We start from the raw sequence: 110,649 nt of genomic DNA, 5'->3' as shown, positions 1-110,649 counted from the left end.
AATCGTTGAGCCCGCCGCGGTCATCGCGGTCGAGCACCATGAAGCCGGTCTCGCGCCGCCGGTACCATACAATGTTGCCGAGCGGATCCTGCACGAACATATCGATGTCGTCCGGGTGTTTGTCGGGCCAGCTCACCGTGATCATGAATTCCAGCTTGGGATCGACCTTGCCTTCGTCGTCATGGGTCTTGATCGCCAGCAGCGCGATGAAGAACAGGAACGCGATCACCTGCAGCGCCTTGAACAGCATGACGCCGAGCGGATCGAACGGTGCTTCCTTGCCAGAGAATTCGAACTCGTCGATCACCTGGGGTGCTCCGCTTCACGTTCGAGCAGCGACACGGCGTGAACGTCGATGACGCCGACGGCAAAGGCGAACAGTTTGGCCGTTGCGTCCTCCAGCATGTAATACTGGATGCGGATCAGGATCGAACCGATCAGCCCCGCCAGCGTGGTATACATCGCCACCGCCATGCCCTCACTCATCAGGTTCATGGAGGCCTTGATGGCGCCCTGATTGCCGGTGTCGAGGCCGGCGATCGGCGCCAGCATCATGATGAAGCCAACTATCGTGCCGATCAGGCCGAGTTTCATCAGCGTGTCGCCCGCAAAGCCGCCGAAGCCGTTGGAGCCGCGCAGATTGCCGGCGAGACGACGCAGCAGCAGCGTCTGGTCGAGCCGTCGCCCGCTTTGCAGCGCGGACTTCACGGCGAGATCGCGGATATGCGACGCCATCAGGCCTTTCGGCAACATGCCCACGCCGTCGATCGCTACACCGTCGCCGGCCACGACGACGCGTTGGCCGCCCTGCGCGAACAGCTGCGCTGCACCCCGCGCCGCATCGGCTTCGCGCGACACCGCGATCAGACGCCACAGACAATGCAGCGACGCACCGAAATAAAGCAGCACGATCACCGACGAGATATAGGTGCGATCGACGGCAAGCATTTGCCGCACCAGGCCATAGTGCCAGAGCAGAACCGCGGCGAACAGGCAGAGCCCGGTAAAGATCAACCAGTGCAGCAGCGGCGCGCGATCCGCCGGATCGAGATGATGCCGGCTCACCACTTGTCCCTCCTGCTGGTTGTTTCACCGATCACGATCGGCGGTTGGCTTCAATTTGCCGCCTGTATGACTGAGCCTCCAAGGGCATCGCACCCGTCACATACCGGGCAAATTGCCCAAACGATGCAGAACCGCTTGCCAGACCGCGGCGCGTGCCGCTTTAATATCAATGTCTCACCGCGGGGAATGCGATCATGCGCCTGCTGATACATCTCGTCCTTCGTCTCGTCGCCGTGGTGCTGCTCTGTCTGGCCTGTACGATCGGATGGATTCTGGTCGATGCGCACCGCACCATCGAGGCCGACACTGCCGCCTCCGCCGACCGCGTCGCGACAACCCTGCAGAACCTGTACTGGCGCGAATTGCTGTGGCGCGACGGCACTTACCGCGATGCATTGCTGCCGCTGCCGGACTGGAAATCCATTGCCACCATGAAGGTGATCGCGCCGGGCGTGTGCATTGACTTCCGGCTCGGCAGCGCGCCGCCCTTCGACCTGTGCAGCCAGACCGAAGACATCGGCAGCCCGGCGCCGTCATGGTTCGTCAGTCTCTACGGCGCGCTGTTCGGGCCACATGCCACGGAGACGCGGCCGCTTACCGTGCGGCAGCGCGATGCCGGCACCGTGCAAGCCCGTGTCGACCCCGCCACCGCCGTGCGTCAGGCATGGCGGCAGGTGACCGTGATGGTCAGCATCGCCGCGGCGATGGCGCTGGGCATCAGTCTGCTCGCGATCCTCCTGATCGGCCATGCGCTGATGCCGGCCCGGAGCATCGTACGCGGCCTGCGCCGCCTCGAACATGGTGACCACCGCCATCGCCTGCCCGCTTTCGGCGCCACCGAATTCAGCCATATCGCCCGCGCCGTCAACGATCTCGCCGGCCGTCTCGCGGCCACCACCGCCGAACGCGTCGCACTGACCAAGCGACTGTTTCAGGTACAGGAAGAAGAACGCCGCGCACTGGCGCGCGATCTGCACGACGAGTTCGGCCAGTGCCTCACCGCCACCGCGGCGCTCGCCGCAGCCATCGAGACCGGCGCCACGCCGTCCCGTCCCGATCTAGCCGACGATGCCCGCGCTATCGCCCGCATCACCGGCCAGATGATGACTACGCTGCGCAGCGCGCTGGCGCGGCTGCGCTCGCAGGATCTTGAGGAACTGGGATTGCAGGCCAGCCTTGTGCAACTGGTGGCGCAGTGGAATGCGAACACAACGCGGCGCGCCGTGTTTCATCTCGACGTAACCGGCGATCTCACTGCCGTCCCCGCAGAAGCCGCGGTCAACATCTACCGCATCGCGCAGGAGTGCCTCACCAACGCCGCACGCCACGGCCGGCCGCAGCACGTTCATCTCCGCGTCAGCCATGGGGAAGAGGTCCGCGACGCCGTCGCTGTCAGCGTCGAGGATGACGGTGGCGGCGACGCCACGCAGGCCCACACCGCCTCCGGCCACGGCATTCTCGGTATCCGCGAACGCATCGCAGCGCTTGGCGGCAGCCTGTCGATCGGTCCGGCGGCACACGGTATTCGCGTAGCCGCGGTGATTCCGCTGCTGCCACGACAAGCCGCGGCATGACCGCCGTCAGCATCCTGCTGGTCGACGACCATCCGGTGGTGCGCGAAGGCTATCGCCGGCTACTGGAGCGGCAGGTCGGTTTTCGCGTGAGCGCCGAGGCCGAGGATGCCGCTGCGGCCTATCGCGCCTATCAGGCAGAGCGCCCGGACGTGGTGGTCATGGATCTGTCGCTGCCCGGCCCCGGCGGGCTGGAAGCGATCCGGCATATCCGGCAATGGGATCGCACCGCGCGCCTGCTGGTGTTCACCATGCATGCGAGCGCTGCGTTCGCTCTGAAAGCGTTCGAGGCTGGCGCCTGCGGCTACATCACAAAGAGCAGTGCGCCGCACGAACTGGTGCGCGCCATCGCCACCGTCGCCCGCGGCGGACGCGCATTGAGCGAAGACATCGCGCGCGAAATCGCCAGCGAGCGGCTCGGCAACGAACGGTCGCTGGTGGAAGATCTCGGGCCGCGCGAAACGGAAATCCTGCGGCTGGTGGCGTCAGGCTGGACCACGGAGCAGATCGCGACATCGCTCAATCTGAGCACCAAGACCGTGCAGAATTATCACTACCAAATCAAATCGAAGATCGGCGCGCGCACCGACGCGCACCTGGTCTGGCTTGCCACCGCCGCCGGCCTGGTCGCGCCGGACAACGCGGCCTAGCGTGAGATGTACAGAGCGCGAAGGCCCGCGCCGGCGCTGATCTCGCCGCCGCCAAGCGGGGGCAAGGTGCCTCCTCAGCCGTTATCGACGAGGTCTTCTTCCAGGATCGCCATCTGGAACTGGAACGAGCGATCATCGTCTTCGTCATCGACGAACAGCACGCCGATGAATTCTTCGCCGATATAGACTTCGGCGGAGTCGTCCTTCTTCGGGCGCGGCACCACGCGAAGCTTCTGGTTGCCGAACACGCGCTTGAGATAGGCGTCGAGCTTTCTGACTTCCTGAACGTCCACAGGTGTCTCCAATGCAGTTGATGTCTGTTGAGCTGATGGAGAGAAGCTTTAATGCGAGATGACGGCCACGGCTAGGCCGTTTCTCGAAAAATCACGCCATCCCACAAGTGAACGAAAACGCGTGCGATATCAGCGCTGGCAAATCGCAAGCCCAGAAGTCTCAGCCCCTGAAAATCAGAGCCCGATCGCGTTCAGCATCTGGTTCATGGTGCGCGACGGCTCCGAACAGCCGGCTTCGCCGACGATCTTCGCCGGCACGCCGGCCACGGTGACATTGTGCGGCACGGGCTTGACGACGACGGAGCCCGCGGCAATCCGCGCGCAATGGCCGACCTCGATATTGCCGAGAATCTTGGCGCCGGCGCCGATCAGCACGCCATGGCGAATCTTCGGATGACGATCCTCGTTTTCCTTGCCGGTGCCGCCGAGCGTGACGCCGTGCAGGATCGAGACATCGTCCTCGATGACCGCGGTTTCGCCGACAACGAAGCCCGTCGCGTGATCGAGAAAGATTCCGCGGCCGATCTTGGCGGCGGGATTGATGTCGGTCTGGAAAGCGGCCGACGAGCGGCTCTGCAGATACCACGCAAAGTCCTTGCGACCCTTTTTGTGGAGCCAATGCGCAAGACGATGCGCCTGGATGGCGTGGAAGCCCTTGAAGTACAGCAGCGGATCGATGAAGCGCGTGGTGGCGGGATCGCGGTCGAACACGGCGACGAGGTCGGCGCGGAACGCATTGCCAAGATCCGGCTCGTCGCGCAGCGCTTCGTCGAAGGTCTGGCGGATCAGGTCGCCGGACAGCGCCGCATGATCGAGACGTTCCGCAACGCGGTGCACCACCGAATCTTCCAGACGATTGTGATGCAGCACGGTCGAATAGATGAAGGATGCGAGTTCAGGCTCGCGATGGACGATGTCTTCCGCCTCGGAACGGATGCGATCCCAGATCGGATCCAGCGTTGCGAGTTTTGAATTCTGCGGATTGATGCTCTGCACGGCCATGGCGGACTCGCAATTTCCTGAATAGTGCATCGGTTATAGCACAAGACGCGTCGCTGTCGTGACACGGCTCCTGCCATCGTGAACGGTGGCTTACCCGGCAATCCCCCGCTAACACCTTGAAAGCGCAGACATTCCCGGGACGCCCCACCCCGCCCATAAACCGGGCGTGCATCAGAAGTGGGCGCTCGTGTGATCAAAACAAGGTGCACCCCTCGCCAATTGTCGTCACGGGCGGCGGGACAGGAAATCCAGCACGCCTTCCTTGTAAACGCGATCGCCAACCGCCCGCATGTGATCGCGGTTCGGGATATCCAGCACTTCAGAGCCGGCGATGACCTTCTGCAACTCCTGCGCGGAACCGCTGATCTCGTCCGTCGTTCCCACCGCGATCAGCAGCGGCACCTTGATGGCGGCGGCTTCCTCATTCGTCATCAGCCGGCGCGAGCCGCGCAGACAGGCTGCGAGCGCGCGGCGATCCGAACGGGTCTGATCGGCGAAAGCGCGGAAGGTGCGGCCGACGGGATCGGTGACGTCGTCCAGCGAGTCCGCCTCGAGCGCGAGGGCGACGTTCTCGCCGGGACCACCGCCCTTGATGAGGCCGATGCCGAGACCGCCGAAGATCGCGCTGCGGATCAATTCGGGATGGCTATAGGCGATATAAGCAGTGACGCGTGCACCCATCGAATAGCCCATCATGTCGGTGCGCACGATGCCGAGATGCGCGAGCAGCGCGCGCACGTCGGCGGCCATCGCACCGATGCTGTATTGTTCGGAATCGTAGAGCTTGCTGGAATCGCCGTGCCCGCGATTGTCGAGCGCAATGACGCGGCGATTGTGCTTCTTCAATTCCGACACCCAGGTCGGATAGACCCAGTTGACGTTCTTGCTCGATGCAAAGCCGTGCACGAGAACGATCGGATCGCCCTCGCCTTCATCGAGATAAGCAATTTCGACAGCGCCGTTGTGAAAGCTCGGCATCCAGAATTCCGTTACGATTGAGAGATGGGTGATTGAGAGAATGAATGGTGGTGGTGGGAAGCGCGCAGTTTACCCGTGGACGAGCACCGGCGCCAGTGAGTGAGCCGGCGCCGGATGGCGGAGAGCCATGTCCCTGAGTAATGCGTCCTTGCGCGCGAGATCCTGAAGCAACGTATCCTGACGCACGGCAAGCTCGCGGCGCGCACGTCTGGCCTTGGAGCGCTGCAGCCACGACCAGGTGATGCGTTCCGTGGTTGCCTTGATCGACACGACAAATCCGAGCAGCGCGAACAGCGCCCAGAACACCCACATCGAGAGATTGAATGCGCCCGCCGCCAGCAGCAGCGCACCACGGCCGAACATCTTCATGATGGCGCGGGTCTGACCGCCTTTGACTTCGGCGAGTCGCGCCGCGCGCGTAACATCCTTGGGGCTCTGGGCGATGCGCAGCGTATCGAGCGCGCCGCGCGTGCCGGCCTTTTCGCCGACGCGGCCGACGTCCCCGGCGAGGCGGACGATGCCGCCAGCCTTCTCGGTGCGGAACGCCGCCTTCACCGCGGTGATGGTTTGGCTCGGCCGCAATATGGAGGCATCGGCCACGGCGGCGCGCAACATCGGTCCGTCCACCACGCCGCGCGCCGAGCGCGCCGCCCAGGTGGTGAGCCCCTCGCCGATCCGGCCGACCTTGCGCGCATCCTTCACCAGCGTGAGGCCCGCGCGCACCGGCGCGACGCCCCCAACGCTAACATAGGTCGCTGCGGTCACAGCGAGGCCTGCGGCAGCAAGGCCGAGAATGAGGTGATCGGTGTCCTCACCCATCGCCATGTGCTTGCCCTCGCGCACCACGTCGCGGATATCGCCGAACACGAAGAGATCGCCGGCAACGGTGCCGGACAGGCTGCCGACATCGTCGGCAGTGCCGGTCACAAAGCCAGTCGCAAAGCGGCTGGCGAAATGGGAGGCGGAATTCTCGTCCGCAACCGCCTCGGTCACACGTCTGGAGAGGTTGTCCGGCAGTTGAACATTTCTGGCAGTCGCAACGTCGGCAAAGCTCTTGGCGAGGTCGGCATCCCTGGCCGCGAGCGCATCCTCGATATTGCGGGCGAGCACCGCGGGATCATTCCGCAATGCAGAGCTGAGTTGCGCATCGGCCAGAGCAACCGGGTCGTCCTGGGCGGCCAGCACGGCGCCGGCGTCGCGCGCATGCGGCAGCAACAGCAGGCCGGCGGTCGCGCAGACCGCTACCCCCGTCAAAGCTGTGTCGAGCCGGAACCACATGGCGGAAAACCCTATCCTTGCACCTCTTTAGAAATGGTGCGTCACATCGTGGACACAACTGCCCCGACGAAAGAAGGGCTATTCGGAGACACCCGAATTGTGTCGAATTTGTACGAATGAATGACCCCTGCGCGGTCTAGGAATCATGGTTCCGGACCAGTATGGTGCGACGCACTGAATGGCGCGCCGGTTCATACGCCCGCGGCTGTTGCGAGCAAAGGTAGAGAAGATGTCCGACCACGTGGTTCCGCACTTTCACAATGACGCCGGCGTTCCGATCATCGAGATCGGCTCGCAGGAATTCATGTGCGTGGGTGCCAATCCGCCGTTCGACCATCCGCATGTCTTCCTCGATCTCGGCAACGACAACGAGATCATCTGCCCGTATTGCTCGACCCTGTACCGCTTTGCCACCGATCTCGCTGCCGGCCAGTCGCGTCCGCCAGAATGCGTCGTGAAAGACAAGGTTGCCTGATTCCGGCCGTGACCGCGCCGCGCACCATCGTCATCGCTGGTGCGGGCATCGGCGGACTGACGGCCGCGCTGGCGCTGGCCGCCCGGGGGGTTCGCGTCCTCATCTGTGAGAAGGCCGCGCGGCTTGAAGAAGCCGGCGCCGGACTGCAGCTCTCGCCCAATGCGACCCGCATACTGATCGGCCTCGGCCTGCAACCGCGCCTTGCGCCCCATGTCACGACGCCGGCCAGTGTGAGCATCATGACCGCGCGCAGCGGCGGCGAAGTGATCCGCCTGCCGCTCGGAAGCCCGGATAGTCATGCGCCCTACTGGCTGGTGCACCGGGCCGATCTGCAATCGGCCTTGCTTGGCGCGGTCACCGCGCATCCCGACATTGAACTGCGCCTTGGCTGTCCCGTGGAAAGTCTCCGCGCCACGCCCGCCGGCATCACCGTCAATGGCGAGCCTGCTCTGGCCTTGATCGGCGCCGATGGCGCATGGTCGTTCGTACGGCGGCAACTGTTTCCCGAAACGCAGCCGCACTTCTCCGGCCTGATCGCCTGGCGCGGGACGCTGGAAACGAGCCGGCTGGAGCGCACGTTGATCCCTCAAGGCGTCCAGCTCTGGATGGGGCCGAAGGCCCATCTCGTCGTCTATCCGGTGTCATCGGGCGAGCGGATCAACATGGTCGCGATCATGCCCGGCGCCGCGATGCAGCCGGGCGGCAGCGATGCTGGCGACGCCAGCGAGATCCGCCGGCATTTTGCAGCGTCGCGCTGGCCCGCCAATGCACGCGCCATGATCGAAAGCATCGATAACTGGCGGCGCTGGCCGCTCTTAACCATGCCGGATGGCGGCATGTGGCACGAGGGATCCGTGGCACTGCTCGGCGATGCCGCCCATGCGATGCTGCCTTTCGCCGCGCAAGGCGCAGGCATGGCCATCGAGGATGCGGCGGTGCTGGCGGAGTGTCTTCGCCCGGTCGGCGACGATGCCGCAGCGATTGCGCCCGCATTGGCGCGTTACGCCACGCTGCGCCAACCGCGCGTCACCCTGATACAGCGCACCGCCCGGCAATCAGGCCAGATCTATCATCTGCACGGCCCGATGGCGCTGGCGCGTGATCTCACCATGCGCGCGCTCGGCGCAGGACGCCTGCAGGCGCGGCAGGACTGGATCTATAACTGGAGACTTTGAGCCGGACGGCTCAGGAGCGCGCGCCGGATCGTCTCGCCGCGGCAGGCGCTGGCTTGACGGGAGCGGCCGGCGGGCTCTCTACGCATTTGCTCTTCTGCCAATTCTCTTCCGCCAGCTTGGCCTGCGCCCGCGTCGAGATGTAGTCGTTGCGATAGGCGAGTTCGCTGACCACCGCCCCGCCCGTACCGGTCTGGGCCTTGTCGATCAGCCCCTGCAATTCGGCCGTTCGCGTCGCAAGCGTCTTGCGCTCGGCCTCGAGCTGCGGGCAGTCATAAAGATCGTATTTCGCGGGATCGACAAAGGCGCCCGACACCATGCCATCGCCCATGCTCGCGCATCCGCCGAGATAGCCGGCAAGGACAAACAGCGACACTATCGCAGCAGCGCGCGTCGGCAGGCGGAAACGAGGGTGACGGTCGATCATCGGGACTTTCTAGCCGGGCAGTATTGAGGTTGCGTAAAGCAGCCGCCGGTGGCCGGATTGAGGCCGAAGTTCCCCTGAAGGCTGGTGCGGACGGCGGGAATCGAACCCGCACGACGTTGCCATCGAGGGATTTTAAGTCCCTTGCGTCTACCAGTTCCGCCACGTCCGCTCGCGGTGTTTCTTCTAGGCTTTTGGCCTTCTGGTCAACGCGTGTTTTGCAGCAATTCCGTCGTGTTTTGCAAAACCTGTTCGTCACATGTCCGACCGGCGCCTGTTCATAGGTGCGGGCATAAGCGACCTGTTCCTTGAACGCGACGGTGTCATTTCAGACTGCGGCCAGTTTCGCTACCTGCTCCGGCGGACATGGGAAGCGAACAAGCCGCGCGCTCTGTTCGTCATGCTTAACCCCTCGACCGCCTCGGTCGCGATTGAGCGATGAATGTCCCGCGTGCTGATGGCCAGTTGTGCAGGTCGAAGCCGTATTCACGATCAGCAGTCGTTATCTGGAACCTTCGCTCCTTCGGCCTGCTGCGCCGCAGTAGGCCGCGCCTGCATCTGCTTCTGGGCATCCTCGGACGAAACAGGACTAGTCCCAGCCTGCTGGTTCATGGCGCTCGTCGGCGGGTGCTGACCAGTGTTAGAATTTGTGCCGACAGTCTGACCGGTATTTCCCGGTGTCGGGCCGGAGCCCGCGTCGCGCAGTTCTGTCGTTTTGCTGGTGTTGCAGGGCCCCGCCTGCGCTGCAGCGCTGCCCAATCCGAGTACGGTGGCACAAACGAGAACAAGTTGGTGAGTCATTTTCATCTGTCTCTCCCTTCGGTAAGGCCAGCAACCACGCTCCTGCGGTCATACGGGCCTGCGCGTTAACCGAGCCGTAGAGGCTAAGTTCCGAAAGGAAAAATGTTCTCAGCTCGCGTCGGCCTCTGAGTGCATCATCGACAGGTCGCGGGCGCCTTCTTGTGGGATGATGAGGCGACGACGAGCGTGATGCCGAGACTTGCCACCATCAACGACCTTGGGCGTGAATGCCGCACGGATGACGTTGGTGTGCACAGGCTGGTCGCCCTGCATCTCTACGTCACCTAAGCGTTCGCCACCACGATCCGGGCTCCTGCTCCCTCCATCAACTTCCGCTGGTCGGCCGATGCACCCGCGCCTGTCACCAGGGTCCAGCGTGGCGGCAACGGCGCCCAGGCGTCCTGTTCGGCGCGGCCGAGCTTGCCGGCATCGGCGAGCACGATGACCTCCTTGGCCTGCTGCATCATCAGGGACTTCAAGGCGACCTGATCGAGGTCGGCCTCGCACAACCCGCGGCCGCTCACGACACCATCGGCGCTCATGATGGCGCGATCGGCCGTCAGGCGCCGCAGTCCCTCGCTGGCCAGCGGCCCCATGGTGCTCATACTGGTCGAGCGCAGCGCGCCGCCGAGCACCACGAGTTCGATGGAAGGCGCCTTGGCGAGAAACGGCAGCAGCGCGATATTGTTGGTGATGATGCGCAGGCGGCGCTGCAACAGCAGCTTGCCGAATGCCGCGACCGTCGATCCGGCATCGAGGATCAGCGTATCGCCATCCTCGATCAGGTCGATCGCGGCGCGCGCGATGGCCTGTTTTTCCTTGCCCTGGACCGCGAAGCGCTGGTCGAGCGTGGTCTCTGCGACATGGCCGGTGAGAATCGCGCCACCGTAAGTGCGGCGCACCGCGTTGTTCTTCGAGAGATGCTGCAGGTCGCGCCGCACGGTGGATGCCGATACATCGAAGCGCCGCGCAAGATCGTCGACATCGATCTCTCCTGCGTTCAGGGCGTCCAACAGGCGGGCGTGCCGCTCCTTGCTGCGCATCGACATCGAACTTCAGCCCCCTGTACCGCTCGTCGTTCCGAGGCGCCGGCGCATCTTCGCGCCAGCGAACCTCAGCATGGCTCAAGCACAACGGGATTCCCCGCCACTCCTATTGGAGTGGCTGAGGTTCGCGCGCAAGGGCGCGCGCCCTCAGGCACACCAATTGGTGTGCCGGGGAATGACAGCGCTGAGTTACGCCGCCCTGGACCCCGGTGCGAGATCCACTGCCTGCCGCAAGGCCTCGAGCAGGCTGCGTTCATCGGCAATGCCCTTGCCGGCGATGTCGAAGGCAGTGCCGTGATCGACCGAAGTGCGGATCACCGGCAGGCCGACCGTGATGTTCACGCCGGATTCCAGACCCAACACCTTGATCGGACCATGGCCCTGATCGTGATACATCGCGACCACCATGTCGTAGTCGCCGCGCCCGGCGAGGAAGAACAGCGTATCGGCCGGCAACGGACCGCGCACATCCCAGCCCTTCTTCTGACAGGCTTCCACGGCCGGCGTGATCTTCTCGGCTTCCTCGCCATAGCCGAACAAGCCGTTTTCACCGGCATGCGGATTGATCGCGCACACGCCGATCTTCGGATTCTTGATGCCGGCCTTCACCAGCACTTCATGGCCGCGCGTGATGACGCGCTCGACCAGACCCGGCTCGATCTTCTTGATGGCATCGATCAGGCCGATATGCGTCGTCACGTGAATGACGCGCAGCTTCGGCGACACCAGCATCATCGACACTTCCGGCGTGCCGGTCAGATGCGCGAGCAGTTCGGTATGGCCGGGATATTTGTGGCCGGCTGCATGCAGCGCTTCCTTGGAGAGCGGCGCCGTGCAGATACCCTGCGCGATGCCGGCCTGAACGATCTCGACGGCCTTCTCGATGAAGCGGTAGGCCGCCTCGCCTGCCACCGGGGAGTTCTGCCCGAACGGCAAATCATCCGGCACGATCTTCAGATCCACGCACTGGACGTTCTTCGACGCGAAATTCGCAGCCTTTGCATCACTGAGCGAATCGACGCCGATCTTGGCGCCGACGATCTCGCCGGCCTTGCGCAGGCGATTGGCATCGCCAATCACCAGCGGATTGCACATCGCGAGCATTTCCGGATGCGCGAAGGCCTTCATGATGACCTCGGGGCCGATGCCTGCGGGATCGCCCATGGTGATCGCAATGGTCGGACGGGTCATGTGAAGCTTCCTTGAGTTCGGACGGTGTGAAGACGTTCGCGAATTTTGATCAGGCTGTTCTCGTCGCCGAAGGCGCCGGCCTTGGTGGCGATCGGCACAGACAATGCGCCGAGCGTGAGGCCGAGCGACACGCCGGGCTCGATCTCGTCGGCCAGACGGATTCCGTTGACGCCAAAGCGCGACAGCAATGCCGCCGCGGTCTCGCCGCCGGTTGCAGCAAAGGCGCCGATGCTGGACGCCACCGGCATCAGCGCATCTGCCAGATTCTGCGCGAGTTGCGGGCCGAGCGACATTTTCGGATTGTCATCCATCACGATCTCGACCAGGACATCGCCGCCTGCGGTCAGTCCTTCGGTCACGCGGGTGGCCAGTGCCGCCTGCCCGGCTTTGTCGCCGAGCAGAACTTCCGGCGTAACCGGCAGATGGGTGACGGTACCACTGGCGACCAGCTTGCGCGCTGCGGAGCGCGACGCACCGGCGAGCGAGCCGACAACGATCAATGTGCCATATGTGCTGGTCGGAATTTCCAGCGTCTCGGCAGAGCTGGCATCATCGAGCTCAGCCAGCGCATGCGCGAGGCCGGCACTGCCGATGAACAGCGTCGCCGGCGAAATATTCAGGCTGGCTTCGGCGATCAGATGCAGGTCGTGCTCGGTCTCCGCATCACAGATCGCAACAACGCTGTCGCCGGATGCAATACGCGCAAGATGAGCCTTGAGATGTCCTCCGCGGATGGTCGCGAGCAGCACCTTCTCGCTGCGAACGCCTGCCGATGCGAGCACATCGGCGATATCGGCATTGTCGTAGGTGTGATCGCGCTTCCAGACTTCGGCTTCTTCCAGTGGGCGGCCACCCACGACGACGCGGCCATCGACGGTGGTCCGGTTCGTCGCGGGAAAGGCCGGCGCAAAGATGCCGAAGGCCGAGCCCGACTGTGCCTTGAGATGCGCGAGCGCAGCCGCCGTCTCGGAAGCCGGCTGACCGCGCAGCGTGGAATCGATCTTCTTGAACAGGAGCCGATCCGGCTCCATCAATTGTTGCAGTACGTCGGCGTGCCGACGCGCAGCGGCCTCAGCCGTAAGGCCGCGGCTCGCTGCATCGTAGGAGATAACCGGATGCTGGCGATCCCCGGCACTTGCCCCGGCACCTGCGATCTCGCCCCAGGTCACGGCAGCCGCAAGGCCCCGGCGACCGAAGGCGATGGCGCAGTCCGCTGCACCGGTGAGATCATCGGCGAGGATCAGCCAGCGACCAGCCATCTTAGCGCCCAGCCACTGGTGCGGGTGATACGGCAGCCGACGCAGCAGGCGTCGTCGCCTCTGCTTCCGGCTCGACATCACGGCCGACGATGCCGGCCACCCACGAGGTGAGGATCGGCGTCAGGATCGCCGTCACGACCACGCAGGCCGCGATGAGGATGGTGGCCGGACCGGCTGCATCCGCATAGGCCGGATTGGCGGCCGCAACGATCGCTGGCACAGCGGCCGCATTGCCGGCAGTCGAGGCTGCAGCAACACCCGCAACGCCGTTGCCGCCGGTGAGACGATCAACGAGGAACAGCGGGATGCCGGTCACGATGACGACGGCAACGCCCATGCCCACGCCGAGCAGACCTGCCTGCCAGACCTGGGTCAGGTTGAGACCGGTGCCGAGCGCGAAGGCGAAGAACGGAATCATCACAGGCACGGCCTTGCTGAGGAAGTCGCGCAGTTCGCGGTCGAGATTACCAAGGATCATCCCGGCCACCAGCGGCAGGATCGCGCCGACGAGCGCGGGCCACTGGAACGACGACAGACCGGCAACGCCGAGCGTGACCATGGTGAGGAACGGGCCGCTTTCCAGCGTCATGATGCTGTAGGCACCGACGTCGCGCGGACGACCATACTGGCCCATCAGCGCCATGTAGAGGCCGCCATTGGTGTCGTTCATGGCAGCGACGATCGCCAGCGTGGAAACGCCTGCGAAGATGCCGGCGGTGATCGGCGCTTCGCCGAGCAGGCGACCGAAGATCAGGCCGAGGATGATGGCGGTGCCGACCTTCACGATCATCAGGGCGCCGCCCTTCTTCACGATGTAAGGCGTCGCCTTGAAGTCGATGCTCGCGCCCATGCACACATAGAACACGGCGAGAATGCTCAGGGCGCCGCCGGAAAACAGCGCGCCGGTGAACGAACCGAAGAACTTCGGGGTGGTCGGCGCGAAGGTCGCGAACAGCGCGCCGATCAGCAGCGGCACCGTCATCATGCCGCCCGGCACCTTCTCAATCGCCCGCTTAATTGGAATCTGCATGGTCTATTTCCTTCCCGCGCCGTGCGCATCGCTGATTATTCTGCGCAATTTCCTCAGGAGCCCCTGTGCACACCGCCCGATATGCGCAAATTACGCAGAAATCAAACACTTTTTTGCGCAATTTGCGCAATTTCTAAAATTAGTTAAGTGACCAAGGTATGTTTGTAAGCAATTCAATGCTGCCCGGTTCCACGGGCTAAGCGCGCGGCCGGTCGATGCGCGCATCAACGCAAACAGGCGGTAACGGATCAACCGTCGTCGCCTGTTCCGCATTCCCACGTCGTCCCGGCGAACGCCGGGACCCATACACGCTGGAAAGATGGTGAAGACGCTGTCGTGGAGACTCGGCGTTTCATTCACGCCGACCGGGGTTATGGGTCCCGGCGTTCGCCGGGACGACATGTCGAGTTGTCCCTAGAGATCCAGCACCAGGCGGTCCTTCGCGGAGCCTGCCACGCAGACCAGGAGACTGCGTTCGCGCTCTGCCGGCGACAGGACGCGGTCGCGATGCACCGGCTGCCCTTCCAGCCAGTCCACCTTGCAGGAGCCGCAGATGCCGCCGCAGCACGATGCCGGGACGTCGATGCCGATATCTGTCAGCGCCGACAGCATGGTCTGCCCTGCGGCCACGACGATTTCCCGCTTCGACTTCGCCAGCGCGAGCACATAGGGCTTCGCATCGGGATCGACCGGCAGCGGCGGCGGCACGAAGCGCTCGATATGGACGCGGTCCGCTGGCCAGTCGCGCGATGCCTGTTCGAAATCGTCGATCATGGAATCAGGACCGCAGCAGGCGAGCGCAACATCCGACAGCGGCCGCCCGACCAGCGCTGCAATATCGGGGCGCTGCCCGCTCGAGGTGTCGTGAATCACCACATGGCCGGACTTGCGCAGCGGCGCGAGCAGATCGGCGAGTGGCGGCTCGCCGCGTGCAATCATGTGCAGCGTAAATTTCGAACGGCCCATGCGCTTGAGCCAGGCCGCCGCCGAGAGGAACGGCGTCACGCCGATGCCGCCGCCGACGAACGTGAAGCGCGTCACCTCGGTGGAGAGATCGAGCCCGCCGCGCGGCAGCATGACGCCGATGGTGTCGCCGACCTTGACCTCGTCATGCAGCACGATCGAGCCGCCCCGCCCTTCGACCTCGCGTTTCACCGCAACGACATAGCGCTTGTCATCGGCGGGATCGTTGCAGAGCGAATAGGTCCGCACCAAGCCGCCCGGCAGATGCAGATCGATATGCGCGCCGGGCTTGAACGGCGGCAGCTCCCAGTGATCGGGATCGACCAGCGAGAATACCTTGATGCCCGCGCCGCCGTCCTCGATCTTGTCGACGATGGTCCGGACCTTCGTGATCGGCACCGCGCTCATTGCACGTTCCGCACGGCATCGCCGACACGCACGGTGCCGCCCTGCAGGATCTTGCAGTTGAGACCGGAGCGGTTGATCAGCGGATCGAAGATCGCCTTGCCGGTGATCTCTTCAATGTGCCGGCACGGGATCGATAGCCGCGTCGATTCCAGAAGCGTCTCGCCGAGCCAGAACTGGCGGCCGACCAGATGCGTCAGCGGCACGCCGGACACGGTGACATTGCGGCGATGTTCTTCGGGCGCGAGATCGATATTGTGATCGCGCTTCAGCGCCACCAACGTCTCGTATTCGAACAAAGTGACCTGGCGCCCCTCTTCCGGCTTGTGCGAGTAGAACCCCTCCTCGCGGCCGATCATGTAACGATCGCCCTCGATGCCCTTGCCGGCGATCAAAGTGAGCTCCGGCATTTCGCGCATGGGCAGGAACGCGCGCGGCGTGATGTGGAGATAGCGCACCACGCCGGTCCATGACAGGACCACGGCGCCGGGTACTGGTTTGGCAGTCAACGTATCGAGCATTGCTCAAATCCTTCTGCAAATGTTGTCATCGCAGTCATTGATGGCTGGAGTGTAGGGCGGCAGGCGTGCCGCCGCCCCCGCTGCTGTCAGGTCAGTTCCTTGTTGGCCATTTCAGGCGCGAACGACGTCGCGATCGCCGTGATGCAGGCGCAGACGATCAGGAAGATCGATACCGGCCAGGTCGCACCAGCCCAGGTCATCAGCGAGGCTGCGATCAGCGGGCTGAGACCGCCCGAGATGGCCGCACCGACCTGGAAGCCGAGCGAGGCACCGCTGTAGCGCAGCTTTGCGGTGAACAGTTCCGAATACCAGGGCGCGCCGATGCCGAACATCACCATCTGGCCGAACGAGATCGCGACAACGATGGTGAGGATCACGATGGTCGGATCGCGGGTGTCGAGCAGCCAGAACATCGGGAATGCGAAGGCGGCACAGAACGCACAGCTCGCATAGAACATGATCTTGCGCCCGACCTTGTCCGACAACCAGCCAAAGAAGGGGATCGAGAACAGCGCAACGAAGGATGCGATGAAGGCGCCGTTCAGCACGAGGCCACGCGACAGGCCGAGCTTCGACGTCGCATAGGACATGATGAACACACCGGCGATCGAGGCATAGGCGATTTCCGAAATCTTCAGGCCAACCGCGGTGAAGAACGGCTTGCGGTGATACTTGAAGATTTCAACGATCGGCATCTTGGCGACTTCGTTCTTCGCCTTCAGCGCGCGGAATGCGGGCGTCTCTTCCATGCTCATGCGGATCCAGAGGCCGACGCCAACCAGCAGGATCGAGATCAGGAACGGAATGCGCCAGCCATAGCTCATGAAGTCTTCTTCAGGCAGCTGCGAGACCAGCGCGAACATGCCGATGGCCGCGAGATTGCCGACGGGATTGCCGACCTGCACCATGCTGCCCAAAAATCCCCGCTTATGCGTCGGGCAGTTCTCCACGACCATCAGAACCGCACCGCCCCACTCGCCGCCCAGGCCGATACCCTGCAGGAAGCGCAGCCCGATCAGCAGGATCGGCGCTGCGATGCCGATCTGCGCATAGGTCGGCAGCAGGCCGATGGCGAAAGTGCCGAGGCCCATCACCATGATCGTAATCGCGAGCATTGCCTTGCGGCCCACACGGTCGCCATAGTGACCGAAGATCGCGGCACCAAGCGGACGCGCGAGGAAGCCGACCGCATAGGTGCCGAAGGCTGCGATAGTTGCGAGTGCCGGATCGCCCGCGGCGAAGAAGATCTTGTTGAACACCAGCGCGGTCGCCGCGCCGTAGATCAGGAAGTCATACCACTCGACGGCGGTACCGATCACGCTCGACCAGACGATCTTGCGCAACACCGCGTCATCGGGATGGTCAGCGGTCGTAACGGTATTGAATTCTTCTGCGACGGTCATCGTTCACTCCTTCAAAAGACATGTTCAGTTTCAGGCGCGTGGGCTCGTTCCGTGCCGCGACATCTCGCGGCGCAGTCCGGGTCGTCTCGTGAATTGTCGCTGTTGCTTCAGTCGCCCCAGCGCGGGCGGTGGTGATGCCTAGGGAATGGCAGCGATTCCCTAGAGAATCGCAGCGATGGCTGCGATCTCGACGCGGATCGACGGATTGGCGAGCCGTGCTTCGACACAGGCGCGCGCGGGCGATGCGCCTGCGGGCACCCAATCATCCCAGACCGTGTTGAAAGCCGCGAAATCCGCGATGTTCGGCAACCACACCGTGGCGCTCAGGATCGATGACTTGTCGGTACCGGCCTCGCTCAGCAATGCATCGATCTTGGCGAGCACTTCGGCGGCCTGGGCCTCGACGCCGACAGACAGATCGTCCGGCACTTGCCCCGCGAGATAAACGAGACCACCATGCACCGTGGCCATGCTGAGCCGCTTACCGGGCTTCAAACGCTTGATCATCTATCTACCTTCGTGTCGTTTTCCGAGGACATCTTCCCGTCATCAAAATCCAACATGTTTACTGCTGGAAATCAACGTCACGAAAATCAGCATCTGATGCCTAAATCGGCAGAATGCAGAGAGTGCACATCGCACAGGCGATAAATCGGCATTTCCGGCCACTTTTGCCTAAATTATCCTTGCCAGTGCTGGAAATATCTGCAGCAATGTTTTCCAACAGAAACACTCCGGCATCGGTCTGGAGCGCTTTCAAAGCGAGGGGCGAGACAGCCCTTCCACCGCCGCTGCGCACCCTCTAAAAGAACAAGCACTTCATCAGGAGATCGACGTTGCTCGACGTCAGCAAGAATGCGGTTGGCTTCAACCTGCGCCAGCTACGCACCACCAAGGGACTGACGCTGGATCAGCTCGCCACCCAGAGCGAGCTGACGCGCGGCTACATTTCCCTCGTCGAACGCGGCTTGAAGACGCCCTCGGTGAATGCGTTGCTGCGCCTTGCCGCTGCGCTCGACGTCAACGTCACCTATCTGTTCGATCCCAATCCGACGCCGGCGCCGCGCTACACGCTGTTCCGGCAGGACGAACAGCAAACGCCCATGCAGGACGACGGCGTCGATCTGCTGGCGCTGGCGGCGGGACGCACACGCAAGATGATGGAGCCGTTCCTGATCCGGCCGCCGCTGAAATTCGCGCCGCGCGCATCGCATGCGGGCGAGGAATTCCTGTTCGTCATATCAGGCAAGATGGCGATCAAGATCGAGGACGAAGAGATCGTCCTGAAGAAAGGCGACTGTCTGTACTTCTCCGGTGAGACGCCGCACTGGGTGCGCAGCATCGGCAAGCCCAAGGCCGACGTGCTGCTCGTGGTGTCGGCGGCATCGCCCGAGCGCTGAAGCTAGCGGCGCAAATTTTCTAACCCTCAAAAACAAAAGTGCCGGCCTGATCTCTCAGGCCGGCACTTCATGTTGGTGAACCTGGCCGCTGCAGCGGCGCCGGTTACTCCTTCTTGTCGATGTTCCAGAACACCGGGGTTGCCGCGCCGCCGATGACGCCGGTCAGCGACTTCCGCCATATACTGGGCAGCTGGTATTCGCCGAGCGGAATGTAGGTAACCTGTTCAAAGACCCGCTCCTGAACTTCCGCAGCGAGTTTCTTCTGCTCCGCCGGATCGGTCGCGCGCGAGAATTTGTCACGCAGCTCTTCCAGCTTGGCATCTTCGGTCCAGCCGAACCAACCACCGGACTTGCCTTTGCCAGATGTGGAGACGTTGGAGATCGGGTTCAGAATGTCCGCACCGACCCAGTTGGTGAAGAACATGTTCCACCCGCCTTCCTTGATCGGCTTCTGGCTGGCGCGGCGCGTTACTACGGTCTGCCAATCTGTGGCCTGCACTTCAACCTTGAATCCGGCGTCACGCAGCTGCTGCGCCACCACGATCGGTTGCGCCTTCAGCGTCGACACGTCGGTCGGTGCCATGATCACGACGGGCGTACCATCATAGCCGGATTCCGCGAGCGCCTTCTTGGCCTCCGCCAAGCCGTTCCCCTTGACCAGCGTTTCCGATCCAACCGTCGTCTCGAGTGGCGTGCCGCAGCCGAACACCGAGCCACAAACTTTGTAATAGTCGGCATTGCCGATCAACGCGTCCAGAACCGGCTTCTGGCTCATCGCCAGGAACGCAGCGCGGCGAATCTTGATGTTGTCGAACGGAGGATAGAGGAAGTTCATACGGCCCAGCGTCTGGTAGCCGAGCTTGTTGAGGACCTCCATCTTGAGATCCTTGTCCTTCGCGAGCACCGGGATCATGTCGTAGGGCGTGTTCTCCATGAAATCGATGTCGCCTGACTGCAGTGCATTCACTGCGGTCTGCGCGTCGGGCATCGTGATCCACTCAACACGATCGACCTTCACCACCTTGCCGCCGGCCGTCCAGCTGGCGGGCTCGGAACGTGGCACATAGTCCGTATTCTTCTCGTAGACCGCCTTCACGCCCGGCTGGAATTCAGCCTGTACGAACTTGAACGGGCCCGAACCGATCTGCTCCGAAATCGCCTTGTCCGCCGGCGTGTCAGCGAGGCGTTTCGGCATCATGAATGGCACCACCGACGACGGCTTGCCGATCGATTCCAGCACGAGGCCGTAGGGCTCCTTCAGCGTCAGCGTGATGGTCTTGGCGTCGGTGGCTTCGATGCTCTTGGTGAAGTCCATGAGCTTCTGGCCCATGCCGTCGCGCTTGCCCCAGCGCTGCAGCGACGCAACACAATCTTCCGCCGTGACCGGCTTGCCGTCATGCCACTTCAGGCCATCGCGCAGCGTGAACGTGTAGACGAGCTTGTCATCGGACACCTTCCAGCTCGCCATCTGCGGCTGAACCTTGAAGTTTTCATCGATCGCGAGCAACGTGTCGTAAACCATGTAGCCGTGGTCGCGCACGATATAGGCGGTGGTGATGATCGGATCGAGCACGCGCAGGTCGGAATGCATCACGGCCGAGATGGTCTTGCCGGCAGCGAGCGCGGGCGACGACAGCGACGGCAGAGCCAGCGCTGCCGCCAGGGCGACGCCCGGCAACGTCAATTTCGTGAACGCAGCGGAGTGCCGCCAACGTGACATGTAGGACATGGAATCTCTCCTGACTTGAAACTCATCATCGGACGATGATGGATTATGCAACGCGATAGAATTTTAGGCGCAGCACCACGCGTTGCCTTTATGATTTAGACTTCAAAGACTTGCACCAAGCGTCAGTGGCGTCAATCGCGTTTTCATTGCGTTGCATCGATACGTTGCGATACGCCGCGTGATGCGCCGCGCAAATTTGCAAACACAAATCACCTGCTGCTAAGTCTCGCATGACCTCTCGCGACGTGCCCAGGCATGGCGCGCCTGATCGATCCATGAACGAAATTCTCATCCACAAGGAATGACTTGATGAATCCCGCAAACCTTCCGTTTGACCTCGAGAACATGTTGCAGGGGCTGCGCATCTGGGTCGAGTGCGAGAGCCCGACATGGGATGCGAATGCGGTTAACGGCATGCTCGATCTCGCTGCGCGCGACATGGCAATCATGGGTGCGACCATCGAGCGCATCTCGGGACGTCAGGGATTCGGCGGCTGCATTCGCGCCCGTTTTCCACATCCAAAATTCGGTGAGCCGGGCATCCTGATCGCAGGCCATATGGATACTGTGCACCCGGTCGGAACCATCGAGACACTGAAGTGGCGCCGTGACGGTGAGCGTTGCTACGGCCCTGCGATCTGCGACATGAAGGGCGGCAATTATCTGTCCCTGGAAGCGATCCGCCAATTGGCGCGCGCATCCTTCACCACGCCGCTCCCGATCACCGTGCTGTTCACACCCGACGAAGAAGTCGGCACCCCCTCCACCCGCGACATCATCGAGGCCGAAGCGGCACGTAATAAATATGCTCTGGTGCCCGAGCCCGCGCGTCCGCGTAACGGCGTCGTCACCGGCCGTTACGCCATCGCGCGTTTCAACCTCGAAGCTATCGGCAAGCCCAGCCATTCCGGAGCAACGCTCTCCAACGGCCGCTCTGCGATTCGCGAAATGGCCAGGAAGATCGTTACCATCGACGAGATGACCGGACCCGACTGCACCTTCAGCGTCGGCATCGTGCATGGCGGACAGTGGGTCAACTGCGTTGCCTCATCCTGCACCGGCGAAGCGCTCAGCATGGCCAAGCGTCAGCAAGACCTCGATGCCGGCATCGAGCGCATGCTCGCGCTCTCAGGCACCGAGAATGACGTGACCTTCAAGGTCACCCGCGGGGTGACCCGGCCGGTCTGGGAGCCGAATGCCGGTACAATGGCGCTCTACGAAAAGGCCAAGGCCATCGCCAAGACGGTTGGCATCGGCGATCTCGTCCATGGCAGCGCAGGCGGCGGCTCCGACGGCAATTTTACCGGCGCGATGGGCATCCCGACGCTCGACGGTCTCGGCGTTCACGGCGCCGATATGCACACGCTGAACGAATATATCGAGGTGGAGAGCCTGGTCGAGCGTGGACGCCTGATGGCCGGATTGCTGGCGACGCTCGATTGATGCAACACTCCACACGGTCTGCGCGCCGGATAACCGGCGTGCAGACTGCGGCCGTGGCACAGGACTTGCTCCGTCGGGTTTCAGGCAGCACGTGAGTGGTTTGAATTTTCGATCAGGCGAGTTGCAACTGTGAGAATGATGACGAAACATTGCAGCGCGCCCAAAGCCTTCTCGACCACGTTCCCGGTTCACCGACGCGGAACAGATACGTTCAGCCAACTCGGCCAATAGGAACGACTTAATGCTTGGATATCTCATTCGCCGAATTCTGGCGGCCATCCCGGTCATGGGAGTGGTGGCACTGTTCGTATTTCTTCTGCTGCGGCTGACGCCCGGCGATCCCGCCGCGATCATCGCCGGCGATTCGGCGACACCCGAGCAGCTCGACCGCATCCGGACGCAGCTCGGGCTCAACGAGCCGCTCTATACACAGTTTTTCAGTTGGGTTTGGCGGCTGCTGCACGGTGACCTCGGCACATCGCTGATTTCCAACGTACCGGTGCTGCAGATGGTCAGCCAGCGCATTGAACCTTCGCTCAGCGTCGCACTCAGCGTCATGCTGCTCTCGATCCTGGTCGCCGTGCCGCTCGGCATTATCGCAGCCTGGAAGCACGGGACCTGGATAGACCGCTTTGTGATGGCACTATCGGTCATCGGCTTCTCGGTGCCGGTGTTCGTGATCGGCTATGTGCTGATCCAGATATTCGCGATCGAACTGCGCTGGGTGCCGGTGCAAGGCTTCCGCAGTATCTTCCGCGGCTTCGGGCCGTTTTTTGAGCGCATCATTCTGCCGACCTGCGCGCTGTCCTTCATCTATGTCGCGCTGATTGCGCGCATGACGCGGGCCGCAATGCTCGATGTGCTCGGCGAAGACTATGTCCGCACCGCCCGCGCCAAGGGCATCAACGAAAGCGGCGTGCTGCTGCGCCACGCGCTGCGCAATGCCGCCGTCCCCGTGATCACCGTGATCGGAACAGGCTTTGCGCTGCTGATCTCCGGCGTCGTCGTGACCGAGAGTGTGTTCAATCTGCCCGGCGTCGGGCGCCTGACCGTCGATGCGGTGCTGGCGCGCGACTTCCCGGTGATCCAGGCGATGATCCTTCTGACGTCCGGCGTATATGTCACGATCAACTTGGTGATCGACCTCGCTTACGCCCTGCTCGATCCCAGAATTCGTTACTAGGAACTTTCATCTGATGGCGATCGACTCCCTTCCCAATGCCGTCCTGCCCACGCGCAGCGGGCCGTCACTCGGCTTTCTCACGGCAACACCGATCATCGCAATCGCGACGATCTGCCTGACACTCGTGATCCTGTCGGCGATCTTCGCGCCGTGGCTCTCGTCCCATGATCCGCAATTGCTCGTGCCTGCCTTGCGGCTCAAGCCCGCCAGTTCGGAATATTTGCTCGGCACCGATGCCTATGGCCGCGACGTGCTGGCGCGCATTCTCTATGGCGGCCGCATTTCGCTGCTGATCGGCCTCGGCGCCGCCGTCACGAGCATCAGCATCGGCCTGTTCATCGGCCTCGTGTCCGGCTTCTTCAAATGGGTCGACGCGATCATGATGCGCGTGATGGACGGCCTGATGGCAATGCCGAGCGTGCTGCTGGCCATCGCCGTGGTGTCGCTGTCCGGCGCCAGCCTGACCACCGTGCTGATCGCCATCACGATCCCGGAAATTCCCCGCGTCGCGCGGCTGGTCCGTTCGGTGGTGTTGTCGGCGCGTGAAGAACCTTATGTGGAAGCCGCGATCTCGCTCGGCACCAGCATGCCGAAGATCATGTGGAAGCATCTGATGCCGAACACGGTGGCGCCCCTGATCGTCCAGGGTACCTATGTCGCGGCATCGGCGATCCTCACCGAGGCGATCCTGTCGTTCCTCGGCGCCGGCATCAGCCCGGAAACCCCGACCTGGGGCAACATCATGGCCGAAGGCCGCGCGTTCTTTCAGATCAAACCATCGCTGATCTTCTGGCCCGGCCTGCTGCTGTCGATCGCCATTCTTTCGGTCAACCTGATCGGCGACGCAGCACGTGACGCGCTCGACCCGCGTATGAAACAGCGGGAGGCAGGCAAGTGAGCGACGCCGTGAACAGCAATATCAACAGGACCGACGTGAACACCCGCCCGATGGTTCTCGAAATCGACAATCTCGTCGTCGGTGTTGGCAAGACCGGCGCCGGCAAGAAGATCATCGACGGCATCTCGCTGCAGGTCCGTCAAGGCGAAACCGTCTGCGTGGTCGGCGAAAGCGGCTCCGGCAAATCGGTGACCTCGCTGTCCACCATGGGCCTGCTGCCGAAGGATTCGCTGAAAGCCATCGGCGGCAGCATCAAGCTGGTCGGCGAAGACGTGTTGAAGGCGAGCGACCGCCGGCTACGCCAGCTCCGCGCCACGACGATGGCGATGATTTTCCAGGAGCCGATGACGGCGCTTAATCCGGTCGTCCATGTCGGCAAGCAGATCGATGAGGTGCTGCGCACCCATACCAGTCTCGGCGCCAGCGCGCGCCGCGCGCGCATCCTCGAGATGATGGAGCAGGTGCGGCTTCCCGATGTGAAGCGCATCTTCGCCTCCTACCCGCATCGCCTCTCCGGCGGCCAGCGACAGCGTATCATGATCGCCATGGCGCTGGTACTGGAGCCGAAGCTGCTGATCGCCGACGAGCCGACCACGGCGCTCGACGTCACCACGCAGAAGCAGATCCTGACACTGATCCGTGACCTGCAGAAGGATCACGGCACGGCGGTCCTGTTCATCACCCACGACATGGGCGTGGTTGCCGACATTGCCGACCGCGTCGCGGTGATGCGACAAGGCCGCCTGGTGGAGACCGGAACGCTGCAGAACATTCTCCGTGCGCCGACCATGGACTACACCCGCAACCTGCTGTCGGCCGTGCCGAGCCTTGTGCCGCGCCCGCCGCGCGTCGAAGCGGGCTTCAATCCCGTCGTGCTCGAAGCCAACGAACTCGGCAAGGTCTATCGTGAGCGGTCCTTCTTCGGCAAACCGCGCGAGGTCCACGCAGCGCAGGACGTGACGCTGACGCTGCGCAAGGGCCGTACGCTCGGCATCGTCGGTGAAAGCGGCTCCGGCAAATCCACCGTGGCGCGCTGCATCGTTCGCCTGATCGATCCGACCTCCGGCGGCATCCGCCTTGCCGGCCGCGAGATTTCCGACCTTTCGCGCCATACGCTGCAACCGCATCGCAAGAAGATCCAGATCGTCTTCCAGGACCCCTATCGCTCGCTCAATCCGCGCATCACCATCGGCGAGTCCATCGCCGAGGGGCCGATCAACTACGGCGCCAAGCGTTCGGTGGCCATGGCCAGGGCGCGCGAACTGCTCGAGCTCGTCGATCTTCCAGCCGATGCCGTGTCGCGCTATCCGCACCAGTTCTCAGGCGGCCAGCGCCAGCGTATCGCGATCGCGCGCGCGCTCGCGCTTGAGCCGGAAGTGCTGGTGGCCGACGAAGCCGTCTCTGCCCTCGACGTCTCCGTGCAGGCGCAGGTGCTGCGGCTGCTCGACGACATCCAGACCCGGCTCGGCATCGCCATCCTGTTCATCACCCACGATCTGCGCGTCGCCGCCCAGATTTGCGACGATGTTGCCGTGATGCAGCATGGCCGGGTGGTGGAACAGGGCCCGGCGGCGGAAGTCCTCGCAAATCCGCAACAGGCCTATACGCGCCAGCTGCTTGACGCGGCGCCCGGACGAGGATGGGATTTCGCCAACTTCCGCGCGGTCGATGGCAGCACCACCGTGCCGGCGGCCTGAGCGCATACCGAAACTGACCCTGGATTCTGAATGACCCGTATCGCTATCGGCGGCTTTCTGCACGAGACGAACACGTTTGCGCCGACCAAGGCGACCTATGAGGCCTTTGTACATGGCGGCGGCTGGCCGTCGATGACGCATGGCGCCGACGTCCTCAAGGTGATGCGTGGCATCAATGTCGGTCTCGCCGGCTTTGTGGAGCAAGCAGAAATCCGCGGCTGGGAGCTGATCCCGACCATCGCCTGCGGCGCGAGCCCTTCGGCGCATGTCACCAAGGACGCGTTCGAGCGCATCGTCGGCGAGATGATCGGCGGCATCAAAGCGGCGCTGCCCCTGGACGCGGTCTATCTCGATCTGCACGGCGCCATGGTCACCGAACATCTCAACGACGGCGAAGGCGAAATCGCGCGGCGCGTGCGCGAAGTGATCGGGCCGGACATTCCGTTCGTGGTCAGCCTCGACCTGCATGGCAACATCTCGCCGGAAACGGTCGAATATACCGACGCGCTGATCGCCTATCGCACCTACCCCCATGTGGACATGGCCGACACCGGCCGCGCCTGCGCACGCCACATGGACCTGCTGCTCGCCGGCAACCGCTTCGCCAAGGCGTTCCGGCAATTGCCGTTCCTGATTCCGATCAGCTGGCAATGCACCAATGACGAGCCGACCAAGAGCATCTATCTGAAGCTGGCCGCGCTCGAACACGATCAGATCCCGACACTGTCGTTCTGCCCGGGCTTTCCCGCAGCCGACTTCGCGCATTGCTGCCCGAGCGTGTTCGCCTATGGCGTGACGCAGACCGATGCCGATGCCGCGGCGGACACCATCGTCAGGCTGGTGATGGGCCACGAGGACGATTTCGACGGCAAGATCTACGCGCCGGACGAAGGCGTGCTGCATGCCATGGAGCTGGCGAAGACCCTCACCAAGCCGGTCGTCATCGCCGACACCCAGGACAATCCCGGCGCCGGCGGCGACAGCGACACCACCGGCATGCTGCGCGCGCTGGTGAAGAACAAGGCGATCAAGGCGGCCACCGGCGTGATCTACGATCCTGCTGCGGCAAAGGCTGCGCATGAGGCCGGCGAAGGCGCCACGGTCAAACTCTCCATCGGCGGCAAGTCGGGCATCCCCGGCGATGCGCCCTATGAGAACACGTTCGTGGTTGAGAAACTCTCCGATGGTAAGTTCGTCGCCAACGGCCCCTATTACGGCGGCCGTGACATGGATATGGGCCTCTCGGCCTGTCTGCGTATCGACGACGTTCGCGTCGTCATCTCCTCGCACAAGGCGCAGCTCGCCGACCAGTCGATGTATCGCTATGTCGGCATCGAGCCGACTGAGCAGAACATCCTCGTCAACAAGAGCTCGGTGCATTTCCGCGCGGACTTCGAGCCGATCGCCGGCAAGCTTTTGATCTGCGCCGCGCCCGGCGCGATGCCGGCGGATACGTCGGTGCTGCCCTGGAAGCATCTGCGCCCGGGCATTCGCCTGAAGCCGAACGGCGAACTCTTTACGCCCCAGACCTCATCACCCGCCCTCGTGCCGTGAACGGATAGACCCATGCCCACACTCGAACGTATCGACGCTTTCGCCGACGAACTCACCGCCATCCGCCGCGACTTGCACGCGCATCCGGAAATCGGCTTCGAGGAAGTCCGCACCTCCGGTATCGTTGCCGACAAGCTGACCTCCTGGGGCGTCGAAGTGCATCGCGGCCTCGGTGGCACCGGCGTCGTCGGCGTGTTGAAGGGCAACGGTTCGGGCGGCAAGCGCATCGGCCTGCGCGCCGACATGGACGCGCTGCCGATGGAAGAAAACACCAATCTCGCCTGGCGCTCGACCATTCCCGGCCGCTTCCACGGCTGCGGCCATGACGGCCACACCACCATGCTGCTCGGCACCGCACGTTATCTCGCCGAGACCCGCAATTTCGACGGCACCGTGCATTTCATCTTCCAGCCCGCCGAAGAAGGCCTCGGCGGTGCCCGCGCGATGATCAAGGACGGCCTTTTCAAGCAGTTTCCCTGCGATGAAATCTACGGCCTGCACAATGCGCCGGACATGAATCACGGCGAAGTCGGCATCTTCCCCGGCCCCGCAATGGCTGCCGCTGATTTCTTCGACATCACCATCAAGGGCTATGGCGCGCATGGCGCGATGCCGGAGCGCTCGAAGGACCCTGTCGTGATCGCGATGTCGCTCGGTCAGGCGATGCAGTCGATCGTCAGCCGCAACGTCAACCCGTTCGAATCCGCCGTGCTGTCGATCACTCAGATCCATGCGGGCTCGGCCTACAACGTCATTCCGGATGACGCCAAGCTCTGCGGCACCGTGCGGTGCTTCTCCGAGAAGGTCCGGATGCAGATCCGCGAGCGGATGCACGCCTTGGCCGCCGGCATGGCGACGGCGTTCGATTGCGAGATCAAAGTCGATATCCGCGACGGCTTCAGCGTGCTGGTCAATCAGGAAGAACATTCCAAGGCCGTCGAGGACGTCGCGCGCACGATTGTTGGCGACGCCAATGTGATCACCCGCGCGAAGCCGAAAATGGGCTCGGAAGATTTCGCTGATATGCTGCATGCCGTGCCCGGCGCCTATTTCTGGGTCGGCCAAGAAGGCTCGGTGCCGGTGCACAATCCCGGCTACTATCTCGACGACAAGATTCTGCCCATCGGCGCCAGCATGTTCGCTCGCATCGTTGAAACCCGGCTGCCGGTATAAGAAGCGGCGGCCAAAGCTGCCGGCATAATTCCGCAGGATGGGTTGAGCTCAGCCGTGCAAGCTGCTGTCCGACAATCCATCACGACTGCGCCATAACAAGATGGGTTTCGCTATCGCGCAACCCATCCTAAAATCGGCGGCGAGCAACCGCCCAACAAACAAAAAAACAGGGAAGAAACCATCATGGCCTATGAGACCATCCTCTACAGCGTCGACGAGCAGATCCTCACCATCACGCTGAACCGCCCTGAAAAGCTCAATGCCTATAACGCCACCATGCAGGCCGAGCTGATCGACGCTTTCGACAAGGCCGACGCGGACGACAATGTGCGCGCGATCATCGTGACCGGTGCCGGACGAGGTTTCTGCGCGGGTGCGGATCTCTCTTCGGGCGCCGACACCTTCGATCGCGACGCGCGGCGCGGCCCGGTGAAGCGCCTCGCCAGCGGCGATGTCGATTACAGCGATCCGATGGTGCGCGATGGCGGCGGTCAGGTGACGCTGCGCATCTTCAAATGCCTCAAGCCGGTCATCGCCGCGGTGAACGGCCCGGCCGTTGGCATCGGCGCCACCATGCAGCTCGCGATGGACATCCGCATCGCCTCGGAAGCCGCACGCTTCGGCTTCGTGTTCTCCCAGCGCGGCATCGTGCCCGAAGCGGCATCGAGCTGGTTCCTGCCGCGCCTCGTTGGTATTTCGCAAGCGCTGGAATGGTGCTTCTCCGGTCGCGTCTTCCCAGCGCAGGAAGCCCTTGCCGGCCGCCTCGTCAGCAAGGTTGTACCGCCTGAGGAGCTATTGCCAACTGCACGCGCGCTGGCCAAGACCTTCATCGACAAGACGGCGCCGGTGTCTGTCGCGCTGATCCGCCAGATGATGTGGCGCATGATGGGTGCCGACGATCCGATGGAAGCGCACAAGATCGACAGCCGCGGCATCTATGCGCGCGGTCGCTCCGAGGACGTCAAGGAAGGCGTCGTGGCCTTTCTCGAGAAGCGCCCGGCCGCATTCAAGAACAAGGTCAGCACGGACATGCCGAGCTATTTCCCGTGGTGGGACGAGCGCGACTACAAATAGGACGACGAATGAATCCGACGCCCTCTGGTCGTCCACTCGAGGGCGTCATTTTCCTGCACGGCATCAGCCGGTCGTTCCGATCTTTCATCAAGATGCAGCAGGCGGTCGAAGCTGCAGGATTCGCCACGCGGAACATTGGCTATCCCAGCCGGCGCAAGACGCTGTCTGCACTGGCCGATGACATCCATCCCGCCATCGCGCCATTTGCCGAAGCCAACGAAGGCTGCACGCATTTCGTCTGTCATTCGATGGGAGGTCTGCTGGCGCGTGTCTATCTGGCGCGCCACCGTCCATCGCGTCTGGGCCGCGTGGTGATGCTGGGCACGCCTAACGGCGGCAGCGAAATCGCCGATCTGCTCAAAAACTGGCTGCCCTATCGCCAGTATTTCGGGCCGGCGGGGCAACAACTCGTCACTCTGCGGGATGACGTGACTGAAGCAATACTTCCTGCAGTTGACTATCCGGTCGGCATCATCGCCGGCGACCGTACGCTCGATCCGATCACCTCAAACTTCATGTTGCCCGGCCCGAATGATGGTCGTGTCACCGTCGCGCGCACGAAGCTTGAAGGTATGACCGATCACCTCGTCATCCACGTGTCACATGCAATGATGATCCGGAGCAGGGAAGCGATCGATCAGGCGATCGCCTTCCTGAAGGACGGCCGGTTTCGGCGCTGAGCGCTCAGCCCATGGTCAGCGCCACGCGGCCGATCGCCCTGCGCTCCGTCAGTAGCCGCATGGCAGCCGCGACATCCGCCAGCGGCAGGCGATGCGAAACGTTTGGCCTGATCTTTCCTGCTTCTGCCCATACGAGGAGCTGCGCGATGCGGGCTTCGCCGATCTTCGGATCGCGCCGTGCCGCCTCGCCGGCGCGGACGCCGAGCACGCTGGCGCCTTTGATGAGCACGAGATTGGTTTTCGCCACGCCGATGCCGCCGGTGAAGCCGATCACCAACAGGCGGGCGCCCCAATTAATGCAGCGCAGGCTCTGCTCGAAGATGTCGCCGCCAACCGGATCGAACACGACATCGGCGCCCTTGCCATCCGTGAGACGTTTGATGGCGTCCTTGAATGGTTCGGCGCCATACAGCACGCCGTGATCCGCACCACGTGCTTTGGCGACTGCAAGCTTCTCCTCCGATGATGCAGCCGCGATTACCGTGGCGCCCAGCAGCTTCCCGATCTCCACCGCTGCCAACCCCACGCCGCCGCCGGCGCCATGCACCAGCAGCACTTCGCCCGCCCCGATCTGACCGCGATCGACCAGCGCGTGATGCGCGGTGCCGTGGGCGGCGAGAAACGTCGCCCCCTCCGCGTAGTCGAATGTCGACGGCAGTGAAGTGAGTTGTGCCGGCGTCACCACAACTTCGTTCGCATAGCCGCCATGACGCAGCTTGACGATGACGCGATCCCCGACCGCGATGCCGGGCACATCGCCGGCGATTTCGCTGACGTCGCCCGCCGCTTCCATGCCCGGTGTGAACGGTAGTTCGGGCTTGAGCTGATATTCGCCGGCCGCCATCAGGATATCCGGAAAATTGATTCCAGCGGCGCGCACGGCAACGCGGACCTGCCCGGGTTTCAGCGGCACTGATGCAAATTGTTCGAGGCGCAGGCTTTCAGGTGACCCGAGCTCGCGGCAAACGATTGCTTTCGGCATCAGGCGGCGCTCGCCTTGCGGCGCTGCAGCGCCTCACGGATCAACGGCAGGCGGTCATTGCCGAAATACATGTCGGTCTTGTCGAGATAGATGGTCGGCGAGCCGAAGCCGCCCCGTGCGATCACTTCATCGGTATTGACCTTGAGCTGGTCCTTGATCGCCTGATCGCCGATGCCCGCGAAGAACTTGGCGGGATCGATGCCGGTGCGCGTGCAGATCTCGGTCAGGACGTCATCCCTGGAGATATCCTTGTCGTCGCCCCAATAGGCTTCGAACACCGCGCGCGCAAACGGCACCATCGCATCGTTTCCAAGCCAGATGCAGCCGCGCATCGCCTTGACGCTGTTCACCGGAAACACCGTCGGCGGCATCTTGATCGCCAGGCCCGCCGAGCGCGCCCAATCACCGAGATCCTTCTTCATGTAGCGCGCCTTCGTCGGCACCGGGGTTTCGCGCGAGGCATAGACGCTGGGGTTGATCGAATTAAAGATGCCGCCCACCAGAATGGGCCGCCACGAGATCTCTTCGCCAAACTCCTTCGCGAGCGGCTGGATGTTGTGGAAGGCGAGATAGGTCCAGGGGCTGGAACAGTCGAAGAAGAATTCGATCATGGGTGTTTCCTCGTTTTGTTATTATTTTCGTCGTCATGCGCGCGCCCCGGAATGACGAGCTCTATTGCTGCGCCTGCGCATGCGCCGGCGCATCGACACCGAACATGATCTTCCTCGCCTGCTCATCCATCGGCTTCTTCTCCTGCTTGCCGACGGCAAGCCCCGCCTGTACCTGCGGCCGCGCGCGGACCAGCGCAAACCAGCGCTTCACGTTCGGGAAATCATCCAGCGTCAGCCCCTGCGCCTTGTGGGTCATGATCCACGGAAAGCACGCCATATCGGCGATGGAGTAGTCGCCGGTGATGTAATCGCGACCTTCCCCGAGATGCGCATCGAGTACACCGTACAGCCGCCTGGCCTCGCGGGTGTAGCGATCCATGGCATAGGGAATCTTCTCGGGCGCATAGAGCAGGAAATGTCCGTTCTGGCCGAGCATAGGCCCGAGCCCACCCATCTGCCACATCAGCCACTGCATGACGTCGAAACGCTTGCGCATCTCGGTCGGCATGAACAGGCCGGATTTCTCGGCGAGATAGATCAGGATTGCGCCGCTTTCGAAGATAGAGACCGCTGCGCCGCCATCAGCGGGCGTATGATCGACAATGGCCGGCATGCGGCCGTTGGGGCTGAGCTTCAAGAACTCCGGAGTGTACTGGTCGCCGCGGCCAAGCTGCATCGGAACGACCGTGTAAGGCAGCCCGCATTCCTCCAGCATGATCGATATTTTCCAACCGTTCGGCGTCGGTGCGTAATGCAGGTCGATCATCGGGTTTCCTCAGCGTATTTTACCCGATCCTAGACCTCCCCCATGGGTGCGCCAATCCCATATACGCGGGGACAGGAACATGGCAGACAGGCCACCGCAAAACACAATTTCCGGGGAGCGAACAATGCTGTTTCCAACCACCATCGCCGGCTCGCTCCCGAAGCCCGAATGGCTCGCCGAGCCGAACAAGCTGTGGCCGACCTGGCGCTCCTCCGGCGACGAACTGGCGCGCGCCAAGCGCGACGCGACGCTGCTGGCAGTGAAGGTGCAGGAAGACGCCGGCGTTGACATCGTCACCGAAGGTGAACAGGCGCGGCAGCATTTCGTCCATGGTTTTCTGGAGAAGGTCGACGGCATCGACTTCGCCCACAAGGTCGAGATGGGCATCCGCAAGGATCGCTACAAAGCGATGGTCCCGCAGGTGATCGCGCCGCTGCAGCTGAAGGGCCGCGTCCACGCGTTCGAGGCGCGGGCTGCCCGTGCGCATACGACCAACAAATTCAAGTTCACGCTGCCCGGCCCGATGACCATCATCGACACGCTGTCGGACAGCTACTACGGCGACCGCGTGAAGATGGCTTTTGCATTTGCCGAACTGCTGAATCAGGAAGCGCTCGCACTGCAGGCCGACGGCGTCGACATGATCCAGTTCGACGAGCCGGCCTTCAACGTTTTCATGGACGAAGCCGCCGACTGGGGCGTCAAGGCGCTGGAGCGCGCCGCGCAGGGCCTCACTTGCGCGACAGCCGTTCATATCTGCTACGGCTACGGCATCAAGGCCAATACCGACTGGAAGGAAACCCTCGGCAGCGAGTGGCGACAGTATGAAGAGATCTTCCCGGCCATCGACGCCAGCCCGATCCAGCAGGTCGCCATCGAATGCCGCAATTCGCGCGTGCCGTTGGAATTGCTGGGACTGCTGAAGAACAAGATCGTGCAGGCCGGTGTGATCGATGTCGCGAGTGACACTGTCGAGACGCCGGAAGATGTGGTCGCCACCATCGAGGCCGTGATGAAGCACGTGCCGAAGGACAAGATCGTGCCGACGACCAATTGCGGCATGGCGCCGATGCAGCGGGATATCGCGGAAGCAAAGCTGCGCGCACTGGGGGCGGGTGCGAAGCTGGCACGGCAGAAGCTGGGGTAACCCCGGCTCTCTCGATGTCATGGCCGGGCTTGATCCGGCCATCCAACTTCCTCTTTCCGTTACGAGCAAGAAAGATGGATGCCCGGGTCAAGCCCGGGCATGACGGAGTGAGATCGTTAGTTCTGCGCACTTTCGTGCAGCACCGGGCGATAGCCGGCGCGAAAAGCATTCAGCGTCGATGGTGGCGTCAGCAGCTGCACGTCGATGAGTTCGACATCCACTACGCTATATCCCGCAGACGACCATCGCAGCGCGCCCCCCTGCGCGATCAGATAGCTTTCGTCACCCGCCTGCACCATCGCCCCATCCGGCAATGCCTCGATAGGCCCATCCACCGAATGCAATCGCTTCTTCCTGTTATCCAGCCGCTCACGATGCAGCACCGCATCGATCTCCGTCGCCCGCACACGCATGACGCCGTTGCCCTCCTCCCACGCCGCACGGAAGCGGTTCGCGTCATCACGGCGGCAATAGAAGCATGGGCGGTGACCGGCGGCGAAGGATGTGGCCTCGTCGAGGAAGAACAGCTCGGTCCAGCTGCGTGTCGCCATCACATCGCGGCGGCGGCCGCGAAATTCGCAGACGCAAGTGATCCAGGCTGGATTGGACCAGCGCCTGTTCAGGAGCGTTTTGGTCGAAGGATCATGGATGATACCACGATTGCCGGTGAACGTTCCGCGCTCGGGTGTCGCGACGATATCGCCTGCCGGCGTGACACGATTTTGCAGCGGCAATCGCGTCTCCTCGCAACGAGAGCCTAGCCTGCGCCTTCGCGCATCGGCGGCTGGAACGACAGGCCAAGATCCCACGGAAAAAAGATCCAGGTATCCTGCGAGACTTCGGTGATGTACGTATCCACCAGCGGCCGCCCCATCGGCTTGGCATAGACGGTCGCGAAGTGAGCTTTGGGCAGCATGTCCCGGACGATCCGCGCGGTCTTGCCGGTATCGACGAGGTCGTCGATGATCAGCAGACCCTTGCCGTCCCCGCCGCCGAGTTTCAACGCATCGGCCGAGAGCCCCTTCAGTACCTGCAACTCGCCGCGCTTGTTGTGCTCATAGCTCGCGATGCACACCGTATCGATGACGCGGACGCCAAGCTCACGCGCCACGATCGCTGCCGGCACGAGGCCGCCACGCGTGATGGCGATGATCGCGTGAAATGGACCGGCGCTGTTCAGCCGCCAGGTCAGCGCGCGGCAATCGCGATGGAATTGATCCCAGGACACCGGGAATGCCTTGCCGGCGCGCTCCTCAGCACTCAATTCCGGATGATCGGCCATGTTCGTCTCCTCACATCGGTCGCCCTCAGGCGGCCGGACTTATGTTGATCTACTCGTTTAATTTCACTTGGGCGCGTTGATTGTCGCCAACATCGCCTTGACGGCCTCCATTGCCGCATTGAGCTTATCCTGATCGCGCGAACGCACCACCAGATTGGTATTCGGCTTGCCCTGTTCGTCCATGAACGGATAGCTGCCGATGATCGTATCCGGATGCGCCTTCGCGATATCGCGCAGCGGACCACCGACGTCACCCTCCCGCGCGTTGGCCTTCACCGTATCGGATAGCATCCGCAAACCAGATTTCAGCTTCGGCGACACGATGTCCATCATCGCCTGCATGATAGACGGTACGCCAGCCATCACGATTACATTGTCGATCTTGAAGCCAGGCGCCAAAATCGTTGCGCTCTGGATCAGGTCGGCGCCGTCGGGAATGCGGGCCATCCGCAGCCGCGCCTCATTCAGATCGTCACCGAAGCGCTCCTGGAAGCGCGCGACCACTTCAGGGTGATGGTCGATCTTGACGCCGAATGCCTTGGCCACTGCATCTGCGGTGATGTCGTCATGGGTCGGCCCAATGCCGCCAGTGGTAAAAACGTAGGTGTAACGTTTGCGCAGCGCGTTGAGTGCCGCGACGATATCCGGCTCGTCATCGGACACGACGCGGACTTCCTTGAGGTCGATGCCGATATTGGTGAGGTACTCGGCGATGAAGCCGATGTTCTTGTCCTTGGTCCGGCCCGACAGAATCTCGTCGCCGATCACCAGGATGCCCGCGGTTACAATCTCGGTCATTTGTCGTTCCCTACCATTCCCGGGACCATGCGCAGGCAATGTCCTGATGTCACGGGGTTTTGCTGCCGAAACGTGCAGCGTCCAGCCGTTTTTTCAGGCAGCTTTACACGCATCCCCTACGAATTGCTCTTGTTGGATGCATATCGTGCTGGCCCGCCCCTTGCTACCATCCCTTTCAGTCGTGCAATCTCCGTACGGCCTCGAAACAACAGTCAGGGTACATGGCAGTCGCGTTCGACGAAATGAACGGGCCCCAAGGCGAACTCCGCCCGGCCTATGAAGAACTCTCCCGCTGGCTCAAGGAGACGCCTCCGGACGCTTTGGAACATCGCCGCCAGGAAGCGGAGCTGCTGTTCCGTAGGATCGGCATTACCTTCGCGGTTTACGGCGACTCCGAATCCACCGAACGGCTGATCCCCTTCGACGTCATTCCGCGGATCATTTCCGGCAAGGAATGGACCCTGCTGGAAAAGGGCCTGAAGCAGCGCACCCGCGCCATCAACATGTTCCTCAAGGATATCTATCACGGCCGCGAAATTCTCCGCGCCGGCCTGATCCCGGATGACCTCATCTTCCAGAACCCGGTGTTCCGTCCGGAAATGAACGGCCAGGACGTCCCGCACGACGTCTACGTGCACATCGCCGGGATCGACATCGTCCGCACCAATCCGGACGAATTCTTCGTTCTCGAAGACAATGCCCGCACGCCCTCAGGCGTCTCCTACATGCTGGAGAACCGCGAGATCATGATGCGGCTGTTCCCCGACCTGTTCGCGCGGCATCGCGTCGCGCCGGTCGAGAAATATCCAGACGAACTGCTGTCCTGCCTGCGCTCCGTCGCACCGCGCTCGGCCTCAACGGAACCGACCGTCGCGCTGATGACACCCGGCGTCTACAACTCGGCCTACTACGAACACTCGTTCCTGGCCGACAAGCTCGGCGTCGAACTGGTCGAGGGCCGCGACCTCGTCGTCAAGAACGATGAAGTCTTCATGCGCACCACCGAAGGCCTCAAACGCGTCGACGTGATCTATCGCCGCGTCGATGACGATTTCCTCGATCCCCTCACCTTCCGCCCGGATTCAGCGCTCGGCGTCCCCGGCCTGATGTCCGCCTATATGGCCGGCAACGTCACGCTGGCCAACGCAGTCGGCACCGGCATCGCCGACGACAAGGCGATCTACAGCTACATGCCGGAAGTGGTGAAGTTCTATCTCGGCGAAGAGCCGATCCTGAAGAATGTGCCGACCTGGCGCTGCCGCGAACCTGGCGATCTTGCTTATGTGCTCGATCACTTAAGCGAACTCGTCGTCAAGGAAGTCCACGGCTCCGGCGGTTACGGCATGCTGATCGGGCCTGCCGCCACCAAGGCCACCATCGAAGCGTTCCGCGACAAGCTGAAGCGCGAGCCGGAAGGCTTCATCGCCCAGCCGACGCTGGCTCTGTCGACCTGCCCGACCTGCACCGAGTCAGGCCTCGCGCCGCGTCACGTCGATCTTCGCCCCTTCGTGCTCACCGGCAGCAAGAACGTGTCCATCGTCGCAGGCGGTCTGACCCGCGTCGCGCTGAAGGAAGGCTCGCTGGTGGTGAATTCCAGCCAGGGCGGCGGCACCAAGGACACGTGGATACTGGACGAATAACTCTCGATATAGGCAACCGGACTTCGACCGACGACCCATTTTTCAAAGAGTAACATCCCCGCATGCTGTCGCGCACCGCCGAGAACCTTTACTGGCTAGCCCGCTATGTCGAACGCGCCGAATATCTCGCGCGCACGATCGAGGCGACACTGCGCGTCACCGCGCTGCCGAATACCTATATCGGCCAGACCAACGAATGGGATTCGGCGCTACTGACCGCAGGCGTCAGCGCGGCCTTTTACGAGATCTATGAGGAAGCCAACGAGACCAATGTCGTCGAATATCTCTCGTTCTCGACGGCCAATCCCTCCTCGATCCGCAACTGCATCGAAGCCGCACGCCTGAACTCGCGCTCTGTTCGCACCGCACTAACCGGCGAGATGTGGGACACGATCAACAGCGCTTGGCTGGAGCTGCAATCCGCCTGGAGCGGCGGCGCCAAGACACGCGAGCAGCTGGCGAATTTCTTGCGCTTCGTGCAGGAGACATCGCTGCGCTTCGACGGATCAGCCTACCGCACCATGCTGCGCAACGATGCTTACTGGTTCTCGCGGCTCGGCCTGCATCTGGAACGCGCCGACAATACCGCGCGTATTCTCGATGTGAAATATCATCTGCTGCTACCCGAAGACGAACATGTCGGCGGTCCGCTCGACTACTATCAATGGACCTCGATCCTGCGTTCAGTCTCCGCACTGACGGCCTATCACTGGGTCTATCGCGAGACGCTGAAGCCCTGGCTGATCGCCGACCTCCTGATCCTCAACGACACGCTGCCGCGCTCGCTGGCGAGTTGCTACGGCAATCTAGTCCGCAATCTCGACCAGATCGGCGTGTCCTATGGCCGTCAGGGCGCAGCGCAACGCCACGCCCGCGGCGTGCGAAACCGGCTCGAACACAGCAACATGCAGGATATTTTCCAGCATGGGTTGCATGAATTCATCCAGGAATTCATTGCAGATAACAGCCGTCTGGGCGACATCATTGCCAAACAATACCTGATTTGAGCTAGCGTCCCGGCTCATCTGCAGATTCGGACACGTTGCCATGCGCCTGCGTATTGCCCATTCGACCACCTATCGCTACGAACCGCCGGCTTCGGGCGTGATCCAGATTTTGCGGATGACGCCGGGCAGCCATGACGGCCAGTATGTCGCCGAGTGGCAGATAGACGTCTCCACGGATTCGCGCCTGGATTTGCACGAGGACGCATTCGGCAATGTCACCCATGTGCTGACCCATGGGCCGATCTCCGACCTGACCGTGACCGTCGAGGGTCTGATCGACACCCAGGACACTGGCGGCGTGCTGAAGGGCACCGATGAGCGCTTTCCGCCGAGCTTCTTCCTGCGCCAGACCGACCTGACCGACGCCAGCGCAGCGATGCAGACCTTTGCCAAGGATCTGTCACCAAGCGCGGAGACCGACGTCCTCGGCTTCCTGCACGCGTTGATGATGGCCATCAACGAGCACATGACCTTCGACGTAGATCCAACCAGCACCGGCACTTCGGCCAGCGAGGCCTTCATCGGCAAGCGTGGCGTCTGCCAGGATTACGCGCATATCTTCATCGCCTGTGCCCGCTCGGCCGGCGTCCCTGCCCGCTTCGTCTCCGGCCATTTCTGGCGTGCCGATGGCGAGACCAACCAGCAGGCCGGCCATGCCTGGGCCGAGGCCTATGTGCCGGATCTCGGCTGGGTCGGCTTCGACCCTGCCAATGCCATCTGCACCACCGACGCCCATGCCCGCGTCGCCATTGGTTTGGATTACCTTGGTGCAGCCCCCGTCCGCGGCACCCGCTACGGCGGCGGCACGGAAACCCTGACCGTCGCCGTCAAGGTCGATCAGGCCAATGGCCGCGGCCAGTCCCAATCGCAGAACCAGTCCTGAACAATCTCAAACTGGTTTTCCGAGGTTGCCCGGTCGATACCCACCGCGTAAGACGCTTCCCTGACCAAGGGACCGACGATGACCTATTGCTGCGGAATTCTCGTCAAGGACGGCCTGGTGATGATCGCGGACACGCGCACCAATGCCGGACTCGACAACATTTCGACTTTCCGTAAGCTGCACATCTTCAACCAGCCCGGCGACCGCATCATGGCGGTGGCCTCGGCCGGCAATCTCGCCATCAGCCAGTCTGTACTCTCCACGCTGAGCGAGGGCCTCGAAAACCCGACCACGGGCGAGCTGGAGACCCTGTTGAACGCGCCCACGATGTTTCAGGCCGCGCAGCGCATCGGCCGCGCCATCCGGCATGTCAACGCCTCCGAGGGCAAGGCGCTGGAGGCCGAGGATATCAATTTCGACGTCTCATTTCTGTTCGGCGGCCAGATCAAGGGCGCCAAGATGCGCCTGTTCATGATCTACCCGGCAGGCAACTTCATCGAATGCACGGTGGACACGCCCTATCTGCAGATCGGAGAGCATAAATACGGCAAGCCGGTGCTCGACCGCGCGATGCATTACGACGTCGAATTGTATGAGGCACTCAAGACCGGCCTGATCTCGATGGACTCGACCATGCGCTCCAATATCGGCGTCGGCCTGCCAATCGATGTGCTGGTGGTGCGCACCGACGTCTGCGACGCCGATCTCAATCACCGTATTGAAGCCGGCGAGCCCTATTTCCACGACCTGCGCTCGCGCTGGTCGGCAGCACTGCGCGCGGCACATCAAAATATTCCGCGCCCGCCCTACAAGAAAGACAATTGAGCGCGGCCGCGATGACCGCAGCCCCGATGAAATGGCGCATCATGACGGAGGCAGACCTGCCGTCCGTCCTCGCCATCGCCGATGCCGTTCATCCCGATTTTCCCGAAGATGAGGTCGTGTTCGCAAACCGCCTGGCGCTGAATCCAGGCGGTTGCGCCGTGCTCGAAGCCCAGGACGGGATCAAGGGTTATCTCATCAGCCATCCCTGGCAATTCAGGGAGCCGCCGTCACTGAACAGCCTGCTGACAATACCCGCCGCGCCGTCGACCTTCTACATTCACGATCTCGCATTGCTGCCCGAAACCCGCAGATCCGGCGCGGCGACCGTCGCCGTCGATATGGTGGCGGCACGCGCCAGGCTGATGCAACTGCCCAACATGACGCTTGTTGCCGTCAACAATTCAGTTCATTTTTGGCAGCGGCACGATTTCACCATCATGCGCGATTCCGAACTGGATCAGAAACTGCAAAGCTACGGCGACAACGCACGTTTCATGGTCCGGGACCTCACTCAAAAAGACCTCTCGTAAAAAGAAAACAGGGACGAAACAGATGACCAACAAAATCGCACTCGTGACCGGAGCTGGCACCGGCGTCGGCCGTGCCGCGTCGCTCGCGCTGATGAATGCCGGTTTCACCGTCGTGCTCGCCGGTCGCCGGCTCGAACTGCTGCAAGAGACCCAGAAGCTCGGCGCGGCCAATGGCGGCAAGAGCCTTCCGGTGTCTGCCGACATGGCCGACCCCGCCTCCATCGCAGCATTGTTCGCCAGGACCATGCAGGAGTTCGGCCGGCTCGACGTGCTGTTCAACAATGCCGGCATGGGCGCGCCCGCGATCCCGTTCGAAGACCTCGGTCTCGAACAGTGGCAGGCCGTGGTGAACACCAATCTCACCGCGCCGTTCCTGTGCACGCAGCACGCCTTCCGCATCATGAAGGATCAGACGCCCCGCGGCGGCCGCATCATCAATAACGGCTCGATCTCGGCGCATGCGCCGCGCCCGTTCTCCGCCGCCTATACCTCGACCAAACACGCCATCACCGGCTTGACCAAGGCCAGCAATCTCGACGGCCGCGCCTATGACATCGCCGTCGGCCAGGTCGATATCGGCAACGCCGCCACACCCATGACCGACCGCATGGTCAACGGCCCCGGCGTGCTGCAGCCCGACGGCACCTCGAAGCAGGAGCCACGCATGGACGCCAAGGCCGTCGGCGACGCCGTCGCCTATATGGCCGGCCTGCCGCTCGATGCCAATGTGCTGACCATGACGGTCATGGCGACGAAGATGCCGTTCGTCGGACGCGGCTAAAACGTAATCTGCCTCAGCGGCATTGCGATTGCATGACATGGGAAGCCGCGGCATCATCGCCGCGGTTTCGGGGGATTTATGCTTCAGCTACAATCGGCGTTCGGCGTCATCGCACTTTTGGGGATCGCCTGGGCACTCGGTGAAAACCGCAGCAAGGTGTCGCTGAGACAGGCCGCGATCGGTCTCGCATTGACGATCGTCGCTGCCGTGATCCTGCTGAAGCTTCCCGTCGTTACGCACGCCTTCAGCAGCATCAACGATGCTGTCAGCACCATCGCCGCAGCGTCGCGCGCCGGCACGTCCTTCGTGTTCGGTTATCTCGGCGGCGGCGCATTGCCGTTCGACCTCAAGAATCCCGGCGCGGATTTCGTGCTCGCGCTGCAGGCACTCCCCGTGGTGCTGGTCATCAGCGTACTGACCAGCCTGTTGTTCTACTGGCGTATCCTGCCGCCGATCGTGCGTGGCATGGCGTGGCTGCTCGAACGCACACTCGGCATCGGCGGCGCGGTCGGGCTGTCAACGGCCGCGAACATCTTTCTGGGCATGGTCGAGGCCCCGTTGTTTATTCGCCCTTACCTCGCGCAGCTCACGCGCAGCGAACTGTTTTTGGTGATGACGGGCGGCATGGCGGGGATCGCCGGTACAGTGCTGGTGCTCTACGCCACTTTCATGGCGCCACTGATCCCCGATGCGTCGGCGCATTTCGTGATTGCTTCCGTGCTCTCGGCGCCAGCTGCGATCCTTGTCAGCCTGATCATGGTGCCTGAGACGGAGGATCGTCGCACCGGTGGATTGCTCGCCAATCCGGACGCATCGGCCACGAGCACGATAGATGCGATCGTCAAGGGCACGAGTGCAGGCATCGAACTGCTCGTCAACATCATCGCCCTGCTGCTGGTCTTCGTGGCGCTGATGTATCTCATGAACGCGATCCTCATGATGATGCCGACCGTGGGAGGCAACACGCTGTCCGTGCAGCGCATGCTGGGTTACGTGATGGCACCGGTGTGCTGGCTGATGGGCCTGCCGTGGGACCAGGCGCTGACCGCGGGCTCGCTGATGGGCGTCAAGACGATCCTCAACGAGTTGATCGCCTATGTTCAATTGGCGAAGCTCGGTCCCGATGCGCTGGATGCACGCTCGCGCCTCATCATGCTTTATGCGCTGTGCGGATTTGCAAATTTTGCCAGCCTCGGAATTATGATCGGAGGCCTGGGCACCATGGCGCCGGAACGTCGCAACGAAATCAACGCGCTCGGTGTGAAGTCGATCGTCTCGGGGACGCTGACGACCTGCCTGATGGGCGCGATCGTGGGGATGCTCACCTGAGACACGCCGCCAGCGCCGGTCAGCCGATCGTCCGCTGCAGCAGATCGAGCCAGTTGCCCGCGCCGAGCTTGCCGAGCAGCGTCTCGGAATAGCCCTTGTCGCGCAAGGCCACGAACAGCGCCTGCAGGCCCGCGGCGGAGTCGATGGCCTCGGGCACCACCGCGCCGTCGAAATCCGATCCCAGCCCGACGTGATCCTCGCCCAGCTTCTCCAGCAGATAGTCGATCTGCTGCACCATCAGCTCGATGCCGGTGTCGGGCCGCATGCTGCCGTCGGGGCGCAGGAAGCAGGTCGCGAAATTCAGGCCGACCATGCCGCCGGTGTCGCGGATCGCGGCGAGCTGCTTATCGGTGAGATTGCGCGGCGACGGGCACAGCGCATGGGCATTGGAATGGGTCGCCACCAGCGGCGCCTTCGACAGCCGCGCCACATCCCAAAAACCCTTCTCGGTGATGTGCGACAGGTCGACCAGAATCTTCAGGTCATTGCAGGCGCCGATCAACCGCTCGCCGGCCGCGGTGAGACCGTCGCCGAGATCGGGCCCGGACGGGAAGTGAAACGGCACGCCATGGCCGAAGACGTTGGTCCGGCTCCACACCGGCCCGATCGACCGCAACCCCGCCGCATAGAGAACGTCGAGGAATCTGAGCTCGGCGTCGATGGCCTCCGCGCCTTCCAGATGGACCACCACGGCCAGCGCCTTGCGCTCAATGGCGGACCGGATTTCGGCGGTGGTGGTGCAGATCGCCACCGCGCCTGCGGAAGCGCGTTCGAGCTGCAGCAGGATGGCCAGTTCGGCGACGACGGAATTGCGCGCCTCGTCCATCGTCAGCGGCTCAGGAAGCGGTACGGCGTAGCGTCCGCCCGTCATCTGCGCCATGAAGCCCGATGACGCCTGAGCCGCCGGCGAATACAGCGCGAACAGCCCGCCGACGAACGCGCCGGCCTTCGCCTTCGGCAGGTCGATGTGACCGGCGGCTTCCCCGGTCAGGAAGTCGGATACCGGATCGTGCGATTGCGATTTGTACAGCCGCAGCAGCACATCGTTGTGACCGTCGAAAACCGGAACGGATGCAGTCATGAGATACTCGTTGAGGGCCAGGGCAGCGACGGGCTCAGCATAGCTGATTCAACACCACTGCGATGCGCGAACAAGGCACGCGTCGCATTTCCGCACGCGAACTACCGGACTTCCACCGTCTTGAATTCCGCCGGCAGGATCACTTCCAGTAGTTCGCAATTGTCGGAGTAATCGCGGATCAGATGCCTGATGCGCGGCGGCTGGGTCCAGCTCGAGCCCTGGCGCATCAATGTCTCGCCCTCGCCCTCCATGTAAGTCTTCACCCAGCCGTTCAGCACATAGACCAGCTGAAACTCGGCATCGTGATAGTGAAGCTTGGAGACCTCTTTCGGATCGCAAGGTCCGATCAGCCGGATGACATGCGCGTGCGCCAAACCGCCGGTCGCAGCGGCGACGCCGAGATCGCGATACTTTGCGTAGGCACGCAGACCATCGCCGAGAAACGCTTCTTCGCGATAATGACTGATCGCAACACGTTGCTTGCGGCGCATACCAGGTTTCGCCGCGGCTTTGGCGACAGCTGTTGTACTCGCCTTGGTCGGCTTGCCAACAGAGAGCTTCTTTGCTGCTTTCGCTACCGCCTGTGTCGCAGGCTTCTTCGTCGCAGCCGTTTTCGCCGCGCTCTTTGACGTTCGCTTCAGCTTCGCCATGTCGTGTTTCCCACCCGGCGCAATGCCAAACAAACGGCCAGCGCGTCTGGGAACCTAGCTGTAGTTCAGCACAGCGGCAATTCATCCGGCGCGTTGAGAGGCGCGGACTAGTGCAACCGGAAGACGCCATCCACGGCACGAAGCTCGGCCGGCTTGATCAGTTTCGAATGCGCGACGGTTACCGCGAAGAGCGGGCCATCGAGCTTCTCTTGCCAGAAATCCAGGAAGTCCTTCAGCGCTGGAAACTTCGGAAACAGATCGTAATTCTGCCAGACATAGGTCTGCAGCAGCGAGGGGTGGTCGGGCATGCGGTAGAGGATCTGCGCCGTCGTCAGTCCGTAGCCAAGCACCTGCTTTCTGAAATCGTCAGAAGCTGCATTTCTCGAGACCATGTTCAACCTCCATGGACAGAGCGCATTCGGCTAAGTGGATTCCGGTTTGACGTCGAACTTCGCTCTGCTCTCCTGTGACCGTGCTGACTGCAGCGAACCGGCTTCCACTTCGCCCATGACAACACGATACATGAAATGTGACGCAAGCAACGTCCTCATCACAAGCTTAAAAGTTTAATAATGTATTGAAAGCCGAGTGTTGGCAGCCACTTACCGCGATTGCTAACGCATTCGAAGACCGGTATCGGAGGGTCTTAACCAATTCTGGCACCCGTCATATTTGAGTGCCAAAATATTTGATACAGACCCTTGCCGGTGGGGAACGTTCGGCCTATGTCCGGACGAGCTGCGCTGGCACTTGTTGGCTCAGACTGCCAATTTAAATTTCTCAAGCATCTACAGAAACTTAGGAGGACTGCATGAAATTCCGTCCGCTTCACGATCGCGTTGTGGTCAAGCGTATCGACGCCGAAGAGAAGTCCGCTGGCGGCATCATCATTCCGGATAGCGCCAAAGAGAAGCCCTCCCAGGGCGAGATCGTCTCTGTCGGCGCAGGCGGCCGCGACGAAGCCGGCAAGCTGATCCCGATCGACCTGAAGGTCGGCGAGCGCGTGCTGTTCGGCAAGTGGTCGGGCACCGAGGTCAAGATCGATGGTCAGGACCTCCTGATCATGAAGGAAAGCGACATCATGGGCGTCCTCGAAGGCGCCGCTCCTGCCAAGAAGAAGGCCGCTTAAGCGCCTTTCTCCATCTCTCCTGATTTTCAAGGAAGCAAAATATGTCAGCCAAAGAAGTGAAATTCGGCGTTGATGCCCGCGACAAGATGCTGCGCGGCGTCGACATTCTCGCCAACGCGGTGAAGGTGACCCTCGGTCCGAAGGGCCGTAACGTCGTCATCGACAAATCGTTCGGCGCTCCCCGCATCACCAAGGACGGCGTCACCGTCGCCAAGGAAATCGAGCTCGAGGACAAGTTCGAGAACATGGGCGCCCAGATGGTGCGCGAAGTGGCCTCGAAGTCGGCCGACGCAGCCGGCGACGGCACCACCACCGCGACCGTTCTCGCCCAGGCGATCGTCCGTGAAGGCGCCAAGTCGGTTGCCGCCGGCATGAACCCGATGGATCTGAAGCGCGGCATCGACCTGGCTGTGGAAGCTGTGGTTGCTGACCTCGTCAAGAACTCCAAGAAGGTCACCTCGAACGACGAAATCGCCCAGGTCGGCACCATCTCGGCCAACGGCGACGCGGAAATCGGCAAGTTCCTCGCAGACGCGATGAAGAAGGTCGGCAACGAGGGCGTCATCACGGTCGAAGAAGCCAAGTCGCTCGAAACCGAACTCGACGTCGTCGAAGGCATGCAGTTCGATCGCGGCTACATCTCCCCCTACTTCGTCACCAACGCTGACAAGATGCGCGTTGAATTCGACGACGCCTACATCCTGATCAACGAGAAGAAGCTCTCCAACCTGAACGAAATGCTTCCGCTGCTGGAAGCCGTCGTGCAGACCGGCAAGCCGCTCGTCATCGTCGCGGAAGACGTCGAAGGCGAAGCTCTCGCCACTCTCGTCGTCAACCGTCTGCGTGGCGGCCTCAAGGTTGCCGCTGTGAAGGCTCCGGGCTTCGGCGATCGCCGCAAGGCCATGCTGCAGGACATCGCGATCCTGACCGGTGGCCAGGCGATCTCGGAAGATCTCGGCATCAAGCTCGAGAACGTCACGCTCGCCATGCTCGGTCGCGCCAAGAAGGTGATGATCGACAAGGAAAACACCACCATCGTCAACGGCTCCGGCAAGAAGGCGGACATCGAAGCCCGCGTGTCGCAGATCAAGGCGCAGATCGAAGAAACCACTTCGGACTACGACCGTGAGAAGCTGCAGGAGCGTCTTGCCAAGCTGGCTGGCGGCGTTGCCGTCATCCGCGTCGGCGGCGCGACCGAGATCGAAGTGAAGGAGCGCAAGGACCGCGTTGATGACGCGATGCATGCGACCCGCGCTGCGGTTGAAGAAGGCATCGTCCCCGGCGGCGGCGTCGCTCTGCTCCGCGCTTCGGAACAGCTGAAGAAGATCAAGACCGCGAACGACGACCAGAAGACCGGCGTCGAGATCGTCCGCAAGGCCCTGTCGGCTCCGGCTCGCCAGATCGCCATCAACGCAGGCGAAGACGGTTCGGTCATCGTCGGCAAGGTGCTCGAGACCGCGACCTACAGCTACGGCTTCGACTCGCAGACCGGCACCTACGGCGACATGCTCAAGAAGGGCATCATCGATCCGACCAAGGTTGTCCGTGCAGCGATCCAGAACGCAGCTTCGGTTGCCGGCCTCCTGATCACCACGGAAGCCATGGTTGCCGAACTGCCCAAGAAGGGCGGCGCCGGCGGCGGCATGCCTCCAGGCGGCGGCATGGGCGGCATGGACTTCTAAGTCCACGCTGTTCAAGCGAACTATCAAATGCAGAACCCCGGCAGCGATGCCGGGGTTTTTGTTTGAAAAGCTGAAATCGAAATTGATTGAGGCGTTTGTAATATTTCGATCTGAACGTGCTCGGGCTGCTGCTCGCCTCGCAGGAAGCGGCCAGACACTTCAACCCCGATGGCGGCAGCATCATCAACATCTCATCGGGCGTCTCGACGATCACCCCACCGGGCTCGGCGGTCTACACCGCGACCAAGGCCTCGGTCGATGCAATTACATCGGTACTGGCGAAGGAACTTGCGCCACGCAAGATCCGCGTCAACGCCGTCAATCCCGGCATGATCGCAACCGAGGGCGTGGTGTCAGCCGGATTCCATGAAGGCGACATGCGCAAGTGGATCGAATCCGCCACGCCGATGGGTCGCATCGGCAAGGTCGAGGAAATCGCTTCCGTCGTCGCATTCCTGGCTTCCGATGCTGCATCTTACGTGACGGGCGAAACGCTGCACGCCACCGGCGGCTTCAAGTAACCCATCTGCTCAACAGTCTATCCGACATAGGTCAAAGGCGGTGCAATCAGCACCGCCTTTGCTTGTTATCGCGAGACTAGATCTTGCCCTGCCTCAATCATCATCACCGCTGGCCGGCGGCATCTGCGGCATCGACGACGGTGTCTGCATGCGATCCGGGGCCGAAGGCTGTGCTCGCTCGCGCACTGGCATCTGCCCACGCGTCATCTGGGCTTGATTGTTGGCCGACTGCGGAAAGAACACATCGTAACAAGAGCGGCTCAAGCGCGGGCCAGCGTTGCGCAGGCAGTTTTCCACGCGCCCCTCATCCGGCATCGCGGATGTACAGAGGCGAAACGCATCGGGCGTGCAGGCTTCGCGCTGTGCGTCCGTGCCGCTGCCCAAAGCCGCGGCGCTGGAACCCGCGATCAACGCCACGGCGGTCGTCAGGCTTGTCAGAGTGTTTGCCATCAGTCCTGTCCTTACGAAGTTACGACAGGTGAAATTCTCGTCTGAGCACTCGGTTCCTTGCCGGCTGCTCACATGCTGCTGAAAATGCAGGCTTACGCGAAGGTAAGCGAGAGCCGACAAAGCAAATCAGTGCGCAGCCTCCGTGGTTTCATCAATCTCGTCCGTCCACACCTTGAAACTCACCAGCGTGTTCGGCCCGAAAGTCTGCGTGATCGGCACGTCGGCCGCATCGCGGCCCTGCGCAATCAACACGCGGCCGATGCGCGGGATGTTGTTGCGGGCATCAAACGTATACCAGCGACCGCCGATATAGGCTTCGAACCAGCCGGCGAAATCGCCGTCGGCCCATGGCTTCGGCATACCGATGTCACCGAGATAGCCGGTGCAGTAGCGCGCGGGGATGTTCATGCAGCGACAGAAGGTGATGGCCAGATGCGCATAGTCGCGGCAGACGCCCTTCCCCTCGTTGTAAGCGTCCCAGGCGGTCTTGGTCGCGCGTGCGTGCTCGTAACCGAACTGGATATGGTTATGCACGAAATCGCAGATTGCCTGCACGCGCGCCCAGCCAGGCACAGTCTTCTCGAACAACTGCCAGGCGACGTCCGACAGCCGATCCGTCTCGCAGTAACGGCTGCCGAGCAGATAGACGATCGTCTCGGCCGGCAGGTCCTCCACTGCATGCTGCATGGCAGACGGCACGATGATATCCGGCTTGCCGCTATCGTTGACGATACCGTCGGCTTTGAACATGATGCGGCCCGCCGGCGCAACAATGCGGCTGCACCAGTTGCCAAAGCCATCGCGATACGGCGTGATCGGAATTGAGGGATTTATTGTGAGATAGTCCGGCACCACCACGTCGGAGGCACGCGTGAAGTGCATGCCCATCACGATCATGACAGGCGTCGGCTGCGGGAAATCATAGATCATCTCGTAGCCAACACGGATCTTCATGCAAAACACCTCATCCCGGCAAATCGTTGATTTCAAAAGCGAGACATCGCAAGCGTTGCACATTGCGCGACGATCTTGCGAGAAAAACCCAGCGCAAGCGTCGGCCAGAATGTCATCGATGTCAGATACATCCTCGAAATGGCGACAAAACGTCCAATAACAAGACAATCATAGCGAAATTCGACGAAACACCGGATCGCTCAAAGAAATCGGTGGCTAATGTCTGTGAATAGGCGCACGCTGAACGGATGCCGGATCTCAGCAGCGACATGCGCGCGTGACCACGAGATCGCGCCGTGAGACCGTTACTTTCAAGCATCCTTTCCAGTTGAAGGGCCTTGGTCGTTTGATCCCGGCAGGGTCGTATGACGTCATCACCGATGAGGAGATGATCGAGGGACTGTCCTTCGCCAGCTATCGGCGCACCGCGACCATGATGATCGTGCCCGGTGCACCACCCCATACAAGTTCCATGGAGATGATCTCCATTGGGTCGCTTGAGCTGGCAGATGTGCAGCGCATCGATGCGAGCGCACCATGACCGACACTCCCGTCGAGCTGGATAGCCGCCGCGGCATGGCGGCACAGAAAGCCACCGATATCCGGCGCAGTCTCGCCGAAGTCGAATCCAATGCCGCAGCACTGCGTGAGCGGCAGCTGGCACTCGAAGAGCAGTTACTGACCACGCCGGCCACCACATGGCCCGAGGCTGCAGCAAAGGCGCGCTACGTCCTCAATCTCTACGGCGCATCGCTCAGCGCACAGGATACCCAGCACCGCGATCTGATCGCGATCGTGCTGGACGACTTCACGCGGCTTGCCGCCAACGACTGATCCCATCATTACGCAGGTCGCAGCGATCCCGCAGCAGCCAGCGCTCAACCGAAAGCATCCTCATGCAGAACCTCTTGCACCGTCACGTTCAAGTCGCAGAATCTCTCCGCCTCGGCGTCGAGTCCGGCTGGTACAGCACCAAGATCAGCGGAACCTTTGTTACGGGCCCACATCCCACCGAGGCCGAATGCTTGCGCAAGATCGCTGAACTCAACCCTGTCGTGCCGAAGCGCAAGGCCTGAAGCGGGAAGACGACGATGGCGCTTACACACGGTGTTTTCCAAAGCTTCGAATATAATCGCATGGTCGTCCTGTTCTCGATGATGAATGACGCGACAGAAGTTACATGCGCGATCAGCACCAGCGCGATGGACGAGCTTGAAAAGGCGACCCGCACCAAGCCCGAGCAGCGTGAGGAGCAATTCATCCGGTTGCGCGATCGCATCGAGGCCTGCGCAGCACGCAAATTCGCGAATTCCGAATTTGAGGGAAGACCACCGGGCATCGTGCTCCGCAGCATCGATTTCCGATAGCCTCTCCCACCATTGAACCCTTCCTCTTCGCGGTGTGACCAACGCCTGTCACACGCGAGAGGTCGAGCCATGCGCCACTTTCCAAGCCTGAACCGTTGCGCCATCCGCGTCCTGTTCGCTGCCCTGCTGGCGAGCGCAGCAATGCCGATCGCGCAAGCTGCCGCCGACGATGCACAGCAATGTACCGATGCCTCCGGCGTCCTGGCGATCGCGGCCTGCGACCGCGCCATCGCGTCAGGCAATTACCGCGGCCGCCAGCTTGCTGAGCTGCATTTCAACCGTGCCTTCGAGTATAATGAACGGCACGAGAGCGGCCCTGCCATGGCCGCTTTCGATGAAGCCATTCGCCTGAACCCGGATTATGCCCGCGCCTATTTCATGCGCGGCAATCTCTGGCTCGCCCGCGGCGACAACGACCGCGCCATCCGCGACTTTAACGTCGCGCTGGATCTCGATCCCAACAATACCGACGCCTATGTCAATCGCGGTGTCGCCTGGTACGCCAAGGACGATAACGACCGCGCTATTGCCGACTACGACATGGCGATCCGTCTCAACCCGCAGGAAGGCGGCGCCTACAGCAATCGCGGCGGCGCCTGGCTGGTGAAGGGCGATCATGCACGCGCAATCGCCGATTTCGGCGAAGCGATCCGGATCAATCCGAACGACCCCTGCCCGGTGTTCAACCGCGGCTTCGCCTTCAGCCTGAAGGGGGACAACGATCGTGCCATCGCCGACTACAACGAGGCGATCCGCATCGCACCGACCTATGTGGCGGCGCTGACCAATCGTGGCAATGTATGGTCCGACAAGGGTGACAACGACCGCGCGATGGCCGATTTCAATGCGGCGCTGCGCATCAATCCGAAATACGCCAAGGCACTCTATCTGCGCGGCATGACACGGCTTGAAATGGGCGACAACGCGGGCGGCGCGGCAGATGTCGCGAGTGCACGGAAGATCGATCCGAAGGTCGGCTCATAATGACTGAACATGCCTCGCCTTCATGGGCGGCACGTCACCGTATCGATCAGTCGAGTTTGGCAACCACGATGAGGCGCTTCACTTCACCATTGCGATAGGCCTGCAGGAACTTGTTGTAGTCCCGGAACGAGACGCAGCCGTTGGAATCGCCATTGGGGCCGAGCATGTAGGTATGCGCGAGCAGACCCGTGCGGCCATGGATCGCGCCCTCGCCGCCCACCGGCGTCAGGCGCAGCGCGGCCACGCCATGGAACAGAGCCTCGCGCGGCTTCAGATCATAGATGTGCGGCGGCGTCACGCCGCGCATCCGCTCATGGGCGTAAGCGGGATTGTCGAGACGGCTGCCGAGGCCGGAATGCGCTTCCAGCTTGGTGCCGTCGGGCATGTAAACTTTACGCGCGGAGATGTCGTAGACTGCGGTGGTGCGATCGCTCAGGGTGGGCTCGTTGCTGGCCGCCGCATCGGTACCGTTGCTCAGCACGCCGCCGTCGGAGCCCGCATAAGCGAGCACGGGGCCCGACTGCGGAGCGTTGCCGCCAAACAGTTTCTCGAAGACGTTGAAATTGCCGGACTTGGGCTGTGCGGCCAGCGCCAGTCGCGCCTTCTGAACCAGCGAGTCGTGGCCGTAGGCGCCGCCCCTGGCGGCGCTGGCCTGTGCGACCGGCTGCGACGGCGCTTGTGTCGCCTGCTGCGGCGCGGACGCCGTACGGGTATCGGAAGGCCGTGCGGCCGGCATCGGAATGCTGTCGACGAGCTGGCGCACCGTCGGCGCCGGCTGCATCAGCGCGACTTCCTGCGGCTTCGCAGCCGGTGCAGGGATCACAGCTTCAGAAGCCGGGGTGCGCTTGACGAAGCGCTCGGGCGCGGCGCCCATCGAATAGGTCGGGTCGAACCAGGCGACCTGACGCTTGGGCTCGGGCTGCGCGGCTGCGAGCGGCGCATTAACGGCCGGCTCGAAACGCTCGGTAAAGGACGTACGGTGTTCAGTGCGTGAGAAGCGGCTGTCGAAGCGCTCGGCGAAGGATGACTGGCCGACGCCTGCATCACCGCCGAGATTGGCGGAGACCATCGCAGGCTGCACGCCGTTCTGGAAAAGCTTGCCGGCGAGCGTCCATCCACCGGTCAATGCGACGGCAGCCAGTGCAGCGCCGGTCACGAACATACGTGAACTGGATTTCGACACCTGATGCTGGCCTCGGCGTGAGGGTGCAGAATGGTTCAACGCACGTTTACTGCTACTCATACGCCTGACGTCCAACACACGTTTACTAAGCTCTCTGCCCGTTGTGCCTGACGAGACACACAGGTCTCGAAATGCACCGCGCAGGGATGCGAAACGCCATTAAGGCGAGTTTTAGTTAAATGCGAATTAATTGGAGGTCCCCCACCGATTGCCTACCTAAAGGCCTGCCAATCATGGCCTTTTTGAGTAACCGACAGGACGAATTCGGGGAACCTGCGAGAGCTTTCGGGGCTCTCGCAGGCCGGTCTCAGGCGCGCTGGGGTTTTGGGTCACGCCCGGCCCGAACTATTGGCACGCTGCTATTAGGCCATTGGCCTAGTGTGAGGCTGGTGCGCGTGGAACCACATTTCCCTTTGCGGTATTTAGGTAATCACAACGATCAATTTGTGCCGGCTAAGCCGCCAAATGATCACGACCTCAGTAGTTCAGCTTCGGATACCAGTCGGTGCCCCGCCCCTCCGGCGTGACGTCCAGAACCGTCCAGAGCGGCATCAGGTCCGGTGCGCCGCGCGGGTCCTGGCCGGGATCGGCCGTGGATCCATCCATCTCGCCACTCCAGAAATGGCGAATCTTGCCGCTGCGGCGGGTGAAGACGTTGAAGGCAGCATCGTCACCGCCGTCCTTCGTCAGCCCGTGATAGTCACGGCTGAACGCGCCGGAGGTGTCCGAGAACAGCGGCAGGTAATGCCAGCCACGCTGCTTCTTGAAGGCGACCAGCCGCTCAATCGGCGAGCGCGCCACAACGGCCAGCGCCACGCGCTGAGTAATGTCAGGCACCTCGCCGTCCCAGGCCGACAGCAGCGATGTGCACATCGGGCAAGGTTTCTCGCGCTGCGGCCCATACATGTAGGAGTAAACGACGAGCGTCTGTTTGTCGCCGAACAGGCCCGCGAAATTCACGAGGCCCTTCTCGCCGATGAAGTCATAGTCCTTGGTCACCTCGCCGCCATCTGGCAGCGCACGACGCAGCTCCGCGACGCGTTCGATCTGGCGCCGCAGTTCGATCTCCTCGACAAGCAGCGCATTGCGCGCCTGACGGTATTCACTGCTTTCATTGGGATAGCGAAAGCCGGCTTTCTTCACGAGTTCGACCGCAGGTATCAGGCTGGAACCGGTCATGACATGATCCTCCCTTGGGGCGTTTCAACGTGGTTCATCTGGAGGACGTTCCGGAACCGGCCAATCCGACATGACAAAGCAACAAGTTCATTGTGCGCGGTTCAAGAGTCCGCGTCGCAGTTGACGCCCTGCACGCCGACGCCCATGAGTGCGCCATGCGCCTGTTTCATTTCAGCGACGAGAACAACATTGAAGTCTTCATGCCACGGCCGGTGAAGGTGGCAACGCCTCGCGCCCAGGAACAGGAGTGGCTCAACGGCCCCTTGGTCTGGGCGATCGATGACTGGCATGCGCCGATGTATCTGTTCCCGCGCGACTGCCCGCGCATTTTTGTCTGGCCGACAGCGACGACAACGCCGGAATACCTCACCGCCTACAAGAACATGACCACCTGCCGCATGGTTGCGCATATCGAACTCGGCTGGCTGGACAGACTCTCCCACACCACAATCTATCGCTACGAGCTTTCGCCGGACGGGTTTGAATCGCTGGACGACGCGGGCATCTGGATATCGCGCGCGCCATCCATGCCGCTGAACGTTGAGCGGATCGACAACATCGAAAAAGCACTGGAAGCCGCTGGCGTCGAATTGCGCGTCCTGCCGTCCCTGAAGACGCTGGCGCCCTTGTGGGAGACATCGCTGCATGTCAGCGGCATTCGCCTCCGCAATGCTCTGGATTGACCGACTGAGATTTCAACGCAGCCGTAGGGCGGTTAGCGCAGCGTAACCCGCCGATCCTCCTCCCGTGATTGCGGCGAATACGCTGCGCTATTCCCGCCCACACGTCCCCAAAGAACCCAATTGACACGCGAGCCAATCACGGATAAATATTATCCACGATAGAGATTGAGGACGAAGCCATGAAGATGAGCGATGGCGTTGAGCAGGCGATCCACAGCGTGGCCATGATGGCCGGCCTGCAGCCCGACGGCGTGCTCTCGGCAAGCGCCCTGGCAGAATTCCACGGGGTCTCGACCAGCTATTTGCTTAAGCATCTGCAGGCTTTGTCCGGCGCGGGACTGCTGACGACCAAGCCCGGCCCGACCGGTGGCTATCGCCTCGCGCACAGCCCCAACGACATCACCCTTCTCGACATCGTGCTCGCCGTCGAAGGCACCGCTCCCGCCTTCCGCTGCAGTGAAATCCGCCAGCGCGGCCCCAGTCCCCTGCCCGGCAAACCGACGGCGCCCTGCGGCATCAATGCCGCGATGTTGCGTGCCGAGCGCGTCTATCGCGATGAGCTGGCCAAGGTGAGCATCGCCGATGTGCTCGGCGATCTCCGCGCCAAGGACACCGACGGCGCCATCGCCGCCCGCGGCTGCGCCTTTCTGGAACTCAACGAACGACGCCGCAATGCCAACTGAAACCTGAAACCGCACACCGAGGAGAAAGACCATGCAAGCCCGTCTCAACATCGCCAAGGCCGCCCCCGACGCTTACAAAGCCGTCGCTGCGCTCGATCAATATGTTGTCAAGGAGAGCGGCCTCGAGCCTGCGATCGTCCACCTCATCAAGCTCCGCTCGTCGATCATCAATGGCTGCGCCTTCTGCGTCGACATGCATGTGAAGGAATCCCGTCACGACGGTCTCAGCGAGCAGTGGATCAACATGATGTCGGTCTGGCACGAATCGACGGTCTATACGCCGAGCGAGCGCGCGCTCCTCGGCTGGGTCGATGCTGTCACACTGATCGCGCAGACTCGCGCACCCGATTCCGATTATGAAGCGCTGCGCGCGCATTTCTCGGAAGAGGAATGCCTCAAGATCACCGTGGCGATCGGCGCCATCAATGTCTGGAACCGTCTCGCCGTCGGCTTCCGCGTTCCGCACCCGATCGAGAAGTCGAAGGTTGCCGCCTGAGCGCACGCTTCGGCAGGGATCGATAAGCGAAAGGCCGGGTTGAAACTTCAACCCGGCCTTTCTTGGTTTCCGCTCTCCCCAACCGATGTGTCAGGCAATATGACTAGTGGTCAGAAAAGCTTCGCGCCAGACGCATCCACGACCTTGCCCCAGCGGGCGTAATCGTCCTTGATCGTCTTGGCGAAAGCCTGAGGCGTCGAGGTCGTGATGCTGAGGCCCTGCTTTTCAAGACGCTCGCGAACATCCGGCAGCGCGCCGATGCGCACCACTTCGGCGTTCAGGCGATCAATGATGGCATCGGGCGTCCCTGCAGGCACGACGAGGCCAAACCAGGAGTCGACGACGAAATCAGACACGCCTGCTTCCGCCGGCGTCGGCACATCGGGAAGCTGCGACGAGCGCTCGCGGCTGGTGATAACGAGACCCTTGACCTTGCCGTCGCGGATCTGCGGCGCCAGCACCGTCAGCGTGTCGAAAGACAGGTTCACCTGGTTTCCGAGCAGTGCATTGACCGCCGGCGCGCTGCCCTTGAACGGCACATGCAGCAGATCCGTCTCGGTCAGGCTCTTGAACAGCTCGCCGCTCAGATGGCAGAGCGTGCCGGGTCCGCACGACGAGTAGGTGAATTTGCCCGGCTCGCGCTTCGCAGCAGCAACCAGCTCCTTGACGCTGGAGACCGGCGTATCCGGGCTGGCCGCGAGCACGTAAGGCACCGACGCGAGCATCGCCACCGGCGTGAAGCTCTTGAAGGGGTCGTAAGAGATGGTCTTGTTAATATGCGGCAGGATCGTGAGCTGCCCCGCCGGCGCCAGCGACAGCGTGTAGCCATCCGGATCGGCCTTGGCGACAGCGTCGGCAGCAATAGCCGTACCGGCACCAGCCTTGTTCTCGACCACAATAGTCTGCTTCAGCGCCTCGCCGAGCTTGTCGGCATAGACCCGCGCCGTGATGTCCGCAGCACCGCCCGGCGGGAACGGAACGATCAGCTTGATCGTCCGGCTCGGCCAGTTGTCAGCGAACGCCCCCGTTGCGCCGGAAACCAGCAGTACTGCCGCGAAAGCACCTGAGACGAGTCGAGAAGACATGACGGACCGCACGGTCGTATTCCTTATGATCGATGATGAGAGTGTTTTGCCCGTGGCTCCCGCGACGTTTCGCCGAGATTTCGCAATCATTTCAGCGATATGAGACCACGTTTCTTGTCATTGAAAATGTCATCGAGACGGGTTTCCGACAAGGAAACGCCTTTGCAAATAAGATCTGGACGATGGTGGATTGCTATCGTCGAACGGGCGGATGCGAGAAGTTGCTTCTTTTGACGGAACTATTCGGCAGCGGAACCTTATGTTCTGATCGGACCGTCGGAGTCGGAGAGCATCATGACCGAGCTGAACCAGTCGACCGAGAAGAGCCGCTACCTCAGCGCCCCGAAACGCCCTGACTTCACGCTGGACCAGGACTGGGGCTCCTACTCCGCCGCCGAGCACGATCGCTGGGACCGTCTGTTCGCCCGCGCGCAGACCGTCCTGAAAGGCCGCGCCTGCGATGAATTCCTCGCCGCACTGAAAACGCTACAGCTGTCCGAATCCGGCATTCCCGATCTGGAGAAACTGAGTGCCCGTCTGACGCCGCTGACCGGTTGGCAGGTCGTGCCGGTCGCCGAACTGGTGCCCGACGAGATCTTCTTCGATCATCTTGCCAATCGCCGCTTCCCGGCCGGCGCCTTCATCCGCCCCGAACACGAAATGGACTACCTGCAGGAGCCCGACATCTTCCACGACGTCTTCGGGCACGTTCCGCTATTGGCGAACCCGGTCTATGCCGACTTCATGGAGGCCTATGGAAAAGGCGGCCAGCGCGCGATGGCGCTCGGCCAGTTGAAAAACCTGGCACGATTATACTGGTACACGGTGGAGTTCGGGCTGATGAAGAGCGCGGACGGGTTGCGCATCTTCGGCGCCGGCATCCTATCGTCAGCAACAGAGTCGGTCTTCGCGCTGGAAGACGCCTCGCCGAACCGGATCACGTTCGACCTCGAACGCGTGATGCGGACGAACTACATCATCGACGATTTCCAGCAGAGCTATTTCGTCATTGAGAGTTTCGAGAAGCTGCTGCAGGACAGCTATCAGGATTTCGGCGCACTCTATACCCGGCTGGCCAAAGCAGACGACATCGCGGCCGACGAGGTGACCCCTGAGGATCACGTCATCAGCCGCGGGACGCTAGACTATTTCAAGCGCAAGCGCGCGTCAGCCATTCATTGACTGGATGCGGAATTTAGCCGGCGACGCGCCGAAGCGACGGCGGAAGCTGCGGTGGAAATAGGATAGTTCGTTGAAGCCGCAGGCGGCCGCGACTTCGCTGATCTTCAGGCTGCACTGCCGATCGCCGGTCAGCATGCTGCGGGCCTTTTCAAGCCTCAGCTCCATGATGCGATCGGTGATGCTGAGGCCGGAGCCCTGCAGCAAATCCTGAACGTAGCGGACGGACAGGCCGAGCTTCTCGGCGACCACCCGGGTCGAGAACTGCTGGTCAGCAAAGCTCTCATTGATCTGGTTGATCACGCTGGCGATCCGCGCTCCGCGCAGGCCGCCGACCTCGGTGAGGTTCACGGGGTCCGGCTTTTCGATGCTGTGCACCTTGGCACGGTCGGATCCAAAGTCGGAGTGGCTGCTGAATGCGAGATTTGTGTTTTCCATGTTCCCAATCACCGCCCATTGCAATGTGTGCGGTGATAGGTCGTTGGGACCCCGGCAAAAGGTTCAACGCATCGTATAAATTTATACGGTGGGCTTAACGCCCCTCCAGCTCCGGTGGCGGCGACCGATCCAGAACGTCACCTTTGGCGCCTTCCAGCAGGTTCAGCTCCACATTCTCCACGACCAGCGGGCCGCGTTTGCGCTTGAGGTCGGCCACTTTCTCGATCCTGGCAAAGGCCGCCCGCCATTCCGGATTGGCTGCGGCATTTTGTTCCCCCACCAGCAGAAGCTTACCGGACAGCTGCTCTGCACTCGGCTCCGGCATGTTCACCCAGCGAATGCGCTGGGTGCGCTGGAAGACACAGGTCCCCTTAGGCAGATAGAAAGTGAGCCAGCCTGTGGTGCCGTAATCGGGCGCCACCACGCACGTGGCCCCGACACGGGCGCGAACCGCCTCGACGTCGGCCGCCAGTTCGACGAAACCCACGCCGATGCTGCGTACTGTCGCGTCACGCTTGTAGCCGGACAGCAGACCCGTATTGGCCTGCATCACCAGTGCTGTGAACATGACGACGCCGGTCGGCCCCGCCCAGCGCAGGCAGAAATCAACCGTGCGCTGCTCGCGCGGCTTCCATTGCACGATGGTTGCCGCGACGGCAGCAATGATGGCCAGTGTCGGATAGACCGGCGCGAACCAGTTGGCCTCGACGCGGCTGTGCAGCGCATGCCAGCCGAAATACAGCACGATGACCCAAAACATTGCATTCAGCAGCACCCGCGCCGGCCACGCTCCGGGCTTGCGGACGGCCAGGGCGTAGAGACCCATCACGCCGAGAATGAACACCAGCGGTGTCGCGAAGGCGAATTGGGTCGGAATCAGTTCAGCGATGAAGGCCGGATTGAAGTGATCGATCCGGGCGCGTCCGAGTTGCTTGATGAAGGACACCCAGCCATGTTCGGCATTCCAGAACAGCACCGGCGAGAACACCGCGAGCGCTACGAGGCCGCCGAGATAGGGCCATGGCGAGATGAGCCAGCGCCGCATCTTTGGCACCGCAATCAGCCAGATCAGGATCGCCGGCCCGAAGAACAGTGCAGTGTATTTCGACAGCAGCGCTACGCCGATGGCCACGCCCACCGCGAGCCACCACGCGCCCTGCCCGGTGGCCAGCACCTGGGCCAGGGTCAGCAACACGAAGCTCGAGGCGACCAGCACGGGCGCATCCGGCGTGACGATCATCAGCCCGACCGACGTGATCATGGTGGCATTGAGCAGGATCACAGCCGTTGTCGCGATCCGCTGGCCGCCGAACAGCAGCTCCGCCGTACGATACACCGCCCAGCTCATCGGCAACGCCAGCATGACCGAAACGACGCGTACACCGAATTCGGTATCGCCCGCGATCATGGTGCCGAGCCGGATCACCACCGCGACCATCGGCGGGTGGTCATAGTAACCGCCGGCCAGATGTTTCGACCACATCCAGTAATAGGCTTCATCGAAGGTCAACGGCGTCCAGGCAGCCGCCGCGAGCCGCAGCAGCACCAGACCGACGACCACGGCCGCAGTGCCGCGAACCAGCCGCAGTTCCTGCGCGGTCATCCAGCGGTCACCGTTTCCGCCACACGAAGAGGCCCGACATCGCGTAGTTCCAGACCACGCCCATCAGCGCGCCGGAAGCGCCCGCCAACCACCAGATCGGCTCCTGGTCGAAGACCGACCAGGCCACGCCGACATTGGCGAGCAGACCCACGCTGCAGACCACGTAGAAGATCGCCAGACCGCGCAGGATGCCGAAACCTTTCAAACGCTGGTCGCGATAGGTCAGGAAATTGTTGAGCAGGAAGTTGCCGGTCATCGCGCAAAACGCCGCAATGGCCTGCGCCTCCGCGAATGGCGGATCGAACACTTCCAGCGTAACAAACAGCACGGCGAAATGCACGAACAGGCCGATCGAGCCGACCATAGCGAACAGCAGGAAACGCAGCGATACGGTATCGTTGGTCAGCTTCGCCAGCACCAGGCCCAGGAAATCGAGCGCCACCATGGAATCGAGCTTGCTCTCGCCATGCAGCCGCGAACCGAAGGTGTAAGGCACTTCGACAACGCGCAGATCGCCCTCGGCGGTCGCGACGACATCGAGCAAAATTTTGAAGCCTTGCGTTGAGAGCTTCGGCGCCAGTTGCTCGAAGCGATCGCGGCGGATCATGAAGAAGCCACTCATCGGATCGGCGATCTTCACGCGCAGCACGCGCTGCGCCACAGCAGTCGCGAATTTGCTGGCGCCGAGGCGCTGCTGGTTGAAACTGTCCGCGCTGCCGCCCTCGATGTAGCGGCTGCCGATCACCAGTTCGGCAGCGCCGCTCTCGATCAGGCCGAGCATCTTGCCGAGTTGGGTCTCATCGTGCTGCAAGTCTCCGTCGATCACTGCCGCGCAGGGCGCGCTGGAGGCCAGCATGCCCTCGATACAGGCGCCGGACAGGCCGCGGCGCCCGATGCGGCGGATGCAGCGGATGCGCGAGTCACCCCGCGCCAGCTCACGTACCGCGTCGGCCGTGCCGTCCGGCGAATTGTCGTCGACGAAAATGACTTCCCAGGAAATGCCGACCAGCGCTGCGTCTAGCCGCTGCACCAGAGTGGCGACATTGCCGCGTTCGTTGAAAGTGGGGACGACGACGGACAGCTGCAGCGGAGCACCCGCCTGCAATATCTGTCCGGGCCCCGGTCTGATGGCTTCGTTCATGGCGCCAGCATATATCTGCCGCGCCGGACCATGCCAAGGCGGACAGGGAACGGCGAGGCCTTAACAGGTGCCGGAACAAGCCATCAGAGGGGGAATGGCCAGAAGTGGCCCAAAAATGCCAACGACCCCGAACAACAGGCGCACGTACATCCGGCGCACCAAGCTATTCAAGGTCGTTCCAGCGCCGGAGCTATTAAGCATCATCGTCGCCGTTAGAAACAAAATAGGGATGCTGGAGGCATTCCGCAAGGGGTGTCCGGGACTGCTTCCAACGCCGCATTCCGGCCATAAACACCGCACCCTGGCACGATTCTGTTGCTGGCGAGCTATAGCCAGTCTTGCAGGTGCCCGCTACCTTGCCCCGGTCAACAGCGGCGCGTTCGCGCGGTTTTCTGAGGCGGAAGCCCCGCCTGAACCGCGACCACAATCGTCTCCGCGCGTGATAATCGGAGATGCCATGCGACGCTCGCTCGGACCATGCCTATTCGCTGCATCGCTGACGCTGGCATCCTTCGGCACCAGCCATGTCACCGCGCAGACAATTGATACCGTCACGACGACGCTGCTGTCCGATTCGCGCGTCATGGCCGCGCTCGATGCCATCAAGGCCGACGATGCCCGCGCGCTGAAAGAGCAAATCCGGATCACCGAAATTCCCGCGCCTCCGTTCAAGGAGAACGTGCGCGGCAACTATATTCTGTCACGGTTTCAGGAACTGGGCTTCAAGGACGCCGTGATCGACGCCGAGGGCAATGTGATCGCCCGGCGCAAGGGCACCGCCGGAACGCCGAAGCTGGTCATCTCCGCGCATCAGGACACTGTCTTTCCCGAAGGGACTGACGTCACGGTGAAGGAAAAGGACGGCGTCTATCTGGCTCCGGGGATCGGTGATGATGCCCGTGGGCTCGCAGCATTATTGTCTTTGATGCAGACCCTCAACACGCAGCAGATCTCGACGGTCGGAGACATCATGTTCGTCGCCAGCGTCGGCGAAGAAGAGCTGGGCAATCTGCGCGGCGTCAAAGCCCTGTTTCGCGACAACAAGGACATCGACGGCTTCATCTCGATCGACGGACTCGGCGTCACGCGGATCGTCAACCAGGGAACGGGAAGTCACCGCTACGAGATGATTTTCAAGGGTCCGGGCGGTCACAGTTTCCAGGAGTTCGGCTTGCCAAGCGCGACCCACGCGCTGGGTCGCGCGATCGCGAAAATCTCGGAGCTGCAGACACCCGCGGAGCCGAAAACCACCTTCACGGTCGGAACGGTGAGTGGCGGCACATCCGTCAACGCCATCGCTGCCGAAGCACGCATGACGATCGACATGCGATCGAATTCGACCGAAGAACTGTTGAAACTTGAAGCGAGGCTTCTCGATCAGGCGAAGGACGCAGTTGGTGAAGAAAACAAACGCTGGGGATCGGACAAGATCACTGTCGAGATCAAACTGATTGGCGACCGTCCGGCCGGCGTTGTCGCAGAAGACTCTCCCCTTGTGCAGGCGACCGCGCGCGCCGTGACCGCTCTGACCCGGGCGCCCCATGTCACCTTCGCCGGCTCCAGCACAGACTCCAATCTCGCGATGTCACTCGGCATCCCTGCGGTGACCATCGGCGGCGGCGGCCAGGGCGGTAACTGGCATTCGCGCAATGAATGGTACAAGCCCGTCGACGCTTATATCGGGCCGCAAAATGCACTGCTGACGATGCTGGTGCTGACCGGCGTGGAGGGCGTAACCAAGCCGGTGCTGCCAGCGCGGCACTGAGTAACACGGCGAATACTGAAAGGATCGGCCTCACAATGGTTGCGAAATCCGGACAAATCCGTATCGGCATCGGCGGCTGGACTTTCGCGCCGTGGCGCGGGGTGTTTTATCCGGAAAAGCTCACGCAGGCGAAGGAGCTCAGTTACGCCGCATCCAAGCTGACCTCGATCGAGATCAACGGGACCTTCTACGGCTCGCAGAAGCCGGAGAGCTTTCGCAAATGGGCGGGCGAAGTACCCGAGGATTTCGTATTCTCGCTCAAGGGGCCCCGCTTCGCAACCAATCGCCGGGTGCTCGCCGAAGCCGGCGACAGCGTGAACCGGTTCTACGATTCCGGCGTGCTCGAACTCGGTGACAAGCTCGGACCCGTTCTGTGGCAATTCGCGCCGACCAAGAAATTCGACGAAGCCGATTTCGGGAAGTTTCTCGAATTGCTGCCGGCCGAGCTCGACGGCCGCAAGCTACGCCATGTGGTCGAGGTCCGTCACGACAGTTTCTGCGTGCCGGCTTTCATCGCACTGCTGCGTCAGTTCAAGACGCCCGTGGTGTTCTCCGAACACGCCACCTACCCGGCAATCGCCGACGTCACCGGCGACTTCGTCTATCTGCGTTTGCAGAAAGGTGAAGACAGCATCAAGACCGCCTACCCGCCGAAGGCGCTGGACGCCTGGGCCAAGCGCTTCCAGACTTGGGCCGACGGCGGCGAGCCGACCGACCTGCCCCGCGTCGATGATGCCAAGGTCAAGAAGCAGCCGCGCGACGTGTTTGCCTATGTGATCCACGAAGCGAAGGTACGCGCCCCACATGGCGCCATGGCGCTGATCGAACGGGTGACGTAGCGCCCACGCGCGTTGCTCAATCGAGCTTGATGCCGGCCTCACGGATCAGTTTTGTCCAGGTCGCATGTTCTGATGCGATGAAGCCATCGAGCTTGTCGTCCGGCATATCCCAGGGCTCGCCGCCGCTCTTCTCGAAGCGCTCCTTCAGATCGGGCAGCACGGCGCGAATATCCTGGCGCAATTTTACGATCACCGCCGGCGGTGTCTTCGCGGGCACGAAGATGCCGAGCCATGAATCCACATCGAGGCCGGGCACCCCCGCCTCCGCCATGGTCGGCACGTCCGGCGCCAGCGGGCTCCGCTTTGACGACAGCACCGCAATGCCCTTCACCTGCCCCGACTGCACATAAGGCAGTCCCGCGGCAATCGAGTCGAAGAACAGGTCGATGCGGCCCGCCAGCAGATCGGCAAAGGCGGCCGGCGATCCCCGGTACGGCACTTCCTGCAGTTTAACGCCGGCCGACTTCATGAAAGCCGCGGCCACCAATTGCTGGCCGGTGCCGACGCCGGCCGTCGCTACCGTGATCGAACCCGGCTTGGCTGTCGCCTCCGCAACGATCTCCTTCGGCGTCTGCTGCGGCAGATCCTTGCGGCCGACCATGACGTAGCCAAACTTGTAGACCAGCGCGACCGGGACGAAATCTTTCAACGGATCATAGGCAAGCTTGGCGTAAAGCGCGGAGTTGAACGCCATGTTGGAAAGGCCTCCGACCATCAGCGTATAGCCGTCGGCCTCGCTTTGGGCCGCAGCCTGTGTGCCGACGACAGTACCCGCGCCCGGCTTGTTCTCGACAAAGAACGCCTGCCCCGTTCGCTTCGCCAGCGCGTCGGCGAGATGCCGCCCGACCAGATCGTAGCTGCCGCCGGGCGCGATCGGCACGATAATTCTGACCGGACGATCCGGATATGCGCCTTGCGCGAAACCTGCTGAATGAAACGACACGAGCGCGAGCGCGGCCACGCTCAGAGCACCAACCATGCGAACCATCTATTCCCCCGGTGATATCAGCCATTGAATTGGCGGAGTTTGTTGAGTTCACTATGTGTCATGTTGCAGATGGGAGCAACGGCCTCACGGCCGGCCGCGACATTGTGCCAATCATTCGTCGATCACGGGGATGCTCACATGGCCCGCAAGACGCCTCGCCTCTTCACTGTCGGTTACGAGCAGACGCCAGCAAAGGCCGTGCTCGATGAACTACAAAATGCCGGCGTCAAGCTGCTGGTCGATGTGCGTGCCGTCGCCGCGTCGCGGCGGCCGGGTTTCTCCAAGAACCAACTCGCCGCCGGCCTCGAAGAGCGCGGCATCGGCTACATCCATCTGCGCGGACTGGGCACGCCCAAGGATGGCCGCGAAGCCGCGCGCAGCGGCAAGCTCGCAGCGCTTGAGAAGATCTATATGGCCCATCTCAAGACACCGCAGGCACGGGAGGAGATGGATGAGCTGGCGGCGCTGGTGACGAAGTCCGGACCGGTCTGCATCCTCTGCTACGAGCGCGACCACGAACACTGTCATCGGCGCTGGATCGCCGAGATCATCGAAGAGCGCGAAGGTGCCAAGGTTCAGAACCTGCTGCCGCCGCAGTTATGACGGCGTTTAGATCACTCCAAACAGATTTTTTCGGATTCTTACTTATCCACACTGGACGGCGGCTTATCCCCAGTATAATCTACCTTAAGTTGCATTTTATGGTTGCGTTTCTGTTGCGTTGGGTGGGGGCTCGATGCGTTGGGGACTGGCGTTACGCGCATTATGCTTTGCTGCAGCCGCGATGGTTTGCGGCAGTGCGGTTGGACAGGATATCGCCGACGCCGATTTCAGTGTAGAGCCGGCGTCCGGCTCGTCGTCTTTCTGGTCGCCCCTCTTCGACACCCGCATCAAAGAACGGCGCGCCTTCGATTTTCTCTCCGGCGGCATGCCGGACCGCCTGATGTATTTCGGCGGTGTCGATGCGTCGCATTGGAGCCTCGGCGCCTATGGCGGCCTGCAATGGGCCCCCGCCGGACTAAACAAGGATGGCTTCATCCTGCGTTTCTTTCTGTCCGAAAATCTTGAGCGCTACACGACAGGCACCCGCTCCGATTACACCCAGATCAGCCGCGCGGCGATCCTGCCGGGCTACCTCATGCGAAGCGGTAATCTGGAAATTCAGCTATTGGCTGGCCTCGATATGGAAGCCGACTATTTCTACCACGATCAGCGCCGCTCCCGGCTTCGTGCGATGCTCGGCGCGCGGGGCACGATGGATGTCTGGTGGGAGCCGACACGCGAGCTGATGCTGCAATATGCCATCTCGGGCACGACCATCGATACTGGCTATACCACGCGCATTGCGGCCGGTTGGCGCCTGTTCGATTTGTTCTGGATCGGCCCGGAGGCCGCACTGTCGAATGACTATTTCAGCCAACAGACCCGGATCGGCGGCCATCTTACTGGCTTGCGCACCGGCCCCTACGAATGGTCGTTCGCCGCGGGACATGTACGGGACAATTTCGAGCGCCAGGGAGTCTATGCGCGCTTCGGCATTGTCATGCGACCGCCCCGCGCGCCGTTCTTCGAGAACTGACGCGGCACTCAGCCGAGCCGCCAGATCGCCTGCGGCGCGTCATAGCCGCGGATCGGCACATCACCGAGCAGCTCCGCATCGTCGCAGGCATTGCCCAACGCATCGCGTATGGGCGCCGAGATCAGCAATTGCGAGCCGAACTGCTTATTGAGTGCTTCCAGCCGTGCCGCGAAATTCACGGTGTCGCCGATGACGGTGTATTCCTTGCGGCGCGGCGAACCGACATTGCCGGCAATGACCGCGCCGAGATGAATGCCGATGCCGATGCGCAGCGGCCATCCATTGCCGCGGTTGTTCTCTTCCATCGCCGCGAGCATCTGCCGCGCGGCTTCGACGGCGCATTGTGCGGCGTTGGGATCTTCGATCGGCGCGCCGAACAGCGCGAGAAAGCCGTCGCCGAGAAACTTATTAACGATGCCGGAATGCCGGTCGAGCACGTCGACCAGCACGGCGAACGCTTCATCCAGTCGCTGGACCACCTCCGCCGGCGTGTGTGTCCGCGTTGCCGCGGTGAAGTTCCGGAAGTCCACAAACATGACCGCGACCTGTCGCATCTCGGTCGTGGGCGATGCGCCCGACGAGAGCAGCTGCTCCACGACTTGCGGGGAGACATGCTGGCCGAACAGGTTGGTCACGCGGTCGCGCGACGACGTGGCAGCGATGCTGGCCTCGAACTGCCGCTTGAGCTGGACGCCGACGCCGCCTGCCAGCACGCCGGCGACCAAAAGAATGGTCGCACGCACGAGCTGGAAGGCAATATCGGGGGGCGGCTCGGCCGCATATGCCGCCGGATGATACAGCATCGCCAAGACGAACATCTGCACGGCCGAAACCAGTCCTGTAAAGGCTGAGAGCCAGAAATCCAGTCGCAGGGTTGAGAGGATGATGAACAGGAAATACGTAAAGGGTGCAGCGAAAGCGAGACCCGTCTCCGGCCCCATCCAAGTCATGTGCAGATAGAGCGCGGCAGTCGGCAGGGACGTTTCAATCAGGGCGCTGAAATAGCGCCGCAAAACCGGGATATCCTTGCGTTGTTTGATGCGGCGGCCAACGAGATATAGCACACCCAGTTCGAACAGCAGGAACGGCGCCGTGATCACCCATGTCGCGGTCAAATTGAAACCGCCCCGGGACATTTTCACGAAAGCAGAGGGAGCGACGAGCTGTGCGATGGACGCCACACTGACCAGCACTGCGACCGTGATGATGAGGGCCTTGAGACGCAACTGCTCCGTCAGCAGCATCTGATGCGACAACGCATTGCGAAATTCGCGGACGGACGGTTCGTCGTCGGCAGGCTTCAGAAATGTCCGGAAAAACTGAATCATCGCGGCACTTTAGCTGCCGCGCACCGTTTGAACGAGAATTTTGTCGGTAAATGCTAGCCCTTGGCGTCGCAGGCCCAGGCCCGGATGACGCATTCCTTGCCACCATAGTCGTAGCATTTCTTGGTCGCCTGATTCAGCGAGCTGGAAATGCGCGGCGCCACCGCATAGCCATGCGCGCCGCAGGGGTTCTTCATATCGACGGCGAAGGCGGCGCAAGCACGGTTGATCTTCACCGTCGTGCAGTCGCCCTTGCACTGCTTCCTGGCAGCGGCCAGGGCCGCATCCTGCGCCGGATAGTCGAAGGCCTGGCCATAGGCACCGCACTTGCCTACGGCCAAGGCGCCTGCGGCCCAAGCCGCGTCCATGGCGCCGACGCTCATCAACAAGACAACGGCGAGAATCGCGCGACGACGCGCGGCAACAAACAGTGACAATTTCCCCTCCCCCGAGGCCGAACGAGGCAGACGCTACAGGGAGGGCGTTTCAACTTGGTGAACGAAAGTGAAATGCGGCGGGCCGCAGCATGCGCCACGTGCTAGCCGCTCCGCGCGTCTTCCAGCGCCTGCGGCGTGTCGATATCAAGGAAGGCGCCGTGGCCTTCCACGGCCACGTCGGCCACTGCTTCGGCGTGCTTCATGATCAGGTGCCGCGCGCCGATATCGCCGTCCAGCGTCATCAACTCACCGAAGAAGCGCCGCGACCACAGCACGGGGTTACCGCGCCGGCCATCGCTCACGGGTACGGCAATGAGGTTGCCGCGATCCGGCGCAAAGGCTTCGATCAGCCGGTCGATCAAGCGCGCATCGATCAGCGGCATGTCGCCGAGGCAGACCACTGCCCCATTGGCATCGGCGGGAACGGCCGCAATGCCGGCTTTCACCGAACTGGCGAGACCATCCGCGAAATCCGGATTGTAAACGAACGCAACCTTGAGCCCGACCAGCGCCTTCTCGACCTCCGGTGCCTGATGGCCCGTAACGACGGTCACGCTGGACGCCTTCGATGCGATGGCCTGTTCGACGACTATCCGGACCAATGCCTTGCCGTTGAGTTCGGCTAGCAGTTTGTTCGGCCCGCCCATTCGGGTCGAGCGGCCCGCAGCCAGAACGACCGCCGCAACATTGCTGTTGCCGTCGGTGCCGACGGGCACGCGCGGTTGCGGCCGGGTGACGATTTCCATTAGCAACCCGCCGACGCCCATGCCGGTGAGATCGGCGCGGGTAACCTTGAGGCCGGCCAGCAGCCGCATCAGCACCCAGTCGAAACCGTTTTCCACCGGCGACCGCGCACAGCCCGGCGCACCCAGCACCGGCACGTTGCCGGCCCTGCCGATCAAGAGGAGATTGCCGGGATCGACCGGCATGCCGAAATGCTCGATGGCGCCGCCGATCTGCTCGATCGCCGACGGAATGACGTCACGGCGATCGGCAATGGCCGAGGCGCCGAACACAATCACCAGTTCGGCGCCGAGCCCGAGCAATTCCTTGATTGTCTTCGCCAGCACTTTCTCGTCGTGCGGCACGCGGCGCTCGGCGATGATCTTCGCACCGGCAGGCGCAAGGCGCTCTTCGGTAACACGCAGCGTCTTGTCGATCACCTTCGGCGACAGCCCCGGCAACAGCGTCGAGACGATGCCGACTTTCTTGACCGTGTAAGGCGCGATCCGCATGGCGCCGCCCGAGGCAGCCTGGACGGCAGCGTCGCGCAGCGTACCGGCGACGCCGAACGGAATCAGCTTGACGGTTGCGATCATCTCGCCTTCGACAACCGGCTTGTAGGCCGCCAGTGTTGCAAAGGTGATCGCTTCGTCGACGGCATTGATGCGATCGACGATGGCCCGATCGACGACCAGCACGCCCGGAGTCCCCGCAAACAGATTGGCACGGCCCGTGAAGGCTCGCTCGACATTGACGCCCTCGCCCGCCACTGCCTGCGCGATACTGGCCGCAGCAACGTCCTCGGACACATCGCCGTCTTCGAGACGCACCACGACAACATCCTTGACGCCCGCGCCGGTCAGCGCGGCGACTTCATCGGGACCGATGGTGGTACCTTTCTTGAGAACGAGCGAGCCCTGACGCAGTGTATGGACGGTCACGCCGCCAAGCGCATCCGCCGGACTGGCGGGACCGAACTTCATGGGTTGCTCACTTTGGACAATTCCGCGGGTATCGTCTTGGGTATGCGCAGTTCGGCGGTGATCTCGGCCATGATCGAGACCGCGATCTCCGATGGCGAAACAGCACCAATGTTGAGACCGATCGGCGCCTTGATCCGCGCGAAATCCGCTTCGCTGACACCCTGCGCCTTCAGCCGGTCGGCGCGCTTGGCGTGGGTCTTTCGCGAGCCCAGCGCGCCGATATAGAAGCAGTTCTTCTCGAACGCGTGCAGTAGCGCGGGATCATCGATCTTCGGATCATGGGTCACCGCAACGAAGGCTGTGTAATGATCGATGTTGAGGCCCGGCAGCGCCTCATCCGGCCATTCGGCGATCAGCTTCACGTCCGGGAAACGCTCGGGGCTGGCAAAAGCCGTGCGCGGATCGACCACGGTGACGTCGTAATCCAGCGACCGCGCCAGCGGCGCCAGCGCCTGGCTGATATGGACGGCACCGATGATCACGAGGCGCGCGGTCGGCGCGTAAACATTCAGGAACAGCTTCTTGCCATCGGACTCGACCATCGCGCTCTTGCCCATGCGGAGCTGCTTGTCGAGCTCGGCATGCAGCGGATCAGCGCCGAAGTCGGCGGCCTTCACCAGGCGTTGTGTTCCATCGGATATATCGGTGACCAAAATAACGGGGCGCCGAGCGGCGCGTTCCGTGTTCAGGATGGCAAGTGTCTCGGCCTTCACGACTGACCGACCTTCTCGACGAACACACGAATGGTGCCGCCGCAGGACAGGCCGACATTCCAGGCGGTTTCGTCGGCCACGCCGAATTCGAGCAATTTGGGTTCGCCACTCGCAATCACATCGAGCGCCTCGGTGACCACGGCGCCTTCGACGCAGCCGCCGGAGACTGAGCCCAGGAAAGTGCCGTCGTCGTTAATGACGAGATTCGAGCCTGCGGGGCGCGGCGCCGAACCCCAGGTCTCAACCACGGTGGCCAGCGCCACGCCGTGCCCGGCCTTCTGCCACGCCTCGGCGGCCTGCAGGATGTCTTCATCGCGATTGAGCATGGAAGCCTCTCTTAAGCTGCGGGCCGGATCAGGCTGCGGTGATGGACCGGGGGCGCCGATGACAGCGCCTTGATCAGTCCGTCGATCGAACTCAAATTATGTACCGGGCGGAATTCGTCAACGTGCGGGAGCATCATTTTGATGCCCTGAGCCTTTGGCTCGAAGCCGTCGAAGCGCAACAGCGGGTTGAGCCAGATCAGCCGCCGGCAGGACCGATGCAGCCGGTCCATCTCGAAGGCCAGTTGCGAATCCGCCTCGCGCTCCAGTCCGTCCGAGATCAGCAGCACGATGGCCCCCTGGCCGAGCACGCGGCGGCCCCAGAGCTTGTTGAAGTTGTGCAGCGACGCGGAGATGCGCGTGCCGCCGGCCCAGTCCTCTACCGAGGCCGAGCACGAGGCCAGCGCCTCGTCGGGATCGCGCGACCGCAGCGCCCGCGTCACATTGGTCAGCCGGGTGCCAAACAGAAAAACCGAGACGCGCTTACGGGCGTCCGTGATGGCATGAAGGAAGTGCAGGAATAGCCGGGTATATTCACTCATCGAGCCGGAGATATCGAGCAATGCGACAATCGGCGCCGGCTTGTCGATCAGGCCTAGCCTGCGGATATCGACGATGTCGCCGCCGGTGCGCAGGCTGCCGCGCAGCGTGCGCCGCAGATCGAGCCGCGCGCCGTGCTTGTCCGGCCGGGTGCGGCGTGTGCGCAGTTCAGCTTGCGGCAGCCGCATATTGGCGATAGCGCGCGTGACCTCGGCGATCTCCGCGGCGCTCATCTGGGCAAAATCCTTCTTCTGCAAAACCTCGCGGTCGGAGACCGACAGCCTGATCTCCTGCTCCTCCGGCGCCTCGCGTTCTTCGCCCTGTGCCGGCTGCGCCATCGCCTCCTGCACGCGGCGCGAGGCCGGCGGCGGCTTGCGCTCGGCATCGTCGGGCAGCGGCACCGAATCCAGCATCTGCTTCCATTCGTCGGCCGCTCGGAAGAACAGATCGAAAGCCTGGGCAAACACCAACGCATGCTCGTGGCGTTTGACGAAGATCGCTTCCAGCGTCGTGAATACGTCGGCGCGCTTGCCGATCTCGATCATCTGCAAGGCATTCAGCGCATCGATCACCGCACCCGGCCCGACCGGTAGCCCGGCGGCGCGCAGCGCACGCGCAAAGCCGATGACATTGTCTGCCATCTGGCCAGTCGGTGGATTGAGATGGTCGATGGGCATTCTTGTCCCTCTGTCATTCCGGGGCGTACGCGCCTTCGCGTACGAACCTCAGCCACTCCAATTGGAGTGGCGGGGAATCCCGAGATGTTTTGCACGATGAACATCACGAGGTTCCGGGTTCGACGCAAGTGCGTCGCCCCGGAACGACGAGCGTGTTAGGTGTCGCTCGTCGCTTCCTTGATCACCTTCGCCAGCGCATCGCCCTGCATGCGCTGAATGTCGTCCTGATACTTCAACAGCGCGCCCAGCGTATCGCCCACCACCTGCGGCGTCAGCGAGCGGGCATCGAGTTCAGTCAACGCGGTCGCCCAGTCCAGCGTCTCGGCAACGCCTGGCGACTTGTAGAAATCCTGGTCGCGCAGCGCCTGTACGAACTTCACCACCTGCTGCGAGAGCTTGGCGGAAATGCCCGGCACGCGCGACTTGACGATGGCGAGTTCGCGCTCGGCGTTGGGATAGTCGACCCAGTGATACAGACAGCGCCGCTTCAGCGCGTCGTGAATCTCGCGGGTGCGGTTCGATGTGACGATGACGATGGGCGGCGCCGGCGCCTTGACCGTGCCGAGCTCGGGGATCGTCACCTGGAAGTCGCTAAGGATCTCGAGAAGATAGGCTTCAAATGCCTCGTCCGCACGATCGAGTTCGTCGATCAGCAAGACAGGCGCACCATTCACATCCGGCTCCAGCGCCTGCAGGAGCGGACGCTTGATCAGATAGCGCTCGGCGAAGATGTCGCTGGCTAGCTGATCACGGTCGGTATCGCCGGCAGCTTCCGCCAGCCGGATCGCGATCATCTGCGAGGCGCTGTTCCACTCATAGACAGCGGACGAGACATCGAGACCTTCATAGCACTGCAGCCGGATCAGCTTGCGGCCAAGCGCGGCCGACAGCACCTTGGCGATCTCGGTCTTGCCGACGCCGGCCTCGCCTTCGAGGAACAGCGGCCGGCCCATCTTTAGCGACAGATAGGTCACCGTCGCCAGCGATCGCTCAGCGAGATAACCGCGCGATGTCAGCAATTCCAGCATGCCATCGACGGAAGTGGGGAGCGCCGATGGCTTAGTCATGAGAGAACCAATCCGGAAAAGTGCGGACCTGACAAATATCAGGCCCGGTTGTTGGCGGCTTCGACCGCGCGCTTGGCCAACACGCCGATCAGATGCGCGCGATATTCGGCGCTACCATGGAGATCGCTGTTGAGGCCTTCGGCCGGCACCGTAAGCCCGTCCAGCGCCTTTGGCGAGAACCGCTTCTGCAACGCAGCCTCGTACTCCTCGACGCGGAACACGCCGTCCGAGCCTGCACCGGTGACCGTGACCCGCACGCCCGAAGGCAGACGCGCCACGAACACACCGACCAGCGCGTAGCGCGAGGCCTGGTTGCGGAACTTGATATAGGCGGCCTTCTTCGGCACCGGGAAAGCGACCTTGGTGATGATCTCGTCGGCTTCCAAGGCCGTGGTGAACAGGCCCTGGAAGAACTCTTCCGGCTTCAGCTTGCGCTTGTTGGTGGTGATGATGGCGCCGAGCGCCATTACGGCTGCAGGATAGTCCGCGGTCGGATCGTTGTTGGCGAGCGAACCACCGATGGTGCCCTTGTGACGCACAGCAGGATCGCCGATCAGGCCGGCGAGTTCGGCCAGTGCCGGAATGGCTTCGCCAACGATCGGCGATGACGCGACAGCGGCATGCTTGGCTAGCGCGCCAATCACCAGTGAACGGCCTTTCATCTCGATGCCGTCGACACCCTCGATATGCGAGAGATCGATGATGTGCGGCGGCGCGGCCAGACGCTGCTTCATGACCGGCACCAGCGTATGGCCTCCGGCGATCAGCTTCGCGTCTTCGTTCTTGATGAGGAGATTGGCGGCCTGCCGCACGGTCGACGGACGATGATATTTGAATTCGTACATAGGTAATCCCTGGGATCGTCTTGCGATCCCGAGGGATCGCGCTGCGCGATTATCATTATGCGTCGTTAGGCGAGCGACCTTTAAGCCAGATCGGATTTTTCCATCGCCTTGGCGCCGGCTGCGATCGACGCCACGATGTTCTGATAACCGGTGCAGCGACAGAGATTGCCTTCGAGTTCTTCGCGGATCAGGTGATCCGAGAGATCATGGCCCTTGCGATGCACGAGGTCCACCGCGGTCATGATCATACCGGGAGTGCAGAAGCCGCACTGCAGACCGTGATGCTCGCGAAACGCTTCCTGCATCGGATGCAGCGGCGCGCCATCGGCTGCGAGACCTTCGATGGTCTTCACCTCGTGGCCATCGGCCATGACAGCGAGCGTGGTGCAGGACTTCACGGCCTTGCCATCGAGATGCACAACGCAGGCGCCGCATTGCGACGTGTCGCAACCCACATGGGTGCCGGTGAGCCGCAGATTCTCACGCAGAAACTGCACCAGCAATGTGCGCGGATCGATATTGCCGGTGACGGGATTGCCGTTCACGATCATCGAGATTTTGGCCATATGCACTCTCTTGGTCCGCACTGCCATTGCGTGGCTGAACGGTCATTAAAATCATTCCAAATGCATAATATGGCCCATCCCGGCAATGAGCAACCTCAAGTCGGGACGGTCTCCGGTGCGTTTTTAGCGCGGTATCAAGAACACTTGATCGCCGCCATCGGATAGTCAAAGCCTAGCCCTGAACGGCCTTGGCAAAGTTCGAGAAGAACTCGTCGGCAATCTTCTTGGCCGAGCCGTTGATCAGGCGCTGGCCGAGCTGGGCCAGCTTGCCGCCGATCTGGGCCTCGACGTTGTAGGTCAAGAGCGTGCCGCCATCCTTGTCGGTCAGGCCGACGACAGCGCCGCCCTTGGCGAACCCGGCTACGCCGCCCTCGCCTTCACCGGTGATCTTGTAGCCGTTGGGCGGATCGAGATCGCTCAGCGTGACCTTGCCCTTGAAGCGGGCGGAAACCGGGCCGACCTTGATCTTGGCGGTGGCACGAAAGCCGCCTTCCTCTGTGGTCTCGAGCTCTTCGCAGCCCGGGATGCAGGCCTTCAGCACTGCGGGGTCATTGAGCTTTCCCCATACCACGTCGCGGGGCGCGGCAAGCTGGACTTCACCGCTCATCGTCATGGCCATGGGTCTGTCTCCTGAATTTGTCGCCGTCCGGAATTGAGGCTGTCATCCCCAAGGGATTGCCCCCAATCCCAAGTAATGTACGGACGGCGCAAAGGAAAGACCGTCCGGCGGGATGGGGCGATGCCTATTCGCAATGCAACAGGCGACGGCGGCAAGGGGATTGCCGGGGGATTGGCAGACTCTCGCCGGAATGGTTAGGGTCCCGCACAGATGAGCACATCCCTGTCCCCTTTGCTGGCGCCCTTGTTGTCGAGCCCCGCGATGCGCGCGGTTTGCGATGATACCGCCCATTTGCAGCACATGCTGGACTTCGAAGCCGCACTGGCGCGGGCCGAGGCCGCAGTCGGGGTGATTCCCGCCAGCGCCGTGACGGCCATCGAGGCCGCCTGCAAAGCCGACCAATTCGATCTGGCCGCATTGGCCGAGGCGGCTACCCGCTCCGGCAACCTCGCAATTCCGCTGGTCAAGACGCTCACCGCCAAAGTGGCGAAGGCCGATGCAGAGGCCGCGCGCTACGTGCATTGGGGCGCCACCAGTCAGGACGTCATCGACAGCGCAACCATGCTCGGCCTGCGCGCCGCGATCGACGCCCTGCTCGCGGATCTCGACCGCGCCATCGCCGGCTTTGCAGCGCTTGCGATCAAGCACCGCAAAACCGCCGTGGTCGCCCGCACCTGGCTGCAGCATGCGCTGCCGATGCCGTTCGGGCTGAAGCTTGCTGAATATGCGTCGGCACTGCACCGCTCGCGCCTGCGCCTGAAGCGATTGCACGCCGAAGGCCTCGCACTGCAATTCGGCGGCGCCGCCGGCACGCTGGCTGCGCTCGGCGACAAGGGCCTCATCGTTGCAGCGCAACTCGCCAAGGAGCTGCAGCTGCCGCTACCCGATGCGCCGTGGCACACCCATCGCGACCGTATCGCCGAAGTGGCTTCAGTGCTGGCGATCCTGTCCGGCAGTTGCGGCAAGATCGCCCGTGACGTCTCGCTGATGATGCAGACGGATGTCGGCGAAGCGTTCGAACCGTCCAGTGAAGGCCGCGGCGGCTCCTCGACAATGCCGCACAAGCGCAACCCCGTGGCATCGGCTTCCGCGCTTGGCGCCGCGACCATGGCTCCGAATCTGGCTGCAACGATCTTTGCCGCGCAGATCCAGGATCACGAACGCAGCGCCGGACCGTGGCACGCGGAATGGCCGACGCTGCCGACGCTGTTGCTGGTAACCTCCGGTGCCCTCGCCGCTGTCGTCGACATCGCCGAAGGGCTCGAAGTCGATGCCATCAGGATGCGCCTCAATCTCGACACGACGCATGGGCTGATCATGGCGGAAGCCGTGACCTTTGCGCTCGCCGAAAAGCTCGGCAAGAGCGACGCCCATCATCTGGTCGAGGCCGCCACCAAGCGCGCCGTCGCCGAGAAGAAACATCTGCGCGATATTCTCACGGCCGATCCCAGGGTCAGCGCGCAGCTCAACGCCGCCGCCATCGCCAAATTGTTCGAGCCGATGGACTATCAGGGTGTCTCGCAGGCCCTGATCGACCGTATGCTCGCCTCACTCAAGTAATAAAGAAACGCGGGAGACCCACCATGCCCATGATCGACGCCGACGGCTGCCTGCTGAATGTCTCCGTGGAGGGCCGCGACAGCGGGCCGACGCTGATGATGTCGAATTCGCTCGGCTGCACCATGGCGATGTGGGAGCCGCAGATGCCGGCGCTGACAAAGCTGTTTCGTGTGATCCGCTACGATCGGCGCGGCCACGGCAAGTCCGGCATGAACGGCCCGACCTCGATGGAGCGCTATGGCAAGGACGTGCTGGCGATCCTCGACGACCTCAACATCGATAAGGTGCATTGGTGCGGGTTGTCGATGGGCGGCATGGTCGGCCAGTGGTTAGGCGCCAACGCGCCTGAGCGTTTCAACAAGATCATCCTGGCCAACACCAGCTGCTACTATCCGGATCCAACCAATTGGCACAACCGCATCAAGGCGGTGCGTGAGGGTGGCCTCGCCGCGGTGGCCGATGCCGTCATCGGCGGCTGGCTCACCGCCGACTTCCGCGAGCGCGAGCCCGAGACCACCGCGAAGATGAAGGCGATGCTGATCGCCTCACCGGTCGAAGGCTATCTTGCTGCCTGCGAGGCGCTGAGCACGCTCGATCAGCGCGCGCTGCTGCCCAAGATCAAAAGCCCAACGCTGGTGATCGCCGGCCGTCAGGACAACGCAACACCGGTTGCGGCTGGTGAACTGATTCGCAGCAACATCCCCGGCGCGAGCATGACGCTTTTGGACGCCGCACACATCTCGAACGTCGAACAGCCCTACGCCTTCACTGACGCCGTAGTTGGCTTCCTGACGCAGCGCTGAACGGAGACCTAAGATGGACGAGCAACAGCGCGCCGCCGAAGGCACCGCAAAACGCCGCAAGGTTCTCGGCAATGCCTGGGTCGACAAATCGGCCGCCGGCAAGAACGCATTCAATGCGGATTTTCTCGACCTGATCAGCCGCTACGCCTGGGGCGAGATCTGGACGCGGCCGCATTTCGATGATCGCACGCGCCGCGTATTGGTGATCGGCACCATGCTGGCGCTTGGACATTGGGACGAATTCCGCATGCATGTGCGCGCCGCCCTCACTGAAGGCGGCTTCACACCTGACGACATCAAGGAAATCTTGTTGCAGCAAGCGATCTATTGCGGCGTCCCGGCGGCCAATCACGCGACCAAGGAAGCCGGCGCGATCATTAAAGAGCTCGGGCTCGCTATCTAGAGCGTTTTCCAGCGAAGTGGGTACCGGTTCGCGTCAAGAAAACGCGTCAAAACAAAGAGCTAGAGCCTCGGTTCTGATTCTATCAAAACCGAAAAGGCTCTAGGCGACTTTTTGCAGAAGCTGTGTGTCGTTGGCTGCGTTGCCCGGTTGCCCGGGGTCAAGCTCCTGCGCCGCTTCGCGGCGCAGCGGCGGCTCGATCGCCATCAACACCGCGGTGCCCAGCAGCAGCAGCAATTCTGTGATGTGCAGCCGCATCGCGACGATCTCGCCGACTTTCGATGCCATCATCATGCTGGCGAACGAGATCGCGCCGCCGATGCCAAGCGCCATCATCAACGCCTCGTCGCAGCCGCCCGTCTTGCGGATTTTCGGCCGTGTGATGAACACCAGGAATACCGTGAAGAAAGCAACCACCGTCAGCTTGCCGACGACGAGCAGCCACGCATAGCGCACCGTGCCCATGCTGGAAAATTGCATGTAGTCGCTGAGAAACAGCGCCAGTGAAATATTGGGCCGCTCATAGAAGCCCTGGATCGGCGAGACCATGATGCGGAACGCGAAGATCGTCCAGGTCGGGATGAAATAGCAGGCGATCAGCGCGCCTGTGAACGTGCTGATCCGCCAGGTCTGGAACGTGCCAGCTTGGAGAGTTCCAACCTGATGGGCTCCGGCCTGGTCTGTGCTGCTCTGATCCATGACGTCGTCCACCGCTCTGCCGGCGACTCGCAGGAGTCGCACGCCTGCGCCGACGTAACGCCCGTTCAATCAGACGGACAACGTAAACCAATTGGTAACCTTAATTCGAAAATTGCCGGGATAACGGCGGCCCGGAATACGATCAGCACTCGCCAAACGAAAAGCCCCGCCTTTCGGAGGGGCCTTCCACATGGGTCGCTGAGAACGACCCAAATCTCGATTGATGTCGACCTGGCGGCCTATTTCTGGCCTTGCCGGCTCGGGTCCTGCTCATGGCCAGGATTTTGACCCCCGCCCTGCTGCTGGCCGGGCTTCTGGCCCTGCTGCCCCGGATTCTGGCTCTGCTGGCCTGGCTTCTGCTGACCGGGCTTTTGCTGGTTCTGATTGGACATTCTTCAATCTCCTGTGTTGAACCATTCAACGCCTGACAACGAGCGGCCTCGATGTTCGTTTCGGTTCCCGCGTGATGATTGCAAGGCCGTTGCACGGCGCAACTGTGACACCGGAACAGCCGCTAGTAAGGCGCGGATTTGTGTGCGCTGCGGCGCAAGCGAACGGACGCCAATCGCCGCGAAAAACAGCATGTACAGGCTACTTTAGCCGCATCGCCCCCTGTTGCCGCCTCCAATGGCCGCTGTTAGAAAACGATACAACGACGCAATGATCCGGCTGCCGGATCATGGTGGCGCCTCACTCGAATCCGGCAGCGCATGGATTATTTCGCCCAGCAACTGATCAACGGTCTCGTGCTCGGCTCCATCTATGGCCTGATCGCGATCGGCTACACGATGGTCTACGGCATCGTTGGCATGATCAATTTCGCCCATGGCGACATCTTCATGATCGGCGGCTTCATCGCGCTGATCACGTTTCTCATCCTGGTGTCGATCGGCCTCACCACGGTGCCGGTGATCCTGCTGCTGGTGCTGCTGGTGTCGATGGCGATTACCTCGCTCTACGGCTGGACCATCGAGCGCATCGCCTACCGTCCCTTGCGCCATTCCTTCCGTCTCGCGCCGATGCTGTCGGCGATCGGCATGTCTTTCGTGCTGACCAATTTCTCGCAGGTCGCACAGGGCGCCCGCGTCAAGCCAGTGCCGCCGATCATTACCGGCGGCTACACGCTGCACGAAGGTGCCGACGGTTTCGCCGTACGCTTGTCCAACATCCAGATCATCGTCGTCATCACCACCATCGTGCTGCTGGCGCTATTCACCTGGCTGGTGGCCCGCACGCGCCTCGGCCGCGACATGCGCGCCTGCGAACAGGACCAGACCATGGCCTCGCTGCTCGGTGTCGATGTCGACCGCACCATCTCCATGACCTTCGTGATCGGTGCCGCGCTCGCCGCCGTCGCGGGGATGATGTATCTGCTCTATTACGGCCTCGTCGATTTCTTCATGGGCTTCGTCGCCGGCATCAAGGCCTTCACGGCCGCCGTGCTCGGCGGCATCGGCTCACTGCCTGGCGCGATGCTCGGCGGCTTGCTGATCGGCCTGATCGAGACATTGTGGGCCGCCTACTTCTCCACCGAATACAAGGACGTCGCCGCCTTTTCGATTCTGATCGTGGTGCTGATCTTCCTGCCGACCGGCCTCCTCGGCCGTCCCGAAGTCGAAAAAGTCTGACGGGATCCAAGTGGCAGCAACCGCATCCCAAGCTAAAACTGCCCACGGTCTGAATACCGCATTCATCCTGAAGAAGGCCGTGATCTCCGCGCTTGTCGCGCTGGTGCTGTTCTCGCTGATGATCGGCATCCGCACCGAAGCCGGCTCCGACGGACAACTGACCTGGTGGACCCGCTTCGGCGATCTCGCCGCCATGGTCGCCGTGGTGTTCGGCGGCAGTATCGTGATGGAGTTGCTGCGCCACTGGTGGGGACCGGTGGAGACCGTTCGCGTCGTGCCGCCGTCGGCGCAGAAGGCGTTTTCCTTTGCCGGCCGCGCGCTGGTGCCCGCACTGCTGATCTTCGCCTTCCTCGTACCCGTGATCTTTTACGACGAGCGCTACATCCTCGATCTCGGCATTCTCGTGCTGACTTACGTGATGCTTGGCTGGGGTCTGAATGTGGTGGTCGGCCTCGCCGGCCTGCTCGATCTCGGCTATGTCGCCTTCTATGCCGTCGGCGCCTATTCCTACGCGCTGCTGGCCACCAATTTCGGCCTGTCGTTCTGGATCTGCCTGCCACTCGCCGGCATTCTCGCCGCGTTCTTCGGCGTGCTGCTCGGCTTTCCGGTACTGCGGCTGCGCGGCGACTACCTTGCCATCGTCACCCTGGCGTTCGGCGAGATCATCCGCCTCGTCATCATCAACTGGCAGACCCTCACCGGTGGCCCCAACGGCATCTCCGGCATTCCGCGCCCCACGATGTTCGGCATTCCGCTGACGCCGGGCGATGACGGCCTTGCTGCCCGCCTTGGCATCGAGTTCTCACCGACCCACCGCATCGTCTTCCTGTTCTATCTGATCCTCGCGCTCGCACTGCTCACGAACTGGGTCACCATCCGCCTGCGCCGCCTGCCGATCGGCCGCGCCTGGGAAGCGCTGCGCGAAGACGAAGTCGCCTGCCGCGCGCTCGGCATCAATACGACGACGACCAAACTCACAGCCTTCGCCACCGGTGCCATGTTCGGCGGCTTCGCCGGCGCGTTCTTTGCGACCCGTCAGGGTTTCATCAGCCCCGAGTCATTCACCTTCCACGAGTCGGCGCTGGTGCTGGCCATCGTCGTGCTCGGCGGCATGGGCTCGCAGCTCGGCGTGGCGCTCGCAGCGCTCGCGATGATCGGTGGCTTCGAGCTGTTCAGAGGGCTCGAGCAATTCCGCATGCTCGTATTCGGCGGCGCCATGGTGCTGCTGATGATCTGGCGCCCGCGCGGCCTGATCGGCCATCGCGCTCCGACCGTCTTTCTCGAACGCAACACGGCAATCTCGTCCGACCTCGTCAAAGAGGGGCATGGATGAACATCAACGACATCCTCAGCGTTGAAAATCTGACGATGCGCTTCGGTGGCATCGTCGCCGTCAACAATCTGTCCTTCACGGCCGAGCGCGGCAAGATCACTGCGCTGATCGGCCCCAACGGCGCCGGCAAGACCACCGTCTTCAATTGCATCACCGGTTTCTACAAACCGACATCCGGCACCATCAAGCTGCGCCACAGCGACGGTGAATGGCGGCTGGAGCGGCTGAACGACTTCCGCATCTCGAAGATCGCCAAGGTCGCGCGCACCTTCCAGAATATCCGGCTGTTTCCCGGGATGACCGCACTGGAAAACCTGATGGTGGCGCAGCACAACACGCTGATGCGCGCCTCGGGCTTCACGCTCCTCGGCCTGTTCGGCGTGCCCAGCTATCGCGCCGCCGAGAAGGCTGCGATCGACCTCGCGCGCTACTGGCTCGATCAGATCGGCCTGCTGGAGCGCGCTGACGATGCCGCCGGCAACCTGCCTTACGGCGACCAGCGCCGCCTCGAAATCGCGCGCGCGATGTGTACCGAACCCGCACTGCTGTGCCTCGACGAGCCCGCAGCCGGCCTCAACGCGCGCGAGAGCGCGGCGCTCAATGAGCTATTGCTGAAGATCCGCGCCGAACATGGCACATCGATCCTGCTCATCGAGCATGACATGTCCGTCGTGATGCAGATCTCCGACCATATCAACGTGCTCGATTACGGCGTGAAGATCGCCGACGGCACGCCGCAGCAAATTCGCGACAATCCCAAAGTCATCGCCGCCTATCTCGGCGCGGATGAAGAGGAAGCCATTGCAGTGATGGAGGGCGAGACGTGAGCGCTGCCCCCATGCTCGCCATCGCCGGCCTGCACGCATCCTATGGCAAGATCGAAGCGCTGAAAGGCGTCGATCTCGACATCAAGCACGGCGAGATCGTTGCGCTGATCGGCGCCAACGGCGCCGGCAAATCGACACTGATGATGACGATCTTCGGCAAGCCGCGGGCGCGCTCGGGCCTGATCACCTATGACGGGACGGACATTACCGACCTACCGACCCACGAGATCGCGCGCATGCGCATCGCGCAATCACCCGAAGGCCGCCGGATTTTCCCGCGCATGAGCGTGGCGGAAAATCTGCAGATGGGCGCCGACGTCAATGAGAGCAGTCCTGCCGAGCGCGCCATCAGCCTCGACAAGGTGTTAACGCTGTTTCCGCGCCTCAAGGAGCGCATGACCCAGCGCGGCGGCACGCTGTCCGGCGGCGAGCAGCAGATGCTGGCCATCGGCCGCGCGCTGATGAGCCGTCCGCGCCTGCTGCTGCTCGACGAACCCTCGCTGGGTCTGGCACCGCTGATCGCCAAGCAGATTTTCGACGCGATCCGTGTGCTCAACAAGCAGGACGGATTGACGGTCCTGATCGTCGAGCAGAACGCCAATCACGCGCTACGTCTGGCCCATCGCGGCTACGTCATGGTCAACGGGTTGATCACCCTGTCAGGCAGCGGCGCCGAATTGCTGAAGGCCCCGGAAATCCGCTCCGCCTATCTCGAAGGCGGCCGGCACGGCTGACGGATTGATATCCTTCATCGCATGACGATCGAACACGCACAGCGATGCAAACAATCGACACTATTCTGAAGGTAGAATGATGCGCCAATCGCGATTCCGTCACGGCGTCGCGTTTGTCTGCATTCGAACGGAACACGGGGACTTCCTATGAAATTCATCAAACTCATCGGTCTGACGGCGGGTGCGTCGATTGCGCTGGCGTCCGTTGCACTGGCACAGGATATTCCTGTCGCCGTCGCATCATCGATGACCGGCAGCGAATCCGCCTTCGGCCGCCAGTTCAAGAATGGCGCCGAACTCGCCGTCGCCGACATCAACGCCGCCGGCGGCCTGCTGAACAAGAAGCTGGCGCTGCAGGTCGGCGACGACGCCTGCGATCCCAAGCAGGCGCGCTCGATCGCCGAGAAATTCGCCAGCGCGCGCATTCCGTTCGTCGCCGGTCACTATTGTTCGTCGTCGTCGATCCCGGCCTCGGAAGCCTATGCCGACGGCAATGTGCTGCAGATCTCGCCGGGCTCGACCAATCCGCTATTCACCGAACGCAAGCTCGCCAATGTGCTGCGCGTCTGCGGCCGCGACGATCAGCAGGGTTTTGTCGCCGGCGAGTACATTGCCAAGACCTACAAGGGCAAGAATATCGCGATCCTGAACGACAAGACGACTTATGGAAAAGGCCTCGCCGACGAGACCAGGAAGGCGCTGAACAAGGCCGGCGTCACCGAGAAGATGTTCGAGAGCTACAACAAGGGCGACAAGGATTTTAATGCTATCGTGTCGCGCCTGAAGCGCGACAATATCGATCTGGTTTACGTGGGCGGCTATCACCAGGAAGCCGGCCTCATCGTGCGCCAGATGCGCGATCAGGGCCTCAAGACGGTGCTGATGGCGGGCGACGCCATCAACGACAAGGAGTTCGCCTCGATCACCGGCCCGGCTGCGGAAGGCACGCTGTTCACCTTCGGCCCCGACCCGCGCAACAAGCCGACCGCCAAGGCGATCGTCGACCGCTTCAAGGCCAAGAACATCGATCCCGAGGGCTACACGCTCTACACCTATGCGGCGTTCCAGGTCTGGTCGCAGGCCGTCGCCAAGGCCGGCACCACCGACACCAAGAAGGTGATGGACACGATCAAGGCCGGCGAATGGGACACCGTGCTCGGCAAGATGGCGTTCGACGCCAAGGGCGACATCAAGGCGATCGACTATGTCGTCTACAAGTGGGACGCCAAGGGCGACTACGCCGAACTGAAGCAGTAAGCCTGCCGGCCGCACCTCTCCCGCATAGCGAGAGGTGCGGCTCGCCTCACGTCATGATGTCGATGCCTGTGCCGACGTGACGCGACTGCCCACACCAGGGCGGTTTCGGCATCTTTTTTGATCCGCCGGAGCGGGCTCGCACAGCGAAAGCTCTTGCGACGACCTGCCGCAGCCGGACTCGCAGGCTGGCTGTTTGCGGCCGAAAATTGCCGATGACTCGGCATCAAAATAAGTTGAGAATGATCCTATCGTTCGGGCGGCCGGATTGCGTTTGTGGCCGAAAACTCTTTGCGAGGATCATCCCCATGAAACCATTGAATGTGATCGGCCTGGCCTTTGCCGCGTCGCTGCTCTCAACCGCAGCTTTTGCACAGGACATCAACGTCGCGGTCGCCGGCCCGATGACGGGCGGCGAATCGGCCTTCGGCCGCCAGATGAAGAACGGCGCCGACCAGGCTGTGGCCGATCTCAACGCCGCTGGCGGCGTGCTCGGCAAGAAGCTGGCGCTGCAGGTCGGTGACGATGCCTGCGATCCCAAACAGGCCCGCTCGATCGCCGAGAAGTTCGCAAGCTCCAAGATGCCGTTCGTCGCCGGCCACTTCTGCTCGTCATCGTCGATCCCGGCCTCCGAAGCCTATGCCGACGGCAACGTGCTGCAGATCACGCCGGCTTCGACCAATCCGCTGTTCACCGAACGCAAGCTCGCCAATGTGCTGCGCGTCTGCGGCCGTGACGACCAGCAGGGCCTCGTTGCCGCCGACTACATTGCCAAGAACTTCAAGGGCAAGAACGTCGCGATCCTCAACGACAAGACCACTTATGGCAAGGGTCTCGCCGACGAGACCAAGAAGGCACTCAACAAGGCCGGCTTTACCGAAAAGATGTTCGAGAGCTACAACAAGGGCGACAAGGACTTTAACTCGATCGTCTCACGTCTGAAGCGCGACAATATCGATCTGGTTTACGTGGGCGGCTATCACCAGGAAGCCGGTCTCATTCTGCGTCAGATGCGCGACCAGGGCCTCAAGACCGTGCTGATGGCCGGCGACGCCATGAACGACAAGGAATTCGCCTCCATCACCGGCCCGGCCGCAGAAGGCACGCTGTTCACCTTCGGCCCCGATCCGCGCAACAAGCCGACGGCGAAGGCGATCGTCGAGAAGTTCAAGGCCAAGAACATCGATCCCGAAGGCTACACGCTCTACACCTATGCAGCGTTCCAGGTCTGGTCGCAGGCCGTCGCCAAGGCCGGCACCACCGACACCAAGAAGGTGATGGACGTGATCAAGGCCGGCGAATGGGACACCGTACTCGGCAAGATGGCGTTCGACGCCAAGGGCGACATCAAGGCGATCGACTACGTCGTCTACAAGTGGGACGCCAAGGGCAACTACACCCAGATCGACGCGAAGGGGACGTGAGGCGTATTCGCGTCATCGCCGACCGCCGCTGCCACCCCACGACTGTTATCCCCGCGAAAGCGGGGATCCAGCAGACGCTGTCGTAGCGGCTTCACAACTAAAGCCGTTGTTTACTGGATCGCCCGGTCCAAGCGCGCAATTGCGCGCCAGGCCGGGCGATGACAGTTGAGAGTGTTGACGCCCGCCCCTACCCGAAATTCTGCAACACTGGAAACGTCTACAGCAGCCAGATGCTGGCATTGGACACCACGCCGGCTCCGGAGTCCGGACTGATCTAGCTGTGCCGCGCAGGACGATCGCGGCATCCATCCAGAAACAGCCTGACTGCGGCAGTGACACGCTCGCGCAGCTCCTTCTCCGATTTGACGATCTTACCGCTGAGGACCATGGCTCGCACAGGACCGTCGGCCACCGCGTAGACGAACTGCTCGGCGATGAAGCTGGCATCTCCTGATCGTATCTGTCCGTCGCGCATGGCGTTGGTGAAAATGCCGGCAATCTGCTCTCGCACGTGAAGGCCAGTCCCGTGATAGGCAGACGCCAGCTCCGGGAATTGATGTGCTTCGGCCATCACCAGCCGTTCCAGCGCGATGGCCGCCGGCGCGAGTGCGCGCTTTGAAAGCTCCAGTCCGAGTTTGACCAAGGTCGCTTCGATCGGACCGTCGCGATTGGAGTCGGTGACGGCCGGCTTGAGAAGGTCATTCGTCCCCTTCCGGATCACCGCCGCATACAGCGCCTCCTTGGAGGCAAAGCGGGCGTAGAAGGTCTGCTTCGAGATCCGGGCTGTCGCCGCGATCAGATCAACGCTGATCGCCTCGAAACTCGACTCCAGGAAGAGCCCTCTCGCCACCTCGACGATGTGGTCGGTAATGCGCCCGGCCTGTTCCTTCGTCGGCCGCCCGCTGCTTCGTGGCGCGGCTTTGCTCGGCTTGGCCTTGGCAACAGTCATCTTGGCTTTCTCTCCGGGGCATTCTCTGCACGCTTCCCGACTGCTTTTACCACCCGGCCCGCGCAATCGATCATTCGATTTCACCGCATATAGGCTTGCGACGGCGCACGGTAGAGTATAAATAGTACGGTATCGTTTGATTAATCTTGTAGAGGTAACGAAAGAGCGGCAGCCCTCGCGGGAATACGGGCTCCAGCGCTTTTCGTGATCCGAGGACCAGATATGAGACAGATGACATTGGTTTCCCGAATAGTTGTGCGTACCGCTCTCGCCATATGCCAGATGGCTCTCGTCAGCCCCGTCGCAGCAGCACCAGCCGATCCGAGCGGCACCTGGCTTACGGAGGATGGCCGCGCGCGCATACGCGTCGAGCGATGCGGATCGAAGCAGGAGCAAATTTGCGGCTATATCGTCTGGGCCAAAGAGCCCAACGACGCGAATGGGCAACCACTCAAAGACCTGAACAATCCGGACAAGACGAAGCAATTCCGACCCGTTCTCGGTCACCAATTGATCATGGGCCTGAAGCTCAACCCGGCGGGGCGCTTTGAAGGCCAGATCTACAATGCAGAGAACGGCAAATCCTACGAGATTTCGCTGTGGCGTGAGGCGATCGACCTGAAGGTCAAGGGCTGCATGATGTCGATTTTCTGCGCCACGCAGACCTGGACTCAAACCACGAATGCCGTGCCCGGACAGTTGGTGGGCATGACAGGCGATCCGAACGGCCCCAAGGCCGATAAAGAGTGGATGCAGAAGGCCCAGGCGAAACCGCCAGCGACGACACGCGCCAGTAAATAGCGGCTGCGGAGCTTCCGATACCACGTCGTATCGGTGCGGCCGCCTTCATTCGCATTGACCTCAAAAATCAAAACTGGAGTTTGAGATGTACACACTCTCGCGAGTGGACCGTCTGGCGGTCCTCGCGTTCTGCGCTGCCTTGACGGGGTGCGCAAGCATAGCGCCGGTGCCCTATTCGGATGTCGCTTCGTCATCCCAACTGGCACCGAATCCGTCCGATACGTCCGGACGTATTCCGTATCGCTACTCCACCACGGTGGACTGGCGCTCCTACAACAAGGTCATCATCGAACCGATCGTGATCTATCGGGGCGCGGATCAGCAATTCGGCGACATGACCGAAGAAGACAAGGCGTCGCTCGCGCGCACCATGCAGGCGCGGTTCGCGGAGAAGCTGGGCAGCCGCTTCGCGCTCGCCAATCAACGGGGGCCAAATACACTACGTGTGAGACTGACGCTGACTGGTGCCGTCAAGACCACGCCGGTGCTCGGCACCCTGTCACGGATCGACGTCGGAGGCCTCGTCTACAACGGCGTGCAAGCCGCCCGCGACGGCGAGGGATCGATGACGGGCTCGGTCATCTATGCCGTCGAGATCTTCGATGCGTCGACCTCCCGCCTGCTCAACGCGTTCGTTACCAAGCAATATCCGAAGCCGACCAACATCAAGGCAACCGTCGGACCGCTGACTGCGGCAGAAACCGGGATCGACCAGGGCGCAGATGCGCTGATCGCACAAATGAGATGATGCTGCGTCGTATCGGATTCGTCCCTGTCGCTTGATCAGAACAACATTGAACGAGTGTAGGATTTCATCTGTTACCAACAGACCGTCGGGTCTCGATAACGACGAGACGCCCGTGACCAAGAGCCGGCTCGCAGCAGGCTCTTGGTCTCGTCACGTTTGTCGCAGATCAATCGCGATCGGCCGAAGACATCAGCTTGAACAACTTAGAAATGATAGTTCACACCGACGGTGATCGTTTGGAATTTCTGGGTGCGATCCGGCAAGTCATCCTTTTTGAGGTTCCTGTAGAGATCGGTGTAGAGATATTCGACCTTGGCCGACCAGTTCTGCCGAAAAGCCCATTCAACGCCGCCACCAGCGGTCCAGCCGATGCGCATCTTGTCGATCCCTGAGTCCTTCACCTCTCCGAAAGCCATGCCGCCGGTGCCGTAGACGAGCAAATGTGAATCCATGAACGTCACGCCCGCACGACCGCGGCCCGTCCCGTAGAATGGCAAACTCACTTCGTTGATGCCATTGCGGCTCGTCTTGAGACCCGAAGCCATGAAGTCGTTTTCGATGCCGACCACGAACCGCGACGAGACCTGATAATTGTAGCCGACCTGAAGGCCGCCAACGACGCCATCGGCCTTGCCGCCGCTCGTTCCCAGATAGCTGTTGAAAGCATCGGTGCCGCTGAAACCGCCGCCCACGCTGGCGCCGGCATAGAAGCCGGTCCACGAAAAGGCTGCCGGCAACGCCGGCGCATAGACCGGATCGGCCTTGCGATACGGCAGATCCGCCGCATGCGCGACGCCCGCGGCAAGAACGACCGCCAGCACCAAAGCAGAACTCGCCTTCCAGTTATTCATCGAATTTTCGAGGGTCATGGACCCGGTCTCCCCACATTGCTGATCACCCAAGCTCGAAATGACCATCGGCCATTAATCAAACTATATCGTACTATTAATCTCTGCCATCTGAGACTGCAAGCCGAAATGCAAGGCATCGGATGATCGAAGCGCAATTCGGTCGGAGGTCGCGTCGTCAGCCCTGCCGGGCGCCGAAGCCGTCCGATGCATCACGATGGATTACATTCCGAAGCGGACGAGACATCGCTTCCCGATCACCGCGCACCCATACGCGACGCATAAGGCCGACGACGCGGCCACGAACACGCCGGTGCTCGGCGCGCTGTCGGGGCTCGATATCGGGGATCTGGTCTAGAACGGTGCGCAGAACGCCGTGATGGCGAGGGCCCGATAACAGGTTCGGCGATTGATGCGCCTAGCCGAAATTCTGCAGCGCGGGAAACGTTTCAAGCAGCCAGATACTGGCATTCGACACGGCGCCGGTGAGAAACGCGATACCGGTGATCACCATCAACACGCCCATCGCGCGCTCGACATGGACGAGATGCTTCTTCATGCGCGCGAACATACTGGAGAATTGCTCCACCATGAAGGCCGCGATCAGGAACGGGATGCCGAGGCCGAGGGAATAAACCGCGAGCAAGCCCGCGCCCTTAGTCACCGTTGCTTCTGCCGCCGCCACCGACAGGATCGCCGCAAGGATAGGTCCGATACACGGCGTCCAGCCAAACGCGAAAGCCAGACCCATCACATAGGCGCCCCACAGGCCAACCGGCCTGGGCATGCTCAGACGTCCCTCGCGCATCAGGAGACCGATGCGCGTCAGGCCAAGGAAGTGCAGGCCCATCAGGATGATCAGGATGCCGGCAACGATTGACAGTTCCGCCGCATAGGAGCGGATCACGCTGCCGACCAGGCTGGCGCTGGCGCCGAGCGCCACGAACACCGTGGAGAAGCCCAGCACGAACACGGCCGCCGAAATCATCACCGCGCGCTTCGAGGCCGCTTCCTGCTCGTCATCGGCAATATGCTCGATGGTCGCGCCCGTGAGATAGATGAGATAGGGCGGCACCAGCGGCAGCACGCAGGGCGACAGGAATGAGACAATGCCGGCAATCAATGCGGCGGGGATCGTGACATCGGAGATCATGCGGCTAGATGCACCGCTGACATGACGGGATGCAAGCGGGATGGATCAAATGCCCGCCACTTCCGGCTGTTGTGATCGCGCGTGATCGCGCTTTTTTTCCCCTCTCCCGCTTGCGGGAGAGAGTGGATCGAACCCTCTAGCGAAGCTTCGCTTCGCACGGGGGGCGAGACGGGAGAGGGCTTGCGCCAGACGCAGTCGTGCCCAGAATGCCCTCTCCCGCCCTCGCTACGCTCGGGCACCCTCTCCCGCGGCGCGCAGCTTTGCTGCGCTGGGGGAGAGGGAACGAAAGAAGCGGAACCGCCATGAAGAACCTGCTCACCGATATCGCCGGCGTTCGCGTCGGCCACGCGGACGACGCCAGACTGGCCTCCGGCGTCACCGCCATCCTGTTCGACAGGCCTGCCGTGGCCTCGGTGGACATCCGCGGCGGCGGACCGGGCACGCGCGAAAGCGCCCTGCTCGATCCTGTGAACACTGTGGACGCCATCCACGGTCTCGCGCTGGCCGGCGGCTCGGCCTTCGGGCTCGAAGCCGGCGGCGGCGTACAGGCCTGGCTCGCCGAACAGGGCCGCGGCTACCAGATCGGCAATGCCGTCATCCCCATCGTGCCCGGCGCGATCCTGTTCGACCTGCTCGATGGCGGCGACAAGAACTGGGGCCGCTTTCCGCCCTATCGCGATCTCGGCTATGCCGCCGCCGCGGCCGCCAGCGATGACTTCAAGCTCGGCAGCGTCGGCGCAGGGCTCGGCGCCACGACAGTCAACTACAAGGGTGGCATTGGCTCGGCCTCCGCCGTCACGCCATCGGGCGTGCGCGTCGCCGCACTCGCTGCAGTCAATGCGGTCGGCAGTGTCACGATCGGCGATGGCCCACACTTCTGGGCGGCGCCCTTCGAAGTCGGCAATGAGTTCGGCGGACACGGCATGCCGAACAAGTTGAAGCCCGAGGTGCTGGCGATGCGTATCAAGGGCGGACCGGCGGCAACCTCGATCGAGAACACGACACTTGCCGTCGTTATTACAGATGCGATCCTGACCAAGGCGCAGGCACGGCGTCTCGCCATGATGGCGCAGACCGGATTTGCGCGCGCAATCTATCCGGTGCATGCGCCGCTCGATGGCGACATCGTGTTTGCGGCCGCGACGGGCGAGAAGCCGATCGATCCACTGGTCGGACTCACTGAACTCGGCATGATCGCGGGTAATGTGATCGCCCGCGCCATTGCGCGTGGCGTCTATGAAGCGACGGCGCTGCCGTTTGCCGGCGCGCTTCCAGCGTTTCGCGACCGGAACTAGGTCATCGCTACGCAACCAATCGCATCGGTGATTGTTTCTATCCAGGAGACATTCGGAGGATTGCGATGCCGTCGACTGCGATTCGACACGTCACTTATGACCCGGTGAGTCGCGAAATGCGCGTCACCTTCACGAGCGGCCGTCGGTATGCTTATGCGCAGGTGCCGCCGGAAGTTCACGCGGCCTTCAGCAGCGCGGCGTCACGCGGTGTATTTTTTAACCACCGCGTCCGCGATCGTTTTACCTATCGTGAACTCCCGCGTTCGGGATCAGAGCGCAGATCAGGCGCTGATCGCCAGCGTCGACTTCGCATTTGAGATCTGCTGCGCCTGACGCGCGATCATCTTTTCGATCGCGTTATAGGACGAGCTTGCGGTTGATGACGTAGACGACGCCGGGACGGCCGTGGTCGAACTCACCGTCGATCCGTCCGCATAGGCGATAGACGTCGTGGTGCTGCCATCAGCATTCACCGTGGTCGTTGTGGTCGAACCAGCAGTGTCAGAGCCACCACCAGATCCACCGCCCATACCGCCGCCGCCGCCGGCGTGATGTGCCTTGCCGCCATTCAGCGCCGGGCTCAATTCATCGATATTGACCGAGCCGTCACCGTTCTTGTCGAGTTCGGCGAATACCTTGTCGGCATTGGCCGTGTTGGTGCCGCCGGCACCGAGCTTCTTCTCGAACTCCGCCTTGCTGATGCCGCCGCTGCCGTCGCTGTCGAGCAGCCCCATCAGCCTGCTCAGCGCTTCAGATCGTTTCGCCGAAGAGGCTGCCGTCGCGGGCTGGCTCTGGGCATCGAGCAGCGTGCTCATGGTGCCCGGGGCCAGCTTGTAGGAACTGTTCGTGCTGCTGGTGGCGGAGGTTGCCGTCGATGACGTGGCGCTCGCCGTCGACGTGCTGGCGACATCGAACGGGCTGGCGCTCTTCTGGGTGACACCGGTCGTGGTGGTCGCGGCCTTCGACTTCGACTTCGTGAGCGCCTGCAGCGCATCGATCGCGGTGGTGGCGGCAGCAAGGGCTGGCAGCATCGTCAAATTCCTGATCATGCCGCAGCGTGCGGCGTGAATTCCCTGGGGAATACGGAGCAAGCCCCATGCCACCGAAAAAAGTTCGATAAAACAACGGGCTTGGTCGCACGGGCCGCCCGCGTTTCCCGGCAAATCGTGCCCTTGCGGCAGAATGTGCCGGGACCATCCTGCTGCAGCGCGTCGATGGCGCGGCCGTGGCTGGCGCGTTGCCCGCACCCCGGCCCCATGTTACGCGAGGCGGTCCATTCGCTGCCGTCAGAAAACGTTCAGGAAAACCCCAGGATAATTCGATGTCCCAGAGCTTCACGCCCCGCCCGCTGGTGATCGCCCCGTCCATTCTGGCGGCTGATTTCGCAAAGCTCGGCGAAGAGGTCCGCGCCGTGGATACCGCCGGCGCCGACTGGATGCATCTCGACGTGATGGACGGCCATTTCGTGCCGAACATTTCCTACGGCCCCGACGTCATCAAGGCGATGCGCCCGCACACCAAGAAGATCTTCGACGCGCATCTGATGATCGCACCATGCGATCCCTATCTCGAAGCCTTCGCCAAGGCCGGCTGCGACCACATCACCGTCCATGCCGAGGCGGGCCCGCATCTGCATCGCTCGCTGCAGGCGATCCGCAATCTCGGCAAGAAGGCCGGCGTCTCGCTCAATCCCGGCACGCCCATCTCGGCCATCGAATATGTGATCGATCTCGTCGATCTCGTGCTGGTGATGTCGGTCAATCCCGGCTTCGGCGGCCAAGCGTTCATTCCGTCCGCGCTCGGCAAGATCTCGGACCTGCGCGCGATGACCGCGGGCCGTCCGATCGATATCGAAGTCGATGGCGGCGTGTCCGCTGCAGTCGCCGGACAACTCGCCGCAGCAGGTGCCAATGCCTTCGTTGCCGGCTCGGCCGTATTCAAGGGCGGCACGGTGGAAAGCTACAAGGCGAATATCGACGACATCCGCGCGGCGGCAGCGAATGCCCGCGGCGAGATGGTGTAGCGCCTCTCCCGATTCAAATTTCAAACAGCCACGCTTCCGCTGTCTCGCGGCTCAATGAGCCCGAGCTGTGCGGATCGTCTCCCCTCGAAACATGAGGGGTGGCGGCGCGCCGTGAGGCGCAAGGGGTGGTTTCTGTCGCGATCCGCTCCGCCGGAACGCCGGCAAGCTGCAACCGCGCAACGCCTCACGGCGCGCCACCGCGGCGATTTCTGTCCCCGGGACCGTTCTTCCGGGCAAAGGCGCAGAGCTCCGCACTCCGCTGATCCCGACGGTTTCCCGCCGTTCACCAATGCCACGTCCAGCCAGCATGAGTGGCAGACCCCCGTAGTGGGGCCGGACGGTGACCCAAGGCCTCCCGAGTGCGTGAGGGAACGTCTCCCTCCCGCCCGCAGGCGCCGCATCCCTGTTCCACCTCAAGACGCCTCATGAAGCGCCCCTCGCGAACCGGACAATTCAGATAATAGTCCTTAAAGGAATATTGTCAACACCTGCGAAGACCAATATGCGCATGAACTTTGCTCCGCGCAGCGCGACCAACCGGGATGACACAGCATTCAATCGCCGGCTTTCGCCGCTTCCTGCTCGCTCCCCTGCTCTCGTTCGCCCTGCTCGGCACGGCGCAGGCCGGTGATGCCGCCGCGCGCAAAGTGATCGGCTTCTCGCCGGACGGCACGCATTTCGCCTTCGAGCACTATACGCAGCTCTATGATGCGACCGAGATCGTCGCCGAAATCCAGGTGATCGACACGCGCACCGACGACTTTGCGAAGGGCACGCCCTTCTCCATTCGCACCAAAGACGATGACGAGCGCGAAGTGGATGCCGTGCGCGCCGAGCTGATGGCCAAGGCCAAGCCGCTGCTGGGCAAGCTTGGTATCACCGAGCCCGGCACGCGCTTCGCCGGCAAACCGTCGATGGATCTCGACGAGATCGGCATCTATCAGATGGACCCGAAGCCGCTCGCCGCCACGCAGACCATCACTTTGCCGGATGGCCGCAAGCTGGTGCTCACACTCTCCGATCAGGCGCTCGGCAAGGCGTCATGCTATGGCGCCGGCGGCCGCGGCACCTATGGCAGCGTCATCGTCACCGGCATGATCCTGCAAATGAGCATTGACGGCGCCGCGCCCGTCACCCTGGCGCAGGACAAGCAGTTACCCAAGCGCCGCCGCTGCGTGACCGCCTACGGGATTGCCGATGTCTATCATCATCAGGCCAAGGACGGCACGCAGACGCTGGCGGTGCTGGTCGAAACCGTGGATGCGCATCAGTTTCACGCCGGGCCGAACAGAAGATTCACGGCGGTAACGATGCGGCTGCCCAAGCCGTAATTTTAGCAGGCGCCCCCGCATAGAGCGAAGCGAACTTCCGGACGTGCCACGGCGCATTGAGACCTGCGATTGCGCAAACGTCCATCCGAACTACGGCACTCCTAATCTCTTTTTCTCGAAATCCAGATCGCCGTAGTTGGATCTGGCAAAGTTAACGGCACGCCATTCAATCCTAGAATAAAACTCCTCACAAGAATTCCATCAATCGAACGCTTCACATCATTCACATCCCATAAAGATCTTGCTTGCTCAACTTCAAAAAGCTCGGGCATTGCGGAGCTCAATTGCGATACGTCCTTTCCTTGAATTCCTTCGGCAAAAGACCTTCTAACGTGCCAAGCTAGAAGATCGGCGGCCTGCAGCGGCAAAGTGTTCTTTTCATCTCGATAAATTGGTCTTTGCCCGATGTACTCTTTGAGGTGGCTCGGCGCGACTTCTGCCCAGCCATCAAAACTTTCAAGCATTAGTCTGGAGGATTCCCCTCCCTCTTCATCGAAGACAAAGTCAATTTTTTCTCTGATGCCCTTTTCAGCTAAATATTTAACAGCAGACGCCATGATGGTATGAAACGCGAAGAAATACGGTCGGTCGTGGTATTTCTCGTTAAGCCGACCGACGGCGTAGTTTTTCCACCCGTCACTTGAGACAGCAAATATGATCGCAGAGATTGCGTGGCGGTTGACTATTGAGGGCAACATTCGAAGACGCGCGTCCCGCAACGCTTCATCCCACCCGGCAAATTGCCCACGCCGACTAAACGCTTCCGACATTTTAAAGTACTTAATTGCCTTCGGGTGGTCCAATGCGGCCTTCCATTCAATCGTGAAAGCTTCCCACGCGTCTGCCCTCGCAAGGTAGCCGGCCATTACGTAGACTGGGGAGTCGTTGATCGTTCCGCTTCCATCGATAAAGGCCAGCATTGGTCATCAACCATCGCGTACGACGCAGTTCGGAAAACTACGAATGAGCGTCAGAAAAGCTTCGTTGCTACGATCACGATAGCGCGCCCTTCTCCCTAAAAAATACCCCGCTCGCCGACATGAACAACATATTGCAGGGAATACTTTCTCCTCAGACCGCGGAATATCTGAATTCCGCCTTATCATGTTCAGGTGGCCTCCCCCGCCCCGATCTGCTAAAGCGCGGCGTAACCCCCAACAGTCAGAGACGTCGATGATCCCTCGCTATACCCGTCCGGAAATGGCCTCCATCTGGGAGCCGCAGACCCGCTTCAAGATCTGGTTCGAGATCGAGGCGCATGCCGCCGATGCGCTGGCGGAACTGGGCACCATTCCGAAGGATGCGGCGAAGACGATCTGGGCCAAGGCCAAGGACGCGACCTTCAATGTGGAGCGCATCGACGAGATCGAGCGCGAGACCAAGCATGACGTCATCGCCTTCCTGACCCATCTCGCCGAAATCGTCGGCCCGGAAGCGCGCTTCGTGCATCAGGGCATGACGTCGTCGGATGTGCTCGACACCTGCCTCAACGTCCAGCTCACGCGCTGCGCCGACATCCTGATCGCCGATATCGACCGCCTGCTGGCGGCGCTGAAAACGCGCGCCTTCGAGCACAAGATGACGCCGACCATCGGCCGCTCCCATGGCATCCATGCCGAGCCGGTCACCTTCGGTCTCAAGCTCGCTTATGCCTATGCCGAATTCACCCGCAACCGCGAGCGCCTCGTCGCCGCGCGCAAGGAAGTCGCGACCTGCGCGATCTCCGGCGCCGTCGGCACCTTCGCGCAGATCGATCCGCGCGTCGAAGAACATGTCGCCAAGGCGATGGGCCTCGTGCCGGAGCCGATCTCGACCCAGGTGATCCCGCGCGACCGCCACGCGATGTTCTTCGCCACGCTGGGCGTCATCGCCTCGTCGATGGAGCGCCTCGCGGTCGAGATCCGCCACATGCAGCGCACCGAGGTGCTGGAAGCCGAGGAATTCTTCTCCGAAGGCCAGAAGGGCTCGTCGGCGATGCCGCACAAGCGCAACCCGGTGCTGACCGAGAACATCACCGGCCTTGCCCGCATGGTGCGCGCCTATGTGACGCCGGCGCTGGAAAACGTGGTGCTGTGGCACGAGCGCGATATCTCGCACTCTTCCGCCGAGCGCATGTTCGGCCCGGACGCCACCGTGACCCTCGACTTCGCGCTGAACCGCATGGCCGGCGTGATCGAGAAGCTGCTGGTCTATCCCGCCAACATGCAGAAGAATCTCGACCGCCTCGGCGGCCTCGTGCATTCGCAGCGCGTGCTGATCGCACTGACGCAGAAGGGCGCATCGCGCGAAGACAGCTACAAGCTCGTGCAGCGCAACGCCATGCCGGTCTGGCGCGGCGAAGGCGACTTCCAGACACTGTTGAAGAACGATCCCGAGGTGAAGAAGTATCTCACCGACGACGAGATCTCCGAGAAGTTCGACCTCGGCTATCACCTCAAGCACGTGGACACGATCTTCAAGCGCGTGTTCGGCGCGAGCTGATCATTCGATGAGCCGCGTCGTCGCCGTATGTCTGCGGCGCGGTCATCACTTCAGCAAGACGCCAAGCCTGAGCATACGTTTGCTCAGCGGGCTCGGCGTCGAGGGCGATGGCCATATGGGCGCGACGGTGAAACACCGTTACGACCGCCGTCGCGATCCGACAAAACCCAATTTGCGCCAGGTGCATCTGATCCCGCGCGAGCTGTTCGACGAATTGCGAGCTGAGGGGTTCACGATCCAGCCCGGCGATCTCGGCGAGAATGTCACCACATCGGGAATCGACCTCGCAGCACTGCCGACCGGCACGCGGCTGCATCTCGGCACGCATGCGATCATCGAACTCACCGGCCTGCGCGAGCCCTGTGTGCTGATGGATCGCTTTCAGGAGGGACTGAAGGCCGCGACGCAAGATCGCGATGCGGAAGGCAATGTCATCTGCAAGGCCGGAGTGATGGCTGTGGCTGTCGCAGATGGAGACGTCAGGCCGGGCGACGCGATCAAGGTTGAGCTACCGGCCGGAGCGCGGCAGCCGCTAGCGCCGGTGTAACAAGTCGAGATGTGTGAGAGCGCTCCCTCTCCCCGCTCCCGTGCGAAGCGAAGCTTCGCTAGGCGGGGAGAGGGGTGGGGTGAGGGGCGAGGCACGGCCTATCCCACGCGTTTCGCTCGCGGGTCGAAGATTCGCGCTTCGAAAGAGAACGATGCGGGGCTGGCCGCGTGCCTTGCCCCTCACCCGCCGCGAAGACGCGGCGACCTCTCCCGCGTAGAGCGGGGAGAGGTTAAGACAGAGGCCCCCAGCCCTTCCCGAAAAAGCCCGAATGCCCCTGTCTTGATTGCCAGACCCGTAGCAACCCCGCAGTAACCATCCTCCCCTAGGCTCTCATGATGCCGACGCGTCCCACCATCCTTGTGTTCGACTCCGGTCTCGGCGGCCTTACCGTCCAGCGCGAGATCGCCAAGGCGCGTCCGGATGCCCGCTATGTCTATGTGGCGGATGACGCGTTCTTTCCCTACGGCCAGCACACCGAGGAGGCGCTGATCGGCCGCGTGGTGCCGCTGATGGGCGAGCTGATCGTTGCGCACCGGCCGGATCTCGTGGTGATCGCCTGCAACACCGCCTCGACGCTGGTGCTCAGCCATCTGCGCGCCGCCTATGCCGTGCCCTTTGTCGGCACCGTGCCGGCGATCAAGCCGGCCTGTGCGCGCTCGGTCAGCAAGCGCGTCTCCGTGCTCGGCACGTCGGGCACCGTGAAGCGCGAATATACCCAGACGCTGATCCGCGAATTCGGCGGCGGCTGCATCGTCACGCTGGTCGGCTCCGCCGAACTCGCCGCACTGGCGGAAGGCGCACTCGGCGGCCAAGGTATCGACGACGCCGAACTGTTTCGAGAGATCGCGCCCTGCTTCGTGCAGGACGCCGCCGGTGCCCGCACCGACACGATCGTGCTCGCCTGCACGCATTACCCGCTGTTGCTCGACCACCTCAATCGCATCGCGCCCTGGCCGGTGGCATGGATCGATCCGGCCCCGGCAATCGCACGCCGCGTGGTCGGCCTGATCGGAGATCATCAGCCCGGCGTACCGCCCGGCGATGCCGTGCTGCTCTACACCTCCGGCAAGCGCCATGCCTGGCCGGAAGCGCTGGCGCCGTTCTTCGGCGGACAGGTCGCGGCATAGTCCGCGGCATCTCGACTTTCCCTCGCGCGCTGCTAGCCTTGCGGCGCGCCGTTCCGAAAAGAGAACGGCAAAGGGAGACCGACATGCTCAGGACCAGCTTTCTCAAAGCACTCTTCATCGGCGCGGCGATCACGGCCTGCGCCGGTGCTGCCAGCGCGCAAGGCATCAAGCGCACGCCGCTGCAGGACATCAAATATCCCGCCGGCCATCGCATCGTGACGGTCGTGGCTGAACTCGGCCCGAACCAGCTCGCCGGCCGCCATACCCATCCGGGTGTCGATACCGGTTACGTCCTCGATGGCGACGCGACACTGATCGTCGAGGGCCAGCCAGACCAAACGCTCAAGCCCGGCGATTCCTATGCCGTCCCGGCCGGAATTCCGCATGACGTGAAGACCGGCGACAAGGGCCTGAAGATCATGGCAGTCTATGTCGTGGAAGACGGCAAGCCGGTGGCGACGCCCGCGCCGAAATAACAGGATCCCATTTGACGATGACGACCCCCGCGCCATTTCACGACCTCAAGCAGAAATGGCGCGAGGGCCGCCCTACTTTCGGGGCCATTGCTACCATCCCGTCGATCCAGACCGTGCGCATCATGGCGCAGACGCTGGACTGGATCATCGTCGATCTCGAACACGGCCCGATCGATCTCAACACCGCCCACGGGATGATCATGGCCACCGCGGGCACGCCTTGCACGCCGCTGGTGCGGATCACCGCCAATGAGCCATGGCTGGCGAAAGCACCGATGGATTTCGGCGCGATGGGCATCAACTTCCCGATGATCAACAGCGCGGACGATGCCTATAAGGCGGCGCGCAGCCTGCGCTATCCGACCCAGGGCGAGCGGCTGTGGGGACCGTTCCACGCGCCATTCCGCTGGAACGTGGGCATGCCCGACTACATGGCCCGCGCCGACGACAGCATGATCTGCATGATCACCATCGAGCATATCGATGCGGTGAACCGGATCGGCGAGATCATGGCCACACCGGGCATCGACATCGCGGTGATCGGCGTCGGCGACCTCGCGACATCCATCGGCAAACGCGGCCAGCCGGGCGATCCCGAGGTGCAGGCGCTGGTGGCAAAGGCCGAAGCGGGAATCCTCAAGTCAGGCGTGCCGCTGGGCGGCGCGGCGCTGAACGCGGAGATGGGCAACACCATGATCGAGCGGGGCTATGTGGCCCTGGCGTTGGGATTCGACTGGTCACTGTTCCAGCGCGGAATCGCCGCCGGATTCGAGGGCATCAGGCGGTAAATTGCCCTTTCGAGGCCGATTTTGCGTCGAAACCGGCCGAATTGGCGCTATAAGCCCGCCAAACGGCAAAATGCCTGTCTTTCAATTGACATAACCGGGCCTTCACCCTAGAAACCGCCTTGCTCGCGGGTCGTTTTCGGCCCGCGAAGCGTTTCGCACCCGTGGTTCTCCACCCAGCTTTGGGAATGAACCTGTCGGTGCCGAGATTTTCCAGACTCTGGACTGATCACGGTACACAGGAGGGCGCGTCTCCTCACATCCACCAAAAGAGCCATCGCTTCGCGATGGCTGACAAAACCGAGGACGCGATGACAAAGCGTAGTGAAGCTAAATACAAAATCGACCGCCGTATGGGCCAGAACATTTGGGGTCGTCCCAAGTCTCCGGTCAACAAGCGTGAATACGGTCCCGGCCAGCACGGCCAGCGCCGCAAGGGCAAGCTCTCCGACTTCGGCACGCAGCTGCGCGCCAAGCAGAAGCTGAAGGGCTATTACGCCAACATTTCCGAGCGCCAGTTCCACTCCATCTATGTGGAAGCCGGCCGTCTCAAGGGCGACACCGGTGAAAACCTGATCGGCCTGCTCGAGCGCCGCCTCGACACCGTCGTGTATCGCGCCAAGTTCGTCGCCACCATGTTTGCGGCCCGTCAGTTCATCAACCATGGCCACATCAAGGTGAACGGCAAGCGCGTCAACATCGCGAGCTATCTCGTGAAGGTTGGCGACGTCATCGAGATCAAGGAATCCTCCAAGCAGCTCGCTTTCGTACTCGAAGCCAGCCAGCTCGGCGAACGCGACACCCCGGATTACGTCGAAACCGACCACGGCAAGATGACCGCCAGGTTCATCCGCATTCCGCAGCTGTCGGACGTCCCCTTCGCCGTTCAGATGGAACCGCATCTGATCGTCGAATTCTATTCGCGCTAAGTTCTGACAGCGCTGACGAGATCAAGGCCCCGGATTTTCCGGGGCCTTTTTTGTTACCCAACTGACGGGTTAAGCTGTCGCGCGTAACAACGTGGAATTCCCAATGCCCTTCACCCCTGCTCGCCCCGATCCATCACAGCCGGCGGTTCGCATCAATCTGCTGTCGGACACACAGACGAAGCCCACGCCCGCGATGCGCGCGGCGATGGCTGCGGCAGATGTCGGCGATGAGCAGGTCGGCGACGATCCCACCGTCAACGCGCTCTGCGACCGCGTCGCCGAACTGCTCGGCAAGGAAGCCGCAGTGTTCATGCCATCGGGTACCATGTGCAATGTCGCCGGCCTGCTGGCGCATTGCCGGCCCGGCGACGAGATCCTCGCGCATCGCACCGCGCATATTCTCTCGCGCGAGGGCGGCACCCATGCCGCTCTTGGCGGCTTCCAGATTACCGGGCTCGACGGCGCCGACGGCAAGTTCACGCCAGATGCGCTGCGCGCCGCATTGCATCCGCGCACGCGCTACGAGGCAGCGCAGACCGTGGTCAGCGTCGAACAGACTGCCAATATCGGCGGCGGCACCATCTGGTCGAAATCCGATCTCGAAGCGATCGTCACCATCGCGCGTGACCGCGGCCTTGCCACGCATATGGATGGCGCGCGACTGATGAATGCCTGCGTCGCCACCGGTATCGGTGCGAGCAGGATGTCCGATGGCTGGGACTCGGTGTGGATCGATTTCAGTAAGGGGCTCGGCGCGCCGATCGGAGCCGTGCTCGCCGGCACGCGCGACTACATTGATGCAGTGTGGCGCTGGAAGCAGGGATTGGGCGGCTCGATGCGCCAGGCCGGCATCGTTGCCGCCGCCTGCATCCACGCGCTGGACCATCACGTCGAGCGCCTCGCCGACGATCACGCGAATGCGCACGCGCTGGCGCACGGACTGGGCCAGATCGACGGGATCGCCGTTCAGCAGCCGGAGACCAATCTCGTCTTCTTCGATCCCGCGGGCGCAGGCATCAGCGGTGCTGCTATGGTGAAAGCCTTGCGCGCGAAAGGCGTGCTGCTCGCCACCATGGACGGCCGCATCCGCGCCTGCACGCATCTGGATGTCTCTGCTGACATGATCGAAGAAACGTTGGGATTGATCAGGGACGTGGTGCGAGCGGTTTAGCCTTATCCCGACGGCCCTCATGGTGAGGAGGCGCCGCTTGGCGCCGTCTCGAACCATGAGATGTTTGGCCCATCCTTCGAGACGCGCGCAAGAGCGCGCTCCTCAGGATGAGGACTGAGTATGTGGAACAGGCACCACGATGACCTGCCCTGCCGCTTACTCCAGCGCCTCAGCGATGATCTTCCGCACGTCGATCTCCATCCGCACCCGCTGCGACGGCGATTGCGCCATCACCAGCACGAACATGTCATTCTTCGGATCGACCCAGAAGAACGTGCCGCCGACGCCGTCCCAGCGATATTCGCCGATCGCGCCGGGCTCGCTGGCCAGCTCCTTGGTGCGCACCGCGAAGCCGAGGCCGAAGCCGCTGCCGGCGCCCGGGAAATAATAGTAGTCGCGCTTCACGCCGCTATCAGGCCCGACGTGATCGCGCGTCATCTCCGCCACCGTTTCCGGTTTGAGATAGCGCTTCCCGTCAAGCGTGCCGCCATTGAGCAGCATCTGCAGGAAGCGCGCATAGTCCGAGATCGTGCCGACCAGACCGGAGCCCCCCGCCTCCCATTGCATGATCTCCGCGGGATCGTGCATACCGACCACCGGCCCGACCATGCGATCGGACGGGAAAGGTTCGGCGACACGCACCCGATGCCGCAGGTCGGTGATGTAGAACGACGTATCTGTCATCCCCAGCGGATCGAACAGCCGGCTCTTGAGGAAATGGGACAGCGACTGTCCGGACACCACTTCGATGACGCGGCCGAGAATGTCGGTGGAATGGCCGTAGTCCCACAGCGTACCGGGCTGCTCGGCGAGCGGAAGCTGCGCGATGCGATCGGCCCATGAGGCGTTGTCCCAGTCGCGGCCGAAGATATCGAGCTGTGCATAACGTTTCCGCGCGGGATCGTCGCCATAGAAGCCATAGGTGATACCCGACGTATGCTTGAGCAGATCGGCGATGGTGATCGGCCGCTGCAGCGGCACCAGACCGAACGTGGCGTGTTCGTCGCCACCTTTGGTGTCGATGCCGACCTTCGTTTTAGCAAAGGACGGAATATATTTCGCAACGGGATCGTCGAGGTGTAGTTTGCCGTCCTCGACCAGCATCATGGCGGCCACCGAGGTGATCGGTTTCGACATCGAATACAGCCGGAAGATCGCATCTCTCGTCATCGGATGCCCGCTGTCGAGATTGCCGAACGTATCGAAATAGACAGGCTTGCCGTGCTGTTGCACCAGCACCACCGCGCCGGGAATCTTCCGCTCCGCGACCATATCGAGAAAGTAGCGATCGAGCGCCAGCAATTTTTCGGCAGAAAATTCGCGCGCGATGGATTGCGGTTTTTCAGCTCGGGCCGGCGGCGAAGGCACGATAACGGTGCCGACGCACAGCGTCAGCAGCAGGAGTACGGCGCGCCTATTTCTCCAGCGCTTCATAGACCAACAGCTTCAGTGACCTTTGAATGCGCTGTCGCTCCGACGGCGTCTGCTCGAGCAGGATGAAGAAGAAGTCCTGCTTGGGATCGATGATGAAATAGCAACCGCTGGCGCCGTCCCATTTCAGTTCGCCGAGCGATCCCGGCGGCGGCGGCTTGGCATTGCCGGCATCAGTGCGCACGGCGAAGCCATAGCCGAAGCCGAAGCCATCGCCCGGGAAATACAGATAATCGCGCGCGACGCCGGACTCCTTGCCGATATGATCTGTGGTCATATCCTTGAACGTCGCCGCGCTCATGAAGCGCTTGCCATCATATTCGCCGCCGTTCAGCAGCATCTGCGCGAACTTCGTGTAATCCGCCAGTGTCGAGACCATGCCTCCGCTGCCGGACTCCCATTTCTGATAGGTGTCGGGACGGCCCTGTCGGCCGGTGCGGAAATTGCGATCCCAGGCCATCGGCTTGGCGAGCATGACCTCCTTCGACTTCTCCTTCACGAAGAAGCCAGTGTCCTTCATCCCGAGCGGTCCGAGGAACGCCTGCTCCTCGTAACCGAGCAGCGACTTGCCGGTGACCACTTCGATCACACGGCCGAGAATGTCGGTGGAATGGCCGTAGTCCCACATGGTGCCGGGCTGGTGCTCGAGCGGCAGCTGCGCGATGCGGTCGGCGAACTCCTTGTTGTCGAAATCGCCGCTGTAGATATCGGCATTGCCATAGGCGCGGCGCACCAGGCTCTCGCCATAAAAGCCATAGGTGATGCCGGACGTATGCAGCAGCAGGTCGCGGATCGTTACCGGGCGATTAGGCGCGACGATGTCCAGCGCCTTCTCGCCATTCTCCAGCTTCTTCTCGATGCCGACCTTGGCCTTGGCGAAAGACGGAATGTATTGCGAGACGGGATCGTCGAGCTTCAGCTTGCCCTGATCGATCAGCATCATCGCTGCGAAAGAGGTGATCGGCTTCGACATGGAATGCAGCCGAAAGATCGTGTCATCGGTCATCGGCTGCTTGGTGTCGGGATCGCGAACGCCGAAGAATTCCTTGTAGACCGGCTTGCCGTGCTGCTGGATCAGGACGATCGCACCGGGGATCTTGCCGTCGGCGATCTGCTTGCGGAAGAACTCGCCGATCTTGGCCAGCTTCTCCTGCGAGAATTTTGCGCCGGCGGGAATGTCGAAGGTGCCCTCGGCGGCAAAGCGATCCTGGGCGAAGACGGGCGATCCGGCGAGCAACAGCGCTCCGCAAAGCAGCGCGCGTAGTCTGTGCCGCAAATTCATTGCCGCTCCTTTTGCCTGATCAGAGGAGTGTAACGGCGGGGCGTTCTCAGACAAGGGGAAGTGCGCGTGCGAGCGCGAGGCGATGCAGGTCCGCCGACGGCTGGGAAAAGCAGCAGAAGGTGACGGCGGTGACCACCGGCGCATCCTTCAAAACCTCGATGACCGAGCCGACCGCAATGGGAGCTGCCCGCGCCGCTGGAAAGCCGTAGACGCCGGTCGAGATGGCGGGGAAAGCAATGGAGACCAGACCATGCGCCTGACACAACATCAGCGCCCCTCGGTAGCAGGACGCCAGCGCCTCATCCTCGCCGCTCCGGCCACCATGCCAGACCGGACCGACCGCATGGATCACATGCGACGCCGGTAATTTGTAACCTTTGGTGATTTTGGCGTCGCCGGTCTCGCAACCCTTGAGGGTGCGGCATTCAGCGAGCAAGTCGGGGCCGGCAGCCCGATGGATGGCGCCGTCCACGCCCCCGCCTCCGAGAAGCGACGCATTGGCCGCGTTGACGATGGCGTCAACGCGGAGGGTCGTGATGTCGGCCACGACGACGTCCAGCGTCGCCGTGCCTATTTGTCGACTTGAAATCAGGCCGAGGCCGGGGCGGCAATCACGCCCTTCTCGGCCAGCAGGCTCTGCAACTCGCCAGCCTGGAACATCTCACGGATGATGTCGCAGCCGCCGACGAATTCGCCCTTCACATAGAGCTGCGGAATGGTCGGCCAATTCGAATAGGTCTTGATGCCGTCGCGCAGATCGGCGGATTCGAGAACGTTGAGGCCCTTGTAGCCGACACCCACGTGATCGAGGATCTGGACCACCTGGCCCGAGAAACCGCACTGCGGAAATTGCGGCGTGCCCTTCATGAACAGCACCACGTCGTTGGTCTTCACTTCGTTCTCGATGAATTGCTCAATGCTCATGATCGCGTCCTTGTTGCGGCCAGCCATCGGGCGAACCGCCCGGTCAGACTTGTCATATATGTAGCCGAATCCGTTCCGCATCCCAAGTCTTATGGACGTGATCAAGAGCCTGAAATCGCAGGCATTGGGGCTTATTGCCGGCCCGCCACGGTCACTTTCCGCAGTTTTTGCCAAGTCCCACGGCGCCAAAGATCATATGACGACGGGCCTTTTATAACCAATCGGACGACCTATTTAGGACAGGCTGCTCGGGAACCCATCACCAAGAGCAACGTTCTCTCCAAAATCGGAGACTTTCGTGACGAATCCAGCTTCCGCCGCGAGTACAGGTATTGCGTCCCCTGCGTCCAAATCTGCCCCCGCAGGCTCTCTGGCCCAAAGACTGGGTGACGCCTTCCTGACGGTCCGTCACGAAACCGAACGCCGCGCCGCGCCGCTCTCCCCGGAAGATCAGTTGGTGCAGTCGATGCCCGACGCCAGCCCGGCGAAGTGGCACCGCGCACATGTGACGTGGTTCTGGGAGCAATTCCTGCTCGGCGATCACGCCCCCGGCTACAAGGTCTATCACCCCGATTACGCCTACCTGTTCAATTCCTATTACGTCTCCGCCGGTCCCCGCCACGCCCGCGCCCAGCGCGGCCATCTCACCCGGCCCGGCGCCGACGAGGTCACCGCCTATCGCAAACACGTCGATGCAGCTGTCATCAAATTCTTCAACGAGACGTCAGACGACAAGCTGACCGCGCTGATCCCCCTGCTCGAAGTCGGCTTCAATCACGAGCAGCAGCATCAGGAGCTGATGCTCACCGACATCCTGCATGCCTTCGCGCAGAACCCGATCCCGCCGGCCTATGACTCCGACTGGCGCTTTCCGGCACCGACCATATCGGGCGATGCGTGGCTGACGCTTACCGAGGGCATCCATACCATCGGCCACCAGAGCGAGAGCTTCCATTTCGACAACGAGAAGCCTGCGCATCGCGCCCTCGTCGGCCCCGTCAAGCTCGCACGCAATCTCGTCACCAACCGCGAATGGCTCGCCTTCATGGAGGCCGGCGGTTACGAGGAAGCGACGCTGTGGCTGATGGACGGCTTTGCCGCCGCCGCCCGCGAGGAGTGGCAGGCGCCTGGTCACTGGCGCAAGGTCAATGGCGAGTGGCAGATCATGACCCTCGCCGGCCTACAGCCGATCGATCTCGACGCGCCGGTGTGCCACGTCAGCTATTACGAATGTGACGCCTTTGCGCGCTGGAGCGGCAAGCATCTGCCCACTGAAATGGAATGGGAAGTGGCCGCGCGTGCCGGTCAGCTCAACGATGCGTTCGGCATCGTCTGGCAATGGACGCGCTCCGCTTACGCGGCCTATCCGGGCTACCGCGCCATCGAAGGCGCACTCGGCGAATACAACGGCAAGTTCATGATCAATCAACTGGTGCTGCGCGGCTCGTCGCTGGCAACGCCGGACGATCACAGCCGCGTCACCTACCGCAATTTCTTCTATCCCCACCATCGCTGGCAATTCACGGGCCTGCGGCTGGCCGATTACGGCAACTGACTTCCAACATCATCACGGCGCTTGAAAGCGTTGAGGAGACTGACATGAACGTTCATGCCCCGTTGGCACTGTCGCTGCTGAATGCCTCAGCCTCCGCATTTGCCGCGGATGTCGCCGAAGCCCTGTCGCAGCATCCGAAAAGGCTGTCGCCGAAATACTTCTATGACGAAGCCGGCTCGGAGCTGTTCGAACAGATCACCAGGCTGCCGGAATATTACCCGACCCGCACCGAGCTCGGCATTCTCCGCTCGCGCGGCAAGGACATCAACGCGATCATTCCGAAGAACGCCGCACTGATCGAATTCGGCGCCGGCGCCACCACCAAGGTGCGGCTGCTGCTGGATGAATGCGACGTCGGCGCCTATGCGCCGGTCGATATCTCAGGCGACTTCCTGCAGGCACAGGCAGCCGAGTTGCGCAGGGATTTCCCGGGCCTCAAGGTGCTGCCGGTAAATGCCGACTTCACCGCACCCTTCGACCTTCCCGCCGATATCCGGATGATGCCGAAGGTTGGCTTCTTCCCGGGCTCGACGCTCGGCAATTTCGAGCCGCACGAGGCCTGCGCCTTCCTGCGCTCCGCCCGCGCCATTCTCGGCAAGGACGCCCTGATGCTGATCGGCATCGATCTGGAGAAGGACGAGAAGCTGCTGCACGCCGCCTATAACGACGCGGCAGGGGTCACCGGCAAGTTCAACATGAATGTGCTGGTGCGCATCAACCGCGAACTCGGCGGCGATTTCGATCTCTCGGCCTTCACCCATCGCGCGATCTACAACAAGGAACGCCACCGTATCGAGATGCACCTGATCGCCAGGAAGCCGCAGACCGTGCATGTGCTCGGTCGCAGCTTCGCGTTCCGTGCCGGCGAAAGCATCCATACCGAGAGCAGCTACAAATACAGCATCGAGCGTTTTGCGGCGCTGGCCCGCGGTTCGGGCTGGGAGCCGAAGGCGTCATGGACGGATGCTGACAAGCATTTCTCGGTGCATGCGCTGATGGCGGTGGAGTAAAAGACTGCTCCACACTCAGCCTTCATCCTGAGGAGCGCGCTCTTGCGCGCGTCTCGAAGGATGGCGGCACGCTTGGGTGCCCACAACTCATGGTTCGAGACGGCGCCAAATGGCGCCTCCTCACCATGAGGACTGAGCTTTACGCCTCCGGTACACCCGTCTGCAGCGCCAGCGCGTGCAGCACGCCGCCCATCTGGCCTTTCAACGACTGATAGACGATCTGGTGCTGGGCGACGCGGGATTTGCCGCGAAAGGATTCCGAAATCACGGTTGCCGCGTAATGGTCGCCGTCACCGGCCAGATCACGAATCGTCACCTGCGCGTCGGGAATCGCGGCCTTGATCATGGTCTCGATATCGCGGGCGTCCATCGGCATTAATCGGGTCTCCAGAAAGGTTCGAATCGCGGCCAGTCGGCGCCGCCTCGGATTGCAAGCCTATCCCGGCTGCCGCATGACGTCACGGCTTTCTAACGATAATCCCTCGCATGCCCCTTTTAAAGGCCGGAGGGATCGCACATCTGAAGAAGTGAAATATGACCGTCACAAGGGTTTAATCATGAAGCTTCCCGGCCCGGACCACCCGATCACCATTGCGCCCACCGGCAAACACATCCGCGTTTCTGCCGGGGGCATCGTGATCGCCGACACGACCAATGCCCTGACCCTCAAGGAGGCCAGCTACCCCGCAGTGGTGTATATCCCCCGCGTGGACGCCAATATGGACGCGGTATCGCGCACCGACCGTGTGACGCATTGCCCGTACAAGGGCGACGCGAATTATTACAGCATCAAGACCGGCGACAAGGTGCTCGACAACGCGATCTGGACCTATGAGACGCCATTTCCGGCGATGGCCGAGATCAAGGATTATCTCGCATTTTATCCAGACAAGGTGAAAATCGAGGAAGTGCACGCTTGATCCTCGGCTGATTGCCGAAGCGGCTTTCGACATTTATCATGACGGCGCGCATCACTGATGCGCCCGGCGGCGCCTGTTGCGCGCGGAAGCGAGGGGGCTCGCCGTTCACATGTCAGACCGTAACGCTGCGCTCGATCGCGCCCGCACCTTCGTCACGCTGCTCGTGCTGGCGAACCACGCCGCTGTCGCTTACACCGCCTTCGGGCGCTATTACCCGAACCACTATCTGTGGTCGACCGCGCCGATCGTCGACAGCCAGCGCTGGATCGGCTTCAATATCCTGACGCTGTTCAACGACACTTTCTTCATGTGTCTGATGTTCATGCTGTCGGGCCTGTTCGTATGGCCGAGCCTGAAACGCAAGAGCATCGGCCACTTCCTGCGCGACCGCGCGCTGCGCCTCGGCCTGCCCTTCCTGGCGATGATCTTCGTGCTGATGCCGATCGCCTATTACGCGTCGTTCAGTCTGTCGACAAACAAGACCGGCTTTGTCGAATTCTACGTCAACAATTTCAAACAGGGCCAATGGTTCGCCGGCCCCGGCTGGTTCATCTGGTATCTGCTGTTTCTCGACCTTGTCGCGATTCCGGTCTTCCTGTTCGCACCGCGACTGGTGGACGGCATCAACCGGCTATCGATCCGTGCCTTCGAACGACCGTGGTTGTTCGCCGCCGTGCTCGCGATCATCGCCGTGATCTCCTATGTCCCATTCCTGTTTACGGTTGGCGCTGTCCGCTGGTTCAGCTGGGGCCCGCTGCAGGTCCAGTTCAGCCGCATGGCGATCT

Annotated in this window: 122 protein-coding genes, 1 tRNA gene and 1 pseudogene (2 of these 124 cut by a window edge); 65 read left to right on the top strand and 59 right to left on the bottom strand. The window is 62.2% G+C overall.

All coding sequences use genetic code 11. The features are described 5' to 3' along the window. Both A4A58_RS22255 and A4A58_RS22250 read right to left on the bottom strand, forming a co-directional pair. Nucleotides 1–307, bottom strand: partial view of a hypothetical protein gene (locus A4A58_RS22255; protein WP_068736193.1) — the beginning only. Its footprint begins 332 nt before the window's first position; the window shows 307 of its 639 coding nt (coding positions 1–307); it begins with the start codon at nt 305–307; its stop codon lies beyond the left edge, outside the window. Then, entirely contained in the window at nt 304–1,065 is a 762-nt protein-coding gene (locus A4A58_RS22250) for a MotA/TolQ/ExbB proton channel family protein (RefSeq protein WP_244499831.1), read from the bottom strand. The genes A4A58_RS22255 and A4A58_RS22250 overlap by 4 nt, the downstream gene beginning before the upstream one ends. Before the next feature lie 194 nt (nt 1,066–1,259). Here A4A58_RS22250 and A4A58_RS22245 point away from each other — a divergent pair, with 194 nt between their 5' ends. Both A4A58_RS22245 and A4A58_RS22240 read left to right on the top strand, forming a co-directional pair. Next, nucleotides 1,260–2,639: a sensor histidine kinase gene (locus A4A58_RS22245; RefSeq protein ID WP_068736186.1), complete on the top strand. Its 1,380-nt coding sequence runs from the start codon at nt 1,260–1,262 to the stop codon at nt 2,637–2,639. Continuing rightward, nucleotides 2,636–3,286: a response regulator gene (locus tag A4A58_RS22240; RefSeq protein ID WP_068736182.1), complete on the top strand. Its 651-nt coding sequence runs from the start codon at nt 2,636–2,638 to the stop codon at nt 3,284–3,286. The genes A4A58_RS22245 and A4A58_RS22240 overlap by 4 nt, the downstream gene beginning before the upstream one ends. Before the next feature lie 74 nt (nt 3,287–3,360). Here the strand turns inward: A4A58_RS22240 and A4A58_RS22235 are convergent, their stop codons facing one another. From A4A58_RS22235 to A4A58_RS22220, 4 genes are all read right to left on the bottom strand, one after another. After that, nucleotides 3,361–3,579, bottom strand: a complete 219-nt coding sequence (locus A4A58_RS22235; RefSeq protein ID WP_068736180.1) for a DUF3126 family protein — start codon at nt 3,577–3,579, stop codon at nt 3,361–3,363. A gap of 174 nt (nt 3,580–3,753) precedes the next feature. Next, nucleotides 3,754–4,581: a serine O-acetyltransferase gene (cysE, locus tag A4A58_RS22230; RefSeq protein ID WP_068736178.1), complete on the bottom strand. Its 828-nt coding sequence runs from the start codon at nt 4,579–4,581 to the stop codon at nt 3,754–3,756. Between the two features lie 225 nt (nt 4,582–4,806). Beyond that, complete coding sequence (locus A4A58_RS22225) at nt 4,807–5,559, bottom strand: alpha/beta fold hydrolase (protein ID WP_068736174.1); 753 nt, start codon at nt 5,557–5,559, stop codon at nt 4,807–4,809. 69 nt (nt 5,560–5,628) lie between these two features. Further along, nucleotides 5,629–6,837 (bottom strand): hypothetical protein, encoded by a 1,209-nt coding sequence (locus tag A4A58_RS22220; RefSeq protein WP_244499830.1) that lies wholly within the window; start codon nt 6,835–6,837, stop codon nt 5,629–5,631. Nucleotides 6,838–7,066: 229 nt separating this feature from the next. On the opposite strand from A4A58_RS22220, the gene A4A58_RS22215 reads away from it, so the two are divergent. Beyond that, complete coding sequence (locus A4A58_RS22215; protein ID WP_068736323.1) at nt 7,067–7,312, top strand: zinc-finger domain-containing protein; 246 nt, start codon at nt 7,067–7,069, stop codon at nt 7,310–7,312. An 8-nt stretch (nt 7,313–7,320) separates the two neighbouring features. Next, complete coding sequence (locus A4A58_RS22210; protein ID WP_086937112.1) at nt 7,321–8,487, top strand: FAD-dependent monooxygenase; 1,167 nt, start codon at nt 7,321–7,323, stop codon at nt 8,485–8,487. 10 nt (nt 8,488–8,497) lie between these two features. On the opposite strand, the gene A4A58_RS22205 is transcribed toward A4A58_RS22210, so the two are convergent. Both A4A58_RS22205 and A4A58_RS22200 read right to left on the bottom strand, forming a co-directional pair. Continuing rightward, nucleotides 8,498–8,911: a twin-arginine translocation pathway signal gene (locus A4A58_RS22205; protein WP_068736169.1), complete on the bottom strand. Its 414-nt coding sequence runs from the start codon at nt 8,909–8,911 to the stop codon at nt 8,498–8,500. A gap of 82 nt (nt 8,912–8,993) precedes the next feature. Continuing rightward, nucleotides 8,994–9,080 (bottom strand) — tRNA-Leu (locus A4A58_RS22200). An 87-nt stretch (nt 9,081–9,167) separates the two neighbouring features. Between A4A58_RS22200 and A4A58_RS22195 the strand changes: the two genes are divergently transcribed. Then, on the top strand, nt 9,168–9,350 hold the full coding sequence (locus A4A58_RS22195; RefSeq protein WP_068736167.1) for a DUF1643 domain-containing protein: 183 nt from the start codon (nt 9,168–9,170) through the stop codon (nt 9,348–9,350). A gap of 50 nt (nt 9,351–9,400) precedes the next feature. On the opposite strand, the gene A4A58_RS22190 is transcribed toward A4A58_RS22195, so the two are convergent. The 10 genes from A4A58_RS22190 to A4A58_RS22150 all read right to left on the bottom strand — a co-directional run bounded on the left by A4A58_RS22190 (nt 9,401) and on the right by A4A58_RS22150 (nt 18,034). Further along, entirely contained in the window at nt 9,401–9,715 is a 315-nt protein-coding gene (locus tag A4A58_RS22190) for a hypothetical protein (RefSeq protein ID WP_068736163.1), read from the bottom strand. Nucleotides 9,716–9,817: 102 nt separating this feature from the next. Further along, the gene (locus A4A58_RS30865; RefSeq protein WP_158005721.1) at nt 9,818–9,982 is read right to left on the bottom strand and encodes a hypothetical protein; all 165 of its coding nucleotides are present in this window, start codon (nt 9,980–9,982) and stop codon (nt 9,818–9,820) included. Nucleotides 9,983–9,993: 11 nt separating this feature from the next. Next, nucleotides 9,994–10,758 carry a DeoR/GlpR family DNA-binding transcription regulator gene (locus tag A4A58_RS22185; protein ID WP_068736161.1) on the bottom strand — a complete coding sequence of 255 codons (765 nt, stop codon included), beginning with the start codon at nt 10,756–10,758 and terminating at the stop codon, nt 9,994–9,996. Between the two features lie 186 nt (nt 10,759–10,944). Continuing rightward, the gene (gene pdxA / locus A4A58_RS22180; protein WP_068736160.1) at nt 10,945–11,946 is read right to left on the bottom strand and encodes a 4-hydroxythreonine-4-phosphate dehydrogenase PdxA; all 1,002 of its coding nucleotides are present in this window, start codon (nt 11,944–11,946) and stop codon (nt 10,945–10,947) included. Continuing rightward, the gene (locus tag A4A58_RS22175; RefSeq protein ID WP_068736159.1) at nt 11,943–13,205 is read right to left on the bottom strand and encodes a four-carbon acid sugar kinase family protein; all 1,263 of its coding nucleotides are present in this window, start codon (nt 13,203–13,205) and stop codon (nt 11,943–11,945) included. Before A4A58_RS22175 ends, pdxA begins: the two co-directional genes overlap by 4 nt. Before the next feature lies 1 nt (nt 13,206). Further along, nucleotides 13,207–14,235, bottom strand: coding sequence for a 2-keto-3-deoxygluconate permease (locus tag A4A58_RS22170; RefSeq protein WP_068736158.1), 1,029 nt, complete (start codon nt 14,233–14,235; stop codon nt 13,207–13,209). A 414-nt stretch (nt 14,236–14,649) separates the two neighbouring features. Next, on the bottom strand, nt 14,650–15,606 hold the full coding sequence (locus A4A58_RS22165; protein ID WP_068736156.1) for a PDR/VanB family oxidoreductase: 957 nt from the start codon (nt 15,604–15,606) through the stop codon (nt 14,650–14,652). Further along, entirely contained in the window at nt 15,603–16,124 is a 522-nt protein-coding gene (locus A4A58_RS22160) for an MOSC domain-containing protein (protein WP_068736154.1), read from the bottom strand. The genes A4A58_RS22165 and A4A58_RS22160 overlap by 4 nt, the downstream gene beginning before the upstream one ends. An 86-nt stretch (nt 16,125–16,210) precedes the next feature. Beyond that, nucleotides 16,211–17,527 (bottom strand): MFS transporter, encoded by a 1,317-nt coding sequence (locus A4A58_RS22155; protein WP_068736152.1) that lies wholly within the window; start codon nt 17,525–17,527, stop codon nt 16,211–16,213. Nucleotides 17,528–17,686: 159 nt separating this feature from the next. Beyond that, nucleotides 17,687–18,034, bottom strand: coding sequence for a RidA family protein (locus A4A58_RS22150; protein WP_068736146.1), 348 nt, complete (start codon nt 18,032–18,034; stop codon nt 17,687–17,689). Between the two features lie 329 nt (nt 18,035–18,363). Between A4A58_RS22150 and A4A58_RS22145 the strand changes: the two genes are divergently transcribed. Beyond that, nucleotides 18,364–18,927 (top strand): helix-turn-helix domain-containing protein, encoded by a 564-nt coding sequence (locus A4A58_RS22145; protein ID WP_068736144.1) that lies wholly within the window; start codon nt 18,364–18,366, stop codon nt 18,925–18,927. 103 nt (nt 18,928–19,030) lie between these two features. On the opposite strand, the gene A4A58_RS22140 is transcribed toward A4A58_RS22145, so the two are convergent. Continuing rightward, on the bottom strand, nt 19,031–20,647 hold the full coding sequence (locus A4A58_RS22140; protein ID WP_433993650.1) for an ABC transporter substrate-binding protein: 1,617 nt from the start codon (nt 20,645–20,647) through the stop codon (nt 19,031–19,033). Nucleotides 20,648–20,965: 318 nt separating this feature from the next. Here A4A58_RS22140 and A4A58_RS22135 point away from each other — a divergent pair, with 318 nt between their 5' ends. From A4A58_RS22135 to A4A58_RS22100, 8 genes are all read left to right on the top strand, one after another. Then, nucleotides 20,966–22,099: a M20/M25/M40 family metallo-hydrolase gene (locus A4A58_RS22135; RefSeq protein WP_068736140.1), complete on the top strand. Its 1,134-nt coding sequence runs from the start codon at nt 20,966–20,968 to the stop codon at nt 22,097–22,099. A gap of 241 nt (nt 22,100–22,340) precedes the next feature. Then, nucleotides 22,341–23,282, top strand: coding sequence for an ABC transporter permease (locus A4A58_RS22130; RefSeq protein ID WP_068736138.1), 942 nt, complete (start codon nt 22,341–22,343; stop codon nt 23,280–23,282). Nucleotides 23,283–23,295: 13 nt separating this feature from the next. Continuing rightward, a complete protein-coding gene (locus tag A4A58_RS22125) occupies nt 23,296–24,180 on the top strand; it encodes an ABC transporter permease (protein ID WP_068736136.1) in 885 nt (294 codons plus the stop codon). 50 nt (nt 24,181–24,230) lie between these two features. After that, on the top strand, nt 24,231–25,877 hold the full coding sequence (locus tag A4A58_RS22120; RefSeq protein WP_068736321.1) for an ABC transporter ATP-binding protein: 1,647 nt from the start codon (nt 24,231–24,233) through the stop codon (nt 25,875–25,877). A gap of 30 nt (nt 25,878–25,907) precedes the next feature. Then, nucleotides 25,908–27,431, top strand: a complete 1,524-nt coding sequence (locus tag A4A58_RS22115) for a M81 family metallopeptidase (RefSeq protein ID WP_068736134.1) — start codon at nt 25,908–25,910, stop codon at nt 27,429–27,431. Nucleotides 27,432–27,443: 12 nt separating this feature from the next. Beyond that, a complete protein-coding gene (locus A4A58_RS22110) occupies nt 27,444–28,604 on the top strand; it encodes a M20 aminoacylase family protein (protein WP_068736132.1) in 1,161 nt (386 codons plus the stop codon). A 183-nt stretch (nt 28,605–28,787) separates the two neighbouring features. Then, nucleotides 28,788–29,678 (top strand): crotonase/enoyl-CoA hydratase family protein, encoded by an 891-nt coding sequence (locus tag A4A58_RS22105; RefSeq protein ID WP_068736130.1) that lies wholly within the window; start codon nt 28,788–28,790, stop codon nt 29,676–29,678. An 8-nt stretch (nt 29,679–29,686) separates the two neighbouring features. Further along, entirely contained in the window at nt 29,687–30,358 is a 672-nt protein-coding gene (locus A4A58_RS22100; RefSeq protein ID WP_068736128.1) for an alpha/beta fold hydrolase, read from the top strand. 4 nt (nt 30,359–30,362) lie between these two features. Here the strand turns inward: A4A58_RS22100 and A4A58_RS22095 are convergent, their stop codons facing one another. From A4A58_RS22095 to A4A58_RS22085, 3 genes are all read right to left on the bottom strand, one after another. After that, the gene (locus A4A58_RS22095; RefSeq protein WP_068736126.1) at nt 30,363–31,340 is read right to left on the bottom strand and encodes an NADPH:quinone oxidoreductase family protein; all 978 of its coding nucleotides are present in this window, start codon (nt 31,338–31,340) and stop codon (nt 30,363–30,365) included. Further along, on the bottom strand, nt 31,340–31,951 hold the full coding sequence (locus tag A4A58_RS22090; RefSeq protein WP_068736124.1) for a 2-hydroxychromene-2-carboxylate isomerase: 612 nt from the start codon (nt 31,949–31,951) through the stop codon (nt 31,340–31,342). The genes A4A58_RS22095 and A4A58_RS22090 overlap by 1 nt, the downstream gene beginning before the upstream one ends. A 61-nt stretch (nt 31,952–32,012) precedes the next feature. Next, a complete protein-coding gene (locus A4A58_RS22085) occupies nt 32,013–32,717 on the bottom strand; it encodes a glutathione S-transferase N-terminal domain-containing protein (RefSeq protein ID WP_068736122.1) in 705 nt (234 codons plus the stop codon). A gap of 124 nt (nt 32,718–32,841) precedes the next feature. On the opposite strand from A4A58_RS22085, the gene A4A58_RS22080 reads away from it, so the two are divergent. Beyond that, nucleotides 32,842–33,864 carry a methionine synthase gene (locus A4A58_RS22080; RefSeq protein ID WP_068736120.1) on the top strand — a complete coding sequence of 341 codons (1,023 nt, stop codon included), beginning with the start codon at nt 32,842–32,844 and terminating at the stop codon, nt 33,862–33,864. Nucleotides 33,865–33,980: 116 nt separating this feature from the next. On the opposite strand, the gene A4A58_RS22075 is transcribed toward A4A58_RS22080, so the two are convergent. The 3 genes from A4A58_RS22075 to A4A58_RS22065 form a co-directional block, all read right to left on the bottom strand. Further along, nucleotides 33,981–34,598 (bottom strand): hypothetical protein, encoded by a 618-nt coding sequence (locus A4A58_RS22075; RefSeq protein ID WP_068736118.1) that lies wholly within the window; start codon nt 34,596–34,598, stop codon nt 33,981–33,983. Nucleotides 34,599–34,621: 23 nt separating this feature from the next. Further along, nucleotides 34,622–35,146 carry a xanthine phosphoribosyltransferase gene (gpt, locus tag A4A58_RS22070; protein ID WP_068736116.1) on the bottom strand — a complete coding sequence of 175 codons (525 nt, stop codon included), beginning with the start codon at nt 35,144–35,146 and terminating at the stop codon, nt 34,622–34,624. Between the two features lie 63 nt (nt 35,147–35,209). Then, nucleotides 35,210–35,944 (bottom strand): competence/damage-inducible protein A, encoded by a 735-nt coding sequence (locus tag A4A58_RS22065; protein ID WP_068736115.1) that lies wholly within the window; start codon nt 35,942–35,944, stop codon nt 35,210–35,212. Nucleotides 35,945–36,165: 221 nt separating this feature from the next. Between A4A58_RS22065 and A4A58_RS22060 the strand changes: the two genes are divergently transcribed. From A4A58_RS22060 to A4A58_RS22030, 7 genes are all read left to right on the top strand, one after another. Next, nucleotides 36,166–37,584: a circularly permuted type 2 ATP-grasp protein gene (locus tag A4A58_RS22060; RefSeq protein WP_068736112.1), complete on the top strand. Its 1,419-nt coding sequence runs from the start codon at nt 36,166–36,168 to the stop codon at nt 37,582–37,584. 62 nt (nt 37,585–37,646) lie between these two features. After that, nucleotides 37,647–38,591 carry an alpha-E domain-containing protein gene (locus A4A58_RS22055; protein WP_068736110.1) on the top strand — a complete coding sequence of 315 codons (945 nt, stop codon included), beginning with the start codon at nt 37,647–37,649 and terminating at the stop codon, nt 38,589–38,591. Between the two features lie 40 nt (nt 38,592–38,631). Continuing rightward, the gene (locus tag A4A58_RS22050) at nt 38,632–39,474 is read left to right on the top strand and encodes a transglutaminase family protein (RefSeq protein ID WP_068736108.1); all 843 of its coding nucleotides are present in this window, start codon (nt 38,632–38,634) and stop codon (nt 39,472–39,474) included. A gap of 78 nt (nt 39,475–39,552) precedes the next feature. Continuing rightward, nucleotides 39,553–40,299, top strand: coding sequence for a proteasome-type protease (locus A4A58_RS22045; protein WP_068736107.1), 747 nt, complete (start codon nt 39,553–39,555; stop codon nt 40,297–40,299). A gap of 11 nt (nt 40,300–40,310) precedes the next feature. Then, nucleotides 40,311–40,829 (top strand): GNAT family N-acetyltransferase, encoded by a 519-nt coding sequence (locus A4A58_RS22040; protein ID WP_068736104.1) that lies wholly within the window; start codon nt 40,311–40,313, stop codon nt 40,827–40,829. A gap of 22 nt (nt 40,830–40,851) precedes the next feature. Beyond that, nucleotides 40,852–41,610 carry an SDR family oxidoreductase gene (locus A4A58_RS22035; protein ID WP_068736102.1) on the top strand — a complete coding sequence of 253 codons (759 nt, stop codon included), beginning with the start codon at nt 40,852–40,854 and terminating at the stop codon, nt 41,608–41,610. Between the two features lie 78 nt (nt 41,611–41,688). Next, nucleotides 41,689–42,939: a NupC/NupG family nucleoside CNT transporter gene (locus A4A58_RS22030; RefSeq protein WP_068736100.1), complete on the top strand. Its 1,251-nt coding sequence runs from the start codon at nt 41,689–41,691 to the stop codon at nt 42,937–42,939. Between the two features lie 19 nt (nt 42,940–42,958). Here A4A58_RS22030 and A4A58_RS22025 read toward each other — a convergent pair whose 3' ends face one another. The 3 genes from A4A58_RS22025 to A4A58_RS22015 all read right to left on the bottom strand — a co-directional run bounded on the left by A4A58_RS22025 (nt 42,959) and on the right by A4A58_RS22015 (nt 45,062). Continuing rightward, nucleotides 42,959–44,020, bottom strand: coding sequence for a dipeptidase (locus A4A58_RS22025; protein ID WP_068736098.1), 1,062 nt, complete (start codon nt 44,018–44,020; stop codon nt 42,959–42,961). 101 nt (nt 44,021–44,121) lie between these two features. Continuing rightward, the gene (locus tag A4A58_RS22020; protein ID WP_068736097.1) at nt 44,122–44,670 is read right to left on the bottom strand and encodes a cupin domain-containing protein; all 549 of its coding nucleotides are present in this window, start codon (nt 44,668–44,670) and stop codon (nt 44,122–44,124) included. Between the two features lie 107 nt (nt 44,671–44,777). After that, the gene (locus A4A58_RS22015) at nt 44,778–45,062 is read right to left on the bottom strand and encodes an usg protein (RefSeq protein ID WP_068736319.1); all 285 of its coding nucleotides are present in this window, start codon (nt 45,060–45,062) and stop codon (nt 44,778–44,780) included. 419 nt (nt 45,063–45,481) lie between these two features. On the opposite strand from A4A58_RS22015, the gene A4A58_RS22010 reads away from it, so the two are divergent. The 3 genes and pseudogenes from A4A58_RS22010 to A4A58_RS22000 form a co-directional block, all read left to right on the top strand. Next, on the top strand, nt 45,482–45,799 hold the full coding sequence (locus tag A4A58_RS22010) for a co-chaperone GroES (protein WP_068736096.1): 318 nt from the start codon (nt 45,482–45,484) through the stop codon (nt 45,797–45,799). Nucleotides 45,800–45,840: 41 nt separating this feature from the next. Beyond that, on the top strand, nt 45,841–47,481 hold the full coding sequence (gene groL, locus A4A58_RS22005; RefSeq protein WP_068736095.1) for a chaperonin GroEL: 1,641 nt from the start codon (nt 45,841–45,843) through the stop codon (nt 47,479–47,481). Between the two features lie 101 nt (nt 47,482–47,582). Then, nucleotides 47,583–48,002, top strand: a pseudogene (locus A4A58_RS22000) (SDR family NAD(P)-dependent oxidoreductase); the annotation flags it as partial. A gap of 93 nt (nt 48,003–48,095) precedes the next feature. Here A4A58_RS22000 and A4A58_RS30410 read toward each other — a convergent pair. Beyond that, on the bottom strand, nt 48,096–48,452 hold the full coding sequence (locus tag A4A58_RS30410) for a hypothetical protein (protein ID WP_081421993.1): 357 nt from the start codon (nt 48,450–48,452) through the stop codon (nt 48,096–48,098). A gap of 126 nt (nt 48,453–48,578) precedes the next feature. Beyond that, nucleotides 48,579–49,406 (bottom strand): transglutaminase-like domain-containing protein, encoded by an 828-nt coding sequence (locus tag A4A58_RS21990; RefSeq protein ID WP_068736094.1) that lies wholly within the window; start codon nt 49,404–49,406, stop codon nt 48,579–48,581. 277 nt (nt 49,407–49,683) lie between these two features. Here A4A58_RS21990 and A4A58_RS21985 point away from each other — a divergent pair, with 277 nt between their 5' ends. The 5 genes from A4A58_RS21985 (at nt 49,684) to A4A58_RS21965 (ending at nt 51,757) form a co-directional block, all read left to right on the top strand. Then, nucleotides 49,684–49,947, top strand: a complete 264-nt coding sequence (locus A4A58_RS21985; protein ID WP_068736091.1) for a hypothetical protein — start codon at nt 49,684–49,686, stop codon at nt 49,945–49,947. Next, nucleotides 49,944–50,240 carry a hypothetical protein gene (locus A4A58_RS21980; RefSeq protein WP_068736086.1) on the top strand — a complete coding sequence of 99 codons (297 nt, stop codon included), beginning with the start codon at nt 49,944–49,946 and terminating at the stop codon, nt 50,238–50,240. The genes A4A58_RS21985 and A4A58_RS21980 overlap by 4 nt, the downstream gene beginning before the upstream one ends. A 62-nt stretch (nt 50,241–50,302) precedes the next feature. Beyond that, the gene (locus A4A58_RS21975; RefSeq protein WP_068736084.1) at nt 50,303–50,482 is read left to right on the top strand and encodes a hypothetical protein; all 180 of its coding nucleotides are present in this window, start codon (nt 50,303–50,305) and stop codon (nt 50,480–50,482) included. Nucleotides 50,483–50,497: 15 nt separating this feature from the next. Beyond that, nucleotides 50,498–50,773, top strand: coding sequence for a DUF1488 domain-containing protein (locus A4A58_RS21970; protein WP_068736082.1), 276 nt, complete (start codon nt 50,498–50,500; stop codon nt 50,771–50,773). Between the two features lie 69 nt (nt 50,774–50,842). Continuing rightward, entirely contained in the window at nt 50,843–51,757 is a 915-nt protein-coding gene (locus tag A4A58_RS21965) for a tetratricopeptide repeat protein (RefSeq protein ID WP_068736080.1), read from the top strand. 46 nt (nt 51,758–51,803) lie between these two features. Here A4A58_RS21965 and A4A58_RS21960 read toward each other — a convergent pair whose 3' ends face one another. Both A4A58_RS21960 and A4A58_RS21955 read right to left on the bottom strand, forming a co-directional pair. Next, nucleotides 51,804–52,940 carry a DUF2778 domain-containing protein gene (locus A4A58_RS21960; protein ID WP_244499829.1) on the bottom strand — a complete coding sequence of 379 codons (1,137 nt, stop codon included), beginning with the start codon at nt 52,938–52,940 and terminating at the stop codon, nt 51,804–51,806. A gap of 477 nt (nt 52,941–53,417) precedes the next feature. Then, nucleotides 53,418–54,119 (bottom strand): DUF899 family protein, encoded by a 702-nt coding sequence (locus A4A58_RS21955; protein ID WP_068736074.1) that lies wholly within the window; start codon nt 54,117–54,119, stop codon nt 53,418–53,420. Between the two features lie 155 nt (nt 54,120–54,274). Here A4A58_RS21955 and A4A58_RS21950 point away from each other — a divergent pair, with 155 nt between their 5' ends. The 3 genes from A4A58_RS21950 (at nt 54,275) to A4A58_RS21940 (ending at nt 55,981) form a co-directional block, all read left to right on the top strand. Then, entirely contained in the window at nt 54,275–54,802 is a 528-nt protein-coding gene (locus A4A58_RS21950; protein WP_068736071.1) for a DUF6886 family protein, read from the top strand. Nucleotides 54,803–54,981: 179 nt separating this feature from the next. Further along, on the top strand, nt 54,982–55,485 hold the full coding sequence (locus tag A4A58_RS21945; RefSeq protein ID WP_068736069.1) for an RrF2 family transcriptional regulator: 504 nt from the start codon (nt 54,982–54,984) through the stop codon (nt 55,483–55,485). A gap of 31 nt (nt 55,486–55,516) precedes the next feature. Continuing rightward, entirely contained in the window at nt 55,517–55,981 is a 465-nt protein-coding gene (locus tag A4A58_RS21940) for a carboxymuconolactone decarboxylase family protein (protein ID WP_068736067.1), read from the top strand. A gap of 110 nt (nt 55,982–56,091) precedes the next feature. Here A4A58_RS21940 and A4A58_RS21935 read toward each other — a convergent pair whose 3' ends face one another. Further along, the gene (locus A4A58_RS21935; RefSeq protein ID WP_068736066.1) at nt 56,092–57,066 is read right to left on the bottom strand and encodes a Bug family tripartite tricarboxylate transporter substrate binding protein; all 975 of its coding nucleotides are present in this window, start codon (nt 57,064–57,066) and stop codon (nt 56,092–56,094) included. 294 nt (nt 57,067–57,360) lie between these two features. On the opposite strand from A4A58_RS21935, the gene phhA reads away from it, so the two are divergent. Beyond that, nucleotides 57,361–58,248, top strand: coding sequence for a phenylalanine 4-monooxygenase (phhA, locus tag A4A58_RS21930; protein WP_068736065.1), 888 nt, complete (start codon nt 57,361–57,363; stop codon nt 58,246–58,248). Here the strand turns inward: phhA and A4A58_RS21925 are convergent. From A4A58_RS21925 to A4A58_RS21915, 3 genes are all read right to left on the bottom strand, one after another. Then, nucleotides 58,234–58,683, bottom strand: coding sequence for a helix-turn-helix transcriptional regulator (locus tag A4A58_RS21925; protein ID WP_068736063.1), 450 nt, complete (start codon nt 58,681–58,683; stop codon nt 58,234–58,236). The genes phhA and A4A58_RS21925 overlap by 15 nt on opposite strands. 94 nt (nt 58,684–58,777) lie before the next feature. Beyond that, a complete protein-coding gene (locus A4A58_RS21920) occupies nt 58,778–60,286 on the bottom strand; it encodes a glycosyltransferase family 39 protein (protein WP_068736061.1) in 1,509 nt (502 codons plus the stop codon). A gap of 7 nt (nt 60,287–60,293) precedes the next feature. Continuing rightward, nucleotides 60,294–61,427, bottom strand: coding sequence for a glycosyltransferase (locus A4A58_RS21915; RefSeq protein WP_068736059.1), 1,134 nt, complete (start codon nt 61,425–61,427; stop codon nt 60,294–60,296). Nucleotides 61,428–61,494: 67 nt separating this feature from the next. Here A4A58_RS21915 and A4A58_RS21910 point away from each other — a divergent pair, with 67 nt between their 5' ends. Beyond that, nucleotides 61,495–63,192 carry a M20/M25/M40 family metallo-hydrolase gene (locus A4A58_RS21910; protein ID WP_244499828.1) on the top strand — a complete coding sequence of 566 codons (1,698 nt, stop codon included), beginning with the start codon at nt 61,495–61,497 and terminating at the stop codon, nt 63,190–63,192. Nucleotides 63,193–63,227: 35 nt separating this feature from the next. Continuing rightward, on the top strand, nt 63,228–64,031 hold the full coding sequence (locus A4A58_RS21905) for a DUF72 domain-containing protein (RefSeq protein ID WP_068736055.1): 804 nt from the start codon (nt 63,228–63,230) through the stop codon (nt 64,029–64,031). 16 nt (nt 64,032–64,047) lie between these two features. On the opposite strand, the gene A4A58_RS21900 is transcribed toward A4A58_RS21905, so the two are convergent. After that, a complete protein-coding gene (locus tag A4A58_RS21900; protein ID WP_068736053.1) occupies nt 64,048–65,019 on the bottom strand; it encodes a Bug family tripartite tricarboxylate transporter substrate binding protein in 972 nt (323 codons plus the stop codon). Nucleotides 65,020–65,157: 138 nt separating this feature from the next. On the opposite strand from A4A58_RS21900, the gene A4A58_RS21895 reads away from it, so the two are divergent. Both A4A58_RS21895 and bcsS read left to right on the top strand, forming a co-directional pair. Beyond that, the gene (locus A4A58_RS21895; RefSeq protein ID WP_068736051.1) at nt 65,158–65,622 is read left to right on the top strand and encodes a DUF488 domain-containing protein; all 465 of its coding nucleotides are present in this window, start codon (nt 65,158–65,160) and stop codon (nt 65,620–65,622) included. A gap of 133 nt (nt 65,623–65,755) precedes the next feature. Further along, nucleotides 65,756–66,598 carry a cellulose biosynthesis protein BcsS gene (gene bcsS, locus A4A58_RS21890; RefSeq protein ID WP_081421992.1) on the top strand — a complete coding sequence of 281 codons (843 nt, stop codon included), beginning with the start codon at nt 65,756–65,758 and terminating at the stop codon, nt 66,596–66,598. An 8-nt stretch (nt 66,599–66,606) separates the two neighbouring features. On the opposite strand, the gene A4A58_RS21885 is transcribed toward bcsS, so the two are convergent. The 10 genes from A4A58_RS21885 to A4A58_RS21840 all read right to left on the bottom strand — a co-directional run bounded on the left by A4A58_RS21885 (nt 66,607) and on the right by A4A58_RS21840 (nt 75,416). After that, nucleotides 66,607–67,926: an adenylate/guanylate cyclase domain-containing protein gene (locus A4A58_RS21885; protein WP_068736048.1), complete on the bottom strand. Its 1,320-nt coding sequence runs from the start codon at nt 67,924–67,926 to the stop codon at nt 66,607–66,609. Between the two features lie 53 nt (nt 67,927–67,979). Further along, complete coding sequence (locus tag A4A58_RS21880; RefSeq protein ID WP_433993646.1) at nt 67,980–68,360, bottom strand: DUF4189 domain-containing protein; 381 nt, start codon at nt 68,358–68,360, stop codon at nt 67,980–67,982. A gap of 101 nt (nt 68,361–68,461) precedes the next feature. After that, nucleotides 68,462–70,066: an NTP transferase domain-containing protein gene (locus A4A58_RS21875; protein ID WP_068736044.1), complete on the bottom strand. Its 1,605-nt coding sequence runs from the start codon at nt 70,064–70,066 to the stop codon at nt 68,462–68,464. Next, complete coding sequence (locus tag A4A58_RS21870) at nt 70,063–70,779, bottom strand: XdhC family protein (protein ID WP_068736042.1); 717 nt, start codon at nt 70,777–70,779, stop codon at nt 70,063–70,065. The genes A4A58_RS21875 and A4A58_RS21870 overlap by 4 nt, the downstream gene beginning before the upstream one ends. Continuing rightward, complete coding sequence (locus A4A58_RS21865; protein ID WP_068736040.1) at nt 70,776–71,105, bottom strand: XdhC family protein; 330 nt, start codon at nt 71,103–71,105, stop codon at nt 70,776–70,778. Before A4A58_RS21865 ends, A4A58_RS21870 begins: the two co-directional genes overlap by 4 nt. 11 nt (nt 71,106–71,116) lie before the next feature. Further along, nucleotides 71,117–72,319 (bottom strand): vWA domain-containing protein, encoded by a 1,203-nt coding sequence (locus A4A58_RS21860; RefSeq protein WP_068736038.1) that lies wholly within the window; start codon nt 72,317–72,319, stop codon nt 71,117–71,119. Between the two features lie 155 nt (nt 72,320–72,474). Further along, entirely contained in the window at nt 72,475–73,386 is a 912-nt protein-coding gene (locus A4A58_RS21855; RefSeq protein WP_068736035.1) for an AAA family ATPase, read from the bottom strand. A gap of 38 nt (nt 73,387–73,424) precedes the next feature. Continuing rightward, entirely contained in the window at nt 73,425–74,231 is an 807-nt protein-coding gene (locus A4A58_RS21850) for an FAD binding domain-containing protein (RefSeq protein WP_068736033.1), read from the bottom strand. Nucleotides 74,232–74,311: 80 nt separating this feature from the next. Further along, entirely contained in the window at nt 74,312–74,797 is a 486-nt protein-coding gene (locus A4A58_RS21845; protein ID WP_068736031.1) for a (2Fe-2S)-binding protein, read from the bottom strand. 172 nt (nt 74,798–74,969) lie between these two features. Further along, nucleotides 74,970–75,416, bottom strand: coding sequence for an SRPBCC family protein (locus A4A58_RS21840; RefSeq protein ID WP_068736029.1), 447 nt, complete (start codon nt 75,414–75,416; stop codon nt 74,970–74,972). 210 nt (nt 75,417–75,626) lie between these two features. Between A4A58_RS21840 and A4A58_RS21835 the strand changes: the two genes are divergently transcribed. Genes A4A58_RS21835 through A4A58_RS21825 form a run of 3 tightly spaced genes read left to right on the top strand, consistent with a single transcriptional unit; the run spans nt 75,627 to nt 78,182 of the window. Then, a complete protein-coding gene (locus A4A58_RS21835) occupies nt 75,627–76,976 on the top strand; it encodes a 3-carboxy-cis,cis-muconate cycloisomerase (RefSeq protein WP_068736026.1) in 1,350 nt (449 codons plus the stop codon). Between the two features lie 23 nt (nt 76,977–76,999). Then, nucleotides 77,000–77,779 (top strand): 3-oxoadipate enol-lactonase, encoded by a 780-nt coding sequence (pcaD, locus tag A4A58_RS21830; RefSeq protein WP_068736024.1) that lies wholly within the window; start codon nt 77,000–77,002, stop codon nt 77,777–77,779. 13 nt (nt 77,780–77,792) lie between these two features. After that, nucleotides 77,793–78,182, top strand: a complete 390-nt coding sequence (locus A4A58_RS21825; protein ID WP_068736021.1) for a carboxymuconolactone decarboxylase family protein — start codon at nt 77,793–77,795, stop codon at nt 78,180–78,182. 99 nt (nt 78,183–78,281) lie between these two features. Here the strand turns inward: A4A58_RS21825 and A4A58_RS21820 are convergent, their stop codons facing one another. Together A4A58_RS21820 and A4A58_RS31170 are read right to left on the bottom strand one after the other, a co-directional pair. After that, on the bottom strand, nt 78,282–78,878 hold the full coding sequence (locus A4A58_RS21820; protein WP_192855924.1) for a hypothetical protein: 597 nt from the start codon (nt 78,876–78,878) through the stop codon (nt 78,282–78,284). A 239-nt stretch (nt 78,879–79,117) separates the two neighbouring features. Next, on the bottom strand, nt 79,118–79,270 hold the full coding sequence (locus A4A58_RS31170; RefSeq protein ID WP_165826979.1) for a hypothetical protein: 153 nt from the start codon (nt 79,268–79,270) through the stop codon (nt 79,118–79,120). 318 nt (nt 79,271–79,588) lie between these two features. Between A4A58_RS31170 and A4A58_RS21815 the strand changes: the two genes are divergently transcribed. The 6 genes from A4A58_RS21815 to A4A58_RS21790 all read left to right on the top strand — a co-directional run bounded on the left by A4A58_RS21815 (nt 79,589) and on the right by A4A58_RS21790 (nt 86,078). Continuing rightward, nucleotides 79,589–80,506, top strand: a complete 918-nt coding sequence (locus A4A58_RS21815) for an ABC transporter permease subunit (RefSeq protein WP_068736019.1) — start codon at nt 79,589–79,591, stop codon at nt 80,504–80,506. A gap of 10 nt (nt 80,507–80,516) precedes the next feature. Further along, a complete protein-coding gene (livM, locus tag A4A58_RS21810) occupies nt 80,517–81,839 on the top strand; it encodes a high-affinity branched-chain amino acid ABC transporter permease LivM (protein ID WP_086937111.1) in 1,323 nt (440 codons plus the stop codon). After that, a complete protein-coding gene (locus A4A58_RS21805) occupies nt 81,836–82,666 on the top strand; it encodes an ABC transporter ATP-binding protein (RefSeq protein ID WP_068736015.1) in 831 nt (276 codons plus the stop codon). The genes livM and A4A58_RS21805 overlap by 4 nt, the downstream gene beginning before the upstream one ends. An 11-nt stretch (nt 82,667–82,677) precedes the next feature. Further along, complete coding sequence (locus A4A58_RS21800) at nt 82,678–83,400, top strand: ABC transporter ATP-binding protein (RefSeq protein WP_068736013.1); 723 nt, start codon at nt 82,678–82,680, stop codon at nt 83,398–83,400. Nucleotides 83,401–83,547: 147 nt separating this feature from the next. After that, on the top strand, nt 83,548–84,657 hold the full coding sequence (locus A4A58_RS21795; protein WP_068736011.1) for a branched-chain amino acid ABC transporter substrate-binding protein: 1,110 nt from the start codon (nt 83,548–83,550) through the stop codon (nt 84,655–84,657). 305 nt (nt 84,658–84,962) lie between these two features. Next, a complete protein-coding gene (locus A4A58_RS21790; protein ID WP_068736008.1) occupies nt 84,963–86,078 on the top strand; it encodes a branched-chain amino acid ABC transporter substrate-binding protein in 1,116 nt (371 codons plus the stop codon). A 274-nt stretch (nt 86,079–86,352) separates the two neighbouring features. On the opposite strand, the gene A4A58_RS21785 is transcribed toward A4A58_RS21790, so the two are convergent. Beyond that, a complete protein-coding gene (locus A4A58_RS21785) occupies nt 86,353–87,027 on the bottom strand; it encodes a TetR/AcrR family transcriptional regulator (protein WP_068736006.1) in 675 nt (224 codons plus the stop codon). Between the two features lie 222 nt (nt 87,028–87,249). On the opposite strand from A4A58_RS21785, the gene A4A58_RS21780 reads away from it, so the two are divergent. After that, nucleotides 87,250–87,828, top strand: coding sequence for a DUF2147 domain-containing protein (locus tag A4A58_RS21780; protein WP_349509584.1), 579 nt, complete (start codon nt 87,250–87,252; stop codon nt 87,826–87,828). A gap of 85 nt (nt 87,829–87,913) precedes the next feature. Then, nucleotides 87,914–88,576, top strand: a complete 663-nt coding sequence (locus A4A58_RS21775) for a DUF3313 domain-containing protein (protein ID WP_068736002.1) — start codon at nt 87,914–87,916, stop codon at nt 88,574–88,576. A 203-nt stretch (nt 88,577–88,779) separates the two neighbouring features. Here the strand turns inward: A4A58_RS21775 and A4A58_RS21770 are convergent, their stop codons facing one another. Beyond that, complete coding sequence (locus A4A58_RS21770) at nt 88,780–89,445, bottom strand: outer membrane protein (protein WP_068736001.1); 666 nt, start codon at nt 89,443–89,445, stop codon at nt 88,780–88,782. A gap of 196 nt (nt 89,446–89,641) precedes the next feature. Between A4A58_RS21770 and A4A58_RS30860 the strand changes: the two genes are divergently transcribed. Then, a complete protein-coding gene (locus tag A4A58_RS30860; protein ID WP_158005720.1) occupies nt 89,642–89,782 on the top strand; it encodes a hypothetical protein in 141 nt (46 codons plus the stop codon). A 60-nt stretch (nt 89,783–89,842) separates the two neighbouring features. Here the strand turns inward: A4A58_RS30860 and A4A58_RS21765 are convergent, their stop codons facing one another. Continuing rightward, complete coding sequence (locus tag A4A58_RS21765) at nt 89,843–90,577, bottom strand: cytochrome c biogenesis CcdA family protein (protein ID WP_068735999.1); 735 nt, start codon at nt 90,575–90,577, stop codon at nt 89,843–89,845. Between the two features lie 302 nt (nt 90,578–90,879). On the opposite strand from A4A58_RS21765, the gene A4A58_RS21760 reads away from it, so the two are divergent. Beyond that, a complete protein-coding gene (locus tag A4A58_RS21760) occupies nt 90,880–91,872 on the top strand; it encodes a P1 family peptidase (protein ID WP_068735997.1) in 993 nt (330 codons plus the stop codon). A 65-nt stretch (nt 91,873–91,937) separates the two neighbouring features. After that, nucleotides 91,938–92,189: a KTSC domain-containing protein gene (locus tag A4A58_RS29755; protein WP_081421991.1), complete on the top strand. Its 252-nt coding sequence runs from the start codon at nt 91,938–91,940 to the stop codon at nt 92,187–92,189. Here the strand turns inward: A4A58_RS29755 and A4A58_RS21755 are convergent. Further along, on the bottom strand, nt 92,154–92,903 hold the full coding sequence (locus tag A4A58_RS21755) for an EF-hand domain-containing protein (protein ID WP_068736317.1): 750 nt from the start codon (nt 92,901–92,903) through the stop codon (nt 92,154–92,156). The two genes, A4A58_RS29755 and A4A58_RS21755, sit on opposite strands and share 36 nt — an antisense overlap. Before the next feature lie 290 nt (nt 92,904–93,193). Between A4A58_RS21755 and rpe the strand changes: the two genes are divergently transcribed. Further along, entirely contained in the window at nt 93,194–93,895 is a 702-nt protein-coding gene (rpe, locus tag A4A58_RS21750; RefSeq protein ID WP_068735995.1) for a ribulose-phosphate 3-epimerase, read from the top strand. Nucleotides 93,896–94,437: 542 nt separating this feature from the next. Continuing rightward, nucleotides 94,438–95,226, top strand: a complete 789-nt coding sequence (locus A4A58_RS21745; RefSeq protein WP_068735993.1) for a DUF2259 domain-containing protein — start codon at nt 94,438–94,440, stop codon at nt 95,224–95,226. Between the two features lie 101 nt (nt 95,227–95,327). Here A4A58_RS21745 and A4A58_RS21740 read toward each other — a convergent pair whose 3' ends face one another. Continuing rightward, a complete protein-coding gene (locus A4A58_RS21740) occupies nt 95,328–96,146 on the bottom strand; it encodes a DUF3800 domain-containing protein (protein WP_068735991.1) in 819 nt (272 codons plus the stop codon). A 253-nt stretch (nt 96,147–96,399) separates the two neighbouring features. On the opposite strand from A4A58_RS21740, the gene purB reads away from it, so the two are divergent. The 7 genes from purB (at nt 96,400) to A4A58_RS21705 (ending at nt 102,742) form a co-directional block, all read left to right on the top strand. Then, nucleotides 96,400–97,707, top strand: a complete 1,308-nt coding sequence (purB, locus tag A4A58_RS21735; protein ID WP_068735989.1) for an adenylosuccinate lyase — start codon at nt 96,400–96,402, stop codon at nt 97,705–97,707. Between the two features lie 7 nt (nt 97,708–97,714). After that, nucleotides 97,715–98,254, top strand: a complete 540-nt coding sequence (locus A4A58_RS21730; protein ID WP_068735987.1) for an MOSC domain-containing protein — start codon at nt 97,715–97,717, stop codon at nt 98,252–98,254. Between the two features lie 335 nt (nt 98,255–98,589). Continuing rightward, nucleotides 98,590–99,381: a glutamate racemase gene (gene murI, locus A4A58_RS21725; RefSeq protein ID WP_068736315.1), complete on the top strand. Its 792-nt coding sequence runs from the start codon at nt 98,590–98,592 to the stop codon at nt 99,379–99,381. An 83-nt stretch (nt 99,382–99,464) separates the two neighbouring features. Further along, nucleotides 99,465–99,857 carry a cupin domain-containing protein gene (locus tag A4A58_RS21720; RefSeq protein WP_068735985.1) on the top strand — a complete coding sequence of 131 codons (393 nt, stop codon included), beginning with the start codon at nt 99,465–99,467 and terminating at the stop codon, nt 99,855–99,857. A 17-nt stretch (nt 99,858–99,874) separates the two neighbouring features. Continuing rightward, nucleotides 99,875–100,645, top strand: a complete 771-nt coding sequence (locus A4A58_RS21715; protein WP_068735983.1) for an HpcH/HpaI aldolase family protein — start codon at nt 99,875–99,877, stop codon at nt 100,643–100,645. Between the two features lie 308 nt (nt 100,646–100,953). Further along, nucleotides 100,954–101,571 carry a 30S ribosomal protein S4 gene (gene rpsD / locus A4A58_RS21710; protein WP_068736313.1) on the top strand — a complete coding sequence of 206 codons (618 nt, stop codon included), beginning with the start codon at nt 100,954–100,956 and terminating at the stop codon, nt 101,569–101,571. Between the two features lie 103 nt (nt 101,572–101,674). Next, nucleotides 101,675–102,742, top strand: coding sequence for a threonine aldolase family protein (locus A4A58_RS21705; RefSeq protein ID WP_068735981.1), 1,068 nt, complete (start codon nt 101,675–101,677; stop codon nt 102,740–102,742). A 156-nt stretch (nt 102,743–102,898) separates the two neighbouring features. Here A4A58_RS21705 and A4A58_RS21700 read toward each other — a convergent pair whose 3' ends face one another. From A4A58_RS21700 to grxD, 4 genes are read right to left on the bottom strand one after another with little or no spacing between them, the layout of a single operon-like run. Next, nucleotides 102,899–104,176 carry a serine hydrolase domain-containing protein gene (locus A4A58_RS21700; RefSeq protein ID WP_068735978.1) on the bottom strand — a complete coding sequence of 426 codons (1,278 nt, stop codon included), beginning with the start codon at nt 104,174–104,176 and terminating at the stop codon, nt 102,899–102,901. Then, nucleotides 104,157–105,455: a serine hydrolase domain-containing protein gene (locus tag A4A58_RS21695; RefSeq protein WP_068735976.1), complete on the bottom strand. Its 1,299-nt coding sequence runs from the start codon at nt 105,453–105,455 to the stop codon at nt 104,157–104,159. The genes A4A58_RS21700 and A4A58_RS21695 overlap by 20 nt, the downstream gene beginning before the upstream one ends. A 46-nt stretch (nt 105,456–105,501) precedes the next feature. Beyond that, on the bottom strand, nt 105,502–106,044 hold the full coding sequence (locus A4A58_RS21690; protein ID WP_068735975.1) for an O-acetyl-ADP-ribose deacetylase: 543 nt from the start codon (nt 106,042–106,044) through the stop codon (nt 105,502–105,504). After that, the gene (grxD, locus tag A4A58_RS21685) at nt 106,044–106,379 is read right to left on the bottom strand and encodes a Grx4 family monothiol glutaredoxin (protein WP_068736311.1); all 336 of its coding nucleotides are present in this window, start codon (nt 106,377–106,379) and stop codon (nt 106,044–106,046) included. Before grxD ends, A4A58_RS21690 begins: the two co-directional genes overlap by 1 nt. Nucleotides 106,380–106,677: 298 nt before the next feature. Between grxD and egtB the strand changes: the two genes are divergently transcribed. Both egtB and egtD read left to right on the top strand, forming a co-directional pair. Then, on the top strand, nt 106,678–107,934 hold the full coding sequence (gene egtB / locus A4A58_RS21680) for an ergothioneine biosynthesis protein EgtB (protein ID WP_068735972.1): 1,257 nt from the start codon (nt 106,678–106,680) through the stop codon (nt 107,932–107,934). 44 nt (nt 107,935–107,978) lie between these two features. Continuing rightward, on the top strand, nt 107,979–108,944 hold the full coding sequence (egtD, locus tag A4A58_RS21675; protein WP_068735970.1) for an L-histidine N(alpha)-methyltransferase: 966 nt from the start codon (nt 107,979–107,981) through the stop codon (nt 108,942–108,944). A 139-nt stretch (nt 108,945–109,083) separates the two neighbouring features. Here the strand turns inward: egtD and A4A58_RS21670 are convergent, their stop codons facing one another. Beyond that, the gene (locus tag A4A58_RS21670) at nt 109,084–109,320 is read right to left on the bottom strand and encodes a BolA family protein (RefSeq protein WP_068735968.1); all 237 of its coding nucleotides are present in this window, start codon (nt 109,318–109,320) and stop codon (nt 109,084–109,086) included. Nucleotides 109,321–109,501: 181 nt separating this feature from the next. On the opposite strand from A4A58_RS21670, the gene A4A58_RS21665 reads away from it, so the two are divergent. Beyond that, complete coding sequence (locus tag A4A58_RS21665) at nt 109,502–109,864, top strand: DUF427 domain-containing protein (protein ID WP_068735966.1); 363 nt, start codon at nt 109,502–109,504, stop codon at nt 109,862–109,864. Between the two features lie 109 nt (nt 109,865–109,973). After that, nucleotides 109,974–110,649 carry the 5' portion of an acyltransferase family protein gene (locus A4A58_RS21660; RefSeq protein WP_068735964.1) on the top strand. The gene runs 497 nt beyond the window's last position, so 676 of the gene's 1,173 nt are visible here — the first part of the coding sequence; it begins with the start codon at nt 109,974–109,976; the stop codon falls past the right edge of the window.

This window comes from Tardiphaga robiniae, from assembly GCF_001618955.1.
GTDB classification, from domain to species: domain Bacteria; phylum Pseudomonadota; class Alphaproteobacteria; order Rhizobiales; family Xanthobacteraceae; genus Tardiphaga; species Tardiphaga robiniae_A.
The sequence above is the reverse complement of the archived record's forward strand: the minus strand, read 5'-3'. Positions and strand labels throughout refer to the sequence as shown.

Bases quoted from the DNA above. Each gene is read 5' to 3' on its own strand.
- A4A58_RS22245 (WP_068736186.1), top strand. From the start codon at position 1,260: ATGCGCCTGCTGATACATCTCGTCCTTCGTCTCGTCGCCGTGGTGCTG.
- A4A58_RS22240 (WP_068736182.1), top strand. From the start codon at position 2,636: ATGACCGCCGTCAGCATCCTGCTGGTCGACGACCATCCGGTGGTGCGC.
- cysE (WP_068736178.1), bottom strand. From the start codon at position 4,581: ATGGCCGTGCAGAGCATCAATCCGCAGAATTCAAAACTCGCAACGCTG.
- A4A58_RS22225 (WP_068736174.1), bottom strand. From the start codon at position 5,559: ATGCCGAGCTTTCACAACGGCGCTGTCGAAATTGCTTATCTCGATGAA.
- A4A58_RS22220 (WP_244499830.1), bottom strand. From the start codon at position 6,837: ATGTGGTTCCGGCTCGACACAGCTTTGACGGGGGTAGCGGTCTGCGCG.
- A4A58_RS22215 (WP_068736323.1), top strand. From the start codon at position 7,067: ATGTCCGACCACGTGGTTCCGCACTTTCACAATGACGCCGGCGTTCCG.
- A4A58_RS22205 (WP_068736169.1), bottom strand. From the start codon at position 8,911: ATGATCGACCGTCACCCTCGTTTCCGCCTGCCGACGCGCGCTGCTGCG.
- A4A58_RS22195 (WP_068736167.1), top strand. From the start codon at position 9,168: ATGTCCGACCGGCGCCTGTTCATAGGTGCGGGCATAAGCGACCTGTTC.
- A4A58_RS22190 (WP_068736163.1), bottom strand. From the start codon at position 9,715: ATGAAAATGACTCACCAACTTGTTCTCGTTTGTGCCACCGTACTCGGA.
- A4A58_RS30865 (WP_158005721.1), bottom strand. From the start codon at position 9,982: ATGCAGGGCGACCAGCCTGTGCACACCAACGTCATCCGTGCGGCATTC.
- A4A58_RS22185 (WP_068736161.1), bottom strand. From the start codon at position 10,758: ATGTCGATGCGCAGCAAGGAGCGGCACGCCCGCCTGTTGGACGCCCTG.
- pdxA (WP_068736160.1), bottom strand. From the start codon at position 11,946: ATGACCCGTCCGACCATTGCGATCACCATGGGCGATCCCGCAGGCATC.
- A4A58_RS22175 (WP_068736159.1), bottom strand. From the start codon at position 13,205: ATGGCTGGTCGCTGGCTGATCCTCGCCGATGATCTCACCGGTGCAGCG.
- A4A58_RS22170 (WP_068736158.1), bottom strand. From the start codon at position 14,235: ATGCAGATTCCAATTAAGCGGGCGATTGAGAAGGTGCCGGGCGGCATG.
- A4A58_RS22165 (WP_068736156.1), bottom strand. From the start codon at position 15,606: ATGAGCGCGGTGCCGATCACGAAGGTCCGGACCATCGTCGACAAGATC.
- A4A58_RS22160 (WP_068736154.1), bottom strand. From the start codon at position 16,124: ATGCTCGATACGTTGACTGCCAAACCAGTACCCGGCGCCGTGGTCCTG.
- A4A58_RS22155 (WP_068736152.1), bottom strand. From the start codon at position 17,527: ATGACCGTCGCAGAAGAATTCAATACCGTTACGACCGCTGACCATCCC.
- A4A58_RS22150 (WP_068736146.1), bottom strand. From the start codon at position 18,034: ATGATCAAGCGTTTGAAGCCCGGTAAGCGGCTCAGCATGGCCACGGTG.
- A4A58_RS22140 (WP_433993650.1), bottom strand. From the start codon at position 20,647: ATGTCACGTTGGCGGCACTCCGCTGCGTTCACGAAATTGACGTTGCCG.
- A4A58_RS22135 (WP_068736140.1), top strand. From the start codon at position 20,966: ATGAATCCCGCAAACCTTCCGTTTGACCTCGAGAACATGTTGCAGGGG.
- A4A58_RS22130 (WP_068736138.1), top strand. From the start codon at position 22,341: ATGCTTGGATATCTCATTCGCCGAATTCTGGCGGCCATCCCGGTCATG.
- A4A58_RS22125 (WP_068736136.1), top strand. From the start codon at position 23,296: ATGGCGATCGACTCCCTTCCCAATGCCGTCCTGCCCACGCGCAGCGGG.
- A4A58_RS22120 (WP_068736321.1), top strand. From the start codon at position 24,231: ATGGTTCTCGAAATCGACAATCTCGTCGTCGGTGTTGGCAAGACCGGC.
- A4A58_RS22115 (WP_068736134.1), top strand. From the start codon at position 25,908: ATGACCCGTATCGCTATCGGCGGCTTTCTGCACGAGACGAACACGTTT.
- A4A58_RS22110 (WP_068736132.1), top strand. From the start codon at position 27,444: ATGCCCACACTCGAACGTATCGACGCTTTCGCCGACGAACTCACCGCC.
- A4A58_RS22105 (WP_068736130.1), top strand. From the start codon at position 28,788: ATGGCCTATGAGACCATCCTCTACAGCGTCGACGAGCAGATCCTCACC.
- A4A58_RS22100 (WP_068736128.1), top strand. From the start codon at position 29,687: ATGAATCCGACGCCCTCTGGTCGTCCACTCGAGGGCGTCATTTTCCTG.
- A4A58_RS22095 (WP_068736126.1), bottom strand. From the start codon at position 31,340: ATGCCGAAAGCAATCGTTTGCCGCGAGCTCGGGTCACCTGAAAGCCTG.
- A4A58_RS22090 (WP_068736124.1), bottom strand. From the start codon at position 31,951: ATGATCGAATTCTTCTTCGACTGTTCCAGCCCCTGGACCTATCTCGCC.
- A4A58_RS22085 (WP_068736122.1), bottom strand. From the start codon at position 32,717: ATGATCGACCTGCATTACGCACCGACGCCGAACGGTTGGAAAATATCG.
- A4A58_RS22080 (WP_068736120.1), top strand. From the start codon at position 32,842: ATGCTGTTTCCAACCACCATCGCCGGCTCGCTCCCGAAGCCCGAATGG.
- gpt (WP_068736116.1), bottom strand. From the start codon at position 35,146: ATGGCCGATCATCCGGAATTGAGTGCTGAGGAGCGCGCCGGCAAGGCA.
- A4A58_RS22065 (WP_068736115.1), bottom strand. From the start codon at position 35,944: ATGACCGAGATTGTAACCGCGGGCATCCTGGTGATCGGCGACGAGATT.
- A4A58_RS22060 (WP_068736112.1), top strand. From the start codon at position 36,166: ATGGCAGTCGCGTTCGACGAAATGAACGGGCCCCAAGGCGAACTCCGC.
- A4A58_RS22055 (WP_068736110.1), top strand. From the start codon at position 37,647: ATGCTGTCGCGCACCGCCGAGAACCTTTACTGGCTAGCCCGCTATGTC.
- A4A58_RS22050 (WP_068736108.1), top strand. From the start codon at position 38,632: ATGCGCCTGCGTATTGCCCATTCGACCACCTATCGCTACGAACCGCCG.
- A4A58_RS22045 (WP_068736107.1), top strand. From the start codon at position 39,553: ATGACCTATTGCTGCGGAATTCTCGTCAAGGACGGCCTGGTGATGATC.
- A4A58_RS22040 (WP_068736104.1), top strand. From the start codon at position 40,311: ATGACCGCAGCCCCGATGAAATGGCGCATCATGACGGAGGCAGACCTG.
- A4A58_RS22035 (WP_068736102.1), top strand. From the start codon at position 40,852: ATGACCAACAAAATCGCACTCGTGACCGGAGCTGGCACCGGCGTCGGC.
- A4A58_RS22030 (WP_068736100.1), top strand. From the start codon at position 41,689: ATGCTTCAGCTACAATCGGCGTTCGGCGTCATCGCACTTTTGGGGATC.
- A4A58_RS22025 (WP_068736098.1), bottom strand. From the start codon at position 44,020: ATGACTGCATCCGTTCCGGTTTTCGACGGTCACAACGATGTGCTGCTG.
- A4A58_RS22020 (WP_068736097.1), bottom strand. From the start codon at position 44,670: ATGGCGAAGCTGAAGCGAACGTCAAAGAGCGCGGCGAAAACGGCTGCG.
- A4A58_RS22015 (WP_068736319.1), bottom strand. From the start codon at position 45,062: ATGGTCTCGAGAAATGCAGCTTCTGACGATTTCAGAAAGCAGGTGCTT.
- A4A58_RS22010 (WP_068736096.1), top strand. From the start codon at position 45,482: ATGAAATTCCGTCCGCTTCACGATCGCGTTGTGGTCAAGCGTATCGAC.
- groL (WP_068736095.1), top strand. From the start codon at position 45,841: ATGTCAGCCAAAGAAGTGAAATTCGGCGTTGATGCCCGCGACAAGATG.
- A4A58_RS30410 (WP_081421993.1), bottom strand. From the start codon at position 48,452: ATGGCAAACACTCTGACAAGCCTGACGACCGCCGTGGCGTTGATCGCG.
- A4A58_RS21990 (WP_068736094.1), bottom strand. From the start codon at position 49,406: ATGAAGATCCGTGTTGGCTACGAGATGATCTATGATTTCCCGCAGCCG.
- A4A58_RS21980 (WP_068736086.1), top strand. From the start codon at position 49,944: ATGACCGACACTCCCGTCGAGCTGGATAGCCGCCGCGGCATGGCGGCA.
- A4A58_RS21975 (WP_068736084.1), top strand. From the start codon at position 50,303: ATGCAGAACCTCTTGCACCGTCACGTTCAAGTCGCAGAATCTCTCCGC.
- A4A58_RS21970 (WP_068736082.1), top strand. From the start codon at position 50,498: ATGGCGCTTACACACGGTGTTTTCCAAAGCTTCGAATATAATCGCATG.
- A4A58_RS21965 (WP_068736080.1), top strand. From the start codon at position 50,843: ATGCGCCACTTTCCAAGCCTGAACCGTTGCGCCATCCGCGTCCTGTTC.
- A4A58_RS21955 (WP_068736074.1), bottom strand. From the start codon at position 54,119: ATGACCGGTTCCAGCCTGATACCTGCGGTCGAACTCGTGAAGAAAGCC.
- A4A58_RS21950 (WP_068736071.1), top strand. From the start codon at position 54,275: ATGCGCCTGTTTCATTTCAGCGACGAGAACAACATTGAAGTCTTCATG.
- A4A58_RS21945 (WP_068736069.1), top strand. From the start codon at position 54,982: ATGAAGATGAGCGATGGCGTTGAGCAGGCGATCCACAGCGTGGCCATG.
- A4A58_RS21940 (WP_068736067.1), top strand. From the start codon at position 55,517: ATGCAAGCCCGTCTCAACATCGCCAAGGCCGCCCCCGACGCTTACAAA.
- A4A58_RS21935 (WP_068736066.1), bottom strand. From the start codon at position 57,066: ATGTCTTCTCGACTCGTCTCAGGTGCTTTCGCGGCAGTACTGCTGGTT.
- phhA (WP_068736065.1), top strand. From the start codon at position 57,361: ATGACCGAGCTGAACCAGTCGACCGAGAAGAGCCGCTACCTCAGCGCC.
- A4A58_RS21925 (WP_068736063.1), bottom strand. From the start codon at position 58,683: ATGGAAAACACAAATCTCGCATTCAGCAGCCACTCCGACTTTGGATCC.
- A4A58_RS21920 (WP_068736061.1), bottom strand. From the start codon at position 60,286: ATGACCGCGCAGGAACTGCGGCTGGTTCGCGGCACTGCGGCCGTGGTC.
- A4A58_RS21915 (WP_068736059.1), bottom strand. From the start codon at position 61,427: ATGAACGAAGCCATCAGACCGGGGCCCGGACAGATATTGCAGGCGGGT.
- A4A58_RS21905 (WP_068736055.1), top strand. From the start codon at position 63,228: ATGGTTGCGAAATCCGGACAAATCCGTATCGGCATCGGCGGCTGGACT.
- A4A58_RS21900 (WP_068736053.1), bottom strand. From the start codon at position 65,019: ATGGTTCGCATGGTTGGTGCTCTGAGCGTGGCCGCGCTCGCGCTCGTG.
- A4A58_RS21895 (WP_068736051.1), top strand. From the start codon at position 65,158: ATGGCCCGCAAGACGCCTCGCCTCTTCACTGTCGGTTACGAGCAGACG.
- bcsS (WP_081421992.1), top strand. From the start codon at position 65,756: ATGCGTTGGGGACTGGCGTTACGCGCATTATGCTTTGCTGCAGCCGCG.
- A4A58_RS21885 (WP_068736048.1), bottom strand. From the start codon at position 67,926: ATGATTCAGTTTTTCCGGACATTTCTGAAGCCTGCCGACGACGAACCG.
- A4A58_RS21875 (WP_068736044.1), bottom strand. From the start codon at position 70,066: ATGAAGTTCGGTCCCGCCAGTCCGGCGGATGCGCTTGGCGGCGTGACC.
- A4A58_RS21865 (WP_068736040.1), bottom strand. From the start codon at position 71,105: ATGCTCAATCGCGATGAAGACATCCTGCAGGCCGCCGAGGCGTGGCAG.
- A4A58_RS21860 (WP_068736038.1), bottom strand. From the start codon at position 72,319: ATGCCCATCGACCATCTCAATCCACCGACTGGCCAGATGGCAGACAAT.
- A4A58_RS21855 (WP_068736035.1), bottom strand. From the start codon at position 73,386: ATGACTAAGCCATCGGCGCTCCCCACTTCCGTCGATGGCATGCTGGAA.
- A4A58_RS21850 (WP_068736033.1), bottom strand. From the start codon at position 74,231: ATGTACGAATTCAAATATCATCGTCCGTCGACCGTGCGGCAGGCCGCC.
- A4A58_RS21845 (WP_068736031.1), bottom strand. From the start codon at position 74,797: ATGGCCAAAATCTCGATGATCGTGAACGGCAATCCCGTCACCGGCAAT.
- A4A58_RS21840 (WP_068736029.1), bottom strand. From the start codon at position 75,416: ATGGCCATGACGATGAGCGGTGAAGTCCAGCTTGCCGCGCCCCGCGAC.
- A4A58_RS21835 (WP_068736026.1), top strand. From the start codon at position 75,627: ATGAGCACATCCCTGTCCCCTTTGCTGGCGCCCTTGTTGTCGAGCCCC.
- pcaD (WP_068736024.1), top strand. From the start codon at position 77,000: ATGCCCATGATCGACGCCGACGGCTGCCTGCTGAATGTCTCCGTGGAG.
- A4A58_RS21825 (WP_068736021.1), top strand. From the start codon at position 77,793: ATGGACGAGCAACAGCGCGCCGCCGAAGGCACCGCAAAACGCCGCAAG.
- A4A58_RS21820 (WP_192855924.1), bottom strand. From the start codon at position 78,878: ATGGATCAGAGCAGCACAGACCAGGCCGGAGCCCATCAGGTTGGAACT.
- A4A58_RS31170 (WP_165826979.1), bottom strand. From the start codon at position 79,270: ATGTCCAATCAGAACCAGCAAAAGCCCGGTCAGCAGAAGCCAGGCCAG.
- A4A58_RS21815 (WP_068736019.1), top strand. From the start codon at position 79,589: ATGGATTATTTCGCCCAGCAACTGATCAACGGTCTCGTGCTCGGCTCC.
- A4A58_RS21805 (WP_068736015.1), top strand. From the start codon at position 81,836: ATGAACATCAACGACATCCTCAGCGTTGAAAATCTGACGATGCGCTTC.
- A4A58_RS21800 (WP_068736013.1), top strand. From the start codon at position 82,678: ATGCTCGCCATCGCCGGCCTGCACGCATCCTATGGCAAGATCGAAGCG.
- A4A58_RS21795 (WP_068736011.1), top strand. From the start codon at position 83,548: ATGAAATTCATCAAACTCATCGGTCTGACGGCGGGTGCGTCGATTGCG.
- A4A58_RS21790 (WP_068736008.1), top strand. From the start codon at position 84,963: ATGAAACCATTGAATGTGATCGGCCTGGCCTTTGCCGCGTCGCTGCTC.
- A4A58_RS21785 (WP_068736006.1), bottom strand. From the start codon at position 87,027: ATGACTGTTGCCAAGGCCAAGCCGAGCAAAGCCGCGCCACGAAGCAGC.
- A4A58_RS21780 (WP_349509584.1), top strand. From the start codon at position 87,250: ATGAGACAGATGACATTGGTTTCCCGAATAGTTGTGCGTACCGCTCTC.
- A4A58_RS21775 (WP_068736002.1), top strand. From the start codon at position 87,914: ATGTACACACTCTCGCGAGTGGACCGTCTGGCGGTCCTCGCGTTCTGC.
- A4A58_RS21770 (WP_068736001.1), bottom strand. From the start codon at position 89,445: ATGACCCTCGAAAATTCGATGAATAACTGGAAGGCGAGTTCTGCTTTG.
- A4A58_RS30860 (WP_158005720.1), top strand. From the start codon at position 89,642: ATGGATTACATTCCGAAGCGGACGAGACATCGCTTCCCGATCACCGCG.
- A4A58_RS21765 (WP_068735999.1), bottom strand. From the start codon at position 90,577: ATGATCTCCGATGTCACGATCCCCGCCGCATTGATTGCCGGCATTGTC.
- A4A58_RS21760 (WP_068735997.1), top strand. From the start codon at position 90,880: ATGAAGAACCTGCTCACCGATATCGCCGGCGTTCGCGTCGGCCACGCG.
- A4A58_RS29755 (WP_081421991.1), top strand. From the start codon at position 91,938: ATGCCGTCGACTGCGATTCGACACGTCACTTATGACCCGGTGAGTCGC.
- A4A58_RS21755 (WP_068736317.1), bottom strand. From the start codon at position 92,903: ATGCTGCCAGCCCTTGCTGCCGCCACCACCGCGATCGATGCGCTGCAG.
- rpe (WP_068735995.1), top strand. From the start codon at position 93,194: ATGTCCCAGAGCTTCACGCCCCGCCCGCTGGTGATCGCCCCGTCCATT.
- A4A58_RS21745 (WP_068735993.1), top strand. From the start codon at position 94,438: ATGACACAGCATTCAATCGCCGGCTTTCGCCGCTTCCTGCTCGCTCCC.
- A4A58_RS21740 (WP_068735991.1), bottom strand. From the start codon at position 96,146: ATGCTGGCCTTTATCGATGGAAGCGGAACGATCAACGACTCCCCAGTC.
- purB (WP_068735989.1), top strand. From the start codon at position 96,400: ATGATCCCTCGCTATACCCGTCCGGAAATGGCCTCCATCTGGGAGCCG.
- A4A58_RS21730 (WP_068735987.1), top strand. From the start codon at position 97,715: ATGAGCCGCGTCGTCGCCGTATGTCTGCGGCGCGGTCATCACTTCAGC.
- murI (WP_068736315.1), top strand. From the start codon at position 98,590: ATGCCGACGCGTCCCACCATCCTTGTGTTCGACTCCGGTCTCGGCGGC.
- A4A58_RS21720 (WP_068735985.1), top strand. From the start codon at position 99,465: ATGCTCAGGACCAGCTTTCTCAAAGCACTCTTCATCGGCGCGGCGATC.
- A4A58_RS21715 (WP_068735983.1), top strand. From the start codon at position 99,875: ATGACGACCCCCGCGCCATTTCACGACCTCAAGCAGAAATGGCGCGAG.
- rpsD (WP_068736313.1), top strand. From the start codon at position 100,954: ATGACAAAGCGTAGTGAAGCTAAATACAAAATCGACCGCCGTATGGGC.
- A4A58_RS21705 (WP_068735981.1), top strand. From the start codon at position 101,675: ATGCCCTTCACCCCTGCTCGCCCCGATCCATCACAGCCGGCGGTTCGC.
- A4A58_RS21700 (WP_068735978.1), bottom strand. From the start codon at position 104,176: ATGAAGCGCTGGAGAAATAGGCGCGCCGTACTCCTGCTGCTGACGCTG.
- A4A58_RS21695 (WP_068735976.1), bottom strand. From the start codon at position 105,455: ATGAATTTGCGGCACAGACTACGCGCGCTGCTTTGCGGAGCGCTGTTG.
- grxD (WP_068736311.1), bottom strand. From the start codon at position 106,379: ATGAGCATTGAGCAATTCATCGAGAACGAAGTGAAGACCAACGACGTG.
- egtD (WP_068735970.1), top strand. From the start codon at position 107,979: ATGAACGTTCATGCCCCGTTGGCACTGTCGCTGCTGAATGCCTCAGCC.
- A4A58_RS21670 (WP_068735968.1), bottom strand. From the start codon at position 109,320: ATGCCGATGGACGCCCGCGATATCGAGACCATGATCAAGGCCGCGATT.
- A4A58_RS21665 (WP_068735966.1), top strand. From the start codon at position 109,502: ATGAAGCTTCCCGGCCCGGACCACCCGATCACCATTGCGCCCACCGGC.